Origin of the sequence: Paraburkholderia sp. RAU2J (genome assembly GCF_003634845.1) — a bacterium.
In the GTDB taxonomy this organism is placed as follows: Bacteria; Pseudomonadota; Gammaproteobacteria; order Burkholderiales; family Burkholderiaceae; genus Paraburkholderia; species Paraburkholderia fynbosensis.
The window spans coordinates 3271195-3386537 of sequence record NZ_RBXG01000001.1 but is presented as its reverse complement, the minus strand read 5'-3'; the positions used below and the strand labels follow the sequence as shown (position 1 = coordinate 3386537).

91 protein-coding genes and 2 tRNA genes (2 of these 93 only partly in view) are annotated in these 115343 nt (G+C 64.4%); 60 read left to right on the top strand and 33 right to left on the bottom strand.

The window, feature by feature from the left end:
* Window positions 1-1041, top strand: the 3' portion of a protein-coding gene (locus B0G69_RS15385; protein WP_121318269.1) for a DUF3999 domain-containing protein. It extends 438 nt beyond the left edge of the window; only the last 1041 of its 1479 coding nucleotides appear in the window; its start codon lies beyond the left edge, outside the window; it ends in the stop codon at window positions 1039-1041.
* 144 nt (window positions 1042-1185) lie between these two features.
* On the opposite strand, the gene B0G69_RS15380 is transcribed toward B0G69_RS15385, so the two are convergent.
* Together B0G69_RS15380 and B0G69_RS15375 are read right to left on the bottom strand one after the other, a co-directional pair.
* Window positions 1186-1638 carry a MarR family transcriptional regulator gene (locus B0G69_RS15380; protein WP_121318267.1) on the bottom strand — a complete coding sequence of 151 codons (453 nt, stop codon included), beginning with the start codon at window positions 1636-1638 and terminating at the stop codon, window positions 1186-1188.
* A 63-nt stretch (window positions 1639-1701) separates the two neighbouring features.
* Window positions 1702-2847, bottom strand: a complete 1146-nt coding sequence (locus tag B0G69_RS15375; RefSeq protein ID WP_121318265.1) for a glycerate kinase — start codon at window positions 2845-2847, stop codon at window positions 1702-1704.
* A 618-nt stretch (window positions 2848-3465) separates the two neighbouring features.
* Between B0G69_RS15375 and tig the strand changes: the two genes are divergently transcribed.
* The 8 genes from tig (at window position 3466) to B0G69_RS15335 (ending at window position 12618) form a co-directional block, all read left to right on the top strand.
* On the top strand, window positions 3466-4812 hold the full coding sequence (gene tig / locus B0G69_RS15370) for a trigger factor (RefSeq protein WP_121318263.1): 1347 nt from the start codon (window positions 3466-3468) through the stop codon (window positions 4810-4812).
* 186 nt (window positions 4813-4998) lie between these two features.
* A complete protein-coding gene (gene clpP, locus B0G69_RS15365; RefSeq protein WP_007182010.1) occupies window positions 4999-5652 on the top strand; it encodes an ATP-dependent Clp endopeptidase proteolytic subunit ClpP in 654 nt (217 codons plus the stop codon).
* 179 nt (window positions 5653-5831) lie between these two features.
* Entirely contained in the window at window positions 5832-7103 is a 1272-nt protein-coding gene (gene clpX, locus B0G69_RS15360) for an ATP-dependent Clp protease ATP-binding subunit ClpX (protein WP_121318261.1), read from the top strand.
* A gap of 201 nt (window positions 7104-7304) precedes the next feature.
* Entirely contained in the window at window positions 7305-9725 is a 2421-nt protein-coding gene (gene lon / locus B0G69_RS15355; protein WP_121318259.1) for an endopeptidase La, read from the top strand.
* A 340-nt stretch (window positions 9726-10065) separates the two neighbouring features.
* Entirely contained in the window at window positions 10066-10338 is a 273-nt protein-coding gene (locus B0G69_RS15350) for an HU family DNA-binding protein (RefSeq protein WP_121318257.1), read from the top strand.
* A gap of 56 nt (window positions 10339-10394) precedes the next feature.
* Window positions 10395-10470, top strand: a tRNA-Val gene (locus tag B0G69_RS15345).
* Window positions 10471-10517: 47 nt separating this feature from the next.
* Window positions 10518-10594, top strand: a tRNA-Asp gene (locus B0G69_RS15340).
* A gap of 86 nt (window positions 10595-10680) precedes the next feature.
* Window positions 10681-12618: a SurA N-terminal domain-containing protein gene (locus B0G69_RS15335; RefSeq protein ID WP_121318255.1), complete on the top strand. Its 1938-nt coding sequence runs from the start codon at window positions 10681-10683 to the stop codon at window positions 12616-12618.
* A gap of 119 nt (window positions 12619-12737) precedes the next feature.
* Here the strand turns inward: B0G69_RS15335 and B0G69_RS15330 are convergent, their stop codons facing one another.
* Together B0G69_RS15330 and B0G69_RS15325 are read right to left on the bottom strand one after the other, a co-directional pair.
* Window positions 12738-13076, bottom strand: coding sequence for a hypothetical protein (locus B0G69_RS15330; RefSeq protein ID WP_121318253.1), 339 nt, complete (start codon window positions 13074-13076; stop codon window positions 12738-12740).
* A 117-nt stretch (window positions 13077-13193) separates the two neighbouring features.
* The gene (locus tag B0G69_RS15325) at window positions 13194-13898 is read right to left on the bottom strand and encodes an arylesterase (protein ID WP_121318251.1); all 705 of its coding nucleotides are present in this window, start codon (window positions 13896-13898) and stop codon (window positions 13194-13196) included.
* Between B0G69_RS15325 and B0G69_RS15320 the strand changes: the two genes are divergently transcribed.
* Window positions 13897-14583, top strand: a complete 687-nt coding sequence (locus tag B0G69_RS15320; protein ID WP_121318249.1) for an ABC transporter ATP-binding protein — start codon at window positions 13897-13899, stop codon at window positions 14581-14583. The genes B0G69_RS15325 and B0G69_RS15320 overlap by 2 nt on opposite strands.
* 239 nt (window positions 14584-14822) lie before the next feature.
* On the opposite strand, the gene pgi is transcribed toward B0G69_RS15320, so the two are convergent.
* The 3 genes from pgi to B0G69_RS15305 form a co-directional block, all read right to left on the bottom strand.
* On the bottom strand, window positions 14823-16445 hold the full coding sequence (gene pgi / locus B0G69_RS15315; protein ID WP_121318247.1) for a glucose-6-phosphate isomerase: 1623 nt from the start codon (window positions 16443-16445) through the stop codon (window positions 14823-14825).
* A 284-nt stretch (window positions 16446-16729) separates the two neighbouring features.
* Window positions 16730-18322, bottom strand: coding sequence for an NAD(P)H-hydrate dehydratase (locus B0G69_RS15310; protein ID WP_121318245.1), 1593 nt, complete (start codon window positions 18320-18322; stop codon window positions 16730-16732).
* Between the two features lie 146 nt (window positions 18323-18468).
* Window positions 18469-19767: an FAD-dependent oxidoreductase gene (locus B0G69_RS15305; RefSeq protein WP_121319450.1), complete on the bottom strand. Its 1299-nt coding sequence runs from the start codon at window positions 19765-19767 to the stop codon at window positions 18469-18471.
* 293 nt (window positions 19768-20060) lie between these two features.
* Between B0G69_RS15305 and purL the strand changes: the two genes are divergently transcribed.
* Complete coding sequence (gene purL, locus B0G69_RS15300) at window positions 20061-24143, top strand: phosphoribosylformylglycinamidine synthase (protein ID WP_121318243.1); 4083 nt, start codon at window positions 20061-20063, stop codon at window positions 24141-24143.
* Between the two features lie 129 nt (window positions 24144-24272).
* Here the strand turns inward: purL and B0G69_RS15295 are convergent, their stop codons facing one another.
* The 5 genes from B0G69_RS15295 to B0G69_RS15275 form a co-directional block, all read right to left on the bottom strand.
* A complete protein-coding gene (locus tag B0G69_RS15295; RefSeq protein WP_121318241.1) occupies window positions 24273-25052 on the bottom strand; it encodes a peptidylprolyl isomerase in 780 nt (259 codons plus the stop codon).
* 9 nt (window positions 25053-25061) lie between these two features.
* A complete protein-coding gene (locus tag B0G69_RS15290) occupies window positions 25062-25376 on the bottom strand; it encodes a BolA family protein (RefSeq protein ID WP_121318239.1) in 315 nt (104 codons plus the stop codon).
* A 1-nt stretch (window position 25377) separates the two neighbouring features.
* Window positions 25378-25908 carry a septation protein A gene (locus B0G69_RS15285; protein WP_121318237.1) on the bottom strand — a complete coding sequence of 177 codons (531 nt, stop codon included), beginning with the start codon at window positions 25906-25908 and terminating at the stop codon, window positions 25378-25380.
* A 272-nt stretch (window positions 25909-26180) separates the two neighbouring features.
* Window positions 26181-26603, bottom strand: a complete 423-nt coding sequence (msrB, locus tag B0G69_RS15280) for a peptide-methionine (R)-S-oxide reductase MsrB (RefSeq protein WP_121318235.1) — start codon at window positions 26601-26603, stop codon at window positions 26181-26183.
* Window positions 26604-26676: 73 nt separating this feature from the next.
* Complete coding sequence (locus tag B0G69_RS15275) at window positions 26677-28233, bottom strand: protein adenylyltransferase SelO (protein ID WP_121318233.1); 1557 nt, start codon at window positions 28231-28233, stop codon at window positions 26677-26679.
* Between the two features lie 196 nt (window positions 28234-28429).
* Between B0G69_RS15275 and B0G69_RS15270 the strand changes: the two genes are divergently transcribed.
* The 3 genes from B0G69_RS15270 to B0G69_RS15260 all read left to right on the top strand — a co-directional run bounded on the left by B0G69_RS15270 (window position 28430) and on the right by B0G69_RS15260 (window position 33776).
* Window positions 28430-30109, top strand: coding sequence for a 3-(methylthio)propionyl-CoA ligase (locus B0G69_RS15270; RefSeq protein ID WP_121318231.1), 1680 nt, complete (start codon window positions 28430-28432; stop codon window positions 30107-30109).
* A gap of 159 nt (window positions 30110-30268) precedes the next feature.
* On the top strand, window positions 30269-32359 hold the full coding sequence (locus tag B0G69_RS15265; RefSeq protein ID WP_121318230.1) for a 3-hydroxyacyl-CoA dehydrogenase NAD-binding domain-containing protein: 2091 nt from the start codon (window positions 30269-30271) through the stop codon (window positions 32357-32359).
* 238 nt (window positions 32360-32597) lie between these two features.
* Window positions 32598-33776 carry an acetyl-CoA C-acyltransferase gene (locus tag B0G69_RS15260; RefSeq protein ID WP_121318228.1) on the top strand — a complete coding sequence of 393 codons (1179 nt, stop codon included), beginning with the start codon at window positions 32598-32600 and terminating at the stop codon, window positions 33774-33776.
* 125 nt (window positions 33777-33901) lie between these two features.
* Here B0G69_RS15260 and B0G69_RS15255 read toward each other — a convergent pair whose 3' ends face one another.
* Window positions 33902-34423, bottom strand: coding sequence for an LEA type 2 family protein (locus B0G69_RS15255; protein ID WP_121318226.1), 522 nt, complete (start codon window positions 34421-34423; stop codon window positions 33902-33904).
* Between the two features lie 68 nt (window positions 34424-34491).
* Entirely contained in the window at window positions 34492-34884 is a 393-nt protein-coding gene (locus B0G69_RS15250) for a hypothetical protein (RefSeq protein WP_121318224.1), read from the bottom strand.
* A gap of 178 nt (window positions 34885-35062) precedes the next feature.
* Here B0G69_RS15250 and B0G69_RS15245 point away from each other — a divergent pair, with 178 nt between their 5' ends.
* From B0G69_RS15245 to B0G69_RS15225, 5 genes are all read left to right on the top strand, one after another.
* Complete coding sequence (locus B0G69_RS15245) at window positions 35063-36565, top strand: PLP-dependent aminotransferase family protein (protein WP_121319448.1); 1503 nt, start codon at window positions 35063-35065, stop codon at window positions 36563-36565.
* A gap of 251 nt (window positions 36566-36816) precedes the next feature.
* A complete protein-coding gene (locus B0G69_RS15240) occupies window positions 36817-37305 on the top strand; it encodes a PaaI family thioesterase (protein ID WP_121318223.1) in 489 nt (162 codons plus the stop codon).
* 122 nt (window positions 37306-37427) lie between these two features.
* Window positions 37428-38426, top strand: coding sequence for an NADP-dependent oxidoreductase (locus B0G69_RS15235; RefSeq protein ID WP_121318221.1), 999 nt, complete (start codon window positions 37428-37430; stop codon window positions 38424-38426).
* A gap of 104 nt (window positions 38427-38530) precedes the next feature.
* Complete coding sequence (locus B0G69_RS15230) at window positions 38531-39445, top strand: SDR family oxidoreductase (RefSeq protein WP_121318219.1); 915 nt, start codon at window positions 38531-38533, stop codon at window positions 39443-39445.
* A 124-nt stretch (window positions 39446-39569) separates the two neighbouring features.
* Window positions 39570-40529 (top strand): alpha/beta hydrolase, encoded by a 960-nt coding sequence (locus B0G69_RS15225; RefSeq protein ID WP_121318217.1) that lies wholly within the window; start codon window positions 39570-39572, stop codon window positions 40527-40529.
* A 135-nt stretch (window positions 40530-40664) separates the two neighbouring features.
* Here the strand turns inward: B0G69_RS15225 and B0G69_RS15220 are convergent, their stop codons facing one another.
* Complete coding sequence (locus B0G69_RS15220; protein ID WP_121318215.1) at window positions 40665-41510, bottom strand: NRDE family protein; 846 nt, start codon at window positions 41508-41510, stop codon at window positions 40665-40667.
* Between the two features lie 117 nt (window positions 41511-41627).
* On the bottom strand, window positions 41628-42701 hold the full coding sequence (locus B0G69_RS15215) for a folate-binding protein YgfZ (RefSeq protein WP_121318212.1): 1074 nt from the start codon (window positions 42699-42701) through the stop codon (window positions 41628-41630).
* A gap of 78 nt (window positions 42702-42779) precedes the next feature.
* On the opposite strand from B0G69_RS15215, the gene mltG reads away from it, so the two are divergent.
* The 11 genes from mltG to B0G69_RS15160 all read left to right on the top strand — a co-directional run bounded on the left by mltG (window position 42780) and on the right by B0G69_RS15160 (window position 54216).
* On the top strand, window positions 42780-43790 hold the full coding sequence (gene mltG / locus B0G69_RS15210) for an endolytic transglycosylase MltG (RefSeq protein WP_121319446.1): 1011 nt from the start codon (window positions 42780-42782) through the stop codon (window positions 43788-43790).
* On the top strand, window positions 43790-44410 hold the full coding sequence (tmk, locus tag B0G69_RS15205) for a dTMP kinase (RefSeq protein ID WP_121318210.1): 621 nt from the start codon (window positions 43790-43792) through the stop codon (window positions 44408-44410). The genes mltG and tmk overlap by 1 nt, the downstream gene beginning before the upstream one ends.
* A gap of 94 nt (window positions 44411-44504) precedes the next feature.
* On the top strand, window positions 44505-45539 hold the full coding sequence (locus tag B0G69_RS15200; RefSeq protein ID WP_121318208.1) for a DNA polymerase III subunit delta': 1035 nt from the start codon (window positions 44505-44507) through the stop codon (window positions 45537-45539).
* 117 nt (window positions 45540-45656) lie between these two features.
* Window positions 45657-46181: a GNAT family N-acetyltransferase gene (locus B0G69_RS15195; protein WP_121318206.1), complete on the top strand. Its 525-nt coding sequence runs from the start codon at window positions 45657-45659 to the stop codon at window positions 46179-46181.
* 33 nt (window positions 46182-46214) lie between these two features.
* A complete protein-coding gene (locus tag B0G69_RS15190) occupies window positions 46215-47006 on the top strand; it encodes a TatD family hydrolase (protein WP_121318204.1) in 792 nt (263 codons plus the stop codon).
* A gap of 67 nt (window positions 47007-47073) precedes the next feature.
* A complete protein-coding gene (locus B0G69_RS15185; protein WP_241991333.1) occupies window positions 47074-47799 on the top strand; it encodes an ankyrin repeat domain-containing protein in 726 nt (241 codons plus the stop codon).
* Window positions 47800-47974: 175 nt separating this feature from the next.
* Entirely contained in the window at window positions 47975-48331 is a 357-nt protein-coding gene (locus tag B0G69_RS15180; protein ID WP_121318200.1) for a Rap1a/Tai family immunity protein, read from the top strand.
* 454 nt (window positions 48332-48785) lie between these two features.
* Window positions 48786-50009 (top strand): mechanosensitive ion channel domain-containing protein, encoded by a 1224-nt coding sequence (locus B0G69_RS15175; protein ID WP_121318198.1) that lies wholly within the window; start codon window positions 48786-48788, stop codon window positions 50007-50009.
* 249 nt (window positions 50010-50258) lie between these two features.
* Complete coding sequence (otsA, locus tag B0G69_RS15170; RefSeq protein ID WP_121318196.1) at window positions 50259-51671, top strand: alpha,alpha-trehalose-phosphate synthase (UDP-forming); 1413 nt, start codon at window positions 50259-50261, stop codon at window positions 51669-51671.
* 67 nt (window positions 51672-51738) lie between these two features.
* The gene (locus tag B0G69_RS15165; RefSeq protein WP_121319444.1) at window positions 51739-52905 is read left to right on the top strand and encodes an AAA family ATPase; all 1167 of its coding nucleotides are present in this window, start codon (window positions 51739-51741) and stop codon (window positions 52903-52905) included.
* A 240-nt stretch (window positions 52906-53145) separates the two neighbouring features.
* A complete protein-coding gene (locus B0G69_RS15160; RefSeq protein ID WP_121318194.1) occupies window positions 53146-54216 on the top strand; it encodes a glycosyltransferase family 4 protein in 1071 nt (356 codons plus the stop codon).
* Window positions 54217-54562: 346 nt separating this feature from the next.
* Here B0G69_RS15160 and B0G69_RS15155 read toward each other — a convergent pair whose 3' ends face one another.
* The 3 genes from B0G69_RS15155 to B0G69_RS15145 all read right to left on the bottom strand — a co-directional run bounded on the left by B0G69_RS15155 (window position 54563) and on the right by B0G69_RS15145 (window position 56566).
* A complete protein-coding gene (locus tag B0G69_RS15155) occupies window positions 54563-55156 on the bottom strand; it encodes a YSC84-related protein (RefSeq protein WP_121319442.1) in 594 nt (197 codons plus the stop codon).
* 392 nt (window positions 55157-55548) lie between these two features.
* Complete coding sequence (locus B0G69_RS15150; RefSeq protein ID WP_121318192.1) at window positions 55549-55998, bottom strand: hypothetical protein; 450 nt, start codon at window positions 55996-55998, stop codon at window positions 55549-55551.
* Between the two features lie 274 nt (window positions 55999-56272).
* The gene (locus tag B0G69_RS15145) at window positions 56273-56566 is read right to left on the bottom strand and encodes a PsiF family protein (protein ID WP_121318190.1); all 294 of its coding nucleotides are present in this window, start codon (window positions 56564-56566) and stop codon (window positions 56273-56275) included.
* A 438-nt stretch (window positions 56567-57004) separates the two neighbouring features.
* On the opposite strand from B0G69_RS15145, the gene B0G69_RS15140 reads away from it, so the two are divergent.
* Window positions 57005-57301 (top strand): YciI-like protein, encoded by a 297-nt coding sequence (locus B0G69_RS15140; RefSeq protein WP_121318188.1) that lies wholly within the window; start codon window positions 57005-57007, stop codon window positions 57299-57301.
* A 582-nt stretch (window positions 57302-57883) separates the two neighbouring features.
* Window positions 57884-59062 carry a transposase gene (locus tag B0G69_RS15135; protein WP_121318186.1) on the top strand — a complete coding sequence of 393 codons (1179 nt, stop codon included), beginning with the start codon at window positions 57884-57886 and terminating at the stop codon, window positions 59060-59062.
* Window positions 59063-59159: 97 nt separating this feature from the next.
* Here B0G69_RS15135 and B0G69_RS15130 read toward each other — a convergent pair whose 3' ends face one another.
* Window positions 59160-60707, bottom strand: a complete 1548-nt coding sequence (locus B0G69_RS15130) for a mannose-1-phosphate guanylyltransferase/mannose-6-phosphate isomerase (protein ID WP_121318184.1) — start codon at window positions 60705-60707, stop codon at window positions 59160-59162.
* A 655-nt stretch (window positions 60708-61362) separates the two neighbouring features.
* On the opposite strand from B0G69_RS15130, the gene B0G69_RS15125 reads away from it, so the two are divergent.
* The 10 genes from B0G69_RS15125 (at window position 61363) to B0G69_RS15080 (ending at window position 74660) form a co-directional block, all read left to right on the top strand.
* Entirely contained in the window at window positions 61363-62760 is a 1398-nt protein-coding gene (locus tag B0G69_RS15125; RefSeq protein WP_121318182.1) for an undecaprenyl-phosphate glucose phosphotransferase, read from the top strand.
* A 99-nt stretch (window positions 62761-62859) separates the two neighbouring features.
* On the top strand, window positions 62860-64320 hold the full coding sequence (locus tag B0G69_RS15120; protein ID WP_121318180.1) for a UDP-glucose/GDP-mannose dehydrogenase family protein: 1461 nt from the start codon (window positions 62860-62862) through the stop codon (window positions 64318-64320).
* Window positions 64321-64366: 46 nt separating this feature from the next.
* On the top strand, window positions 64367-64828 hold the full coding sequence (locus B0G69_RS15115; protein WP_121318178.1) for a low molecular weight phosphotyrosine protein phosphatase: 462 nt from the start codon (window positions 64367-64369) through the stop codon (window positions 64826-64828).
* On the top strand, window positions 64822-66042 hold the full coding sequence (locus B0G69_RS15110) for a polysaccharide biosynthesis/export family protein (protein WP_121318176.1): 1221 nt from the start codon (window positions 64822-64824) through the stop codon (window positions 66040-66042). Before B0G69_RS15115 ends, B0G69_RS15110 begins: the two co-directional genes overlap by 7 nt.
* A gap of 124 nt (window positions 66043-66166) precedes the next feature.
* On the top strand, window positions 66167-68365 hold the full coding sequence (locus B0G69_RS15105; protein WP_121318174.1) for a polysaccharide biosynthesis tyrosine autokinase: 2199 nt from the start codon (window positions 66167-66169) through the stop codon (window positions 68363-68365).
* A 60-nt stretch (window positions 68366-68425) separates the two neighbouring features.
* Window positions 68426-69349 carry a glycosyltransferase gene (locus B0G69_RS15100; RefSeq protein ID WP_121319440.1) on the top strand — a complete coding sequence of 308 codons (924 nt, stop codon included), beginning with the start codon at window positions 68426-68428 and terminating at the stop codon, window positions 69347-69349.
* Between the two features lie 103 nt (window positions 69350-69452).
* Window positions 69453-70685 (top strand): glycosyltransferase, encoded by a 1233-nt coding sequence (locus tag B0G69_RS15095; protein WP_121318172.1) that lies wholly within the window; start codon window positions 69453-69455, stop codon window positions 70683-70685.
* 3 nt (window positions 70686-70688) lie between these two features.
* Window positions 70689-72167: a glucose-6-phosphate isomerase gene (locus B0G69_RS15090; RefSeq protein ID WP_121318170.1), complete on the top strand. Its 1479-nt coding sequence runs from the start codon at window positions 70689-70691 to the stop codon at window positions 72165-72167.
* On the top strand, window positions 72164-73393 hold the full coding sequence (locus B0G69_RS15085) for a glycosyltransferase family 4 protein (protein WP_121318167.1): 1230 nt from the start codon (window positions 72164-72166) through the stop codon (window positions 73391-73393). The genes B0G69_RS15090 and B0G69_RS15085 overlap by 4 nt, the downstream gene beginning before the upstream one ends.
* A gap of 100 nt (window positions 73394-73493) precedes the next feature.
* Window positions 73494-74660: a glycosyltransferase family 4 protein gene (locus B0G69_RS15080; protein ID WP_121318165.1), complete on the top strand. Its 1167-nt coding sequence runs from the start codon at window positions 73494-73496 to the stop codon at window positions 74658-74660.
* A gap of 202 nt (window positions 74661-74862) precedes the next feature.
* On the opposite strand, the gene gmd is transcribed toward B0G69_RS15080, so the two are convergent.
* The 4 genes from gmd to B0G69_RS40680 form a co-directional block, all read right to left on the bottom strand.
* Window positions 74863-75918 carry a GDP-mannose 4,6-dehydratase gene (gmd, locus tag B0G69_RS15075; protein ID WP_121318163.1) on the bottom strand — a complete coding sequence of 352 codons (1056 nt, stop codon included), beginning with the start codon at window positions 75916-75918 and terminating at the stop codon, window positions 74863-74865.
* Between the two features lie 151 nt (window positions 75919-76069).
* Window positions 76070-76840, bottom strand: coding sequence for an SGNH/GDSL hydrolase family protein (locus tag B0G69_RS15070; RefSeq protein WP_241991371.1), 771 nt, complete (start codon window positions 76838-76840; stop codon window positions 76070-76072).
* 65 nt (window positions 76841-76905) lie between these two features.
* Entirely contained in the window at window positions 76906-78045 is a 1140-nt protein-coding gene (locus B0G69_RS15065; RefSeq protein ID WP_121318161.1) for an acyltransferase, read from the bottom strand.
* Window positions 78046-78366: 321 nt separating this feature from the next.
* The gene (locus B0G69_RS40680) at window positions 78367-78555 is read right to left on the bottom strand and encodes a hypothetical protein (protein WP_147440733.1); all 189 of its coding nucleotides are present in this window, start codon (window positions 78553-78555) and stop codon (window positions 78367-78369) included.
* A gap of 177 nt (window positions 78556-78732) precedes the next feature.
* Here B0G69_RS40680 and B0G69_RS15060 point away from each other — a divergent pair, with 177 nt between their 5' ends.
* The 3 genes from B0G69_RS15060 to B0G69_RS15050 all read left to right on the top strand — a co-directional run bounded on the left by B0G69_RS15060 (window position 78733) and on the right by B0G69_RS15050 (window position 84913).
* Window positions 78733-80931 (top strand): hypothetical protein, encoded by a 2199-nt coding sequence (locus B0G69_RS15060; RefSeq protein WP_121318159.1) that lies wholly within the window; start codon window positions 78733-78735, stop codon window positions 80929-80931.
* A 71-nt stretch (window positions 80932-81002) separates the two neighbouring features.
* Window positions 81003-82469: a flippase gene (locus B0G69_RS15055; RefSeq protein WP_121318157.1), complete on the top strand. Its 1467-nt coding sequence runs from the start codon at window positions 81003-81005 to the stop codon at window positions 82467-82469.
* A complete protein-coding gene (locus B0G69_RS15050) occupies window positions 82466-84913 on the top strand; it encodes a glycosyltransferase family 4 protein (RefSeq protein ID WP_121318155.1) in 2448 nt (815 codons plus the stop codon). Before B0G69_RS15055 ends, B0G69_RS15050 begins: the two co-directional genes overlap by 4 nt.
* 202 nt (window positions 84914-85115) lie before the next feature.
* Here the strand turns inward: B0G69_RS15050 and B0G69_RS15045 are convergent, their stop codons facing one another.
* Complete coding sequence (locus B0G69_RS15045; protein WP_121318153.1) at window positions 85116-86339, bottom strand: acyltransferase; 1224 nt, start codon at window positions 86337-86339, stop codon at window positions 85116-85118.
* Between the two features lie 244 nt (window positions 86340-86583).
* On the opposite strand from B0G69_RS15045, the gene B0G69_RS41415 reads away from it, so the two are divergent.
* Complete coding sequence (locus B0G69_RS41415; RefSeq protein ID WP_175157622.1) at window positions 86584-86727, top strand: hypothetical protein; 144 nt, start codon at window positions 86584-86586, stop codon at window positions 86725-86727.
* Between the two features lie 304 nt (window positions 86728-87031).
* Window positions 87032-87949 carry a UTP--glucose-1-phosphate uridylyltransferase GalU gene (gene galU / locus B0G69_RS15040; RefSeq protein ID WP_121319436.1) on the top strand — a complete coding sequence of 306 codons (918 nt, stop codon included), beginning with the start codon at window positions 87032-87034 and terminating at the stop codon, window positions 87947-87949.
* A gap of 182 nt (window positions 87950-88131) precedes the next feature.
* On the opposite strand, the gene B0G69_RS15035 is transcribed toward galU, so the two are convergent.
* On the bottom strand, window positions 88132-90306 hold the full coding sequence (locus tag B0G69_RS15035) for a malate synthase G (RefSeq protein ID WP_121318151.1): 2175 nt from the start codon (window positions 90304-90306) through the stop codon (window positions 88132-88134).
* Window positions 90307-90441: 135 nt separating this feature from the next.
* Window positions 90442-90846: a heme-binding protein gene (locus tag B0G69_RS15030; RefSeq protein ID WP_121318149.1), complete on the bottom strand. Its 405-nt coding sequence runs from the start codon at window positions 90844-90846 to the stop codon at window positions 90442-90444.
* 543 nt (window positions 90847-91389) lie between these two features.
* Between B0G69_RS15030 and B0G69_RS15025 the strand changes: the two genes are divergently transcribed.
* The gene (locus tag B0G69_RS15025) at window positions 91390-92271 is read left to right on the top strand and encodes an MOSC N-terminal beta barrel domain-containing protein (protein ID WP_121318147.1); all 882 of its coding nucleotides are present in this window, start codon (window positions 91390-91392) and stop codon (window positions 92269-92271) included.
* 75 nt (window positions 92272-92346) lie between these two features.
* Here the strand turns inward: B0G69_RS15025 and B0G69_RS15020 are convergent, their stop codons facing one another.
* The gene (locus tag B0G69_RS15020; RefSeq protein WP_121318145.1) at window positions 92347-92736 is read right to left on the bottom strand and encodes a response regulator; all 390 of its coding nucleotides are present in this window, start codon (window positions 92734-92736) and stop codon (window positions 92347-92349) included.
* A 269-nt stretch (window positions 92737-93005) separates the two neighbouring features.
* Between B0G69_RS15020 and B0G69_RS40675 the strand changes: the two genes are divergently transcribed.
* The 7 genes from B0G69_RS40675 (at window position 93006) to B0G69_RS14990 (ending at window position 103595) form a co-directional block, all read left to right on the top strand.
* The gene (locus B0G69_RS40675; protein WP_147440732.1) at window positions 93006-93713 is read left to right on the top strand and encodes a hypothetical protein; all 708 of its coding nucleotides are present in this window, start codon (window positions 93006-93008) and stop codon (window positions 93711-93713) included.
* The gene (gene nirB, locus B0G69_RS15015) at window positions 93710-96283 is read left to right on the top strand and encodes a nitrite reductase large subunit NirB (protein WP_121319434.1); all 2574 of its coding nucleotides are present in this window, start codon (window positions 93710-93712) and stop codon (window positions 96281-96283) included. The genes B0G69_RS40675 and nirB overlap by 4 nt, the downstream gene beginning before the upstream one ends.
* A gap of 45 nt (window positions 96284-96328) precedes the next feature.
* Window positions 96329-96679: a nitrite reductase small subunit NirD gene (gene nirD, locus B0G69_RS15010; RefSeq protein ID WP_121318143.1), complete on the top strand. Its 351-nt coding sequence runs from the start codon at window positions 96329-96331 to the stop codon at window positions 96677-96679.
* A gap of 46 nt (window positions 96680-96725) precedes the next feature.
* Window positions 96726-100913: a bifunctional nitrate reductase/sulfite reductase flavoprotein subunit alpha gene (locus tag B0G69_RS15005; protein WP_121319432.1), complete on the top strand. Its 4188-nt coding sequence runs from the start codon at window positions 96726-96728 to the stop codon at window positions 100911-100913.
* Between the two features lie 199 nt (window positions 100914-101112).
* Entirely contained in the window at window positions 101113-102480 is a 1368-nt protein-coding gene (locus tag B0G69_RS15000; protein WP_121318141.1) for an MFS transporter, read from the top strand.
* A 304-nt stretch (window positions 102481-102784) separates the two neighbouring features.
* On the top strand, window positions 102785-103246 hold the full coding sequence (locus B0G69_RS14995; RefSeq protein ID WP_121318139.1) for an SRPBCC family protein: 462 nt from the start codon (window positions 102785-102787) through the stop codon (window positions 103244-103246).
* Window positions 103230-103595 carry a metalloregulator ArsR/SmtB family transcription factor gene (locus tag B0G69_RS14990; protein ID WP_121318137.1) on the top strand — a complete coding sequence of 122 codons (366 nt, stop codon included), beginning with the start codon at window positions 103230-103232 and terminating at the stop codon, window positions 103593-103595. The genes B0G69_RS14995 and B0G69_RS14990 overlap by 17 nt, the downstream gene beginning before the upstream one ends.
* Before the next feature lie 163 nt (window positions 103596-103758).
* Here the strand turns inward: B0G69_RS14990 and styD are convergent, their stop codons facing one another.
* The 3 genes from styD to B0G69_RS14975 form a co-directional block, all read right to left on the bottom strand.
* Window positions 103759-105240: a phenylacetaldehyde dehydrogenase StyD gene (styD, locus tag B0G69_RS14985; RefSeq protein ID WP_121318135.1), complete on the bottom strand. Its 1482-nt coding sequence runs from the start codon at window positions 105238-105240 to the stop codon at window positions 103759-103761.
* 70 nt (window positions 105241-105310) lie between these two features.
* The gene (locus tag B0G69_RS14980; RefSeq protein ID WP_121318133.1) at window positions 105311-106324 is read right to left on the bottom strand and encodes a hypothetical protein; all 1014 of its coding nucleotides are present in this window, start codon (window positions 106322-106324) and stop codon (window positions 105311-105313) included.
* Complete coding sequence (locus B0G69_RS14975; protein ID WP_121318131.1) at window positions 106305-108290, bottom strand: primary-amine oxidase; 1986 nt, start codon at window positions 108288-108290, stop codon at window positions 106305-106307. The genes B0G69_RS14980 and B0G69_RS14975 overlap by 20 nt, the downstream gene beginning before the upstream one ends.
* A 202-nt stretch (window positions 108291-108492) precedes the next feature.
* On the opposite strand from B0G69_RS14975, the gene B0G69_RS14970 reads away from it, so the two are divergent.
* The 3 genes from B0G69_RS14970 (at window position 108493) to B0G69_RS14960 (ending at window position 112509) form a co-directional block, all read left to right on the top strand.
* Entirely contained in the window at window positions 108493-109488 is a 996-nt protein-coding gene (locus B0G69_RS14970) for an AraC family transcriptional regulator (protein ID WP_121318129.1), read from the top strand.
* A 296-nt stretch (window positions 109489-109784) separates the two neighbouring features.
* Window positions 109785-111236 carry an APC family permease gene (locus B0G69_RS14965; RefSeq protein WP_199731220.1) on the top strand — a complete coding sequence of 484 codons (1452 nt, stop codon included), beginning with the start codon at window positions 109785-109787 and terminating at the stop codon, window positions 111234-111236.
* 58 nt (window positions 111237-111294) lie between these two features.
* Window positions 111295-112509, top strand: a complete 1215-nt coding sequence (locus B0G69_RS14960) for a porin (protein WP_121318127.1) — start codon at window positions 111295-111297, stop codon at window positions 112507-112509.
* 21 nt (window positions 112510-112530) lie between these two features.
* Here B0G69_RS14960 and B0G69_RS14955 read toward each other — a convergent pair whose 3' ends face one another.
* Both B0G69_RS14955 and tam read right to left on the bottom strand, forming a co-directional pair.
* Window positions 112531-112896, bottom strand: a complete 366-nt coding sequence (locus tag B0G69_RS14955) for a hypothetical protein (RefSeq protein ID WP_121318125.1) — start codon at window positions 112894-112896, stop codon at window positions 112531-112533.
* 191 nt (window positions 112897-113087) lie between these two features.
* Window positions 113088-113864, bottom strand: a complete 777-nt coding sequence (tam, locus tag B0G69_RS14950) for a trans-aconitate 2-methyltransferase (protein WP_121318123.1) — start codon at window positions 113862-113864, stop codon at window positions 113088-113090.
* Between the two features lie 126 nt (window positions 113865-113990).
* On the opposite strand from tam, the gene B0G69_RS14945 reads away from it, so the two are divergent.
* A complete protein-coding gene (locus tag B0G69_RS14945; protein WP_121318121.1) occupies window positions 113991-114887 on the top strand; it encodes a LysR family transcriptional regulator in 897 nt (298 codons plus the stop codon).
* A 228-nt stretch (window positions 114888-115115) separates the two neighbouring features.
* Window positions 115116-115343, top strand: the start of a protein-coding gene (locus tag B0G69_RS14940; RefSeq protein WP_121319428.1) for a glutathione S-transferase. 396 nt of this gene lie beyond the right edge of the window; 228 of the gene's 624 nt are visible here — the first part of the coding sequence; it begins with the start codon at window positions 115116-115118; the stop codon falls past the right edge of the window.

The following is a 115343-nucleotide window of genomic DNA, read 5'->3' as shown; positions in this document are numbered from 1 at the left end:
GGGCAGATCGGCGCGCTGCGCGTGCATCTGCGCGACGACAACTACCAGGGCCGCGTGAGCATCGAGTCGAGCGACGATTTGCGTCACTGGCAACCCGCGGGCAATGCGCAACTGCTGAAGGTCAACTACAACGGCAGCCTGCTCAGTCAGGACCGCATCGAACTGGACGCCGCCCACGCGCGTTACCTGCGACTGCGCTGGCTCGATGGCGTGCCGTATGTCGAGTCGATGGACGCGGAGGTGCATACGGGCATCGCCGGACCGGCGCGACGGGGCGACGCACAGCGCGAATGGCGCGAAGGCATCGTCGCTCAAGCGGGTCCGAGAGCCGGCGAGTATTTCTTCACGACGGGCGGCCCGTACCCGGTAGACCGTTTGCGCGTCACCCTGCCGCAGACCAATACGGTGGCGCCTGCCGTCGTGTACTCGCGAGCGGGACTGGACGCGCCCTGGCGCGAGGTCTCCAGTGCGATGCTGTTCCGCTTGCACAACGGCGCGGTGGAGCAGAACAATCCATCGCTCGAATTGAAGCCGGACACTGATCGCCAATGGCGGGTGGTAGTCGATACGCGCAATGGCGGATTGGGCAACGGCAGTTTGACCGTTGCTGCCGGTTGGCAGCCGGCGACGCTGAGTTTTGCCGCGCGCGGAGCCGCACCGTTCGTGCTGATGGTGGGGAGCGCGGCTGCGTCATCGGCGGCGGTGGCGCGGGACGAGTTGCTGGCGGGCACATCGTCGACCGTGGCGAGCGCGCGCCTGGGTGATGTGCTGCCGCCTGTGGCGCAAGGCACGAGCGCAGGCTCCTCGGTGCTCAGCGAGCCGGATGCGCCGCGCCGCTATCTGTCGTGGCTGGCTTTGCTGCTGGCCGTGAGTTCGCTCGGGATGATCGCATGGTGGCTCGCGCGGATTGCGCAGTCACGCGTACGGGAAGTGGCCGCTGATCTGCCCGCGGCACCCGGTGTGACAAGCGGCGCGGTGAATGATGCGGGAATCGGTGGCAGTGCGAAGGTCGGCGACGGGCCGGACCGCGAGAAAAGGTGATGGTGCGAGCGAATGGGGTTGGCCGCCGCGTAGTCAAACGAACAGGGCAGTGTTGGACGCTGCGGCGAATCAATCCGCGCAGAGCGAGCCGTATGCGAGGAAGATCAGCGCAGAGCCCGCGTCGTTCGTCCACGCTCCCACCGCTTACACCACTCGCTCAATCATCGTCTCGATGAGTTTGTCGAGCGCATCGCCGAAGGCGGCCTTTTCCCGCTCGTCGAGGCAATCGAACATATCGCCGTTCCACTTGCGCGCGATCGGCATCACCTTCCTGTACAGCGCGCGGCCCTCCGGTGTCAGCGACACCAGCACTACGCGGCCGTCTTCGGCACTTGGCCGGCGCTGCACGAGCCCTTGCCGGATCATCGCTTCGGCCGCGCGGCTCGCCTGGCTTTTGTCGAGATTGGCATGCCTCGCCAGTTCCATGATGGAAAACGGTCCGAACGAACCCACCGATGCAATCACCCGCGCTTCCGGCAAGCTCACGCCGAGCTTCGCCTGATAACGCTCGCTGATGCCACGCTCCGCGAGTTTGTTCAGCACGTGCAGACGATACGTGAGGAACTGTTCAAGCCCGGCTTTGGCGGAGTCCTTCATGGTGATCCCGTGGTGAGTGGAGCGATCGCGGCGCAGTGATTGTTGCCGCAACCGTCCCGCCGGTCAACGCGAGCCGTATTTGAGGCGCGTCAGTTGTTCGGCCTCATCGGCGAGCAGGCGTGCCGCATCGCGAATCGCGACGTCGAGCGTGATCGGTCCGGGTGCAGGAGAGAAGCAACCGCTGAAGTATTCGGCGAGACGAGGCAACGCCGCGGAGTCGACCCCTCCGGAGAGCAGCGTGGCAGGCACGCCGGCCGCTCGGGCATGACCGCACGCAATAAAGGGTGCTTTGCCGTGCAGCGTTTGCACGTCCGAACGGCCTTCGCCGGTAATCAGCCAGTTTGCGCCTTCGAGCGCCGCATCGAGGCCGATCTGCCGCGCGACCGTTTCCGCGCCCGGCTCGAACTGCGCGCCGAGCATATGCAGCGCGAAGCCGAGGCCGCCGGCCGCGCCCGCACCGGGCTGATCGCGCGCCGTGCGGCCGAGCGCGGCCTCGAGCAGGTCGGCAAAATGGGCGAGGGCGGCGTCGATCGACGCAACCTGGCCGGGCTTGACGCCTTTTTGCGGACCGAAGACTGCTGTCGCGCCATGCTCGCCGGTGAGCGGGTTATCCACGTCCGACATGCCGATGAACTGCGTGTCTGCGAGCCGGGCGTCGAGTTGCGAGACGTCGAGACGCGCGACGCGCGCCAATTGTTCGGGCGTGCCTTCGAGCTGGTCGCCTTGCGCGTCGAAGAGTCTGAGGCCGAGGCCGGCCAGCAGGCCGGCGCCGCCGTCGTTGGTACTGCTGCCGCCGAGCGCGACGAAAAAGCGCCGCACACCGGCGTCGAGCAGCGCGCGAATGGCTTCGCCCATGCCCCGCGTGCTGCGCGCTTCGACCGGCACAGCCATTCCGACCGGATCGGTAATGCCGACGATTTCCGCCGTCTCGATGATCGCGCTGCCATCCGCGAGCAGGCCCGTCAGCGCTTCACGCAGCGGACCGGCCGCGCCGCGCACGCTCAGTTTGCGGCGCTCGCCGCCGCTCGTGAGCATGGCGTCGAGGGTGCCTTCGCCGCCGTCGGCCATCGGGCAGATGCGCACGCTGGCGTCGGGGCGAGCGCGCAGGATGCCGGATGCGATCGACTGCGCGACCTGCTCCGCGCTAAGCGAGCCTTTGAAGGAATCTGGGGCAATGACGACGACGGGCGAGGACGGCGAATTCGGCATGGTGTCTCTGAATGGTTGGAATCGTTGCGAAGGCGGGGAAATGACATGAAACGAATGCAGCCCCGAGCGCGTTCAGTAGCTTATCAGCATGGGTGGGCCGACTGAATATGTCGAAAGGCATAGCGGGGATCGTCCGTCGTGGCGCGCCGGGTGCGCAATGGTTGCCGGTCGCCGCGGGCAGCCCGCACGCCGCAACGCCGGCGAAGCGGAACCGTTTTCTGGAGACGAATCGGGAGCTTCGCAATCGACGCGGCCACCCGCCCGTGCCGCGCTACCTTCGCGCAGCAGACAGCGCAGGCGTGGAGAAATACGCCTGCGCGCGTGCGCCAGGATGGCGCAAGCGGCACGCCACCCGCGCCGAAACCGCGCCAAAACAGCCCGGAAAGCGCCCGGAATGCCGATAAAAACCCGCGCATTTATCGAATCCCGGCTAGGCGCGCAAATAGTTTGCTAAAATATTCGGCTCTTTGGACCCAACCGTGCTGCCGGCGGCCTGCAAGCCCGCGGCGCAGGCGCGCAAATCGATGCTGAACGACGCAAACGCGACATCGGCGACATCGAAAAGCGGCACGGAGAAGATAACTGATTCGCTCGAATAATTTTAGGACGATTGAAGCCATGGCTAACGTTGTTGAGAACCTCGGCAAGCTCGAACGCCGCGTAACGATTTCCCTGCCGAAGGACACCGTGCAGAAGGAAGTGGACTCGCGTATCCGTCAACTCGCGAAGAACGTGCGCATGCCGGGTTTCCGCCCGGGCAAGGTGCCGCTCAAGATGGTGACGCAACAGTATTCGGGCCAGGTGGAAGCCGAAGTGCTGAGCGACAAGGTCGGCAAGGAATTCTTCGACATCAGCCGCGCGGAGAACCTGCGCGTGGCCGGTCAGCCGAGTTTCGCGCCGAAGGCCGACGCAGTCGAAGGCGACTACGCGTTCGACGCGACCTTCGAGGTGTACCCGGAAGTGCGGCTGGGCGACGTCGCCACGGCTGAAATCGAGCGCACCACGACCACCATCAGCGAAGCGGAAATCGACCGCACGCTGGAAATCCTGCGCAAGCAGCGCGTGCACTTCCACGCTCGCGGCGAAGCCGGCGAGCATGGCGACGGCGGCGCGGATACGACAGCGAAAGAAGGCGATCGCGTGACGGTCGACTTCGTCGGCAAGATCGGCGGTGAAGTGTTCCAGGGCGGCAGCGCGGAAGACTTCGCGTTCGTGCTGGGCGAAGGTCGCATGCTGCCGGAATTCGAAAAGGCGGCGCAAGGCCTGAAGGTTGGCGAGGCGAAGGAATTCGATCTGGCCTTCCCTGAGGACTATCACGGCAAGGACGTGGCGGGCAAAACCGCGCAATTCACGATCACGATGAAGAAGATCGAGTGGCCGCACCTGCCGGAAATCGACGCTGACTTCGCGAAGTCGCTCGGTATCGAAGACGGCGATCAGGCCAAGATGCGCGCCGAGATCAAGGACAACCTCGAGCGCGAAGCGAAGCGCCGCACGCAAGCCATCGTCAAGAACCAGGTGATGGACGCGCTGCTGAAGATTTCGGAACTCGACGTGCCGAACGCGCTGATCGAACAGGACCAGGAACGCCTCGTCGCGATGGCGCGCCAGGATCTGGAGCAACGCGGCGTGCCGAACGCCAAAGACGCGCCGATCCCGCCCGCCATGTTCAAGGAGCAGGCCGAGCGCCGCGTCAAGCTGGGCCTCGTACTGGCCGAGCTGGTCAAGGCCAACGAACTGCAAGCCAAGCCGGAGCAGATTCGCGCCGAAGTCGACGAATTCGCGAAAAGCTACGAAGACCCGAAGGAAGTCGTCCGCTGGTATTATTCCAACCAGCAACGTCTTGCTGAAATGGAAGCGTACGTCGTTGAAGCCAATGTCGTCGAATTCGTGCTCAGCAAGGCCAAGGTGACGGACAAGGAAGTGAGCTTCGAAGAACTGGCAAGCGCGACGGCGCAAGCGTAAGTGTCGCTGCAACGGCGTGCCGGCTGTCGGAGTGACGGCCCGCACGCCGTTTTTTTGTGCTGTGAATGCGCATTGCGTTGTGTCGTGCAACGCGTTTGCGCAGATCGCGCACTTGAATACGGGCTCGTCGCACACCACCTGTCCAGCATCTGATATTTAGAATATTTCCAGACAAGGATCCATTGCATGACCTTTCGCGCTCAAATGCTGGACACGTTGACCTCCCAGTCGTCGCGGGATCTCGAAGCGCAGGCGCTCGGACTTGTGCCGATCGTCGTGGAAACGAGCGGCCGGGGCGAGCGCTCGTATGACATCTATTCGCGTCTGCTCAAAGAACGCATTGTGTTTCTGGTCGGTGAAGTGAACGACCAGACGGCGAATCTTGTCGTGGCACAGATGCTGTTTCTCGAGAGCGAGAATCCGGACAAAGACATCAGCTTCTACATCAACAGCCCGGGCGGCTCGGTGTCGGCCGGCATGGCGATCTACGATACGATGCAGTTCATCAAGCCCGACGTCTCCACGCTGTGCATGGGTCTCGCGGCGAGCATGGGTGCATTCCTGCTGGCGGCGGGCGCGAAGGGCAAGCGGTTTGCGCTGCCGAATTCGCGCGTGATGATTCACCAGCCGTTGGGCGGCGCGCGCGGTCAGGCGTCGGACATCGAGATCCAGGCGCGCGAAATCCTGTATTTGAAGGAGCGGCTGAACCATCTGCTCGCGCACCATACGGGCCAACCCGTCGAACGTATTGCGCGTGACACCGATCGTGACAACTTCATGTCCGGCGACGACGCGCAAGCTTACGGTCTGGTTGACCAGGTCGCACACAAGCGTCCTTGATCCGGTGCAGTTTTGCCTCTAATTGGGGCAAAACCGCCGTCAGATCGATTGTGAAATAATCAAGACCGTCCGAGCGCCTGCGGCAAGCGCCGTCACCTTGGCTCAAGTCCCCTGCGGCGCTGCGAGGTAGGGGGCAAACGGCGTATCATGTAATTGAGTGTCCGGAGGCTCACACATCTATGGCGGACAAGAAAAGTTCTAACAGCGAAAAGCTGTTGTATTGCTCGTTTTGCGGCAAGAGCCAGCATGAAGTCAAGAAACTGATTGCCGGCCCATCGGTATTCATCTGCGATGAATGCATCGACCTGTGCAACGAAATCATTCGCGACGAGGCTGCCGGCGCGGGCATCGAGGCGGGCTTGTCGAAGTCCGATCTGCCGAGTCCGCAGGAAATCCGCGAGATTCTCGACCAGTACGTGATCGGTCAGGAACGCGCGAAGAAGATTCTCGCGGTCGCGGTGTACAACCACTACAAGCGCCTCAAGCATCTCGACAAGAAGGACGAGATCGAGCTGTCCAAGAGCAACATTCTGCTGATCGGTCCGACCGGTTCCGGCAAGACGCTGCTCGCGCAGACGCTCGCGCGCCTTCTGAACGTCCCGTTCGTGATTGCCGACGCAACCACGCTGACGGAAGCCGGCTATGTCGGCGAGGACGTCGAGAACATCATCCAGAAGCTGCTGCAGAACTGCAATTACGAAGTCGACAAGGCTCAGCGCGGTATCGTTTATATCGACGAAATCGACAAGATCAGCCGCAAGTCCGACAACCCGTCGATCACCCGCGATGTGTCTGGCGAAGGCGTGCAGCAGGCTTTGCTGAAGCTGGTCGAAGGCACGATGGCGTCGGTGCCGCCACAGGGTGGCCGTAAGCATCCGAATCAGGACTTCATCCAGGTCGATACCACCAACATTCTGTTCATTTGCGGTGGCGCATTCGACGGGCTCGAGAAGGTCATTGTCGATCGTACCGAGAAGACCGGTATCGGTTTCGGCGCGAGCGTAAAGAGCAAGCAGGACCGTGACGCTGGCGAAGTGCTGCGCGAAGTGGAGCCGGAAGATCTGATCAAGTTCGGTCTGATTCCTGAGCTGATCGGCCGTCTGCCTGTCGTCGCCACGCTCGGCAAGCTCGATGAAGCGGCGCTGATGAAAATTCTCGTCGAACCGAAGAACGCATTGGTCAAGCAGTACCACAAGCTGTTCAACATGGAACGCGTCGAGTTGGAAATCCGTCCGGGCGCGTTGCAGGCTGTGGCGCGCAAAGCCATTCGTCGCAAGACGGGTGCGCGTGGTCTGCGCTCTATCCTGGAACAGGCGTTGCTTGACGTGATGTACGACCTGCCGCAAATGAAAGGCGTTAGCAAGGTCATCATCGACGATAACGTGATTGACGGCGACGGCAAACCGCTACTGATCTACGAAGACGCGCCCAAGGTCGCGGGTTCGAACTGATCGGCTTTCGGGTTCTGTAAAAAAGCCGTTCATGGCGACGTGAACGGCTTTTTCGTTTATCGTGTGGTCAGGATGGTTGTTTTCACTATGGAGTCACTGAACCTTCGGAGTCACTGAACTTTTTCCCACACGCGGAGGCTTGCAATATTTTCTGCTGGCCTCACCTATCGAACGAACTGATTCCACTCATGGGGAAATGAAATGTCAGGAACCCAACTCCTCCCGCCGGAACGCATTACGCTCCCGCTGCTCCCGCTGCGTGACGTAGTCGTTTTCCCGCACATGGTGATTCCGCTCTTCGTAGGCCGCCCGAAGTCGATCAAGGCTCTCGAAGCAGCGATGGAAGGCGGCAAGCACATCATGCTCGTCGCCCAGAAAACGGCTGCGAAAGATGAGCCGACCGAAAAGGACATGTACGAAGTAGGGTGTGTTGCCAACATCCTGCAAATGCTCAAGCTGCCCGATGGCACCGTGAAGGTGCTCGTCGAAGGCTTGCAGCGCGCGAAAACGCTTTCCATCGAAGAGCAGGAAACGCAATTCTCGTGCGAAGTCATGCCGCTCGAACCCGACCACGCCGACAGCGCTGAAACCGAAGCGTTGCGCCGCGCGATCGTGTCGCAGTTCGATCAGTATGTGAAGCTGAACAAGAAGATCCCGCCGGAAATCCTGACATCGTTGTCGGGTATCGACGAAGCCGGGCGTCTGGCCGACACGATTGCGGCGCATCTGCCGCTCAAGCTCGACCAGAAGCAGCACATCCTCGAGATGTTCCCGGTGATCGAGCGACTCGAGCATCTGCTCGCGCAACTCGAAGCTGAGATCGACATCCTGCAGGTCGAAAAGCGCATCCGCGGGCGTGTGAAGCGCCAGATGGAGAAGAGCCAGCGCGAGTACTACCTGAACGAACAGGTCAAGGCGATCCAGAAGGAACTCGGCGAAGGCGAAGAAGGTGCGGACCTCGAAGAACTCGAGAAACGCATCACGGCTGCCCGCATGCCGAAGGAGGCGAAGAAGAAGGCCGACGCCGAGCTGAAGAAGCTCAAGCTGATGTCGCCGATGTCGGCGGAAGCGACAGTCGTGCGCAACTATATCGACACGCTGATCGGCTTGCCGTGGCGCAAGAAGAGCAAGGTCAACAACGACCTCTCGAATGCGGAGCGCGTGCTCGACGAAGACCACTTCGGTCTCGAGAAGGTGAAGGAACGCATTCTCGAGTATCTCGCGGTCCAGCAACGTGTCGACAAGGTCAAGGCGCCGATCCTGTGCCTCGTTGGACCCCCGGGTGTCGGTAAGACGTCGCTGGGTCAGTCGATCGCTCGCGCCACGAACCGCAAGTTCGTGCGCATGGCGCTCGGCGGTGTGCGCGACGAAGCCGAGATTCGCGGCCACCGTCGTACGTATATCGGTTCGATGCCTGGCAAGATTCTGCAAAGCCTGACCAAGGTCGGCGTGCGCAATCCGCTCTTCCTGCTCGACGAAGTCGACAAGATGGGTCAGGATTTCCGCGGCGATCCGTCGTCGGCGTTGCTCGAAGTGCTCGATCCGGAGCAGAACCACACGTTCGCCGATCACTACGTCGAAGTCGACTTCGATCTGTCGGATGTGATGTTCGTCGCGACGTCGAACTCGCTGAACATTCCGCCGCCGCTGCTCGACCGGATGGAAGTGATCCGCTTGTCGGGCTATACGGAAGACGAGAAGGTCAGCATCGCGCAGCGTTATCTGTTGCCGAAGCAGAAAAAGAACAACGGCCTCAAGGATGGCGAGGTCGATGTGACGGAAACCGCGATTCGCGACATCATTCGTTACTACACGCGTGAAGCGGGCGTGCGTTCGCTCGAGCGTGAAATTTCGAAGATCTGCCGCAAGGTCGTGAAGATGCTTCTGCTGAAGAAGGCGGAAGGCGCGGTGAAGGTCGACGGCAGTAATCTCGACACCTTCCTCGGCGTGAGGAAGTACGACTTCGGTCTGGCTGCGAAGGAAAATCAGGTTGGCCAGGTCACGGGCCTCGCGTGGACGGAAGTGGGCGGCGATCTGCTGACCATCGAAGCCGCGGTGATGCCGGGCAAGGGCAATGTGATCCGCACGGGTTCGCTCGGTGACGTGATGAAGGAATCCGTCGAAGCGGCGCGCTCGGTTGTGCGCTCGCGTTCGCGTCGTCTGGGTGTCAAGGACGAAGCGTTCGAGAAGCAGGACATTCACATCCACGTGCCGGAAGGCGCGACGCCGAAGGACGGTCCTTCGGCCGGTATCGCGATGACGACCGCGCTGGTGTCGGTATTGACCGGTATTCCGGTACGTGCCGACGTCGCGATGACGGGCGAAATCACGTTGCGTGGCGAAGTCCTGCCGATTGGCGGCCTGAAGGAAAAGCTGCTGGCGGCGCATCGTGGTGGGATCAAGCTGGTGCTGATTCCGGAAGAGAACGTCAAGGACTTGACGGAGATTCCGGACAACGTGAAGAACGCAATCGAAATCGTGCCGGTCCGCTGGATCGACAAGGTGCTCGAGCTGGCGCTCGAACGTGTGCCGCAAGCTTTGCCTGAAGAAGATCCGAAACCTGCCGCGCCCGTTGCGGCGGAGCCGGGCAAAGACTCAGCATCAGAGGTTGTGAAGCACTAAAACATTCAGAAGCGAAGCTGCTTGCTGAACGGAAACCCGCGGTCACGGCCGCGGGTTTTTTTATTGTCCGCGTGATTTCGCAATGCGCTCGTGGGTCACGTTTTCCCACCTTGTGGGCATCGCGCCAAGTGCCTCGAGTGACAGATTGCCTGCGCGTTGACGCCAGGCAATATTTGCTAATAAAAAGCCCCTTAAAAACCCGTCGAATCAGGCTCAACCCCGCTTGACACAAGGGTTTCGGCCAATTCTAATGAGGCGGCCCGGCGTTGCCCGCCGGTCGCGTGATGCCAGGTGCTACAGAGCACCGTCACGATTGTCATAAACATTCTCGGGGGTTGGAATGAACAAGACGGACTTGATCGATCACATTGCCCAGCAGGCCGACATTTCGAAAGCTGCGGCAGGCCGTGCACTCGATGCAGTGATCGGCGGCGTCAAAGCAACATTGAAGACCGGCGGTTCGGTGACTCTGGTCGGCTTCGGCACGTTCGCGGTCGGCAAGCGCACCGCGCGTACGGGCCGCAATCCGCGCACCGGCGCGGCGATTAAAATCAAAGCGGCAAAGGTCCCTAAATTTAGGCCTGGCAAAGCTCTGAAGGATGCGCTAAACTAACGGGCTTGCTGCTTGAGAAGCGGGCGGCAATAACGAAGCACGCTGAATCGCGAAACGGGTGCTTAGCTCAGTTGGTAGAGCGGCGCCCTTACAAGGCGTAGGTCGGGAGTTCGAGCCTCTCAGCACCCACCAGTTTCAGATTCGGATCAAGTGTCTCGTTGCAGCAAAGCGCAGTATAAGGAGTGGTAGTTCAGTCGGTTAGAATACCGGCCTGTCACGCCGGGGGTCGCGGGTTCGAGTCCCGTCCACTCCGCCAGTATCCACGAAAGGCGAACTCCGGTTCGCCTTTTTTATTGCCCGCTGTTGTAAGATCGGGCGTTCTGTTTTTGGCACTCCTTTCGCATGCTCGATTTTTTCCGCAATCACAAACGCCTGATGATGTTCATGCTCATCCTCGTCATTGTGCCGGGGTTGGGTTTTGTGGGTATTCAAGGCTTCCGCGGCTTTTTTGACGAAAGTGCAAACGTCGCGAGCGTCAACGGTCACAAGATCACCCGCGCAGAGTACGACGACGCGACGCGTCAGCAACTCGAGCGCGCTCGTCAGATGCTCGGCGCGCAGTTCGACATGAAGTCGTTCGATACGCCGGAGCGCCGTCGCCAGATGCTCGACGGTCTGATCGAGCAGCGCGTGCTGGCCGATGAAACGCAGCGCCTCCATCTGACCGCGTCCGACGACGCCGTGCGCCGCGTGCTGCTCAACGATCCGGTGATTTCGTCGCTGAAGAACCCTGACGGCTCGATCGACGTCGACCGCTACAAGCAGTTGCTTGCGATGCAGGGCATGACGCCCGATCAATACGACGAACGCGTGCGCTACGGCCTCGCGATGCAGCAGTTGCCCGCGAGCATTCAAGGCAGCGCGTTCACGTCGAAGACCCTCGCGCAGCATCTGACCGAGCTTGCCGAACAGCAGCGTGAAGTGCAGGGCATCGCGTTCCATCCGCGTGACTATGCGGCGAAGGTGCAGCCGACCGATGCGCAACTGCAGGCCTACTACGATGCGCATCGCAACGACTTTGCGACGCCGGCCACTGCGACGATCCAGTACCTGGTGATGTCCCCGGCAAGCCTGGGCGCGTCCATCCAGCCGAGCGACGCCGATCTGAAGAAGTACTACGACGACAACATCGCGCACTTCCGCACCGACGTCGAAGTGCGCGCGAGCCACATCCTGATCTCGGCGCCGAAAGACGCGAGCGCGGCCGACAAGGCCAAGGCGAAGCAGAAGGCCGAAGAGTTGCTCGCGCAGATCAAGGCGCATCCCGACCAGTTCGCGCAGATCGCGCAAGCGAATTCGCAGGATCCAGGTTCGGCGTCGAAGGGCGGTGATCTGGGTTACTTCGGCCGCGGCATGATCGCTGGCGGCCAGGCATTCGACGACGCCGTGTTCGCGCTGAAGAAGGACGAAGTCAGCGGCATCGTGCAGACCGACTTCGGCTTTCACATCGTCAAGGTGACCGACGTGAAGCCGGCGGTCACGAAGCCGTTCGACGAAGTGAAAGATCAGATCGCGAAAGACCTGAAGACGCAGTTGGCAAGCAAGGCCTTCAGCGATGCTTCGGAAGGCTTCACGTCGCTCGTGTATGAGAAGGCAAAGAGCCTGCAACCGGCCGCCGACAAGTACAAATTGCAACTGCAGACCGCGACGGTGACGCCGCAACCGGATCCGAAGCTGCCGCCTGACAGCCCGCTGAACAATGCGAAGTTCCTCGCGGCGGTGTTCGCGAACGACGCGGCGGTCCAGCGTAACAATACGCAGGCCATCGACGTCGGCAGCAACACACTGATCGCTGCGCGCGTCACCGACTACAAGCCCGCGGCCGTGCCGGCGTTCGACGCCGTCAAGGACGCCGTGCGTCAGAAGGTGATCGCGGTGCAGTCGAACGAAGCTGCGCACAAGGACGGCGCGGCGAAGCTCGCGGAGTTCGAGAAGTCGAAGTCTACCGCTGGTTTCTCGTCGACGCTGAAGGTATCGCGCAACGATGCGCAAGGCGTGCCGCCTGCCGCATTGAGCGCAATCTACAAGGCGGATGCGCAAAAATTGCCAGCCTACGTCGGTGTGGATCTCGGTGACGACGGCTATGCGATCTATCGCGTGAATGCGGTAGTGGCGGGTGCGCCGATTGATCCGCAGCGTTTGGCCGCTGCGCAGCAGCAGATTGCGCAGGTCGATGCGCAGTCCGAAGTCGAGGCCTATGTCGAGGCATTGCGGGCCCGCTCGAAGGTGAAGTTTTATGGCTCACTCGACAGCAGCAACGCGCAGCAGAACGGCGAGTAAACCCGGGAAACCATGTTGCTTGCACGCGGAGCACAGCGCGCAATAAAGAAAAGCCCCGCAATTGCGGGGCTTTTTCATTTGACGGGCATCAACCCCATCACACGGTACGTAGTGGCACGTTAGAGGCAACCGCTGATCGCGCCCGTGGCCTGACCGCCCGCGGCATTGCCGCGGAAGCCGACCCACGTCCCTGTGCCGGTGTACGCCGGGCGTACCACGGCGGCTGCGCCGTTAGGCGGCTGTTGACCGGGAACATAGACGTCCATCGCCCGATCGTTCGCCAGCGTGTTTTGCGAAACGACCTGCTGCTGCGAGGCGTCGGCCCATTTCTGCGCGATGCAACTGGCCACGGCCTTTGGCGGTTGCTGGCTTTGACCGACGGATTGAACGCCAGCAGGCGGTTGAGCGGCGCAGGCAGAGATTGCCACGGTCAAAGCGATTAACGGTAAGTATTTCACGTTATCTCCTCAGAGGCGCTCAGATTCGAGCTGGATTACACGGGATACGAAAGTGTCTGAGCGACCTTTACCGATCCGTGTTCCCAAAGATCTAGAAACAAGTTGTTAGCCAGCTTTTCAGCGCGGCGAACTTGTGCGAAGAAGTGGCTTAACAGTGGGCCACACGTTGTCCAGTAGCACTGGCTGTGCCTGCTGCGTCGGATGAATCTGATCGGCCTGGAACATCTCGGGCTTATCAGCGATGCCTGCGAGCAGGAATGGCACCAGCGGCACGCGCAACTGCTTCGACAGTTCGCCATACAGTCCGTGGAACTTTTGCGTGTAGTCCGGGCCGTAATTGGGCGGGACGTACATGCCCACCAGCACGACTTTCGCATGGCCCTGTTGAGCCTGTTCGATGATCGTGCGCAGGTTGTCTTCGGTGGTCGAGAGCGGCACGCCGCGCAACGCGTCGTTGGCGCCGAGTTCGACGATCACGATGCTCGGCTTCAGACGCTGCATCAGCGCCGGCAAGCGGGCCCGCCCGCCGCTCGTGGTGTCGCCGCTGATGCTTGCATTGGCGACGCTATAATCGATTCGCTCGTCGGTGAGACGCTGGCGCATCAGCGCAACCCAGCCGGTGTCGCGGGGCAAGCCGTACTCGGCGGAGATGCTGTCGCCCAGGACGACGATCACCGGTCTGGCCGGGTCCGGCGCGTTGGCGGCGTGAACCGGCAGGGGCATCGAAAACAGGGCGGCGGCCATGACGGCCGAGCCGAATGCCGTAGTCAGCGCGGTAGCGCGCGGGGCGATGGCGAGCACTTTCAACCTACGCTTCACCATGCTAAACAAAACTGATCCAGTCATTGAAGTGCGGGGTTTGTGCAAGAAAGTTAAGGATGCAACAGGCGAACTGACGATTCTCGACGACATCGATCTTGCTATCGCTGCCGGCAGCAGTGTGGCGATCGTCGGTGCATCCGGATCGGGCAAGTCTACGCTGCTCGGCTTGCTCGCGGGATTGGACAGCGCCAGTTCGGGCTCGGTTCGGCTGCTGGGCCGCGAACTCACCGAATTGACCGAAGATGAACGGGCCGCGTTGCGTAGCGGCTCGGTCGGCTTCGTGTTCCAGTCGTTTCAACTGATGCCGCATTTGACGGCGCTCGAAAACGTCACGTTGCCGCTCGAGCTGCAGGGCGGCATCGGCACACGCGAGGCCGCGACGCGCGCGCGTGGTCTGCTGGAACAAGTGGGACTCGGGCAGCGTACCGGCCATTATCCGAAGCTGCTGTCAGGCGGCGAGCAGCAGCGCGTCGCGTTGGCGCGCGCGTTCGTCACGCATCCGGCCATCCTGTTCGCGGATGAACCGACCGGCAGTCTCGACGCTGCGACCGGTCACGCGGTGATCGATCTGATGTTCGAGATGAACCGGGCGAACGGCGCCACGCTGATTCTCGTCACGCACGATGTCGAGCTGGCGCGCCGTTGCGATACGACCGTGACGATCGAAGCAGGGCGGCTTGCGTGAACGAGTACGCTCGGCCGTGATGAGCCGCGAGCGCGGTTGACCCTGGCGCGAGCTTCGATATAAAAGCAAAAGCGGGCCGCAATGGGCCCGCTTTTTTCATTGCTGCTTTGGCCGGCAGTCGAGCGCGATAGAGCAACATGCGGCCAACCTGAAGCAGCACGCAGTCGCGTTCAACGAGCTACTTGCCGACGCGCGCATCGAACGAATCGCCGACTCATCCGGGCACGCACCGCTTCAACTCACCGCTGCAACGCAGTCCGCGCCCGCGCGATCAACGCTGACGTCGACGAGTCATGCTTCTTCTCATCCACGCTCGCCGCGCTCAGATCGGCCTCGACCACCTTGCCGAGAATCTTGCCCAACTCGACACCCCATTGATCGAACGGATTGATGTTCCACACCGACGCCTGCACCAGCACCTTGTGCTCGTACAGCGCGATCAACGCACCGAGCGAACGCGCGGTGAGCGCGTCGACGAGCAGCGTAGCGGTCGGCCGGTTGCCCGGAAACACCAGGTGCGGCGCGAGTTCCGGCTTGTCCGGGCCGGCCACTTTCTTCGCTTCTTCGAGCGTGCGGCCCAGCATCAGCGCCTCGCTCTGCGCAAAGCAGTTGGCGAGCAGCTTCGGATGATGACTCGCGAGCGGATGCTCCGGCGTCAGCACCGCGATGAAGTCGATCGGGACGATGGTCGGCCCTTGATGCAGCATCTGGAAGAACGCATGCTGGCCGTTCGTACCCGGTTCGCCCCATGTGACGGCGGAAGTCGGATAGTCGACCATTGCACCATCGAGGCGAGCGGACTTGCCGTTGCTCTCCATCTCCAGTTGCTGCAAATACGATGGCAGGAAGTGCAGCGCTTCCGAATACGGCGCGACCAGATAGCTTTGCGAACCGAAGAAGTTGCGATACCAGATGCCGATCATGCCGAGCAGCACCGGCAGGTTCTTCTCGAGCGGCGCGTCGCGGAAATGCTGGTCCATCTCGTTGGCGCCGGCGAGCAGTTCGCCGAACTGCTGCGGGCCAACCGCGATCATGATCGACAGCCCCACCGCCGACCACAGCGAATAACGCCCGCCGACCCAGTCCCACATCTCGAACACGTTCTCTTTCGCGATGCCGAACTTGACCACTTCCGCGGGGTTCGCCGACACGCCGACGAAGTGTTTTGCGAGCGCGCTTTCGGGGCAGCCTTTCTCGACGAACCAGTCACGCAGCGAGCGCGCATTGGTCATGGTCTCGAGCGTCGTGAAGGTCTTCGAGACGATGATCGCGAGCGTCTCTTCGGGATCGATCTGCTGCATCACGTTATACAGATCCGCGCCGTCGACGTTCGACACGAAGTGCGTGGTGATCTCAGGCGCAGCGAGATGATGCAGCGCGTGCACGACCATCTTCGGCCCGAGGTCCGAGCCGCCGATGCCGATGTTCACGACATAGCGAATCCGCTTGCCGGTGTAGCCGGTCCATGCGCCGCTGCGCACCTGGTCGGCGAACGCGGCCATCTTGGCGCGCTCGGCCTGGACTTCGGCGAAGAACGGCGCTTTCGGATCGGTGGCGCGCAACGCGGTGTGCAGCGCGGCGCGGCCTTCGGTCGGATTGACCACGTCGCCCGCGAACATGGCGTCGCGACGTTTCTCGACGCCGGCTTCGCGGGCGAGTTGCACGAGCAGTTGCAGGGTATCGGTGGTGATGCGGTGCTTCGAGAAATCGGCCGCGAGACCGCCGCCCGCGAACGTGAAGCGTTCGGCTCGGGTAGGGGCGGGGTCGTTCTCGGGGGCGAACCAGTCGCGCATGTGTGCATCGCGAATCTTCTCGTAATGCGTTTGCAGCGAGGACCAGGAGGGGAGCGAGTTCTGGGTCATAGCGTCCGTCTAACCAAGGGCACGAAGAAAGGCGCGCGCATGAAGCGCTGCCGAGGATGATGCAACGATGCTGTTAGAGCGATGCCACGCGCCCGGGTTCGTCCACGGGTGCCGGCGAAGCCTCGACGAGCCGTCAAACAGCGTAGGCCCAGCCCGTTGAAGTTTCGCCGCCACCCGCGATCGACCCGACGCGCGGCGCAGTTAATCAGTATAGCGGCGTTGCGTGACAGGCTGCAGCGGTTTGGCATTGCCGCGCCCAAATTGGGACACGGTGTTTCGCGGGTTCACATGTCCCCCGGCGGATAGAACAGGCGGTTGAGCAGCGTGCGCACCATCGGCGCGAGTTCGCCCGCCGTGAGGCCGGCCGGCCCGTGGCCTTGCGCGCTGAGCGTGTCGGCGGCGAGGCCGTGCAGGTAGACGCCCGCCAGCGCCGCTTCGTAGCGCGGCAGATGCTGCGCGAGCAGCGCGCCGATGATGCCGCCGAGCACGTCGCCGGTGCCGCCCGTTGCGAGCGCGGCATTGCCCGTCGGGTTGATCGCGAGCCGGCCGTCCGGTGCGGCAATGATCGTGCCGGTGCCTTTCAGCACGACGACGCTCGCGAAGCGCGCGGCCAGCGCGCGCGCGGCGCCGAGCCGGTCGCGTTGCACCGCTGGCGCGTCGCTGACGAGCAGACGCGCCGCTTCCAGCGGATGCGGCGTGAGGATGCATGGGTCGCCTTGCACGCCGCGCTCGGTCACTTCGGCGGCGAGCGCCGGATCTTTGCCGATCAGGTTCAGCGCGTCCGCATCGAACAGCTTCGGCACGTCGAGCTGCAGCACGTCGTGCATCACTTGCGTCGCGCGCTCGCGATGCCCCATGCCGCAACCGACGGCGAGCGCGCCCATCTTGTCGAGCGGCAGATCGTCGAGCGCATGCAGCATCAGTTCGGGATGCGGCGGATCGTAGGGCGGAGCGCCTGCGCCGAGCAGCGCGACGTGCACCTTGCCCGCGCCGCTGTAGAGCGCCGCGCGCGCCGCGAGGATCGGCGCCCCACACATCCCGGTGTCGCCGCCGACCACCGCGAGGCTGCCGAAGGTGCCCTTGTTGGTGGCGAAATCGCGCGGCGGCAGGAATGCGCCGAACAGCTCCGGCGCGTTCAGTTGCACGGCTGTGCGCAGGCTGCTGTCGACGCCGATCGGCGCGAGCGTCACGGTGCCTGCAAGATCGCGGCCTTGCGCGGTGAACAGGCCCGGCTTCGCGGCGATGAAGGTGATCGTATGGGTGGCGTGGACGGCGGCGCCGTCCTTGCCATCGCCGACCACCGTGCCGGTGTCGCTGTCGAGTCCGCTGGGGATGTCGAGCGCGAGCACGCCGCCTTTCCTCGGCCGGGCCTTCGCGCGTTGCGACAACTGCCGGGCGACGCTCGCGAACACGCCGTCGAGCGCCCGCGTGAGGCCAATGCCGAACATGCCGTCCACGAGCCAGCGATAGCCGTCGAGCGAAGCGGGCGGTGCCGTCGTGATCGGCACGCCAGCGGCGCGAGCCGTGTCGAGCGCCCAGCGGGCATCGTCCGGCTTCACTTCGACCGGCATGCATACCTCCGCCGCGATGCCGGCCTCGTGCAGCGCGGTCGCAAGAACCAGCGCGTCGCCGCCGTTGTTGCCGGGGCCCGCGATCAGCCATACGCGCTGCTTCGATTTTTCGATCGACGTGTCACGGGTGATCTGCTCGTGCAGGAAGCTCGCGGCCGACTGGCCGGCGCGCGCCATCAGCGTGTGCGGCGGCAGCCCCGCCGCGGCCTGCGCTTCCGCGATCCGCAAATCGGTCAGCGTCAGCAGGGGCAGCGCGCGCTGGTGCGGTGTGGTGAACGTCGGCGGCATGTTTTCGGCGTCTGTCATGGCAAGACCCGGCGGTGTTTGCGCCGCCGGGCGGAAAACTTGGGAATCGCTATGTTAGTGCCGATACGCGCGCCGCGCGCGGCGCTGCCTGCAATGACCGGCCCGCTCGCGAGCGGGCCTGGCATCGCAGATCGAAGGAAGGGGATTTACTGGAAGCGCTCGGCGCGCAGCGCGGCCAGCGTGTCGGCGGGCAGCTCCGGCGTCTGGCCCGACAGCAGCTCGGCGACCAGTTTGCCCGCTCCGCATGCGAGTCCCCAGCCCGACGGGCCGTGGCCGACGTTGAGAAACAGACGCGGGTGCAGCGCGTTGCCGATCACCGGCAAGCCATCCGGTGAAAGGAGCTTGACGCCTTCCCACGGCAGGGCCGCCGAAATGCGCGCGGCGCCGGGAATCCAGTCGTGGGTCGCCTGGCCGAGCAGCGCCAGCGCTTCCTTGGTCACGGCTTCGCCGAGCGGCTTGTCGATCTGTCCGGCGCCTTGCAGCACCGCCCCCCCGGCGATGCGCAGCCGGTGGTTCATGCGGCTGATGCCGATCCGCTTGACCGCGTCAACGATCGCCACGTGCGGCGCGCATTCCTCATGCGCGATCGGCGCCACGAGCGTGTGTAGCCGCAGCGGATGCAACGGCAGGCGCAGGCCGAGGCGCTCGAGCAGCGCGAGGCTGCCGTAACCGGCGGCCACCACGACCGCGTCGGCATGAATTACGTCGACTTCGCGCGAACGCGCAGCCGCACCCGCGCGCGGCGCCAGTTCCACTGCGGCGCGCTGGCCGTCGAGGCGGATCGCCGAGACTTCGCAGCCGTGTATGAACTGCACGCCGCCTTGCGCGTCGAGGGTCTGCTTGAGGAGCTTGGTGAACAGCGGGCTGTTGGCCGTGCGCTCCTGATCGAACAGCACGCCGCCGGCGAATTCAGGCTCCGTGCGCACAGAATGCTCGTAGGCAGCGCATTCGTCCGGCGTCAGCACGTGGTGCGGCACCTCGTACTGGCGCAGCAAGTCGAGCGCGGGCTGGGTCTGCTCCCATTCGTGCTCGCTGCGCACCAGATAAAGCAGTCCGCTCGCCTGTTCGAATTCGAGCCCGAAGCGCGCTTCGAGGTCCGCGAGCGCGTCGCGCGACGCTTCGATCAGCGGCCGCAGCCGCCCGAACTGACGGGCGAACGCCTCCGGCTCCTGCAATGCATCGAGTTGCTTGACGAACTGACGCGCCGCGCCGTTGAAGCCGATCTTGTTGACGACGCCGTTTTTCGCGTTCTGACGGCTCGCGAGAAAGGTCGGGCCGAACCAGACGTCGAGCGGGGTCGGCAGAACGGTGCCGCCGTGCCCGTAGGTTGCGCCCTGCGCGACGGTGGCGTGGCGCTCGACGACACACACGCGGTGGCCGGCCGCGCGCAGGTGATAAGCGGTGGCGACGCCCGCTATCCCGCCGCCAATGACGATGACATCCATGGTTTGATTCGAATTGCCGAAGGGGGCGCCGAAGCGGCGCATTCCCGTTGAGCGTGGCATGCGGCGCGGCCCGGCAAGGCTCGGGCGGCTCGCGCCGATCTGGTGAAAGGGCGAATGATAGCAGTCAAAGCGCCGCTGCGGCCACGCGGAGCGCATCCCGCGCGCGGACCGAAAGCGCACCGCGAGGCCCGCTGGAAGCCCGTTCCCGGGGTATAATCTCCGACTTCCTTTCCGCCTCACGTCGCCTGCATGCGCGGCTTCTCGGCATCATTGAGCGACGCAACGTCAAGTCCATGGCCCACTTCTCGTGTTTCCCCGGCGCTTCGGCCCTTTCCGATTTCCGTCAAACCCGCCTGCTCGAAACGCTCACGCGCATCGACCCGAATATCACCGGCGTGCGCGGGCAATATCTGCATTTCGTCAATGCCCAGACCCCGCTGTCCGCTGAAGACAGCGCGAAGATCGAGGCGCTGATGCACTACGGCGATCCGCTCGAAGACAGCAAGGAGCGCGGCGCCGTCGAGACCTTCCTCGTGGTGCCGCGTTTCGGCACGGTGTCGCCGTGGGCCAGCAAAGCCACCGACATCGCCCACCTGTGCGGCCTCACGCAGGTGCGCCGCATCGAGCGCGGCGTCGAGTACACGGTCACGCTGAAAAGCGGCCTGCTGGGCGGCAGGAAAGCGCTCTCCGACGAAGCCCGCGCGGCCGTCGCCGCGGCGCTGCACGACCGCATGACCGAGAGTGTGTCGAGCTCGCGCGAGTACGCGCTGCATCTGTTCGACGAACTGCCGGCCAAGCCGCTGCAAACCGTCGACGTGCTCGGCCACGGCCGCGGCGCGCTGGAAGCGGCGAACACGGAACTGGGCCTCGCGCTCGCCGACGACGAAATCGATTATCTCGTCGAGGCGTTCACGAAGCTCGGCCGCAACCCGACCGACGTCGAACTGATGATGTTCGCGCAGGCCAATAGCGAACACTGCCGCCACAAGATTTTCAACGCGGACTGGACCATCGACGGCGAGAAGCAGGACATCTCGCTGTTCAACATGATCCGCAACACCGAAAAGCTGAACCCGCAAGGCACGATCGTCGCGTATTCGGACAACTCGGCGATCATGGCGGGCGGCATGGCCGAGCGCTGGTTCCCGCGCACGCCGGCTGACCTCGGCGCGAACGAACTGCCGGAGCACTACCGCCGCAGCGTCGAACTCACGCACACGCTGATGAAGGTGGAGACGCACAACCACCCGACCGCCATCTCGCCGTTTCCCGGCGCCGCGACCGGCGCGGGCGGCGAAATCCGCGACGAGGGCGCGACCGGCCGCGGCGCGCGTCCGAAGGCGGGTCTGGCGGGCTTCACGGTGTCGAACCTGACATTGCCGGACGGCGTCGAGACCTGGGAAAACGCACGCGACGCCGCGCAGCCGCTCGTGCACCGCAATCCGGACGACCAGCACGAAGCGTATGGCCGCCCCGACCGCATCGCGTCGCCGCTGCAGATCATGATCGACGGCCCGCTCGGCGGCGCCGCGTTCAACAACGAATTCGGCCGGCCGAACCTCGGCGGTTATTTCCGCGCGTATGAACAGAACGTCGCGGGTCTGGTGCGCGGCTATCACAAGCCCATCATGATCGCCGGCGGCATCGGCAATATCTCGGACCAGCACACGCACAAGCACGATCTGCCGGAAGGGTCGCTGCTGATCCAGATCGGCGGCCCGGGCATGCGCATCGGCATGGGCGGCGGCGCTGCCAGCTCGATGGCGACCGGCACCAATACCGCCGAACTCGACTTCGATTCCGTGCAGCGCGGCAACCCGGAAATCGAACGCCGTGCGCAGGAAGTGATCAACGCGTGCTGGCAGCTCGGCGACAAGAACCCGATCCTGAGCATTCACGACGTCGGCGCAGGCGGCTTGTCGAACGCGTTTCCGGAAGTGGTGGACGGCGCGGGCAAGGGCGCGCTGTTCGAACTGCGCAAGATCCAGCTGGAAGAAAGCGGTTTGTCGCCGCGCGAAATCTGGTCGAACGAAGCGCAAGAGCGTTACGTGCTGGCGATCGCGCCGGCCGATCTGCCGGCCTTCGAAGCAATGTGCCAGCGCGAGCGCTGCCCGTTCGCGGTGATCGGCACGGCCACCGCCGAACGTCAGCTGAAGCTGATCGACTCCGAACTGAACGACGCCGCGCATCAGCCGGTCGACATGCCGATGGAAGTGCTGCTCGGCAAGGCGCCGCGCATGCATCGCGACGTCAAGCGCGTCGAGCAGAAGCTCGAACCGGTCGATGTCACGGGCATCGCGTTGCCGGATGTGGCGACCAGCGTGCTGCGTCATCCGACGGTCGCGAGCAAGTCGTTCCTGATCACGATCGGCGACCGCTCGGTGGGCGGCACCACCGCGCGCGACCAGATGGTCGGCCCGTGGCAGGTGCCGGTCGCCGACGTCGCGATCACGACGATGGACTACGCGGGCTTTAGCGGCGAAGCAATGACGATGGCCGAGCGCACGCCGCTCGCCGTTATCAACGCGCCGGCGTCGGGCCGCATGGCGGTCGGCGAGGCGATCACCAACATCGTGGCGGCGCCGATCGCGTCGCTCGACAAACTGAAGCTGTCGGCGAACTGGATGGCCGCATGCGGCGCGCCGGGCGAAGACGCGGCACTCTACGACACGGTCAAGGCGATCGGCATGGAACTGTGCCCGGCGCTCGGCATCAGCATTCCGGTCGGCAAGGATTCGCTGTCGATGCGCACGAAGTGGGAAGACCGCGGCGTCGCGAAGGAAGTGGTCGCGCCGGTCTCGCTGATCATCTCGGCGTTCGCACCGGTCGCTGACGTGCGCAAGCACCTCACGCCGCAACTGCGCCGCATCAGCGACGCAGGCGACTCGGTGCTGATCGCGATCGACCTCGGCCGCGGCAAGCATCGCCTCGGCGGCAGTATCCTCGCGCAAGTGACGCAGCAGGTGGGCGACACGGTGCCGGACGTCGACGATCCGGAAGACCTGAAGCGCTTCTTCAACGTAATCCAGGCGCTGAACAGCGACGGCAAACTGCTCGCTTACCATGACCGTTCGGACGGCGGCCTGTGGGCGACGGTCTGCGAAATGGCGTTTGCGGGTCACGTCGGCGTGTCGCTGAATGTTGACATGCTCGTGCTCGATCCGCACCACGAATCCGATTACGGCGATGCGAAGGACTGGGCGAAGCAGACCAGCGGCCGTCGTGAAGATCGCACGATTCGCGCGCTCTTCAATGAAGAACTCGGCGGCGTGATCCAGGTGCGTGCGGCGGACCGCGACGCCGTGCTCGGCGCGTTGCGCGAGCATGGCCTGTCGGCGTGCTCGCATGTGATCGGCAAGGTCAACGAGCGCGACGCGATCGAAATCTATCGCGACGCGAAGAAGATCTACGACGCACCGCGCACCGAACTGCATCGCACGTGGAGCGAAGTGAGCTGGCGCATCGCGCGTCTGCGCGACAACCCGGCTTGCGCCGATGCCGAATACGACGCGCTGCTCGACGCCACCGATCCGGGCATCACGCCGGTGCTGAGCTTCGATCCGGCTGAAGATGTGGCCGCGCCTTTCGTGGGCAGGAGCGCGCGTCCGCGTGTCGCGATCCTGCGCGAGCAGGGCGTCAACTCGCACCTCGAAACGGCCTATGCATTCGACCGCGCCGGTTTCGACGCGCACGACGTACACATGAGCGATCTGCTCGCGGGCCGCGCGACCCTGGCGGACTTCGCCGGCGCGGTGGCGTGCGGTGGCTTCTCGTACGGCGATACGCTCGGCGCCGGTGAAGGCTGGGCGAAAGCGATCCGCTTCAACGCGCAACTGGCCGACATGTTCGCCGCGTTCTTCGGCCGCGAAGATACGTTCGCGCTCGGCATCTGCAACGGCTGCCAGATGATGAGCAGCCTCGCGTCGATGATCCCCGGTGCGCAAGCGTGGCCGAAGTTCACGCGCAACAAGTCGGAGAAATTCGAAGCGCGCTTCTCGCTGGTCGAAATCCAGGCTTCGCCGTCGATCTTCTTCGCGGGCATGGAAGGCTCGCGCATTCCGGTCGCGGTCGCGCACGGCGAAGGCTATGCGGACTTCTCACAGCAGGGCGATGCGTCGAAGGTGGCGGTGGCGATGCGCTACGTCGATCACCGTGGTCAGGCAACCGAGCAGTATCCGTTCAATCCGAACGGTTCGCCGGACGGCATCACCTCGGTCACGACGGCAGACGGCCGCTTCACCGTGCTGATGCCGCACACCGAGCGCGTGCATCGGGCAGTGCAGATGAGCTGGCATCCGGAAGGCTGGGGCGAGAATGGCACGGACGCGAGCCCGTGGCTGCGCGTGTTCCAGAACGCGCGTCGCTGGCTGGGATGATTGGGGCAGGGCTGCCGCTTCGGGCGGCGGCCTTGTTGAGCGATGCCTTCGCAGCAAACAAAAAGCCGCCCGCGGGCGGCTTTTCTGCATTCCAACTTCAAACGAAGAAGCGGCGACTCGACAACCCGCTTACTGAATCTTCGCGTTCTTGCGCAAACTTTCTTCGAACGCTTGCAGTTTTTCCTGCTGGATCTGCTGGACGATCTGCGCACGTACCTGCTCCAGCGGCGGCGGCGTGGTAGCACGCACATCGTCGACGCGGATGATGTGCCAGCCGAATTGCGTGCGCACCGGCGTGTCGGTCATCTGGCCTTTCTGCAGATGCGTGGCCGCTGCCGCGAATTCAGGCACGTAAGCCTTTGGGTCCGACCAGTCGAGGTCGCCGCCGTTCTTGCCCGATCCCGGATCCTTCGAGTATTGCTTCGCGAGTTCTTCGAAGCTCGCGCCGCCCTTGATCTTCGCGATCAGATCCTTCGCCTGCTGCTCGTTGTCGACGAGGATGTGGTGCAGGTGGTATTCCTTGCCGCCCGCATCCTTGATCAGCGCGTTGTAGCGCGCGGTGACTTCGGCGTCGGTCGGCTGGTTGTTCTTCACGAAGTCTTCGATCAGCGCGCGCAGCACGACGGTCTGTTGCGCGACGGCGACTTGCGCCTTGATGTCCGGACGATTCGGCAGGCCGCGGCGCAGCGCTTCCTGCATCAGGATTTCGCGGTTCACCAGCTCTTCACGCACGGCCATTTGCAGTTGCGGCGTGTTTTGCTGGCCTTGATGAACCAGTTGATCGATCAGCGCATCGGCGCGCGCTTTCGGAATCGGCGTGCCGTTGACGACGGCGATGTTCTGTGCAAATGCAGGTGCGGCTGCAAATGCAGCCAGCAATACCCAAAGGCGGGTTTTCTTCAAGGTCATCGGAAGTTCCTAGCGGGGCAACAAAGCAAATTCTTCGGGCGTATACGCCGTGATGGCAAGGGCATGAATGCCGCGCTGCATGGCATCGGCCAGCGCATCATACACCATGCGATGCCGCGCCACGCGGGCCTTGCCGGCAAATGCGGCAGCCACGATCGTGACACTGAAATGACCGCCGGCCGAGGCGCCGGCGTGGCCCGCGTGCTGCGCGCTGTCGTCGGTGATGCGGATCGATTCGACCGGCGCGAGCGCGGCCGTGAGGCGCGCTTCGATCAGCGCGGCGCGCTCGGCGGTGGTGGCGTGCATGAACACATCGCTCGTCATGTCATTCTTCCTTCATGTACTTCGACAGCCACAAACTCTGCCCGACGATGAACACCAGCAGGCAGCCGGTTGCGCCGAACAGCTTGAAATTGACCCATTGGTCGGTCGTGTAGTGATACGCGACGAACAGGTTGACCAGTCCGAGCAGCACGAAGAACACCGCCCAGATGATGTTCAGCTTGCCCCAGATCGCGTGCGGCAGCGTGATCTGCTTGCCCATCATCGCTTCGATCAGGTTTTTGTTGAAGCCCAGTTGCGAGACGATCAGCGCGACGGAAAACGCCCAGTACAGCACGGTCGGCTTCCACTTGATGAAAGTGTCGTTGTGCAGCACGAGCGTGGCGCCGCCGAATACGGTGACGACACCGAGGCTCACCCACAGCATCGGATCGACCTTGCGGTGGCGGAAGGCCACCCACGCGATCTGCACCAGCGTGGCGACGATCGCCACTGCCGTCGCCGTGAAAATGCCCCAGATCTTGAAGGCGACGAAGAACAGGATGATCGGGAACAGATCGAACAGGAATTTCATTATCTGGTCGGGAATACGGAGAGTGAGTCGAAGGTGAGGGCGCGGCGAAGCGCCCGATGGTGTGTAAGCGGCCGGAAAGCCGCCGCGCGAACCTGCCATGGGTGTCATGGCAAGCGGGCTAACGGACGGCTTCTGGCCAGGCCGTCAGCAGCAGACCCGCAGCGCCAGGGTGGCCGCTCCCCGGGCCGGAGCCGCTCCACGTCCTCTCGCAGCCGGCTCGAATCCCGCCGGCCACGCCGGCTGGCAACGCGCCAGACTTCGCGCCGCTGCGCTTACTTGGGCTCGAATTGTAACGCAGCCGAATTGATGCAGTAGCGCAAGCCCGTCGGCGCGGGGCCGTCTTCGAACACGTGGCCCAGATGCGCGCCGCAGTTCTTGCATTGCACCTCGATGCGCAGCATGCCGTGCGAGCGGTCGGTCTTCTCGGCGATCACCTCGCCGTTGATCGGCTTGAAGTAGCTCGGCCAGCCGCAGCCGGCGTCGAACTTGGTGTCCGATTCGAACAGCGGCGTGCCGCAGCACACGCAATCGTAGATACCGCGGTCCCAGTGATCGTGGTAGCGGCCCGTGAAGGGACGTTCGGTGGCCGCATGGCGCGTCACCTGGTATTCGATGTCGGAAAGTTGCTGGCGCCACTCGGCGTCGTCTTTCTGCACGGCGGGGACGTCGGTGTTGAGGTCGTCGGGCTGGTTCATGGTCGGGTTCCTGTCTCGGGCTTGTTTTGGCGATGCACGTTGGAGGCGAACTGATTCGGTCCGCTCTGGCGCGTCACGAGGAGCAGCTCACTTCCAGCGAGCTCGCCCAGTCCGGCGGCAAGCCCGCATACGCTTCGTGCTCGGGCTGTTCGTCGAACGGGCGGCGCAGCACGGCCGCCAGACGCTCCACTTCGGAAAAGTCCTTCTCTTTCGCGTGGCGGATCGCCGTTTCCGCCAGGTGATTGCGAAGTACGAATTTGGGGTTCACACGGTTCATTGCAATGGCGCGCGCGGCGTCGTCGCGTGTTTCATGGGACAGCCGCGCGCGATAGTCGTTCGCCCACGCGTCGAACGCGGCGCGATCGAGAAACAGGTCGCGCACCGGCGCGTCGCCGCTCGCGTCGTGCTTCGATACGCGCGCGAGATGCCGGAAGGTCAGCGTGAAATCGGCGCGGTTCGCGTGCATGACTTCGAACAGACGATTGACCAGCGTGTCGTCGCCGTCGCGCTCGATGTCGAGGCCGAGCTTCGCGCGCATGCGCCGCTCGAGCGCCGGTGCGAAGCGGTCCTTGAAACCGCCGAGCACACGCTGCGCGTCTTCGATCGCCTTGTCGCCGCGCACGCTTTCGGAGTGCTGTTCGCCGAGCAGGGGCAGCAATCCTTGTGCAAGGCAGAACAAATTCCAGTAGGCGATCTGCGGCTGCATTCTGTATGCGTAACGGCCTTGCGTGTCGGAATGATTGCAGATGTAGCCGGCGTCGAAGCCGTCCATGAAACCGAACGGGCCGTAGTCGATCGTCAGGCCGAGGATCGACATGTTGTCGGTGTTCATCACGCCGTGGCAGAAGCCGACCGCCTGCCACTCGACCATCAGGTCGGCGGTGGAGAGCACCGCTTCGTTGAGCAGCGCGAGATAGGGATCGTCGGCGTCGCGGCAATGCGGATAGAAACGCTCGATCACGTGGTCGGCGAGCGCGCGCAGCGCGTCGGTACGATCGTTCGAATAGAAATGCTCGAAGTGGCCGAAGCGCACGAAGCTCGGCGCGACGCGCGTGACCACCGCGGCGGTTTCGACGGTCTCGCGCCGCACCGGCTGATCGGAGCCGATCACGCACAGCGCGCGCGTGGTCGGAATGCCGAGGTGATGCATCGCTTCCGAACACAGATACTCGCGGATCGACGAACGCAACACCGCACGACCGTCGCCCATGCGTGAATAGGGCGTGCGTCCCGCGCCCTTCAATTGCAATTCGAAGCGCTGGCCGTCGTGTTCGACCTCGCCGAGACCCAGCGCGCGGCCGTCGCCGAGCTGGCCCGCCCACACGCCGAACTGGTGGCCCGAATAGACCGATGCATAAGGCAGCGCATCGGCCGGCCACTCGCGCGTGACGTTGCCGGAGAACAGCTCGACGAAGCCCGCTTCGTTCCGAAGGTCCGGCGTGAGACCGAGCAGCGCGGCGGTCTCGGCGGAGAAGCCGACCATGTACGGCGCGTTGAGCGGCGCGGCGGGCAGGCGCGTCAGGAACGTGCTGCCGAGCCGCGCGAACGCGCTTTCGGGGGAGCTGAGAAGAACGTTGGAAAAAGCCGTTAAAGCTTCGGATAACCCTGCAATGCTTGGGGAAAACGACATATTGAGCGCCTCTGGATTAACCGATATTGTAAGTCCGCGCCCGCGGAGCTGCTGGCCGGCCGTTGAACGAAGCTGCGCCCATCTTTCGCCGGCCGTGCGGATTTCGCCGGCGGCGCATGGAGAAGCGCGCCATTGCGCCCCAACGGCTCCCGGACCCCATCCGATGGAAACAGACAAGCCGAGGAGACCACGCTTTATGACGACGCCGCTGCTGGGCCAGATGATGGATGTGCCGCTCACTGTGTCCTCGCTGCTCGCGCATGCCGCGCGGCATTTCGGCCGCACCGAGATCGTCTCGCGGCGCATTGAAGGCGATCTGCACCGCTACACCTATCGCGATTGCGAGAAGCGCGCGAAGCAGCTCGCGCAGGCGCTGATCTCGCTGGGCGTCGAAGCGGGTGAGCGCGTCGCGACCCTCGCGTGGAATGGCTACCGGCATCTGGAAGCGTATTACGGCACGACCGGCTTCGGCGCGGTGTGCCATACGATCAACCCGCGCCTGTTCCCCGATCAGATCGCCTACATCATCAATCACGCCGACGACGCCTACGTGCTGTTCGACACGACGTTCGCGCCGCTCATCGACGTGCTCGCGCCGCAATGCCCGAACGTGCGCGGCTGGATCGCGCTCGCCGACACGGCGCATCTGCCGGCCATGCAAACGCCCGCGCTCAGCTACGAAACGCTGGTGGGCGCGCAGGACGGCGACTTCGAATGGCCGACTATCGACGAGCGTCAGGCCTCGTACCTTTGCTATACCTCCGGCACCACCGGCGATCCGAAAGGCGCGCTGTATTCGCACCGCTCGACGGTGCTGCATGCGTTCGGCGCGTCGTTGCCCGATGCGATGAGCCTGTCGGCGCGCGACGCGGTGCTGCCGGTCGTGCCGATGTTCCATGTGAACGCATGGGGCATTCCGCACGCCGCGCCGCTGACCGGCGCGAAGCTGGTGTTTCCCGGCAAGGACCTCGACGGCAAGTCGCTTTATGAACTCATGGAGAGCGAGCGCGTCACCTATTCGGCGGGCGTACCGACCGTGTGGCTCGGCTTGCTGAACTACATGCGCGAGACGGGCGCGAAGTTCTCGTCGCTGCAACGCACCGTGATCGGCGGCTCCGCGTGTCCGCCCGCGATGCTGCGCACGTTCGAGGACGATTACGGCGTGCAGGTGATCCATGCGTGGGGCATGACCGAGATGTCGCCGCTCGGCACCCTCTCGAAACTGACCTGGGAGCAAAGCCAGCGGCCGCTCGTCGAGCAGCGCGTGTTGCTCGAAAAGCAGGGCCACGTGATGTATGGCGTGGACATGAAGATCGTCGGCGAAGACGGGCGCGAATTGCCGTGGGACGGCGTCGCGTTCGGCGACCTGCACGTGCGCGGGCCGTGGGTGATCGACCGTTATTTCCGCAAGGACGACTCGCCGCTCGTGCATGGCTGGTTTCCAACCGGCGACGTCGCCACCATCGACCGCGACAGCTTCCTGCATATCACCGACCGCTCGAAGGACGTCATCAAGTCCGGCGGCGAATGGATCAGTTCGATCGACCTCGAGAACGTGGCGATTGCGCATCCGGCGGTGGCGGAAGCGGCGTGCATCGCGTGTGCGCATCCGCGCTGGACCGAGCGTCCGCTGCTGGTAGTGGTCAAGCGCCCGGGTTTCGAGCTCACGCGCGAGGAGTTGCTCGCATTCTACGAAGGCAAGGTCGCCAAATGGTGGATTCCCGACGATGTCGCGTTCGTCGACGAATTGCCGCATACCGCCACCGGCAAGCTGCAAAAGCTGAAGCTGCGCGACATTTTCCGTGACCACGTGCTGCCGTCCGCGCTCGCCGACGAAGCGAACTGCCCGCTTACCAGGGGAAACCCCGCACCATGATAAATTGAACGATCGTGCTTTTCTGTGTATCCTGCCTGCAGACCCGGAAACAATCGGTTGAAAGATGGACAATGAGCCGGACATCGAAGCGGCTCGCAAAACGGCACAGGCGGCGCGCAAGGCGCCGCCTCATTGCATGGATCGCATGGAGGCAGGCAGATGGCAGTGGACTACACAACTCATGACGGCGTGGCCGTCATCACGCTGAACAATCCTCCCGTGAATGGCCTCGGCCTCTCGACGCGAGCGGGCATCGCCGACGGCATCGAGCGCGCGCAGAACGATCCGGCCATCAGGGCCATCGTGCTGACGGGCGCGGGCAAGGCCTTCTCGGGCGGCGCCGACATCACCGAGTTCAACACCCCGAAGGCCACCCAGGAGCCGACGCTCGCCACGGTCATCCGGATCGTCGAAGGCAGCGCCAAGCCGGTGGTCGCGGCCATTCACAGCGTCGCGATGGGCGGCGGGCTGGAACTGGCGCTCGGCGCGCATTACCGCATCGCCGCGCCCGGCGCGCAGATCGCGCTGCCGGAAGTGAAGCTCGGCATCCTGCCGGGTGCGGGCGGCACACAGCGTCTGCCGCGCGCGATCGGCCTCGAAGCATCGTTGAACATGATCGTGTCCGGCGCGCCGGTGTTCTCGGAGAAGCTAGCCGACTCGGGGCTGTTCGACGAAGTCGTCGCGAGCGCGGAAGATCTGCCCGCCGCGGCGCTCGCCTTCGCGCGCAAGGTCGGCGCGAAGACGGGCCCGCATCCGAAAGTGCGTGATCGCAAGATCGAGCATCCGAACGCGGCCGGTTTCATCCAGTTCGCGCGCAATAGCGTCGCGGCGATCGCGAAGAACTTCCCGGCGCCGCACAAATGCATCGACGCGGTGGAAGCGGGCGTGCAGAACGGTTTCGACAAGGGCCTTGCATTCGAGCGCGAATGCTTCGTCGCGCTGGTCCAAACGCCGGAAAGCCACGCGTTGCGTCATGCGTTCTTCGGCGAACGCGCGGCCAGCAAGATTCCCGACGTGCCGGCCGACACGCCGGTGCGCGACATCGGCAAGATTGGCGTGATCGGCGCGGGCACGATGGGCGGTGGCATCGCGATGAACTTCATCAACGCGGGCATTCCGGTCACGCTGCTGGAAACGAAGCAGGAGGCGCTCGAGCGCGGCCTCGCGACGATCCGCAAGAACTACGAAGCCTCCGTGAAGAAGGGCAAGCTCAAGCCCGAAGCGCTCGAACAGCGCATGGCGTTGATCACGCCCACGCTGTCCTACGACGACCTGAAGCACGCGGATCTGATCGTCGAGGCCGTGTTCGAAGAACTCGGCGTGAAAGAGCAGGTCTTCAGGCGTCTCGACGAAGTCGCCAAGCCCGGCGCGATCCTCGCGTCGAATACGTCGACGCTCGACGTCGACAAGATTGCCGCGTTCACGAAGCGTCCGCAGGACGTGGTCGGCATGCACTTCTTCAGCCCGGCCAACGTGATGAAGCTGCTCGAAGTGGTGCGCGGCAAGGACACCGCGAAAGACGTGCTCGCCACCGTGATGAAGCTGGCGAAGAAAATCAGGAAGACGGCGGTGGTGTCGGGCGTGTGCGACGGCTTCATCGGCAACCGGATGATCGAGCAGTACATCCGTCAGGCGCTCTTCATGCTCGAGGAAGGCGCGCTGCCCGCGCAGGTGGATAAGGCCATCGAGAAGTTCGGCTTCGCGATGGGCCCGTTCCGCATGAGCGATCTGGCCGGCAACGACATCGGCTGGGCGATCCGCAAGCGGCGCTATCAGGAGCATCCTGACATGCATTACTCGAAGATCGCCGACCGTCTGTGCGAGATGGGGCGCTTCGGCCAGAAGACCGGCGCCGGCTGGTACGACTACAAGGCGGGCGATCGTACTGCGTATCCGTCGAAGGTGGTCGACGAGATGATCGGCGCGTTCTCGAAGGAATCCAATGCCGAGCGCCGCAAGATCAGCGACGAGGAAATCGTCGAGCGCCTCGTGTTCGCGCTCGTCAACGAAGGCGCGAAGATTCTCGAAGAAGGCATCGCGTCGAAGGCGTCGGATATCGACATGGTCTATCTGACCGGCTACGGTTTCCCGCTTCATCGCGGCGGCCCGATGCTGTACGCGGACACGGTCGGGCTCTACAACGTGGAGCGTGCGATTCGCCGTTATGCGGCGCAGCCGAATGGCGACGCGTGGCGACTCGCACCGAGCATCGCGAAGCTGGCGGCCGAGGGGCGCGGGTTCAACGGCTGAGCGGGTTGAGCGAGCCTTCGAGGCTGCTGAATCAAACGACCGAGGTGGCGCGGTGCTGCACGTGCAGCGCGATGCGCACGGGCAAGCGTCGGCGCGCCACCGTCGAGATCTGGAAGTAAGACCAACTTGCATGGGACCAGAGTAGGTGCTGAAGCACCAACTCTGGTCGACCGCAAACATTTGCATGGGACCAGAGTAGGTGCTGAAGCACCAACTCTGGTCGACACAGGAGACAAGCATGACTGATGCCGTAATCGTATCCACCGCCCGCACGGGGCTCGCCAAATCATGGCGCGGCGGTTTCAACATGACGCACGGCGCGACGCTCGGCGGCCACGTGACGCAGGCCGCCGTCGAACGCGCAAAGCTCGACCCGGCGCGCGTCGAAGACGTGATCATGGGCTGCGCGAATCCGGAAGGCGCGACGGGTGGCAACATCGCGCGCCAGATCGCGTTGCGCGCCGGTTTGCCGGTCAGTGTGCCGGGCATGACGGTGAACCGCTTCTGTTCGTCTGGATTGCAAACTATTGCGCTCGCCGCGCAACGCGTGATCGCCGGTGAAGGCGACGTGTTCGTCGCGGGCGGGGTCGAGTCGATCTCGTGCGTGCAGAACGAGATGAACCGCCACATGATGGCCGAAGGCTGGTTGAGCAAGAACAAGCCGGAAATCTACTGGTCGATGCTGCAGACCGCCGAGAACGTCGCGAAACGCTATTCGATCTCGAAGGAACGTCAGGACGAATACGGCGTGCGCTCGCAGCAGCGTGCCGCGGCCGCGCTCGAAGCCGGCAGATTCAAGGACGAAATCGTACCGTTGACCGTGCTCGCCGGCGTCGCCGACAAAGCGAGCGGCCGTCTCTTCACGAAAGAAGTGACCGTCAGCGGTGACGAAGGCATTCGCGCCGACACGACGCTCGACGGCGTGTCGAAGATTCGCACCGCGATGCCGGGCGGCGTGATCAGCGCCGGCAATGCGAGCCAGTTCTCCGACGGCGCGTCGGCTTGCGTCGTGATGAACGCGAAGGTCGCGGAGCGCGAAGGTCTGCAGCCCCTCGGCATTTTCCGCGGCTTCGCGGTGGCCGGTTGCGAGCCGGACGAAATGGGCATCGGCCCGGTGTTTGCGGTGCCGAAGCTGCTCAAGCAGGCGGGTCTGAAGGTCGAGGACATCGACCTGTGGGAATTGAACGAAGCGTTCGCGGTGCAGGTGCTGTATTGCGCGGACAAGCTGGGCATTCCGCAGGACCGTCTGAACGTGAACGGCGGCGCGATTGCGGTCGGCCATCCGTATGGCGTATCGGGCGCACGGCTGACTGGTCATGCGTTGATCGAAGGCAAGCGGCGCGGCGCGAAGCTGGTCGTCGTGACGATGTGTATCGGCGGCGGGCAGGGCGCGGCGGGGCTGTTCGAAGTGGTGTGATGCGGCTGGGGGCGCGGTTGTTGGCGATAACGGCACGGACGTGAGCAATCCGTGCCGCCGGCTGGTTTAGCGGCGCTTGCTATCCGCGCTTCTTCGAAGCCGCTTGCCTGGATCGATTGCCGGCATCACTGCGAAGCCGCGCCAAGCGATGCCAGACTCAACGTCCCCTGACTGATGAATCGTGTCGTACCGGTCAAGCCGCCCGCGAGCTTGCCGCGCAGGATGTACGGAACCTGCCCCGAGTCGGCGGCTCCGGCGAATGCGAAGGCCTGGCGAACCGCGGCGAAAGCCGGCACGGTCAGCGGCACGGTGACGACGGTTTCGCCGAAGCGCGGCACCGTGCCGCCCTGGTCGCTGACGCCGCTCGCGAACGACTTGCCGTTCACTTCGAGATCGAGCGACACGCCGCTGAAGCTGACCGTCGAATCATTGGGATTCTGCACGCGTAGTTTGACGTTGAAGCGCATCTCCAGCCCCTGGCCTTCGAGCGGCTCGATACCGGCCACGCTGACGCGCAACGGATCGGCGCCGAACAGGCCCGCGCAGCCGTTGAGCGTCAGCGTGACGATCATGAGAAGGGCAACGATGGCGGACAAGCCGCGAAGGCAGGAGAGACGGCCGGACAGCGGCGCGCGCAGGAAAAGCATGACCGGCACCTCGAACGAAGCGGTTGGTGATGCATTGTACCGGGCAGCGTCGCGTGGGCAGAGGCGATTCAGACGGTGCGCCGCCAGCGTGTTTTGGCGAGTTCGGCCAGATGCCGGACGGCCAGTGGAAGCCAGCCTTGAGCGCCTGTCGCGGCATGCGGGGGCAGCACGATGAACGCGGCAGAGTCTGTGCGGGTCGCACCGGGTGCGCGCAGGGCGCTGATCGACACCCTGCCGCGTTGCGGCGTCACAAACCGCTCGCTTTCGAGCAAGGTGATCGACGTGAGTGGGACGGCATCGCCCAGCCAGGCGAGCGAACGGTCGCGGAAGTCGAGTTGCAAACGGCCTTCGACGGCCACGATCGAACTACCGGCGTGCAGGTCATGCACGGCGACCTGACCGGCCAGGAGAGACGATGCAGGGGGTCTGCGCAAACCGGCGCAAGATTCACGAGCATGCATGACAGAGTCCTTTAAACCGTTTTCATGCCACACAGCTTATTGAGTCCGTCAACGTGAAAACAGCCGCAACCGCCGACAATCTGAACCGGTGCAGCAAAGCATTTCAGCATGCTGTATTGGTCCGAATCGGGCCAATGTGTATCTGTCGCGGCGTGCGAACTGTCCGCACCATCGGCTCATGACCGAATCCATTCTCAAGCGGCCGGAGCCGTCGAGCGAGCTGTCCGCGAACAGCCCGCCGCTTTACCGGCAACTGGCCGACCAATACCGCCGCGCGATCAGCAACGGCGTGCTGCGCCCCGGCGATCGCATGCCGTCGATGCGCGCGTTCATGCAGCGGCACGGCGTGAGCCTCGCGACCGCGACCGAGAGCTACCGCGTGCTGGAGCGCGCCGCGCTGATCGATGCCCGGCCGCGCGCCGGCTATTTCGTGCGCGTGGCGCCCGCGGCCGCTTTGCCGGCCGCCGCCGAACCCGATCCCGCGGTGGTTGCGGGCACCGCGCAGTTCGTCGGCATTCACTCGGCGATTTCCACGCTCGTGTCGACCTACCAGCGTTATCCGCAAGCGCAGAATCTCGGCGGCGCGACCGCCTCACCCGATCTCTATCCGACCGACGCGTTGCAGAAAGCCGCGCTGCGCGCGTTGCGCGCGCGGCCTACGTTGCTGACCGCCGCCGGTCCCGATCAGGGCGACCCGGCGTTGCGCGCGATCATCGCGCGGCGTGCGCTCGAGGCCGGTATCCAGATCGGCGCGGACGACATCATCATGACGCACGGCGGCATCGAAGCCGTGAACCTCGCATTGCGCGCGGTAACGCAGCCAGGCGACACCGTCGCGGTCGAATCGCCGTGTTTTTTCGGGTTACTGCAGGCGCTCGAAAGCCTCGGCCTGCGCGCGCTGGAAATTCCGACCAGCCCGAGCACCGGCCTTGCGATCGAAGCGCTCGCCTTCGCGCTGCAAACGCATCCCGACATCAAGGCGGTGGTGGCCGTGCCGAACCTGCAGAATCCGCTCGGCAGCGTGATGCCCGACGCGCACAAGGCGAGCCTCGTCGAACTGTGCGCGCGTGCCGGCATTCCACTGATCGAGGACGACCCGTATCGCGAACTCGTCGATGCCGTTGCGCCGCCACGCTCGCTGAAGGCCTGGGACACCGACGGCACCGTGATCCATTGCACGTCGTTCAACAAGACCCTCGCGCCGGGCATGCGGGTCGGCTGGATCAATGGCGGGCGCTGGCATCCGCGCATCGGCATGCTGAAGTTCGCGCAGTCGCGGCACAACGAACAGCTCTCGCAGGTCGTGCTCGCCGGGTTTCTGGAGACGAGCGCGTACGAGCGGCATCTGCGGCGCTTGCGCGACGGCTTGCGGCTTCAGCGCGAACGGATGGCGGCGGCGGTGGCCGCGTCGTTTCCCGACGGCACACGCTTCACGCCGCCGCGCGGCGGCCTGTTCTTCTGGATCGAGTTGCCGCGCGAGGTGTCGTCGGCGGCTTTCTTCGAGGCCGCACTGGATGACGGTATTCGCGTGATGCCGGGAACGGTGTTCTCGAACGCGGGGCGTTTCGATCACTTCATCCGGCTCAGCTGTCCGAGCACGGATCTCGACCGGGCCGACGAAGCGGTGCGCAGGTTAGGTAGATTGGCGGGACGGATGGCGGCGCATGCGCCGAAGCGATAGCGGGTATCATTTCCCGCTGCGCCTCGCGCAGGCTGCGCGTGCGTGCGAATGCATACGTCATGCGTCAAAACGCAAGACAGACAGTGCGACGAACGTCAGGCTGCGGCCCGACACTTCGAATCGAATTGAACCGAGTCGAAGCGAACGAGGTGTGGCCGCGCTCATCATTTTGTGATGTCAGGACTCGACGATGCATCAACGATGTCTCTCACCCACCCAGCATTCCGCCGACTACGAAACCTGAATACGCAATGACCGATTCATCCTCATCACCGAAAGCAGGCAACGCGACATTGCCCGAAAGCCCGTTTGTCGATCGTCTCGGCGCGCAGTTGCTGTCCGCTGCCGATGGCGTCAGCGAAGTCGTGCTGCCGTTGCAGCCCGATCACATGAACACGTGGGACGTCGCGCACGGCGGCGTCACGATGACGCTTGCCGACGTCGCGCTCGCGATGGCCGCGCGCAGTCTCGCCGGCGACGGCGTCGGCGTGGTCACCGTCGAGATGAAGGTCAACTTCATGCAGCCGGGGCGGGGCGAGTTGCGCGCGACCGGCCGCGTGCTGCACCGCTCGACCACGATGGCCTATTGCGAAGGCGAGATCCGCGACAGCGAAGGCCACTTCGTCGCCAAGGCGCTCGGCACCTTCAAATACATGCGGCGCCTCGCGGTCGGCCGCGGCGTGACGCAACAGCGTTTGCGCAGCGACCCGTCGGCGAAACCGGGCCCGAGCGACGGCTGAGCTCTCGGCGCGCGTGCCGAGCGTGTCGCCCGCCTGTCGCGGCTTGCGCACGCGAAGTGCAAACCATGCATGCCGTTCCAACTATTCACCGATCCAATCGGTCACTCAAGGAGACAACCGTCATGTCCCAGATCAACCGTCAACTCGTGCTGGCTTCGCGTCCGCAAGGCGCGGTCACGCCCGACAATTTCAAGCTCGTCGAAACGCCGCTCGCGCCGCTGGCCGACGGCGAATTGCGCGTGCGCAATCACTTCCTGTCGCTCGACCCTTACATGCGTGGCCGCATGAACGACAGCAAGTCGTACGCGGCGCCGCAACCGCTGAACGAAGTGATGATCGGCGGCACGGTTGGCGAAGTGGTGGAGTCGAAGAACCCGAAATTCGTGGTCGGCGACAAGGTGGTCGCGATGTTCGGCTGGCAGGAGTACGGCACGTCGAACGGCGCCGGTGTACAGAAAGTCGACGACACGCACGTGCCGCTGTCGGCCTATCTCGGACCGGTCGGCATGCCCGGCGTCACCGCGTGGTACGGCCTGAACCGGATCATCGCGCCGAAAGCGGGCGAGACGGTGGTGGTCAGCGCTGCGAGCGGCGCGGTGGGCAGCGTGGTCGGACAACTGGCGAAAGCGGCCGGCGCGCGCGCGGTCGGCATCGCGGGCGGCGCGGACAAGTGCCGCTACGTGACCGACACGCTCGGCTTCGATGCCTGTGTCGACTACAAGGCCGGCAATCTGTATCAGGACCTCAAGGCTGTGACGCCCGATGGCGTGGACGGCTACTTCGAAAATGTCGGCGGCGAAGTGCTCGACGCGACGCTCGCGCGCATGAACGCGTTCGGGCGCATCGCGCTGTGCGGGTTCATCGCGGGCTATGACGGCCAGCCGATGCCGCTCAAGCACCCGTCGTTGATGCTCACGCAGCGGCTGCTCGTGCAGGGCTTCATCGTCAGCGAGCATATGGACGTGTGGCCGGAAGCGCTCAAGCAGCTCGGCACGCTGGTCGCGCAGAAGCAGCTGCACTATCGCGAGACCATCGCGCAGGGGCTCGACGCGGCGCCTGAGGCGTTCATCGGCCTGCTCAAAGGCCGCAACTTCGGCAAGCAGCTCGTCAAGCTGATCTGAGCGCGGCAACACAACAGCCGTCAATCACGCATCCAGGGGCCGCGCGGATCACACCGCGACTCAAGCCAGAAGTTACCGCGCAGTCCTCAGTCAGGAGTCAGACGATGTTCGAATTCGCCGGCAAGGTGGCAGTGATCACGGGGGCGGGCGGCGGCTTCGGCCGCGCGTTCGCGCAGAAGGGCGCGGCGCTCGGCATGAAGCTCGTGCTCGCCGACGTGGATCCCGACGCGCTCGCGCAAACCGTCGAAGCGTTGCGCGGCAACGGCGCCGACGCGATCGGCGTGCCGACCGATGTGTCCGACGCAGCCCAGGTCGACGCGCTCGCGCAAGCGGCGCTCGCCGCGTTCGACAAGGTGCACGTGCTCTTCAACAATGCGGGCGTGGGCACGGGCGGCTTGCTGTGGGAGAGCACGGCGAACGACTGGTCGTGGGTGTTCGGTGTCAACGTGATGGGCGTCGCGCACGGCGTGCGGGTCTTTGCGCCGATCATGCTGGCGCAGAACGAGCCCGCGCATATCGTCAATACGGCGTCGGTGGCGGGCTTGCTGTCGCCGCCTGCGATGGGCATCTACAACGCGTCGAAGCATGCAGTGGTCTCGCTGACCGAGACGCTTCATCACGACCTGCAACTGGCGCAGGCGCCAGCGACGCACGAAGAGGATGCGGATACGGCGAGTGGTCTCGTCGGCTGCTCGCTGCTGTGTCCGGCCTTCGTGCCGACCGGCATCGCCGATGCGCAGCGCGCGCGTCCCGAGCCACTGCGCAATGCCGGCCGGCCGACGCGCTCGCAGATCGCCGCCGGCAAGCAACTGCAGCGCGCGGTGCAGTCGGGCAAGCTGAGCGCCGCCGATGTCGCCGACATCACGTTCGAAGCGATCGCCGTGCGACGTTTCTATATCATCACGCATCCGGGCATCATGGCGACGGTGAAGCTGCGTCACGAGGATATCGAGCAATTGCGCAATCCCACCGACCCGATGTCGCTGAAGCCCGAGGTGAAGAACGCGGGCGAGGCATGAGTCGCGGCTGCTCGTCGTATTGCGCGTATTCATAGTCTGAACATCGTCCCATCGCCGGCGCGTTGCGTGCCGGCTCTTTTCCAACCTCCGGCGCACAGGCGCCTTCCGGTCCACCACGCGCACCATGCCGCTGAATCCAACGATCGAGCAGATACTCGACATGATCGCGCGGGCGAAGCGCCCGCTGTATCACCAGATGACCGCGCAACAGGCGCGCGCGGCGTACGAGAACAGCGCGCCGATCCTGGAGATCGCGAGCGCGCCGATGTTCACACTCGACGACCTGTTCATTCCCACGCGCGACGGCGCGGCGATTCGCGCCCGTTTGTACCAGGCGGTCGAGCCGAGCTGGGCCCAGCCCGCACCGGCGCTGGTCTACTACCACGGCGGCGGCTTCACGGTAGGCAGTGTCGATACGCACGATGCGCTGTGCCGGATGTTCGCGCGCGACGGCCAATGCACGGTGTTGTCGGTCGATTACCGGCTCGCGCCCGAGCACAAATTCCCCACCGCGGTCGAGGACGCGTTCGACGCGTTGAGCTGGCTGCACGAGCACGCCGCGCAATTCGGCGTGGACGGGGAGCGGCTCGCGGTCGGCGGCGATAGTGCGGGCGGCACGCTGGCGACCGTCTGCGCGGTACTTGCCCGCGACGCCGGCATCCGGCTCGCGCTGCAATTGCTGATCTATCCCGGCACGACCGGTTATCAGCAAACCGATTCGCACGCGCGCTTCGCCGACGGTTTCCTGCTCTCGGGCGAGACGATTCAATGGTTCTTCGAGCAGTACGTGCGCGACAAAAGCGATCGCGACGACTGGCGTTTCGCGCCGCTCGACGGCGAGCGCGGCGCGCCCGATTTTCGCGGCGTCGCGCCGGCATGGATCGCGACCGCCGAATACGATCCGCTGAGCGACGAAGGCGATGCGTATGCGCGCAAACTGCGCGCGCTCGGCAACGAAGTCGTGCTCACGCGCTATCCGGGCATGATCCACGAGTTCTTCAAGATGGGCGGCTTTGTGCCCGATGTCACGAAGGCGCATGCGGATGCCGCGGCGGCGTTGCGGGCGGCGTTTCGGGTGGAGTAGCCGCGGCGCGATCGACGCCCATCGGCAAGATCGTCGTCACGCTGTGACGAAGCGGGCCAGCCGGTCTTGCGCACGACCGCTGCGAGCGGTGAAAGAAGACGAGGCGCGCAGCAGTACGGAGCGCGCCGAACTATTTCACGCAATCTCGCGTTCGATGTTGAACGCGAAGCTGCGCTCGAAATCGCCGGGCCGCACGATCCGATGCGAGCCATTGTCGTCGCTATGCTCGGCGATCGCCACGCTCACCACCTCGCCATGCGCGGTCACCCGCAAAGCGGTCGTGCCGCGCGTGCCGTAGTCCGGCGACTCGATGAACGCCGCCGACAACACCCGTTCGCGTTCGAGCGGAATACCGGTGGAGGGCAATTCGTCGTCGCGAGCGACACGCGGGTCTCGCATGAGATCGATCAGACGTTCGAGCGGCGGCATGGCGTCGCGCGCGAGCAGCGTGCCGAGCTCGGCGCGCTTTTTCACGAGTTTCGGCCACGCGGTATCGAGGACCGCATTCGAGATGCCGTGCGTGCCGGGCGAGAGCAGAGCGGGCGCGCGCTCGGCCCGGTTGCAATACCAGGCGAGTTCGCGGCGCGCCCAGTCGCCCACCAGCAGATTGAAGCCGTTGTAGATGTCGCCGGTTTGTGCGACGTGCTGCAGATACGCGAGCGGGGTCTCGTGCGGGCAGCCGTTCGATGCGCGCGCCGAAGCGTTTAGCCAGTCGCTCACGAGGGTGCCGCGAGTCGGCGCGTCGGCGCGCATTTCGTGCGGCGCGCGGTAATTGGTCAGCGCGGCGAAGCGGCCGTCGCGCGACAAGCCGAGCCATGTGCCGCCGCCCACTAGATCGCGGCCGGCCAGGACGCCCGGCGCGTCCTGCCACCAGCTGATCGGTTCGGCCGTGCGGCGAAAGAATTCGTCGCGATTCGCGGCGAGCGTGAAAAGCGGGCCGTCGACCGCATCGGGCCGCCAGTCGAAAACGATCAGGCACATCGGGGGGCGTCTCCCGCTGAAGGGCGTGGGCGTTGAAGAGGCCGGCAAAGGCGGTGAGCGAAAGCGGCCAGCAAAAAAAGCGGCGGCTGAGGGCGCCGCGTCGAACCATGCAAGACGTCAGAGTTCGGTCGGCAAGCCGTAGGGCAGCGCGAGAAAGCGCAGCGCCGGACCGTCGGCCGCGCCCAGATGCACCGAGCCGCTTTCCAGCGCCGCGAGCTTGATCTCGACCAGCACGTCGACCCCGCCGCCTTGCGCAGACGCCGCGTTCACGATCATCCCGCACGGCTGGCCCGGATCGTCCGAGTGGAACAGTTCCGCGCCGGGCCTGACGTCCGCCAGTTCGCCGTCCACGTTGGCGAGCGACGTGCGCCGCTTGATCGTGCCGCGATACTGGCTGCGCGCGACCACTTCCTGGCCGGGATAGCAGCCCTTGCGGAAATTCACCGCGCCGAGCACGTCGAAGTTGACCATTTGCGGCACGAACTGCTCGACCACGGGCTGCGTGATGCGCGGCTCGCCCGCGCGGATGTCGAGCCAGTCCCACACGGCCGGCGACACGCGCTCGAGCTGGCCGTCGAGCGAGGGCAGCAGCGCCTCGACCTGCGCCTTGTGGCCGATCCACAGATAGCGCAGCCGCTCGAGCGCATCGGGCACGCGAATCAGCGAGCCCGCCGTGCCGTCCACCTGCACGTGCACGCCGTCGGGCAGCGCGTCGAACACGCCTGACAACGCCTTGCGGACGTTGCCGGCGAGACCCACCACCGCGAGTTCGCCGCTCGCGTCGACCAGTTTCGCTTTCGCACGCAGGATGAACATGGACAGCCGCTTTTGCACCGCGGGCTGCACGTCCTTCGACAGCAGCAGGCGGATCGTGTCGCCGCTGCGCCACGTCAGGAACGACGCGAGCAGGCGGCCCTTCGCCGAGCAGTAGCCCGCGAGCCGCGCGTTGGCGGCGTCGAGGTGCTGGGTGTCGTTGGTCAGCTGGCCGTGCAGGAAGCTCGCCGCGTCGTCGCCGGTGGCGTCGATCACGCCGAACTGCGTGAGCGGCATGTAGGCGCCGTGATGGAGCACGGCGTCGAATTCATCGGCCGACGGGCGCGGCAGCACGGCGAGCGCAGCGGCGGAACCCGGCGCGGTGCTGGACGGAGTGCCTGAAGGAGTGCCTGGAGCGGTAGCGAGCGGTGTGTTCATGGATCCCGGGAACAGTCAATTCTGACTTTAGCTAAGGCAAACAGCTATTATATGCAGTCCACCCATGTCCCGTTTCGCATGTCCCTTCTGAAGAAATGTTTCGTCGCCGGCTCAATCGTCGTTGTGCTGGCCGCAGCCGCACTTGCTGGCGGATATCACTGGGCAACCAGCCCGCTCGATCTGACCCCCGCGCAACTCGACGTGACCGTCAAACCGCACAGCAGCCTGCGCAGCGTTGCGCTGCAGCTCAATCGCGGCGGCGTGCCGGTGGAACCCGAGCTGTTCATCCTCATGACGCGGCTGCTGGGCTTGCAGACCGATCTCAAATCAGGCAACTACGAGTTGAAGACGGGCGTGACGCCATACGAAGTGCTGCAGAAAATCGCGCGAGGCGACGTCAACGAATACGTGGCGACAATCATCGAGGGCTGGACCTTCAAGCGCATGCGCGCCGAGCTCGACGCCAATCCGGCGCTCAAACACGACACGCTCGGCATGAGCGACGCCGACCTGCTGACGGCGATCGGCGCGCCCGAGGCCTCGCTCGGTACGGGCGAAGGGCTGTTTTTCCCGGACACGTATCTGTTCGACAAGAACGCGAGCGATCTCGAGATCTACCGTCGCGCCTACCGGCTCATGCGCGTGCGGCTCGACGAAGCCTGGCTCGCGCGCGCGCCGAACCTGCCGTACAAAACGCCGTACGATGCATTGACGATGGCGTCGATCATCGAAAAGGAAACCGGCAAAGCCTCGGACCGGCCGATGGTGGCCGCGGTGTTCGCGAACCGCCTGCGCACGGGCATGCCGCTGCAGACCGACCCGTCCGTGATCTATGGCATGGGCGAGAGCTACACCGGGCACATCAGAAAGAAAGACCTGCAGACCGACACTCCCTACAATACCTACACCCGAATGGGCTTGCCGCCCACTCCCATTGCGCTGCCCGGGGTCGCGTCGCTGCAGGCGGCGCTGAATCCGGCGCAAAGCACCGCGCTGTACTTCGTGTCGCGCGGTGACGGCAGCAGCATCTTTTCAGACACCCTCGGCGATCACAACAAAGCCGTGGATAAATACATTCGAGGGCAATGATGGCGCGGGGCAAATTCATTACGTTTGAGGGCATCGACGGTGCCGGCAAGACGACCCACCTCGGCTGGTTTCGCGAACGGCTCGAAGAGAAGGTCGCGAGTACCGGCCGCTCGGTCGTCATGACGCGCGAGCCGGGCGGCACGCCGCTTGGCGAACAGATTCGCGAGATCGTGCTGCACCAGAAGATGGACCTCGAAACCGAGGCGCTGCTGATGTTCGCGCTGCGCCGCCAGCATCTGGCCGAAGTGATCGAGCCGGCGCTCGCGCGCGGCGACTGGGTGCTGTCCGACCGTTTCACCGACGCCACGTTCGCCTATCAGGGCGGCGGCCGCGGCTTGCCGCGCGACAAGCTGGAAGCGCTGGAGCGTTGGGTGCAGGGCGGGTTTCAGCCGGATCTGACCGTGCTGTTCGATCTGCCGCCCGAGATCGCCAACGAACGGCGCAGCGCGGCGCGCGATCCGGACCGCTTCGAGAGCGAGTCGGCGGCGTTTTTCGAACGCACGCGCACTGAATATTTGCGACGCGCGGAAGAGGCGCCTTACCGTTTCGCTATCATCGATTCTTCGCTGAGCATCGTGCGCATTCAGAAGCAACTTGAAGAATTGATTTCAACTATTTGATTTTAAGGAAATATAATTTCCTTTTATAACAACGCCCAGAGCTCACGTCAAAACTCACGCAACGCTTTCAACTGATTGATTTCAAAGAGAAACAATGATTTATCCGTGGCAAGCCGATGACTGGAACCGCCTGCAGCAGCTGCGCGGCCACTGGCCGCACGCATTGCTGCTGCATGGGCAGGCGGGCATCGGCAAGCTGCGCTTCGCGCAGCATCTCGCGCAAGGTCTGCTGTGCGAGGCCCAGCAGGCCAATGGCGAGCCGTGCGGCGCGTGCGCGGCCTGCAACTGGTTCGCGCAGGGCAATCATCCCGACTACCGGATCGTCGTGCCCGAGGCGCTCGCGGCCGAAGCCGGCCTGAGCGGCGGCGCCGACGAAAAAGCCGACAAAGCCGACGCCGACGAAGGCAAGAAGACCCGCACGCCCAGCAAGGAAATCAAGATCGAACAGATTCGCGGGCTGCTCGACTTCGTCGGCGTCGGCTCGCATCGCGGCGGCGCGCGCGTGGTCGTGCTGTATCCGGCCGAAGCGCTGAACATCGCGGCGGCCAACGCACTGCTCAAGACGCTGGAAGAGCCGCCGGCGGGCGTCGTGTTCCTGATGGTGTCGGCGCGCATCGACCGTTTGCTGCCCACCATCATCAGCCGCTGCCGCCAGTGGCCGATGAGCGTGCCCGCGCCCGAGGTGGCGACGAAGTGGCTGGCCGCGCAAGGCGTCGCCGAAGCGCCCGCGCTGCTCGCGGAAGCCGGCGGTGCGCCGCTCGCGGCACTCGCGCTCGCCAGCGACGAAAACCGCACGTTGCGCGACTGGACGCTCAAGCAGCTCGCCGCGGGTCCAGATTGTGATGCCTTTGCCTGCGGCGAGGCGCTGCAGAAGCTGCCGGTGCCACTGGTACTGGGCTGGCTGCAGCGCTGGATGTACGATCTGCTGGCGCAGCGCACCGCCGGCGCGCCGCGTTATTTTCCGCAGGCCTCGGCGGCGTTGGCGCGCTGCGCGTCACAGGCGGATGCCAGCGCGTTTGCGCGCTTCACCCGCGCCGTGACGCGTCAGCGCGCCGTCGAGAACCATCCGCTGAACGCGCGGCTGGTGTTCGAGGAACTGTTTATCGGCTACCGCGAGCTGTTCGCTTAAGCCGCACCGGCGGCGAGCGCAAGCCGCTCGCCGCCCAGGCCGGAACGGGCTTTGCGCTGCGCGCCCCGGCCCGGTCATGGGTCCCGTAATCGGTCTTTCATTTCAGATATAAGCACCATGAGCCTTGCCTACCGCGATGCCACGCTCGACGATCTGCCCGCGATCGTCGCCATCTACAACTCGACCGTGCCGTCGCGGCAAGTGACGGCCGACCTCGAACCGGTCACGGTCGAAAGCCGGCTCGCGTGGTTTCACGCGCACGACCCCCATAAGCGCCCGCTGTGGGTCGTGGAAGACCCGCAACAGCCTGCCCGGGTGATCGCGTGGCTGAGCTTTTCGGATTTCTATGGCCGCCCGGCCTACCTGCGCACCGCCGAGGTCAGCATCTATCTGGACGAAAGCGCGCGCGGCCAGGGCCTCGGCAAAAAGCTGCTGACGGCCTCCCTCGCGGCGGCGCCGGCGCTCGGCATCGACACCGTGCTGGGCTTCGTGTTCGGTCACAACGACGCAAGCCTGCGGCTGTTCCGCGGCTTCGGCTTCGACACGTGGGGCTCGCTGCCGCGCGTGGCCGTGCTGGACGGCGTGGAGCGCGATCTCGTGATTCTCGGCAAGCGCCTCGATTCGGCTCACGCCGCCGCCTGATCCGCCTCAAGCCACTTTTCGCAGGACCTCACCATGTTTGTCGATTCGCACTGTCACATCAACTTCGAAGGACTCGCCGACCGCCTGCCGCAAGTGCTCGAGAACATGCGCAGCCATTCGGTTACGCATGCGCTGTGCGTGTCGGTCGATCTGGAGACGCTGCCGTCCGTGCTGGACATCGCCAGCCGGTACGAGAACGTCTACGCGTCGGTCGGCGTCCATCCTGATCACGAGGACATGCGTGAGCCGAGTCTCGCCGAGCTGATCGAGCTGGCCGCGCATCCGAAAGTGGTCGCGATCGGCGAGACCGGGCTCGACTACTACCGCCTCGAAAGCCGCACGATCGCCGACATGGAATGGCAGCGTGAGCGCTTTCGCACGCACATCCGCGCCGCGCATGCGACCAGGAAGCCGCTGATCATCCACACGCGCTCGTCGGCAGAAGACACGCTGCGGATCATGGCCGAGGAACGCGCGAGCGAGCCGGGCGGCGTGATGCATTGCTTCACCGAGCCGTGGGCGGTGGCCGAGCAGGCGCTCGCGCAGAATTTTTACATCTCGCTGTCGGGCATCGTCACGTTCAAGAGCGCGACCGAGGTGCAGGACGTCGCGCGCCGCGTGCCGCTCGAGCGCCTGCTGATCGAAACCGACTCGCCGTACCTCGCGCCGGTGCCGTATCGCGGCAAGCCTAATGAACCTGCGTACGTAAGTTATGTCGGACGCTTCATCGCGCAACAGCGTGAGATGCCGGACGAAGCATTGGCCGCCGCGACCACGCAAAACTTCTTCCGGCTGTTCAAGATTCCGGCTCAAACCGGCGCGTAATTCATAAAGCCTAGTAATATCAAAAGGATAGGGAAGTTTCCTAAAGCAAGATATGAAAAATATTCCGATGTCGACCCCTGCCTTCCAATCGACTTCCGCCGGGCGCGGCGCGCTGGCTTCGGCGCGCCGCGGCGCATCGCGTGCCGCGCTCGCAGCCGCCTTCGCCTGCGCGGCGCTGAGCGCGCTGGTCGCGGCGCCAGCGCAGGCGGCGCCGATCGACTCGTTGATCAAGTCGGTCAAGTTCGACGATGTCGACGGCGTCAACAAGCTGCTCGCGAAGGGCATGGACCCGAACAGCGTCGACAATCAGGGCATTCCGCTGCTGGTGATCGCCGCGCGCGAGAAATCGGAAAAGGTGGGCGCGGCGCTGCTCGCGAACCCGAAAACCAACATCGAGATCGAAGACAAAGCCGGCGAGAACGCGCTGATGATGGCCGCGCTGGCCGGCGACCTGAACTTCGTCAACCTGCTGATCGCGAAAGACGCCGAGGTCAACAAGAAGGGCTGGGCGCCACTGCACTACGCGGCCGCGAACGGCCACGACGACATCGTCAAGGTGCTGCTCGACCATTCGGCCTATGTCGACGCGGGTTCGCCGAACGGCACCACGCCGCTGATGATGGCCGCGCGCGGGGGCCATGTGTCGACGGTGAAACTGCTGCTGGACAACGGCGCGGATTTGACGGTGAAGAACCAGATCGGCATGACGGCGCTCGATTTCGCGAAGACCTACAAGGAGCCGGACGTAGTCGAAGGCCTGAGCGCGCGGCTGCAGCAAATGCAGCAGAAGTGAACGGTGCGGCGGCCTGGCCGCTCGTCCAGTTCGCCGCGCATTGGCCTGAAGATGGCGGCGGGCTGCCTGCTGCGCTTGCCTAAAACAGTGCAGAATGACGACTTGGCGCGCCAGGTGGCGCGCCGTCTCGATGCGGCGAAAGACCGCCTGATAAATGACCCTCGAAAGGAACACCATGCTGCGGGCTTTGATTTTCGCCAGCGCGTTTGCCGTACCGCTATCGGCAGCCGCGTTTACGGGGGGCGACCTCAACAAGCTGTGCACCAAGACGGATGTAGCATCGCGTAGCGCCTGCGCCGCCTATATCGAAGGCGCCGCCGACGGCATCTTCAACACCATTGACGCGATCGGCGGCACCACCGGCCCGCGGGTCGGCCAGTACTTCTGCCTGCCGCCCGACGCGCGCTCGGCGCAATTGACCGACGCGGTGCGCAAGTACATCGCGGAAAATCCGATCGTCGCGGGCTACAACGCCAGCACGGCGATCTCGCTGGGCCTCGGCAAGGCGTTCCCCTGCAAGAGCAGCGAGTGAGTGATCTGAACGGCCGGGCTGCGAGCTTGCGTGCTGCACGCGGGCGGGCGTCGTGGCCGGCCAATGTCTTCGTATGCGGGCCGGCCTGTCGCGGGGTTGAAACTCCGCGCCGGGGCGTCCGCTTCAAAGCCGGTTGAAGACCGGAACGCCCCTCTGCGCAACTGGGGGCTTGTGCCCGATTCGCCATTGCGCGGCGATTGAGACCTAAGATGACGGTAGTCCGCTGATGCGCCACGCGGGCATGGAGCAGCAGGCCGCCTGTTCAACGCCGCCGAAAGGGCAGGCGCGGCGGGCCCCCGACTCAGCAATGCGCCCGCGTCGGCAGTGCGCCGCGGCGTCGGCCGGCGGCCCGGCGCGCAGCGCAGCGCAGCAGGCGGTACCTCGCCAACGGCGCGGCCACGCGCCACGCGCAGCGGTCCTGTCTACCACTCGAGCCAGGAGGAACATACCCCCCATGTCTACTCTCGACGACCTCAGCCTCGTCGCCGAAGCGCCGCTGCACACGTGGTTCGGCGCGTTGATCGTGTCGGTGATCGTGGCGGCGGTGGCCGTCGCCATTCACCGGGTCGGCGCGCGCGTCGTGATGCGCATTGCGCGGCCGCATCCGCTCATCAGCGTGGTGCTGCGCTACATCGACAAGCCGTCGCTGTTCGTCCTCGTGATTCTGGTGCTGGAAGCCGTATGGTCCGAGGCGCCCGATACGCTCAGGTACATCGAGCCGATTCGCGACGTCGCCGCGATCGCGCTGATCGCCGCGCTCACGTGGCTGTCGGTGCGCTCGGCGGCGGCCATCGGCGAGGCGATCATTCGCGCCCATCCGCTCGATAGCGCCGACAACCTGCAGGCGCGCCGCATCCATACACAAGCCCGGGTGCTGGCGCGCTCGGTGATGATCCTGATCGTGATCGTCGGCACGGGCGGCGCGCTGATGACTTTCCCGAATGTCCGCCAGGTCGGCGCGAGTCTGCTGGCGTCGGCGGGTGTGGCCGGTCTGGTTGCCGGTATTGCGGCGCGGCCGGTGCTCGGCAATCTGATCGCCGGTTTGCAGATTGCCTTGTCGCAGCCGATCCGGCTCGACGATGTCGTCGTGATTCAGGGCGAGTGGGGGCGTATCGAGGAAATTACCGGTACGTATGTGTCGGTGCGGCTGTGGGACCAGCGCCGGCTGATCGTGCCGCTGCAATGGTTTATCGAAAATCCATTCACTAACTGGACGCGCAGCAGCTCGCAGATCATCGGCACGGTGTTTCTGTTCGTCGATTACCGGATGCCGCTCGCGCCGCTGCGCGAAGAGCTGGCGCGCATCGTGGAGAGCGCGCCCGAATGGGACCGCCGCGTGCAGGTGCTGCAGGTCACGGACGGCACCGAACGCGCGATGCAATTGCGCGCGCTCGTCAGTTCGCTCGATTCCGGCCTGAACTGGGATTTGCGCTGCCGCGTGCGCGAAGGGCTGCTCGACTTCATCCAGCGGCACTATCCGCAGTACTTGCCGCGTACGCGTGCCGACGTGTCGGCGGAGGTTGAAACCAGCACGAACGAGCAGATCGACTGGGTGCCGCGCAGCGCGCAGGCGCCGGCCGGCAGCACGGCCGCGCATACCGAGGCCGATCCGGTGGCCAGCCGGTTTGGACGGCCTGGCGCGGCGGAGGCTGTGCAGAAGGCGAAGGAAAAAGTGTAGCGGGCGCGCCGGGTAACGCATACCTTGGTGAGTGCGTGAGTGCGTGAGCAGGCACCGTGCCCCGCTTACATTGCGTGCCTGAACCGATCAGCCCTCTTGCGGTCGAACCGTCCACTCACTCACGAACCTGGCGCGGCAACGGCATGCTTCAGCGCGCTTCGGGCAACGGCGGCGCAACTCGCAACACCGCCGCCGGCATCGCCAAAGGCACACCCGCCCGCGCCGTGCGAACCAAGGAGGACATGCAACATGGGCCGACTGATCGTCGTGTCGAATCGCGTCGCCACACCGACGGAAACCAAAGGATCGGCGGGCGGCCTCGCGGTCGGCGTGTTCGGTGCGCTGAAGGACGCGGGAGGCGTGTGGTTCGGCTGGAGCGGCGACGTGGTCAGCGAGACCGTCGCCAATGCGGGGCCTACGCTGGAACAGGACGGCGCCGTAACCTTCGCGACCGTCGGACTGACGCGCAAGGACTACGACCAGTACTATCGCGGCTTTTCTAACGCGACGCTGTGGCCGGTATTCCACTACCGCAACGACCTCGCGCGCTATGAGCGCGAGGAGTATGCGGGCTACCGGCGCGTCAACGCATGGCTCGCGCACAAGCTGATCAAGCTGCTCGAACCCGACGACATCATCTGGATTCACGACTACCATCTGATCCCGTTCGCCGAGGCGCTGCGCAACGAGGGCGTGACGAACCGCATCGGCTTCTTCCTGCATATTCCGTTTCCCGCGCCGCAGATCCTGCTCAACATTCCGCCGCACGAAGAACTGGTGAAATCGCTGTCGTGCTACGACCTGCTAGGTTTCCAGACCGCCACCGACCAGCAGGCGTTCCACGACTACGTGACGCGCCACGCGCGCGGCACGGTGAGCGCGGATGGCCTCGTCGAAGCGTTCGGGCGCAAGCTGCGCACCGGCGTCTACCGCATCGGCGTGTTCCCCGACGAAATCGCCGAGCAGGCGAAGCGCTATGAAAGCCGCCAGCACGTGCTCGACCTGAAGCAGAGCCTCGAAGGCCGCAAGCTGATCATGAGCGTCGACCGGCTCGATTACTCGAAGGGACTCGTCGAGCGCTTCCGCGCGTTCGAGCATCTGCTGGAGCGTTCGCCCGAATGGCGCGGCAACGTCACGCTGGTGCAGATCGCTCCGCCCACGCGCTCGGACGTCGCCACCTATCAGAAGATCCGCCAGGATCTCGAATACGAAGCAGGCCGAATCAACGGCCGCTACTCGGGCCTCGACTACACGCCGATCCGCTATCTGAACCAGCAGTACGACCGCTGGAAACTGATGTCGCTGTTTCGCGAATCGCAGATCGGCTTCGTGACGCCGCTGCACGACGGCATGAACCTGGTCGCGAAAGAATACGTCGCCGCCCAGAATCCCGACGACCCCGGCGTGCTGGTGCTGTCGGTGTTCGCGGGCGCGGCGGCGGAGTTGAGCGGCGCGTTGCTGGTCAATCCGCACGATGCGATCGGCATGTGCGAAGCGTTGCAGCGCGCCTTGCAGATGCCGCTCGACGCGCGTCAACGGCGGCATGAGATCAACATGGCGGCGCTGCGCAAGAACGACCTCGGCGTGTGGCGCGACACCTTCCTGAGCGATCTGCGCAAGGTGCCGGCGCAGAAGCCGAACAACGGCGGCGGCCACAAGTGATGGCGCATGGGGATGGCGTCACGGCGGCGGACCTGCCGCCGCTCGCGTTCGCACGGTGGACAAGCGCATGCTGAGCGCGCTGGCCATCGCGGGCTACCGGTCGTTGCGCGAGTTGATCGTGCCGCTCGGCCGCCTGAACGTGATCACCGGCGCGAATGGCAGCGGCAAGTCGAGCGTGTATCGCGCGCTGCGTTTGCTGGCGGAGACCGCGCGCGGCGGCGTGATCACATCGCTCGCGCGCGAAGGCGGTTTGCCGTCGACGCTGTGGGCCGGCCCCGAGCGCTTTTCGCGCGCGATGCTGGCGGGCGAGTCGCCAGTCGAGGGGACGCGCCGCAAGGAGCCGGTCAGTCTCAGGCTCGGCTTCGCCAGCGACGAGTTCAGCTACGCGATCGATCTGGGCTTGCCGACGCCACAGGAGTCGAGCAAATTCCAGCTCGACCCGGTCATCAAACGCGAGTGCATCTGGAGCGGAGCGCTGCTGCGGCCTTCGGCGTTGCTGGTCGACCGCCACGGCGTCGCCTTGCGCACGCGTGACGGCAACGGCGACTGGCAGACCGTTCCGCAACCGGTCGCCAGTTTCGACAGCATGATGACGGAGTTCTCCGACCCGCGCAGCGCACCCGAAATGGTCACGGTGCGCGAGCAGATCCGCTCGTGGCGTTTCTACGATCATTTCCGCACCGACGCCGAAGCGCCTGCGCGTCTGCCGCAAATCGGCACGCATACGCCGGTGCTGTCCGACGACGGCACGGACCTCGCGGCGGCCTTGCAGACCATCCGCGAGATCGGCGACCCGGCCGCGCTCGACGCGGCAATCGACGACGCCTTTCCCGGCTCGCAACTGGACGTCACGACGCACGACGGCCGCTTCGAAGTGGCCATGCGTCAGGATGGTCTACTGCGGCCGCTGAAAGGCGCGGAATTGTCGGACGGCACCTTGCGCTATCTGCTGCTGGTCGCGGCCTTGCTCACGCCGCGTCCGCCCGCACTGCTGGTGCTGAACGAACCGGAGACGAGCCTGCATCCGGACCTGCTGCCGGCGCTCGCGCGTCTGATCGCGCGGGCATCGGCGGATTCGCAGGTGCTGGTGGTGTCGCATGCGGCGCGCTTGATCGCGGCGCTCGAACGCGAGGAGGCGAGCCAGTCGATCGTGCTGGAGAAACACTTCGGTGCGACGCGCCTCGCCGATGCCGACGACCTTGAATTGCCCGCATGGAAATGGCCCGCGCGCTAGTCTTTCGGGCCGAAGAGGGGCGGGCCGGATGTAAGCCGACTGTAACAGCGCAGAGCAAATGCAAGGTGAGGGGCTTTTTGGCCGGACGCCAGGGAATAATGCTCCGATGCCGGTGGAGCACGCGTCGTTGCGTCACCCTCGCGACGCTGCATTGATCGGAGTGAAGGGCGCTGTCATACTCGGCGTCGCTGACGTGCACCGCCATGAGGCGCAAGCCGTCAGTCCATGGAGACACATAATATGAAGATTGCGCAGATCGCCCCCCTGACCGAGTCGGTGCCGCCGAAGCTCTATGGCGGCACGGAGCGCGTCGTGTCGTACATTACCGAGGCGCTCGTCGAGCTCGGCCATGACGTGACGCTGTTCGCGAGCGGCGACTCCGTCACCAGCGCCAAGCTCGAAGCGGTCTGGCCGCGCGCGTTGCGTCTGGACCCCGGCATCCGCGACCGCATCGCGCCGCACATGCTGCTGATGGAACTGGTGCGCCGCCAGGCCGACGAGTTCGACGTGCTGCACTTTCACCTCGACTACTACTCGTTCTCGGTGTTCAAACGGCAGGAGACGCCGTTCGTCACGACCATGCACGGCCGCCTCGATTTGCCCGAGCAGCAGCCGGTCTTCGACACTTTCAACACCGCGCCGGTGATCTCGATTTCGAACGCGCAGCGTCATCCGCTGCCGCAGGCGCGCTGGCTCACCACCGTCTATCACGGCTTGCCCGAGCAGCTCTACACGCCGCAGCCGGTCGAGCAGAAGTACCTTGCGTTTCTCGGCCGCATCTCGCCGGAAAAGCGCGTCGACACCGCGATCCGCATTGCCGGGCGTTGTGGGATGCCGATCCGCATCGCCGCGAAAGTGGACACCGCCGACCGCGAGTACTTCGAACGCGAGATCCGGCCGCTGCTGGACTTGCCATACGTGGAGTTCATCGGCGAGATTGCGGATAACCAGAAGGCCGAATTCCTGTCGGGCGCGCATGCGCTGCTGTTCCCGATCGACTGGCCGGAGCCGTTCGGTCTCGTGATGATCGAGGCGATGGCGTGCGGCACGCCGGTGATCGCGTTCAATCGCGGCTCGGTGCCGGAAGTGATCGAAGACGGCGTGACCGGTTTTATCGTCGAGGACGAAATCGGCGCGGTGGCGGCGGTCAACCGTCTGCACAAGATGCCGCGCGCGGGCGTGCGGCAGCGCTTCGAGGAGCGCTTCACTTCGCACCGGATGGCACAGCAGTACGTGGATGCGTATCAGTCGGTGATTCGCGCGCAGAAGCGTTCGCGCTTCAAGGTGATCGATACGTCGTCGGGAAGTTGACGCGGCGGATTCGACTACGCTGCATCGAGTCCGCGGACTCACATGCGCGGCACGGAGAAAAAAGGACGGCGGTGTGCAATGCGCACCGCCGTTTTTCATTGCTGCTTCATGCTGAACGATTGCCTTGGCTCGCCGCCGGGCTTTTGCGGCACAGGCCCCGAAGGACAGCCTCGACGCGAGGATGAGCGGCGGCCGGCAGCCTGAACGAACCTGCCGCCGCGACACTCCCGCCTGCCGCCCTGCAACTGCAGACCGCGCGGCCCCGCGTCTGATCCGGCCTCCGCCCGCTTACGCAACCGGGCGGATCAGACGCTTACCGCGCAGATCTTCCAACCGGATAGCGCGCTCAGATCTTCAGACGCGATACCTTGGTGCCCTGCAGTGACAGGTCGCCCATCAGACCCGCATTGGTCAGCACGAATACCTGGACCGGGGCGGTTGCCGTGGTCGTGTCGATCGAGCCGTTGGCGCCGACCTTCACCAGCGCGACCGAGGCCTCGCCGCCGACCGACCAGCCATCCGCATTGCGGAATTGGTCGAGCGAGTCCTGCGTCATGAACAGGAAGATGATGGCCTTCGATTGCGCGCCCGCCTGCAGGCCGAACGACCCGGAAACCGTACTGTAGTAGCCGACCGAGGCGCCGCCCACGCGCAGCGCTCCTTCGCCGTACTGGCCACCGACGATGAAGCCTGCTTGCAGAACCGATGGGAACACCAGCACGCCACGCGCCTTCGACACCAGTTCGCGGGAACCCTTCACGGTCGTGAAGAGGCGTGACAGCGTGCCGTCGACGGCGGCGTCGATAGAGTGGCGCTTCGAGGCATCGATGGCAGGCGTGTTGTTGCTGCTGCTGGAAGACGTGGTCGTACAGCCAGCGAGTGCAATGCCTCCGAAAGCGAGCGCAGCGGTAGTCTTCAGCATGAAGTTTCGTCTTTGCATCGTCATCGTTTTTCTCCGTGTAGTTCCGGGGCGCAACATGGGGGCGATGTCGCCGGGTTGCCTTTGAGTTATATCACAGGCGAGCGCCAACGCGCACTTCGCCGGCAGGCGAGAAGCCTTGTGTGACGGGGCTTTGCGGCTGATTGCAAGAGGTCGTACTGTAATTTTGACCTGCCTCTGCGCTGGCCTGAAAGGGCCTGTGTGGCGTTTTGATTGGCTTCCTAGGAGGGCTGCGTCGCGCGCGGCCGCACGTTGGTCAAACGCTCGGCGTCCGGCAGAAAAGTGCTTTTTACCGATTTTGGGCCGAACTCAGGCGTTGAAAATCGAAACGGAAGTGTTGCCTGAACGCCGCATTCGATGAGTGGTTGGGAGGGCGCCGCCGCGACGCCGCCTCATCCATGATTCGCCGGACTCTTGACCGGCGGCGGGCGCCGCAGTGCGCGGCGCACCATGCCGATCAGCATGCCGATCAGCAGCAGCACGACCGCCGGCACGACCCAGTACCCGACGAACGCATGCCACAGATACCCGATCAGCGTCGTGCGGCGCACGCTGTACTCGTTGCGCGCGTCCTGCTGGCGCGGCGCATTGGCGGCCAGCACGTCGGCGGGACAGCCGGCGGCCTTGGCCTCGTCGGGCTTGCCGCGGCAGCGCGCGGCCGCGCCGGCCGCGCGTTGTGCCGCGGTGAAATTCCAGGTGGTCAGCGCGCGGTCGAGGTCGACGGCGTTATACGCCATTTCCTCGCGGATCTCGCTGACCGCGACGATCGCCACGGGCACGGCCCAGAAAACGATGACGAGCAGCCACCGCCTCAACCAGCGGTTTTTATGCTTCGATACCATCCTTGCCTCCAATCGATGCTCAGCAGCACCAACGACAAGATGGCGGCCCGTCTAATGTTTGTATATGGGGGTGGGCCGTCTCCGCAGCCATCATAGAAGAAAACGGCGGGTTCAGGCGGTCGGACTGAGAAGGGGGTGAGAGGCGAGGGAAGCGGGAGGAAGCGGGAGGCCGCGCGAGACGTCGAAGCGGATGTCGGCGCGGCCGTGTTCAAGCAATCAGCGCCCGGTCATCATGCTCGTTGCATGGCGCCGATGCGCTGCATTTCGGTCGTACTCAGTTAGCCGGCGTGGACGACAGGCAGGTCTTCATGAAGGCCTTGCGCTCGTCGCCTTTCTTGCCAGTGGCTTGCGTGTTGCACACCTTCATCTTTTCCTGCTGGGTCATCGGCGCGGCCGCCGGCTTCGCGGACAGGCAGGTTTTCATGAACGCCTTGCGGTCGTCGCCTTTCTTGTCGCCGGCCTGCTTGTTACAGTCGGCCATCTTGGTTTGCTGGCTGTTCTGCGCGAACACCGGCGAAACGAGAACCGCGCCCAGCACCAGCGTAGCGATAGCGGATTGGATTTTCATGTGACACTCCATCGGTGGTGAAAACGTTTTTGGTCGTTCATGCGCGTGGGCGTCAACGGCATCCAGCGCCCCCCCGGCACGTCCATTATGGCAAATGCTGTCTGCCTGAACGGACAAAAGCGCATTCCGGTTGACAGGTGCTCACGCTCGTTTTCCCTGACGCGACGGGGGCCGCGCTGCCCGTCGCCGTTTGAAACGGGCGAATGAGGCCCGCGTGGAAATATGTTATGCAATCCAGATCAATTAATTGAGCTTATTTCACGGAATCGACTTATCCACTATTTGGACCATTGATGGAAAGGTTGAAATGTATTCAGCATTGCTGCGAATGCAAATGAATAGTAAATCGGCATAAAATTCTGAGGTGAATCAGATGAGTGATGTTGAGGCCAACGCGCTGCGGTTCACCATCTCTAGCCAGCCATAGGAGGGCTCGCCATGCACTATCTGCTGATGTACGACTTCGTTTCCGACTACCTGGAACGGCGTCCGGCGTATCGGGACGAGCATCTGAAACTCGCGTGGGCGGCGTCGGAGCGCGGCGAACTGCTGCTTGCCGGCGCGCTAGCCGACCCCACGGACGGCGCGGTGCTGCTCTTCGAAAGCGACTCTTCCGCTACCGCCGAAGCCTTTGCCAGAAAGGATCCGTATGTGCTCGCCGGACTCGTGACGCGTTGGCGCGTGCGCGAGTGGACGACGGTGGTCGGTGAGAACGCCGCCAAACCGACTCGTTAGAAGCGGGTCAACAGGCCTCGTCGAGATGCCGTGTCACGAGAAAGAGAGCGCATGCGCAGGCACGGCGTGCGCCCATCGCAACCCATCATTTTGCGTCATGCATAGACGCAGTCAGCGCGACCGTCCCGTTGCGCGCCGGCCATTCGCGCACTGTCATAACGCATTGAAATGCGCTTCAAAATCACGTGTAGGGTTGGTAAATCTTATTCGACCGGTATGCGCGTTGTTGTGCCGTGCAATACGACGCTTCGCTGTCAGATTCTGTCTACACTTGTGTGACGGCAATGGGTGCAAAGGCGCAGTGAAAAGGACAAGATTGTTTCTATCCGTAACACTTGTCTCAGCTGTACTCACGCAAACCCTGGGATGGTATGCTTCGTGCACAAATTCTCCCATGCACGAGTGAGACCACGTTCTGTGCTTCGCAATAGGGACAAACCGCACTAAGTCAGGGCGGTATTGACCAGCCAACTGAACGTACCAAACATATTTGTGCAACCGAGGGCCGCACACGGATCGTGAAAGCTGAATCCGTGGCAGGTCCAACGCCGCGGCCAGGCCAGGCCGCGTGGAGAAAATCCAATGTTTTTCGATGAGCTAAGCAATGACGAATGGGCGCTGCTGGCAGCGCTTGTCTCCGATGAGCCGGCCGTTCGTCTGAACCGACGCGGCCGGCCCCGCGCCGAACCGCGTATCGTGGCGAATGCCGTCCTGTGGATTCTGACTACCGGCGAGCCCTGGTCGAAACTGCCGGGCCGCTATCCGTCGGGTCCCACGTGCCGTCGCCGGTTTGAGGAATGGCAACTGAACGGCACGTTGCTCGAGATGGTCCGGTTGTTGTCGCAGACCGGGCGCACTTTCGCGTACGTCCCCCAGCCGGCGCCGCCCGTCGCGGCCAAACCCGCAGCGCCGGTCGCGGAAACACCCAGCATGCGCGACGAGAGTCTGCGTGGCGTGTCCTGGAAGAGTCCCGAGTCGTGGCAGGCGCCGGGCGTGTCGAGCACGCTCGCCAACTGGCGCTCGGCTGATCCGATCGCCGATATGACGCGGCAATTGTCCGGCTTGGCGACAGCGACGCCGGTGGCGCGCGCGCCGGCAAGCTCTGCAACGTCCGCCATGCGTGCCGCTGTGTCTGCCGATTTCGGCGAAGCGGGTGCGGTCGGCACCGCGATGGGCCAGTTGAATTCGGCGATCGCGTCGGCACGTCACGCGCATGCGCCGGACGATCAGCGCAGCCCGTTGTCACTGAGTCTCGCGCCACGCGGCATGCAGATCGCCGGCCCGCACGGCTATCTGATCTACGTCGTGGCGGAGCAGGTGCCGAATGAGATGTATCGCGCGTGGGCGGAAATCATGAAGGACGGCAAGCGCGTCGAGCGCTCCGGCCTCGTCGGCCCGCGCTTCGCCGATGCGCACGAGGCCGAGCAGTACGCGCTCGACTGGGCGCAGCAGTGGATCGACCGGGAACGCGCGACGCAGGCCGCGGCCGAATCCGCGAGCGCGGCTCATGCGCCCTCGGCCTATGCGCCTAGACAAACGGCACGTCCGTTGCCCGCCTTGCGTCACGTGCCGGAGCCGGTCGCGGTGAATCATGGCGCGCCGCTGCACGGTCCGCTCAATGCATTCCGTGGACCATTGCGCCGTTATCCCGGTGAAGCGCCGGTCGCAGCCCCGCTATCGGACGGCAATAGCAGCACATCAGATCGCGCATCGGATCGCTTTTCGTCGACGTATACAGAACTCATCTCCCACGCGGGATGAGCACGGCGGTTAGCTAGTTCAGCAGCACCCCGCGGCAGTCAGGAGCAACCGCCGCAGGTTCCCGCTTCATTCGTGGTGATTCAACCGTGTTGCCTGATCACTGGCGTCCATACGTGTCGTCGAAACGCACGATGTCGTCTTCGCCGAGATACGAACCCGACTGCACCTCGATCATTTCGAGCGGCATCTTGCCCGGGTTCTCGAGGCGGTGCGTGACGCCCAGCGGGATATAGGCCGATTCGTTTTCGGAGACGATAAAGCGCTCTTCACCGCGCGTGACGAGCGCCGTGCCGCGCACGACGATCCAATGTTCGGCGCGGTGATGATGCATTTGCAGCGAAAGGCGCGCACCGGGTTTCACGACGATGCGTTTGACCTGGAAGCGCTCGCCGGTATCGACGGAATCGTAGTTGCCCCACGGGCGATGCACCTTGCGATGGTTGGACGCTTCCAGCCCGCCTTCTTCGCGAATCCGGCCGACGATCTTCTTCACGTCCTGCACGCGCGACTTGTCGGCGACGAGAATCGCGTCGGCCGTTTCGACCACCACGAGGTCCTGCGTGCCGACGCAGGCAATCAGTCGTCCTTCGGAATGCGCGAAAGTCGACGATGCGCCTTCGAACATCACGCGGCCGCGGCTCACGTTGCGCTCGGCGTCTTTCTCCGAGATGTCCCAGATCGCGTCCCACGACCCCACGTCCGACCAGCCCGCCTGCAGCGGCACGACCACACCGGTGGCGACGCTCTGATCGGCGCCAAGCTTTTCCATTACCGCGTAGTCGATCGAATTCGACGGCGAAGCGCTGAACGCGTCGCGCTGCAGACGGAAAAAGTCGCCGTCCGCTTTGCCGCCCGCGAACGCGGCTGCGCACGCCTCGTAAATGGCCGGCTGGAAATGGCGAATCGCCTTCAGCCAGGTCGACGCGCGCATGATGAAGATGCCGCTGTTCCACCAGTACTCGCGCGATTCGACGTAGCGCTGGGCGAGTTCCAGATGCGGCTTCTCGACGAAGCGGTCGAGCTGATGCGCGGCGATCTTGCTGGATGCTTCGTCGTCCGTAGCATTTGCCTGCGCGCCGAGTGCCGCGCCGATGCGAATGTACCCATAGCCGGTTTCCGCGCGCGTCGGCACAATGCCCATCGTCACGATGTGCCCGGCCGCCGCGTGCTGCACGCCGGCGGCCACCGCCGCATGAAAGCCGTCGCTGTCGGTAACGGCGTGGTCGGCGGGCATCACGACCATGATGCCGTCGTTGTCCTGCGCGGCGATCGATAGCGCGGCCACCGTCAGCGCGGGCGCGGTATCGCGGCCCGCGGGTTCGAGAATCAGCCGGGTCGGCTTGCCGCTCGTGCGCAGTTGCTCGGCGGTGGTGAAGCGCTGCTCTTCATTGGCCACCACGACCAGCTGCTCGGTGAGCGGGTAGCCGGATTCGAGTCCGTCGAGACGACGGGTGGTGGATTGCAGCAGCGAGTCTTCGCCAATCAGTCCGATCAGCTGTTTCGGATGCTGTTCGCGCGACATCGGCCACAACCGCGTGCCGGAGCCGCCCGCGAGAATCACGGGGTGAACCTTGAATTTGACGTTCAGGGGCATAGCTTGCGTGGACCGGGTGTCGGCGGGTGTCGCCGTGACCGGAGCTGTCATGATGGACTCCTCGAGGCTGGGTGAATGCGACAAGTTTTATCATGAAGTCTCGAATCAATAAAAGCGCGTTAAATGAAAACTATATAAAAGCGCGCAATGAAAATATCCATTTCATGTAGAAAAAATGTCCGTCGGATTTATAAAAAAGAAAAATTACCCGAAAAAAATCATCGGCCATTTTTTTACCGCACATTCCGCGTCAGAATGACGGCAGCAGATCGGACGTAAGCTTCGTAGGGAATCGCAGGGCGCCGGCAGATTTGCATTACAGATAGGCTTGGTGGGTGCCCTCAAACTGCAGAAAGTGCCTCAATCCGGTAACAATTGCCGAACAAAAGTCAGAAAAAATATCGAAACTTTGACCGATACAATTTGAGATATTTTGCGGTCTTGCAGTACGAATTTTAATACCGCTTTATCTATACCTGTAGAAGGGTATTCACTCATTCCGACAAGAATTTTCCGATCCGGCCATTCAGGCAATTTTCAGGTTCGGGAAATGGAAGGGCAATCGCACCGGTTCAACCAGTTTCGCGTCGCGCAGGTTTATTGCGGGACGCGCTCGACGGCGTGGTGTGCCCGTTTGGCGGACGGGGTGGCGACGGATTCAACCAACCAACGGATGGCACTTGACTGACGAACTGAGGGGCAGCGCATGCTGAGCGTTCTATCGAGAATCATCGACATCGCCATGGTCGCGCTCGGCGCCGCCATCGCGGCGGCCGTGCACAGCGGGAAGTTCGTGTGGCTGGACGATATGCAAAGCGTGTCGCTCGCGTTCGGCTGCCTGCTGGTGGTGGTGTTTTTCCCGGCGCTCGGCATCTATCAATCGTGGCGCGGCAAGCCGCTCTACGACCTGCTGTCGCGCGTGGCGGGCGGCTGGGTGATGGTGGAGATCACGGGCGTGCTGATCAGCTTCAGCCTGCACCGCTCGGACAGCCTGTCGCGGCTGTGGCTCGTGTATTGGGCGGCGGCCACCATCGTGCTGCTGATCGTCACCAAGGTGATCGTCTATTCGATCCTGCGCGGACTGCGCCGCGAAGGCTTCAATCAGCGCGCGGTGGCGATCGTCGGCGGGGCGCCGTATGGGCGCTTCCTGATCGAGCAGATGCGCAGCCGCCCGGAGGCGGGCTTCAGTCCGGTCGTGATGTTCGACGAGGACGGTACCATCAATCACTACGAAGACCCGGACGCGGGCGACGTGATCGAAGGCGTGCCGGTCGAGCGCGACTATCAGCGGATGATCGAGCTGGTGCGCCAGCGTGCGATCCGCGAGTTGTGGCTGGCGCTGCCGATCTCGAAGGAAAAGGCGATCCATCGCTTCGTGATGGACCTGCGCAACGACTTCGTGAACATCCGTTTCATTCCGGACGTGGGCAGTCTCACGCTGTTCAATCAGCCGATGGTCGAGCTGCTCGGCGTGCCGGCGATCAACCTGGCCGCCTCGCCGATCACCGATTTGCGCGTGCTGCCCAAGCGGGTGTTCGACCGCCTGTTCGCACTCGCCGCGTTGACCGCGCTGTCGCCGCTGATGCTGGTGATCGCGGCCATGGTGAAGCTGAGTTCGCCCGGTCCGGTGTTCTTCCGCCAGAAGCGCAAGGGCATCGACGGCAATCAGTTCGAGATCTACAAATTCCGTTCGATGAAGCAGCACAAGGAAGAGGCCGGCAAGATCACCCAGGCCACGCGCCGCGACCCGCGCATCACGGCGGTCGGCGCGTTCCTGCGGCGCACCAGTCTCGACGAACTGCCGCAGTTCATCAACGTGCTGCGCGGCGAGATGTCGGTGGTCGGCCCGCGCCCGCATGCGCTCGAACACGATGACATCTACAAGGATCTGGTGAAGGGCTACATGCACCGCTACCGGATCAAGCCCGGTATCACCGGATGGGCGCAGATCAACGGCTATCGCGGCGAAACCGACCGCATCGAAAAGATGATGGGCCGCGTCAAGCTCGATCTGTACTACATGCAGCACTGGACCTTCTGGCTCGACATCAAGATCGTCGTGCTGACGCTGTGGAAGGGCTTCGTGGGCAACAACGCTTATTGAATCCCGCGATCGAGTGCCGGTCATGCAACGCGACGCGCCGCACGACCGCACGCCTGAATCAACTCCACCGAATCAACTCCTTTTCTCGAGGTGCAACACATGAACCTGACGATCATCGGTAGTGGCTACGTAGGCCTCGTGACGGGCGCATGTCTGGCCGACATCGGCCACGACGTGTTCTGTCTCGACGTCGATCAGCGCAAGATCGACGTGCTCAACAACGGCGGCGTGCCGATCCACGAACCGGGTCTGCAGGAAATCATCGCGCGCAATCGCAAGGCCGGACGCCTGAAGTTCTCGACCGACGTCGAGGCCGCGGTCGCGCACGGCGACATCCAGTTCATCGCGGTCGGCACGCCCTCCGACGAGGACGGTTCCGCCGACCTGCAATACGTGCTCGCCGCCGCGCGCAATATCGGCCGGCATATGACGGGCTTCAAGGTGATCGTCGACAAATCGACGGTGCCGGTGGGCACGGCCTCGCGCGTGCGTGAGGTGGTCGCGGCCGAACTGGCCGCGCGCGACGCCACGCACATGTTCTCGGTGGTGTCGAATCCGGAGTTCCTGAAAGAGGGCGCGGCGGTCGACGATTTCACGCGGCCCGATCGCATCGTGCTCGGCTGCGACGAGGACGTGCCCGGCGAAAAAGCGCGCGAACTGATGAAGCGCCTCTACGCGCCGTTCAACCGCAACCGCGAGCGCACGCTGTACATGGACGTGCGCTCGGCCGAATTCACCAAGTACGCGGCCAACGCGATGCTCGCCACGCGCATCTCGTACATGAACGAACTGGCCAATCTGGCCGACCGCGTCGGCGCGGATATCGAAGCGGTGCGCCGTGGCATCGGCTCCGATCCGCGCATCGGCTACGACTTCCTGTATGCCGGTTGCGGCTACGGCGGCTCGTGCTTCCCGAAGGACGTGCAGGCGCTGATCCGCACGGCCGCAGACCACCAAGCGAACCTGCGCATTCTCGAAGCGGTGGAAGCGGTCAACGACACGCAGAAGCGCATCCTCGCGCATAAGATCGTCGCGCGTCTGGGCGAGGACCTGTCGGACCGCACGTTCGGCGTGTGGGGCCTCGCGTTCAAGCCGAACACCGACGACATGCGCGAAGCGCCGAGCCGAGCGCTGATCGCCGAGCTGCTGCGCCGCGGCGCGCAGGTGAAGGCTTACGACCCGGTCGCGATCGACGAATCGAAGCGCGTGTTCGCGCTCGATCTGAAGGACGTGCCGCAGCAGCATGCGCGCCTCACGTTCGTGAAGGAAGAAATGGAAGCGGCCGAGGGCGTCGACGCGCTGGTGATCCTCACCGAATGGAAGGTCTTCAAGAGCCCGGACTTCGACGCGCTCAAGGAGATGCTGAAGATGCCGCTGATTTTCGACGGCCGCAATCTCTACGAGCCGGATGCACTGCTCGAACTCGGCATCGAGTATCACGCGATCGGCCGGCAGCACGCGCTGCGCAATGCGCCGGCGCGGGTCGGCGCGAACGGCCTGGCAGGCGCGCACGCGGACGTCGATACACGAGCGGTGAATGCCACCGCCGCGAGCCTCTAGGCCGCCTGGCCACCCGCTCACCACGCGCCTCGTCAAGGAGCCTGCCATGTTCGCCAACGTTCTGATCGTTTGCCACGCCAACGTCTGCCGTTCGCCCGCCGCCGAAATGCTGTTCAAGGCGAAGCAGCGGGCGGCGTCGGAAGCAGGGCGCGACGCCGCGCCGATCGCGTTTCATTCGGCGGGCCTGCGCGCGATGAACGGCCACGCGATGGACCCGGTCATGCAACGCCTGCTCGCCGAGCAGGGCGTTGCCTCCGGCATCCATTACTCGCGCCGTCTGGACCGCACGCTCGTGCGAGCCGCGGATCTGGTGCTGGTCACCGAGCGCGCGCAGGTGAGCGACGTCGAAGCGCTCGATCCGGCTTCGCGCGGCAAGGTCTATCCGCTCGGCAAATGGGAAGACGATTCCGACGTCGCCGATCCGCACGGCGGCGAGGAAACCGCTTACAGGGAGAGTCTCGTGCTCATCGAACATCTGGTCATGGGATGGCTGAAAAAAATATGCTGATGCAAAAACTCACTGCAAACTCATTCGCAAACCTCAAGGCCGGCTTCAGTACGAAGTTCGCCGCGACACTTTTGCTGACGTCTTTTCTGTCGGCCTGCGCTACCGCACCGGGCAATTATCTCGACACGTCGCGCCTGAAAGAGGACGACCAGAATCGGCCCACCGAAACCTATCCGGTCCATCTGATCGACGGCAATCTGATCGCCGCACAGGCGCAGGCGGCCGCTTCGCAAACCCAGGTGCTGCCGACCTCGACCCTGAGCGATCCGTCGCAGTACGTGTACCGTCTTTCGCCGCAGGACATTCTCGGCATCACCGTGTGGGATCACCCTGAATTGACCACGCCGCAGGGCAGCACGCTGTCCTCGGGCGGCAACACCACGCAGTCGATCGCCGGTGCGTTGCAGCAGCCCTATACGGCTGCGCTGCCGGGCCAGGCCGATCCGTACGGCCAGACCATCGCCGCCGACGGCACGATCTTTTTCCCGTTCGTCGGCCGCATCAAGGCCGCGGGCAAAACGACCGGCGAGTTGCGCGAGCAGCTCGCGAGCGGCCTCGTGCGCTATATCCGCAATCCGCAGGTCGACGTGCGCGTGCTGTCGTATCGCGGCCAGAAAGTCCAGGTGACCGGCGAAGTGAAGACACCGGGGCCGCTCGCCATTAGCGACGTGCCGCTCACGCTGGTCGACGCGATCACGCGCTCGGGCGGCACGAACTCCGACGCCGACATCCAGCGCGTGCGCCTCACGCGCAACAACAGGCTTTACACGCTCGATGCCGACCGCATGCTCGATCGCGGCGACACCACGCAGAACGTGATGCTGCAAAACGGCGACGTGATCAACGTGCCGGACCGCACCGACAGCCGCATCTTCGTGATGGGCGAAGTGAAGACGCCGATCCAGGTGCCGATCGTGCGCGGCCGCATGACGATCGCCGATGCGCTGACGCAGGGCGGCGGCATCCTGAACACCGACGCCAATCCGCGCCAGATCTTCGTGATGCGCGGCATGAAGGACCATCCGACCACGCCGGAGGTGTTCCGCCTCGACATGACGCAGCCGGACTCGATCATGCTGTCCTCGCAGTTCCAGTTGCAGCCGCTCGATGTCGTGTATGTGGGCACCGCCGCTTCGACCACCTTCAACCGTGTGTTGCAGCAGGTCCTGCCGAGCGTGCAGACGCTGTTCTATCTGAAGCAGTTGACGCGCTGAACCTCTGAGCCGTAGACAGGCCCGCGCCGCGCCGCTCTCTTCAGGGGCGCGGCGCGGGACCGAAGCAAAAACGCCGAAGCAACCGATACGGGATCGAATTGTGAGCAATCAAATCTCTCCACACATGGCCGGTCCGATCAAGACCGAAGAAGAGGACATCGTCCTCGGGCAACTGGTGCAGGTGATCATCGACGACATCTGGTGGCTGCTTGCAATCGCCGGCGTGATCATTGCGATGGCCGTCGCGTACTGCTACCTCGCGAAGCCGATCTATTCGGCCGATGCGCACGTGCGCGTCGAGCAGTCCGACAACACGTCGCAGGCGCTCACGCAGACGCAGACCGGCGCGGCGATCACGAGCGGCTCGACCTCGCTGCCGACCGACGCCGAAATCGAAATCATCAAGAGCCGCGGCGTGGTCGGCCCGGTGGTGCAGCAGTTGAAGCTGAACTTCAGCGTCACGCCGAAGACGGTGCCGCTGCTCGGCAGCATCGCCGCGCGCCTCGCCACGCCAGGCCATCCGGCGCGCCCGTGGCTGGGGCTGACATCGTACGCATGGGGCGGCGAATCCCTCGACCTCGATTCGATCGACGTGACGCCCGCGCTCGAAGGCCAGAAGCTGAACCTGCGCGTGATCGACGCGCAGCACTACGAGCTGTTCGCACCCAACGGCGCGCTGCTGCTGCGCGGCCAGGTCGGGCAACAGGCGCAGGGCGGCGGCGTGACGATGCTCGTGAACAGTCTGGTCGCGCGTCCGGGCGAGGAATTCACGGTGGTGCGCGCCAACGACCTCGACGCGATCACCGCGTTCCAGTCGGCCATCAGCGTGCAGGAGCAGGGCAAGCAGACCGGCGTGATCCAGATCTCGCTGGAAGACAAGAGCCCCGAACACGCGGCGCTGGTCGCCAACGCGCTCGCGCAGTCGTACGTGCGCCAGCACGTGTCGAACAAGCAGGAAGACGCGATCCGCATGCTCGACTTCCTGCAGAGCGAGGAGCCGCGTCTGAAGTCCGATCTGGAGCGCGCCGAAGCGGCATTGACCGCGTATCAGCGCCAGTCCGGCTCGATCAACGCGAGCGACGAGGCCAAGGTGTACCTCGAAGGCAGCGTGCAGTACGAACAGCAGATCGCCGGCCTGCGTCTGCAGATGGCGCAGCTGAACGAGCGTTACGGCGACGACCACCCGTTGCTCAAGGCCGCGCGCGAACAGATGGCCGAGTTGCAGGCGCAGCGCGCCAAGTACGCGGACCGTTTCCGCGATCTGCCGGCCACCGAAGTGAAGGCGGTGCAGTTGCAGCGCGATGCGAAGGTCGCCGAAGACATCTACGTGCTGCTGCTCAACCGCGTGCAGGAGTTGTCGGTGCAGAAGGCCGGCACGGGCGGCAACGTGCATATCGTCGACGCCGCGCTGCGTCCGGGTGCACCGGTCAAGCCGAAGAAGATGCTGATCCTGTCGGCGGCGGTGATTCTCGGGCTGATCGCGGGCACCGGTTTCGTGTTCCTGCGCCGCAATATGTTCAAGGGCATCGACGACCCGGATCACATCGAGCGTGCGTTCCATCTGCCGGTGTTCGGGCTCGTGCCGCAAAGCGCCGAGCAGGCGCAACTCGAAAGCGCGTTCCAGCGCGGCGGCGAACGTCTGCGCTCGGTGCTGGCGAACGCGCGTCCCAAGGACGTGACGATAGAAAGCCTGCGCAGCCTGCGCACCTCGATGCAGTTCACGATGATGGACGCACGCAACCGTATCGTCATGCTGACCGGTCCGATGGCCGGTGTCGGCAAGAGCTTCCTGACGGTCAACCTCGCGGTGCTGCTCGCGCACTCGGGCAAGCGCGTACTGCTGATCGACGGCGACATGCGGCGCGGCGTGCTCGAACGCTGCCTGGGCGGGCCGCCGGATAACGGCCTGTCCGAATTGCTGAGCGGCCAGATCTCACTCGAAGAAGCGATCCGCAGTTCGAACGTGGAGAACCTGAGCTTCATCGCGTGCGGCCGCCGTCCGCCCAATCCGTCGGAGCTGCTGATGTCGCCGCGTCTGCCGCAATACCTCGACGGGCTCGCCAAGCGCTACGACGTGATCCTGATCGACACGCCGCCCGTGCTGGCCGTGACCGATGCGTCGATCATCGGCGCGTATGCCGGCTCGACCTTCTTCGTGATGCGCTCGGGCATGCACAGCGAAGGCGAGATCGCCGACGCGTTGAAGCGCCTGCGGGCCGCTGGCGTGCACGTGCAGGGTGGCATTTTCAACGGTATGCCGGCGCGCTCGCGCGGCGGCTACGACCGCAGCTATGCCGCGGTTCAGGAATATCTGAGCACCTGAGCGCAGCCTGCGCTGCGCCCGTTCAGTCTCCAGCGCAACGAAGATAAAAAGGACATGACGATGAAAGTGACGGTACTGGTTCCGACATACCGCCGCCCGGCCGATCTGGCGCGCTGCCTCGCGGCGCTGCAACGGCAGTCGCGCGCGCCCGACGAAGTGGTCGTGGTGGCGCGCGCCGACGACGACCCGACACATACGTGTCTGCGCGATCCGGCGGTGCCGGGCAAGCTGCCGCTCGTGATCGCGCCGGTCGAAGTGCCGGGCCAGGTCGCGGCGCTCAATCGCGGCCTCGACGCCGCGAGCGGCGACGTGATCGCGATCACCGACGACGACGCCGCGCCGCACGTCGACTGGGTCGCACGGATCGCGGCCGCGTTCGAGAGCGACGCGCGTCTCGGCGCGCTCGGCGGGCGTGACTGGGTGCACGAGAAAGGCCGCGTGCTCGACGGCGAGCGGCAACTGGTGGGCAAGGTCACCGCGCACGGCAAGATCATCGGCAATCATCATCTCGGGGTCGGCGGCGCTCGCGAAGTCGACATCCTGAAGGGCGCCAACATGAGCTACCGGCGCGACGCGGTGCGCACGATCCGCTTCGACGCACGCCTGCGCGGCGCGGGCGCGCAGGTTCACAACGACATGGCGTTCAGCCTCGCGGTGAGAAATGCCGGCTGGAAGCTGATGTACGACCCGCGCGTGGCGGTCGATCACTTTCCCGCCGAACGTTTCGACGAAGACCGCCGCGACGCGCAAACCATGACGGCGTTGCGCAACGCCGCGTTCAACTTCCATCTGATCCTGCGTGACCAGTTGCCGCCGCTGCGCCGCGAGACTGCGTGGTGGTGGTGGACGCTGGTCGGCACGCGGGTCTATCCGGGACTCACGCATGCGGCGCTCGCGCTGGTGTCGAAGCAGGCGGGGCTGAAGCTCTCGCGCTGGCGCGCGGTGCGGACGGGCGCGCACGAGGCGCGCCGGGCGCTCTCGTGAGCGACCTCGCAAGGGCCACCGCGTCCACTATGTTCGCGCATCGGCGCCTGACCACCGTCAGGGCCGCCGATGCCTCTTTCCACCGGCAGAGCGGAGTGTCTGCATGAGTACGAAAGTTCACGTTCATCTGTTTTACGGCGCGGACCCGCGTTTTTACCGGCCGGGCGACAATATCGGCTGCCTGTACGGCTATCACCACGCGGAGTCCGACGAGTTCAGGCTGACCTATTCGCAGGACGCGCGCGAAGGCAAGCCGGTGCGCCTCGCGCGCCGCGCGCTGAAGGCGCTGCTGGGCTTCGACTTCATCCACACGTGGCGCAACCGCGCCGAGATGCTGCGCTCCGACGTGATCTGGACGCACACCGAGCAGGAATGGCTGTCGGCCGCGCTGATGCTGCTGCTGAGCGGACGCAAAGCGGGCCCCGCCGCATCGCCGCTGCTGCTCGCGCAAAGCGTGTGGCTGCTCGACAAGTGGCCCTCGTACGGGATTTTTCGTAGCTGGCTGTATCGCAAGCTCATGAGCCGCGCCGATCAGTTGACCACGCTCGCGAGCGAAAACGCCGAGCTGTGTCAGCGCTATTTCGGCCGCGACGCGCGGCCGCTGCTGTACGGCCTGAACACGCACGACTTTCCGGTCAGCGCGCCCGCGCAATGGACGCCGCATACGCCGCTGCGCATCGCCGCGATCGGCAACGATCGCGACCGCGACTGGGAGACGCTCATCAAGGCGTTCGGCAACGACTCGCGCTACACCGTGAAGCTCGCGACGCGGCGGCGAATTCCCGCGTCGCTGCGCGCACCGAATGTCGAGATCGCGCTGTTCTCGGGTATCAGGAAGCAGCACGAACTATATGACTGGGCCGACGTGATCGTCGTGCCGCTGCGGCCGAATTCGCACGCGTCGGGTATCACCGTGATGCTGGAAGCGGCGGCGGTCGGCAAGCCGATGGTGGTGACGAACGTCGGCGCGCTGCAGGATTATTTTCCGGCGGATGAAGCGGCCTACATCCCGCCGTTCGATCCGCAGGCACTGCGCGACGCGGTGGACCAGTTCGTCGCGTCGCCAGCCGTGGCGTTGCGCCAGGCGCAGGCGGCGGCTGCCGGTTTGCTGTCGCGCGATCTGACGACGCAACACTATGCGATGCAGCACGTGCGAATCACGCGCGACATGCTGCGCGCGCGTGCGCAGGGTCAGACGCAAACACAAACGCAAACACAAACACAAACGCAGGCACAGGCACACGCGCAAGGGCACATGCAAGCCACCCAGGCCCACGCACCGCAGCAGACACAACCCGCCCGCGCTGCCGCGCGCGAATCACGCGGAGGCCTCTGAACGATGTCGACGATCGCGCGAGCCCACGCCACCGACGCCGCCCCAAAAGGGACGGCCCGGCTGCTGTCCGGCGGCCCGCAGGAATGGCTGCCGCCGCTGTTGCTGTGGCTGATCACAGCGGTGCTGATCGTCGCGCATCAGGGCACGGTGCTCACGCTCGCGTTCCCGGTGCTCGCGATCTTCACGGGCCTGTGGCTGTACTTCAAGAGCCCGGCGCGCTACATCGGCTTCATGTGGTGGTTGTGGTTCCTGAGCCCGGAAGTGCGGCGTCTGGCCGACTGGTCCAAAGGCTCGTTCACGCCGACCAGCCTCATCCAGGTCGCGCCGCTAGCGGTCACGATGATCAGCGCGCTGTCGCTGCTGCGTTACTACAAGCTGCTCGCGCAGCGGCGCGGCCTGCCGGTGCTGCTGGTCCTCATGGGGCTCGCCTATGCGTTCATGGTCGGCGTGATGTCGAGCGGACCGCTCGCGGCCACCTACGACCTTGCCAACTGGCTGTATCCGATCCTGATCGGTTTTCACATCATGGCGCATACGCGTCAGTATCCGCAGTACCGCGACACCATCGTCAACACGTTCATCTGGGGCATGCTGGTGATGGGCGGCTACGGCCTGATCCAGTTCTTCATCATGCCGCAGTGGGACGCGCTGTGGATGCTCGGCTCGCAGATGAACTCGCAGGGCGACCCGGTGCCGATGGGCGTGCGCGTATTCAGCACGATGAATTCGTCGGGACCGTTCGCGTTCGCGATGATGGGCGCGATGGTCTTCGTGATGGCGGCCACCCACCGCGTACGCTGGATCGCCGCGGCGCTCGGCTTCTTCTCGTTCGCGCTGAGCCTCGTGCGCTCGACCTGGGGCGGCTGGGTCATCGCGCTCCTGATCCAGCTCGTCAAGTCGAACAACAAGGTGCGCTTGCGCATCGTCGCGAGCGCGGTGCTGCTGGCCGGGCTGTGCGTGCCGCTGCTGGCGGTCGGCCCGGTGGCCGAGCGGATGCAGGCGCGCCTGACCACCATCGTCAACCTGAACGACGACCAGAGCTACGCCGCGCGCAACGAGTTTTACGCGACCTTCGCGAAGACCGCGTTCACGGATGTGGCCGGCGAGGGCATGGGCGCCACCGGCACCTCGACCAAGCTGTCCAACGACGGCGGTCAGCTGGGCCAGTACGGCAACTTCGACAGCGGCGTGATGAACATTCCGTTCGTGCTCGGCTGGCCCGGCACGTTGCTCTACATGTCGGGCATCGTCTGGCTGCTCATGCGCGCGGTGCTCGCGTCGTTCAAGTTACGCGACGACAAGTTCGTGTCCGCGTGCCTGAGCCTGAGCCTCGCGACCTTCGCGATGCTGGTTTTCACCAACTCGCTGGTCGGCACTGGCGGCCTGCTGCTTTTCATGAGTGTTTTTTCGATTCTTTCCGCGGTCCATCACGACAAGATGAACCGCCGACGCACGCTATTTCTCCACGGAGGCACGGATTGAGAGTCGCCATTGTCACGCACGTAGTGCGCCATAACGACGGCCAGGGGCGCGTCAACCACGAGATCGCGCGTGCCGCCCTCGACGAGAACATCGGCGTCACGCTGGTCGCGTCGCACGTCGCCCCCGAGCTGCTCGCGCATCCGAACGTCCGCTGGGCGCCGGTGAAAATCGGCCGCTGGTGGCCCACCAATCTGCTGCGCCAGCAGGTGTTCGCGTTCAAGAGCGCGATGTGGCTGCGCGCGCACCGCCGCGAATACGACGTGCTGCACGTGAACGGCTTCATCACGTGGATGCCCGCCGACGTCAATACGTCGCACTTCGTGCATAGCGGCTGGTTCGGCAGCAAGTACTACCCGTTCGGTCTCACGAAGGGGATGTGGTCCGCGTATCAGTCGGTGTATACGCGCTGCAATGCGCTGCTGGAGCGCTGGGCCTACCGGCGCTCGAAGGTGATCACGGCGGTGTCGCAAAAGGTCGCCGACGAAATCCGCGCGATCGGGCTCACGCCACATAACCGCGTCGAGGTGATTTACAACGGCGTCGACACGCAAGGTTTCGCGGCGGCCACGGGCAATCGCGAGAAATTCGGCTTGCCGGAGGACGCATTCCTGCTGCTGTTCGTCGGCGATCTGCGCACGCCGCGCAAGAATCTCGGCACTGTGCTAGCCGCTTTGAAGCACTTGCCTGAGCACGTGCAGATCGCGGTGGCCGGCTTTTTGCCGGGCAGTCCGTACCCGGAACAGGCGAAGGCGCTCGGTATCGCGCACCGCGTGCATTTTCTCGGCCTCGTGAAGGAGATGCCGGTGCTGATGCATTCGGTCGACGCGTTCGTGTTTCCTTCGCGCTACGAAGCGATGAGCCTGTCGCTGCTCGAAGCGATGGCGGCCGGCTTGCCGGTGGTTACCGCGCGCACCGCGGGCGGCGCCGAAATCATCACGCCCGATTGCGGGATCGTGCTCGACGATCCGGACGATCCCAAGGCGCTCGCCGGCGCGGTCGCGCGTCTCGCGAATAACGACGAAGCGCGCCGCGCGATGGGCGTCGCCGCCAATCAGCTCGCCACCGGCTTCGGCTGGGCGCGCATGGCCGAGCAATATATCGCGCTGTACCGGCAGTTGGCCGGGCAGCAGGAAAACCGCCGGCGCAGCGAAGCGGAAGCGGCAGCGGTCGCGAAGACCGACGCGCTGACGCTGAACACGCTGGCCGGACAGAAGAGCGCGGAATGACGGATGCCGTAGCGGCGCGGCGCGTGTTGCGCCACGCCACGCATTCGCGGCATTCAGCGCTTCATCGACACAACTCTCAGAAGGCACAGGGGCAACAACCATGACGACGAGCTCAATCAAATCGCTGCAGATCGGGATGCACTGGTTTCCCGAACGCGCGGGCGGCCTCGACCGCATGTACTACTCGCTGGTCGGCGCACTGCCGGGCGCGGGCGTCGCGGTGCGCGGCGTGGTGGCCGGCTCGCCGAAAGTGGCGACGGACACCGGCGGCGCCATCAACGGCTTCGGCTCGGCCGCGCAATCGCTGCCGTTGCGGCTGATGGCGGCACGCCGTGCGCTGCGCCAGGAAATCAGCACTTCGCGCCCGGACGTCATCTCCTCGCACTTCGCCCTGTACACGTTTCCGGGACTCGACGTGACACGCGGCATTCCTCAGGTGTCGCATTTTCAGGGGCCGTGGGCCGACGAGAGCCACGTCGAAGGCGCCGATTCGCTCGGCCAGCGCGCGAAGCGCTATCTGGAGCAGTCGGTGTATGCGCGCTCGTCGCGGCTGATCGTGCTGTCGGAGGCGTTCGGCAAGATTCTGACCTCGCGCTACCGGATCGCGCCGGATCGCGTACGCGTGGTGCCCGGTTGCGTCGACGTCGAGCAGTTCAATCTGCCGATCACGCCGGCCGAGGCGCGCCTGAAGCTGCAATTGCCGCAGGACCGGCCGATCGTGCTGGCGGTGCGCCGCCTCGTGCGCCGCATGGGTCTCGAAGATCTGATCGACGCGGTCAAGCTGCTCAAGCGCAGCGCGCCCGACGTGCTGCTGCTGATCGCGGGCAAGGGGCGGCTCGAAGGCGAGTTGCAGGCGCGTATCAGCGAAGCGGGTCTCGAGAACAACGTGAAGCTGCTGGGCTTCGTGCCTGACCAGCATCTGGCGGCGTTGTATCGGGCGGCGAATATCAGCGTGGTGCCGACGGTCGCGCTCGAAGGCTTCGGTCTCATCACCGTCGAATCGCTCGCCTCAGGTACGCCAGTGCTGGTGACGCCGGTCGGCGGCCTGCCTGAGGCGGTGGCGGGGTTGTCGCCGAATCTGGTGCTGCCGGAGACCGGCGCGCGCGCGATTGCCGATGGCCTTGCCGGCGCGCTGAACGGCTCGTTGAAGTTGCCGGATGCGGACGCGTGCCGCCGTTATGCGCGTGAGAACTTCGATAACGCGGTGATCGCGAAGCGTGTGGCGTCGGTGTATAGCGAGGCGATTGGGGCGGCTGAGGTGCACTGAGTTGCTGGGGCGATGAGCTTGCCGCTCGTGCGCTGACGCGGCAGTCTCTCGCCCCCACTTGTGGTTCGCCGCATCACGCGCGGGCCGAAGAGCGTGGCGCAGCGCTGCTCGCTTCGTCCAGGAAGCAAAAAGACGTGCTTTACCGACGATCCTTGCGCGGCTGCACGCGGCCGTCGCTGCGGCCGCGCATCCTCACATCGGCTCAGAACGTCTCGTGATGCTCATTGCGGCCAATATCCGCATGAACCATCATGTGGCACAACTGTTCGAGCGTGGTCTGCGGCTGCCAGCCGAGCGTCTCGCGTGCCTTGTCCGCGCTGCCGATCAGCAAGTCCACCTCGGCCGGGCGATAGAACCTAGGATTCACGCGCACCAGCGTCTTGCCGGTCGCGACATCGATACCGGTCTCGCGCTCGTCCTTACCTGACCACTCGATCTGATAACCCGCAGCGGTGAACGCCATGCGCACGAAATCGCGAACCGTCTCGGTGCGGCCGGTGGCGAGCACGAAGGTGTCCGGCGTGTCGGCCTGCAGCATGCGCCACATCCCTTCGACGTATTCGAGCGCGAAGCCCCAGTCGCGCTGTGCGCCCAGATTGCCGAGTTCCAGCACGTCCGCTTTGCCGAGCTTGATCTTCGCGACCGTGTCGGTGATCTTGCGCGTGACGAATTCGCGGCCGCGCAGCGGCGATTCGTGATTGAACAGAATCCCGCTGCTGGCAAACAGGTTGTACGACTCGCGATAGTTGATGGTCGACCAGTGCGCGAACAGCTTGGCGACGCCATACGGGCTGCGCGGATAGAAGGGCGTGCTCTCGCGCTGCGGAACCGCCTGCACGAGGCCGAACATCTCGGACGTCGACGCCTGGTAGAAGCGCGTCTTCGGGCTCAGAATGCGCAGGCCTTCGAGCAGATTCAGTGCGCCGACGCCGGTCACTTCGGCGGTGGTCACGGGCTGATCGAACGAAACGCCGACGAAGCTCTGCGCGGCGAGGTTGTAGAGCTCGTCGGCCTGCGCGCCTTCGAGCAGGCGCAGCGTCGAGCCGAGGTCGGTCAGATCGTGCTCGACCAGACGCAGATTCGGATGATCGAGCACGCCGAGCTCGCGCATGCGCCAGAAATTGACCGAGCTGGTGCGCCGGTACGTGCCGGTCACGTGATAGCCCTTTTCGAGCAGCAGTTTGGTCAGATAGGCGCCGTCCTGTCCGGACACGCCGGTGATGATCGCTTTGCGTGGTTGGCTGTGTGGTTGGCTCATGGCTTGCCTTCGATATTGGTAAAAGAAAAAAGGAAGAAGCGTTCGCACCCGCCAGGGCGCATTTCATCGGCACACTCGGAAGCGCATTTCAGAAGCACGATTCACCTAGGTCATGAAGCGGACCTCGCGAAGCACGCTTGAAAAAAACGCTTCAGAGCGTGCCGTCCAGCTGCCGCCGCACCAGCGGGTCGACGACCTGATAATCCCGTTCGGCCTTGAGCCGGTAGAGCCCCGGTTTCGGATGCGCGCCGTCCGACATCAGCGTCTTCCAGTCGGGCAGACTGCTGACGTAAGCGAACTGGTCGACGAGCGGCACCTGCTGTTCGGCGGCCACGCGGCGCGTCATCGCGACCATCACGGCGAGCCGTGCGTTGAGCCGGTTGTCGGGCATCGGGTTCGACGTTTGCAGAACCGGCTCTTTGCCAAGCGCCCGGGCGGTTTTCACGAGCTCCGTTTCAGCCGCGTAAAACTGCTCGGGCGTCTGGTTCTGCATCACTTCGTTGATGCCGTAGTTGATCAACACGATCTGCGCGGGCGAGGCCGCGAGGCGTTCGCGCCATGGCAGACCCGCGCTCGGGCCGGCGCGGCGGTTGCCGGTGCCGTCGCGCAGTTGCGTGGCCATCGCGCCGCCTACGCCGAAATTCGTGACGCGCACGCGATCGCCGTGATGCGCGCTCAGGTCTTCCTGCAGATAGGACACGGCGTTTTGCGGCTGTGGGCCACAGTGGCCGTCGTTGCAGGTGATGCCGAGCGTGGTCGAGTCGCCGTAGGCGTCGATCTGGACTTGCTGCTGTTGCGTTTGCGGCAGCGGCTTTTGCGCCGCATTGCTACGGGCTGCGCAGGTCTCGGGCGCGAATGCGAGTGTCATTGCCAGCATCGCCAGCGAGCTGGTCACCGCGGCGGCCCATGCGCGCACAGGCAAGCCAACACGTGCACTCGACATCGGCGCCGCGACCCTCAGGCCCGCGGCAAGTTCTCCACGGCGTCTCATGCGCGGCTTTGCGGCGCAGTGCCCGCTCGCGCGACACTGCCGCCGGACGGTGCATGCGTCTGCGCCTGAGCCGGCGCATGGCCAGGTACATGAGCTGACACCTGCGCCTGATTCTTGCCGCGCGCACCGAAAATCAACCGCTTCTCGAACGCGAACCACGTGATGCTCGCGTAGGCGAGCGTGATCGCGAGCGCACAGCCAGCGCTCAGATAACGGTTCAGATGTAGCGGCCACAGCACGTACAGCACGCTCAGGTGAATCAGGTAAATCGTGTAGCTGATGGTGCCGATATAGACCAGCACGGGATTGCACAGCAGCCGTTTGACGATGCCCTTGCTTTGCAGGGCGATGACCACGACGGAAGTACAAAGCACCAACGAAACGCTGTAGAGCCCGGCATTGGACAGCGGCGTATTGGCCGCGCGAAACCGCGGAAAGTGCAGATGCAGCCACGCCAGCACGGCGAGCGCGGCGAAGAAACCGAGCACCGCGAGCCACTTGAACGGCTCGAGCGCCTGGCGGTTGCGCCGCACCGCCACCGCGAGCAGCGCACCAGTCGCGAGCAGGTCCATGCGGAACGGCGTCAGGTAATAGATGGGCCAGAACGAGTCGAACCAGGGCGTGGCCACGGCGCGCAGCACCGGCACCAGCACGATCAGCGCGGCCGCCACGTAGCCGAGCAGACGCTCGGGCACGAGCAGGATCACGAACGGCCAGACGATATAGAACTGCTCTTCGACCGCGAGCGACCACAGCACGTTGAGACTGTCGTGACCGCTCTGATTGAGCGCGTCGCCGATATTGGTCGCGAAAAACGCATACCAGTACCAGTGCTGCGCCCACGCGAGGCCGAACAGCAGCGACGACACCACCATCAGCAGCAGATACGGCGGCAGGATGCGCCGCGCGCGGCGTGCGTAGAAGTAGCGGAAATAGGATTGCCCGCGGTCCTTGCGATCGAGCAGGATGCCGCTGATCAGAAAGCCGCTCAGGACAAAAAACAGATCGACGCCCATCCACAGCGGCGCTTTCAATGCGTGCTGCGCGAACACCGCGAGCACGGCGATGGCGCGCAAACCGTCGAGCTGCACGATGCGGGAATGGGAGGGCGCGAGGGGCAATGCGCTGGCAGTCATGAACCGTCCATGGTGTGAAGCGGATGGGCCGGACGAAGCGTCACGCGAGATTCCACACGGGGCAGGCGCGCTCGCATCGGTCGCAACGGAAGTGCAATCGATTCTAGGGAAAAGAAAATCGCGAAAAAACGGGAATGAATTGGATAAATGAATCAGATTGCAACAGGGTGTTTCGTTATTCATTTCCGCGGCATTTATATGCTTGTCTCGTGAGCCGTGCAGCGAACGGGAAATATGTAATAAATGCAGCGAGCGCGCCCTGGCATCGGTAAGGATGGGAAAAACCACGCCGTGCGATGCGGTCTGGTCACGCGTCCCGTTTTAATCGATTTTTAAATCGCTTTCTTTCACGATGCTTAAAGCGTCGAATATTTTTGAATTATTTTCGATTTTCGTCGCGGTGTTTTTTCCGCGTAATGTGGCCAGGGCGGTGACCCATGCGGGCAGGCGTGCGCACTGGCCTGTCCAGGACGGTGCGTGGGCCGTCGCCCGGGTGGCCGGTCCGGCCATCGTCTGAATGTCGCCTGAATGAATGCCGCATCAGCGCGCTGCCTTGCAGCCGTCCTTCCTGCATGAATCGCTCGCACGTTCCTGTGTGGTTTTCGGCGGCCCGGCCCGTCACATCACTGACTTTTGTATCGTCGCGCGGGCTCGTGCCCGAGCGCGGCGTTGACTGGAGGACCTACCTTGCCCCGTTTCACGTTCAAAAGCTGGTTCGCCGTATTGGCATGCGCCGCCGCACTGGCCGCAGGATCGGTCACTGTCGCGGCGCGCGCGGAGACCGCGTTGAACGCGAAAACGTCATGGATCGGCAACAGCTTCGGCTTCGGCGACGGCACGTGGGCGCAGATCGACATCACCGCGATCGCGGTCGCGCCCGACGGCAAGGTGTACACGAACGCGCCATGGGACGAGAGCGGCGCCGAAGCAAGCGTCTATCAGAACGGCAAGATGCTCGGCTTCGCGGGCGGCACACATGGGTGGGGCAATGGCGGCGGCAACGCGGTCGCGGTGAATCGCAAGTACGCGTTCGTGGCGATCGCGGTCGGCAACGAAAAGGGTCATCTGGTCGAGCAGGGCGTGTGGCCCGAGAAGGGCAAGCAATGGTTCGGCATTTCGCGCCGGCAGATCGCCGATCCGAAACGCGCCGCACCGTTCCAGCCCGCCGCGAAAACCGCCGACCCGCACGCGCAACTCGCGGCCGGTTTCCTGAAGATGAACGAAGTGCCGACCGGCACGAGCGCCGAAGTCGGCGGTCTCGCGGCGAACGACACCACGCTCTACGCGGCGAATACCGCGCGCGATCGCATCGAGGTGTACGACGCCGAATCGATGCAGAAGAAGGCCGCGTGGGACGTGCACGAACCGGGCCGCCTCGCGCTCGCGCCCGACGGCACGCTGTGGGTGCTGAGCGGCACGCGCGGCGAACGCGCGCGCATCGAGCATTACACGGCCACTGGTCAGCGCATCGAAGAAAACTTCACGCTGCCCGCCGACACGGTCGCGGTCGATCTCGCCGTCGACGCGCAAGGCCGCATCCTGATCGCCGACAACGGTCCGCGCCAGCAGGTGCTGTTCTTCACGAAGAGCAACGGTCGCTATGCGGAGTCGGGCGCGCTCGGCGAGAAAGGCGGCATTTTCAGCGGCGTGGCCGGCAAGCCGGGCCCGCGCCGTTTCAATGGACTCACTGGCGTCGGCGTGGATGCGCGCGGCAACGTCTACGTATCGACCAACGGCATCGGTCCGCGCTACGCGCCGATCGGCGCGGGCCTCGGCGCGACGCTCGAAAGCTATGCGCCCGACGGCAAGCAGAACTGGCAGGTGCAGGGGCTGTTGTTCGTCGATGGTGCGTGGATCGATCCGTCGCGGCCGGACAGCGTCTACACCGGCAACAAGCGCTTCGAACTCGATCTGTCGAAGCCCGCCGGGCAGGACTGGAAATACGTAGGGTTCCTGTCCAACCGTTTCAGGTATCCCGACGATCCGGTCTTCCACACGGATCAATACCCGGGCCTGCCGATCGCCCGCAAGCTCAAGGGCCGCACCTTCCTCTATCTGACGGACATGTATGCGGATCATCTGAAGATCTATCGCTTCGATCCGCAACATGACGGCGAAACCGCGATTCCTTCGGGCTTCATCGCGGGCCGCGAACGCGCGGTCGCGAAGGTGCCGAACGCCCCACCGGGCGGCGACTGGATCTGGCGCGACACGAACGGCGACGGCCGCTTCGATGGCGACGAATTCACGCTCAATACGACGGGCACGAAGCTCGCGGGCGGCTGGGGCTGGTGGGTCGACACCAATGGCGACATCTGGCGCACGCGCGACACCAAGGGCATCTACCGCTTCCGTTTCGGCGGTCTGGATGCGAAGGGTAATCCGCTCTACTCGTATTCGAATCTCACGCAATACCCGGTGCCGCAGCCGTTCACCGAACTGCGCCGCGCGATCTACGACCCTGCCAGCGACACGATGTACGTGAGCGGCTACACGCCCGCCACGCCAGTCGATCGCGGCTTCTGGAAAGAGGTGGGGCGCGTGCTGGTGCGCTACGACAAATGGTCGAGCGGCAATCCGGTGCAGCGCTACGCGATCACGCTGCCGTGGCAGACGCAGAGCAAACCCATCGCGACGATTATCGGCCTGACGGTCGAGGGGCAATACATCTTCGGCGTCGAGCCGGTCGGCGCGGTGCATGTGTGGGACAAGGACAGTGGCCGCGAACTCGGCGTGATCCGGCCGGGCGCGGAAGTCGGGCGCGCGTCGGGCTGGGTGGACGTGCCCAACGGCATCAGCGCGGCAAAGCGGGCCAACGGCGAGTACCTGATATTCGTCGAGGAAGACGCGCGCGGCAAGGTGCTGATGTACCGCTGGAAACCGTGACCACAAACGCAACGACAAACGCACCCACAAACGCACCCACAAACGCAAACGCAGTCAACCCAGGGCATCCGATGGACAAAGGCATTCTCAGGAACGTAACGATCAATTTCGTCGGGCTGGTGCTGCCGACCTTCGTCTCGCTCGTCACCGTGCCGTCGTATATCAAGCTGCTCGGCGTCGAGCGCTACGGCGTGATCAGTCTCGTGTGGACGTTGATCGGCTACTTCGGGATTCTCGATCTCGGCATGAGCATGGCCGCGCAGAACCACATCTCGAAGGCGCGCGCATCCGGCGACAAGGACGAAAGCGTGCGGGTGTTCTGGAGCGCGACGTGGCTCAATCTCGCGACCGGGGTGATCGGCGGATTGATCATCTACTTCGGCGCGTTTCTCTACACCGCGTATTTCACCAAGGTGTCACCCGAGCTGCAGCACGAGGTCTATATGGCGCTGCCGTGGCTCGCGGTGGCGATTCCGATTGCCAACGTGTCATGGGTATTCGCCGGTGCGATCAACGGCGCAGAACGCTTTGGCGTCTACAACACCAACCAGACCATCGGCACGTTCCTGTTCCAGCTGCTGCCGCTCGGCGCCGCGTGGTGGCTCGGCGCGACGTTGCAGAACGTGCTCGCCGCGGCGGTGTTCGCGCGGATTCTCGCGGCGCTTCTGCTGGGCCGCTCCGCGCTGAAGGTGCTCGACATCCGCAGCGTTCTGCCGCCGCAATTCGGTGTGGCCAAGGGGCTGTTCAATTTCGGCGGCTGGATGCTGATTGCCAGCGTCACCACGATGATCGCCGACTCGCTCGATCGCGTGATGCTCGGCTCCCGTCTCGGCGCGCGTTTCGTGACGTATTACACGGTGCCGCAGAATCTCGTGACGCGGCTGAACATCGTGCCGACCGCGCTGGTGCGTACGCTGTTTCCGCGTTTGTCCGCCGTCGGCCGCGCCGATGCCGACACCATCACGCAGCAGTCGCTCGAATTTCTCAATGGCGTGTTCACGCCGGTCGCACTGGTCGCGATGCTGGTGCTCGAACCGTTCCTGCATCTATGGGTCGGCAATGAGATCGCCACCGTCGCCGCGCCGGTGGGCCGCATCATGATCGTCGCCGTGTGGCTGGTCGGACAGGCGAATGTCACGCGGATCCTGATCCAGTCGCAGGTCAGTCCGGCTACGGCCGCACGCGTCGGTCTCGTCGAATTGCCCCTGTTTGCAGGGGCTTTGTGGCTCGGCATCACGCATTTCGGGCTAACCGGCGCGGCGGTGGCCGTAGCCGGCCGCGCGCTGTTCGACTATGCGGTGCTGCTGCATTTCTCGGCGATTCGCGCGCGCCAGATCGCGCTCGACATGCTGGCTCACCTCGCTTTCCTGCTCGCGAGCCTGTGGCTCGCGAGCTTCCTGCCGGGTCTCGCGCTGGCGCTCGCCGCCGGTGCATTGATGGTCGGCGCGAATCTCGCCTGGTCGATCACGATGACCCCCGCCTTGCGCAATCTTGCGCGTTCACTGCTGTTGCGACTGAATCCGAGGAAAAGCGCATGAACCAGGACATCCTTGAAGAAGCCGTGCTGCGACCCGCGAAGCGCAGCGCGCTCGCCGAACTCACCGGCGTGCCCGGCGTGCAGGCCACGCCGCGCCGCGCCGCGATCCGCGCCGATAAAACGGTGCGCATCGCGATCGTGCATGACTGGCTCGTCACCTATGCGGGCGCGGAGAAAGTGCTCGAGCAGATCGTCGCGTGCTTTCCGGACGCGGACCTGTTCAGTCTCGTCGACTTTCTCGACGACCGCAGCTTTCTGCGCGGCAAGTCGGTCACGACGTCGTTCATCCAGAAGCTGCCGCTCGCACGCAGCAAGTACCGCTCGTATTTGCCGCTGATGCCGCTCGCGATCGAGCAGCTCGACGTGTCGGCGTACGACGTGGTGATCTCCAGCAGCCATGCGGTCGCCAAGGGCATTCTGACCGGCCCCGACCAGGTGCATATCAGCTACGTGCATTCGCCGATCCGCTACGCGTGGGATCTGCAGCATCAATACCTGCAGCAGTCGAAACTGACCAACGGTCCGAAGTCGGCGCTCGCGCGGCTGATCCTGCATTACATCCGCAACTGGGATATCCGCACATCGAACTCGGTGGACGGCTTCGTCGCGAACTCGGAGTTCATCGCGCGGCGCATCAGGAAGGTCTATCAGCGCGAGGCGCAGGTGATCTTTCCGCCGGTCGACGTCGAAGCCTTTTCGTTGTGCACGGAAAAGGAAGACTTCTACCTGACCGCATCGCGGATGGTGCCGTACAAGAAGATCGATCTGATCGTCGAGGCATTCGCGCGCATGCCCGAGCGCAAGCTGGTCGTGATCGGCGACGGTCCCGACATGCAGAAGATCCGCGCGAAGGCGGGGCCAAACGTCGAGATCATGGGCTACCAGCCGTTCAAGGTGCTCAAGGACCGGATGAGCCGCGCGAAGGCCTTCGTGTTCGCCGCCGAGGAAGACTTCGGCATTTCGGTGGTCGAAGCGCAGGCGTGCGGCACACCGGTGATTGCCTACGGCAAGGGCGGGGCGCTCGAAACCGTGCGCGATCTGTCGGAGCCGCGGCCCACCGGCATGTTCTTCGATGAGCAGGATGCCGAATCGATCATCGCCGCGGTCGAGCGTTTCGATACGCACATCAAGCGTTTTTCGCCGATGGATTGCCGCGCCAACGCCGAACAGTTTTCCGCCGCGCATTTCCGCGAACGTTTCTTCGCGCATGTGCGCGCGGCGGTACCGGCCTTGCGCAGCGCGCAACAGCCGGCTTACGTCCCCTACAAGGCGGACGCCGCCGCGAGCGCGCCGCGCATCCTCGCCGTCGATCAAAGCGGCGTGCTCGGCGGCGCCGAGCTTTCGCTGCTGGAAATCGTCAAGGCGCTGCGCTCGCGCATCGAGGTCGTGCTGTTCGACGACGGCCCGTTCCGCACGGCGCTCGACCAGGCGGGCGTGACAGTCGACGTGCTCGATGCCGGTGCGCTGCGGCATGTGAAGAAGCAGGGCGGTTCGTTGCCGAAGGGTGCGGCGCTCAAGGGCCTGCTGTCGCTCGTGCGCGCCACCGCGAAACGCGCGCGCAAGGCGGACGTGATCTACGCGAACACGCAGCGCGCGATGGTGATCGGCGCGATCGCCGGCAAGCTCGCGAAACGGCCGGTGGTCTGGCACCTGCGCGACATCGTGAGTCCCGAGCATTTCGGCGGCAAGCAACTCGCGATCATCAAATGGTGCGCGCGGTTCGGCCTCACGCACGTGATCGCCAACTCGGCGGCGTCGGCGCAGGCGTTCGCGAAGCTCACGCAGTTCGACGGCAAACATATCGACGTGGTCTTCAACGGTATTTCCGCCGAGCCGTTCGACGCGTTGCGCGCGGTGCCGCAAGCGGCGCTGCGCGAGCGGCTGAACCTGCCGCGCGACGCGTTCCTCGTGGGCTCGTTCAGCCGCCTCGCGCGCTGGAAAGGGCAGCACGTGCTGCTCGAAGCGATGGTGCTCAATCCGCAGATGCACGCGGTGCTGGTCGGCGCGCCGCTCTTCGGCGAGGACCAGTACGAGAGCGAATTGCATGCGTTCGTCGCCGCGCACGATCTGCGCGACCGGGTGCATTTCCTCGGCTTCCAGCACGACATTCCGGCCTGCATGTGCGCGGTCGACGCGGTCGTCCATACGTCGATCACGCCCGAGCCGTTTGGCCGCGTGATCGTCGAGGGCATGCTCGCGCAGCGGCCGGTGGTGGCGGCCCGCGCGGGCGGCGTGCTGGAGATCATCGACGACTACGAGAACGGCGTGATGTGCACGCCCGGCGATGCGCACGGTCTGGCCGACACGCTCGCGGAATTGCGCTCGAATGACGACCTGCGCAACAAGCTGGTCCGAAACGGCTACCAGACGGCGCTGAGCCGCTTCGGCACCGCGACCTATGTCGATGGTGTCGCGCGGATTCTGAAGCGCGTGGCGGGGCGTTAAATAGGTCACGGCGGCCTGGGAGGATCGATCCCTCAGGCCGCCGCTGTCGATGCGGGTTCAGGCAGGTTCGATGCGCTGCGGCGCGCACAGATTTGACGCGGGGGTAGGCAGGGACTCGGCCGGTTCCTGTCGTTGGCGTAGCGGAGCGAAAGTCAGCAGCTTTCGCTCCGTTTTTTTTATCGCTGTTTTGCGGTGCCGTGACTTATTGCTGCGGCTTCACGGCCGTCGGCTTGAAGCTGGCCGACCACTTCATGGCGGGCAGTTCGACCAGCCGGTAGAACACGTAGGCGGCCGGCACCGCCACGAGCATATAGCCGAACGACGGCCAGATCGACATCTGCAACGCCGAGCGGAACAGCAGCGACGACAGCAACACGAAAATCGGCAGATGGATCAGGTACAGCGAAAAGCTGAAATCGCCGAACCGGGACAGCAGCCGCGTGCCGAAGCTTGCGCGTGGCGGCCCGTTGCGGCGGTCCAGCGCCTTGTACAGATAGAACGCGAAGCCGAGCGCCCACAACTGGAACGCACCGTACTGGCCGAAATGGAACGCCGCGCAGCCGAGCGCGATAAAGCCCGCAGCCAGCGCATAGAGCCATGCCGACGAGCGGGCTTGCGGTGCGCTGCGAACCTTGGCGTCGGCGATCCACGCGCCGAGCGTCCACGAGAACCAGTACGACGTGAAGAACTGGAGGTCATGGCGTTCGAGCACATAGGCCGAGACCACGTTGACCACGGCGACGAGCGCCAGCACCGGCGTCATGCCGATGCGCCGGCGCAGTGCGAACAGCAGCGGATAGATCGCGTAGAACTGCACCTCGAGCGACAGCGTCCACAGTGCGCCGTTCGATCCGTAGGTCTTGCCGGCCACGCCTTGCAGCGAGAACAGGTTGACGAGAAACGCCTGCAGGCCGATCTCGCGGATCTTGTGGCTGACAGGCGGCAGTTGCAGGCTGAACCAGTCGAGCGCGAAGGTCAGCACCAGCGCCGCGAGCAGCACCGGATAGATGCGCGCGAAACGGCGTACCCAGAAATTGGCCGCGTCGAGCCGGTAAGCGGGATTGGCCGCAAGGCGCAGCGCGCCGCCGCGATGAATGCAATAGCCGCTGATCACGAAGAAAATCGGCACACCCGCCGAGCCCCACGCGATCGGGAACGTCAGATAGGCGGCGATCGCGCTCAAGCTGAACGAATGGCCGACGCTCTGATGAAACGCCTGCATGCCGACCCATGCGACCTGGCGGCAATGAAAATACGCGACCAGCAACGCGGCGAAGCCGCGCATCGCGTCGATCACGTGTTCTTTGCCGGCGCTGTCGGCGCGCGCGTCGGCCGACGCACGCGAGGCGGCGCTGGCCGCACGAGCAGGGCTAGAGGGGGAAAGGGGCAGGGATGAGCCGGCGGCATCCAGTGCTGAGTCGCTCATGCGCGGTCCTTATTCTGAATCTGAACGGGAAAAAGCGGAGTGCCGGGCGCCGTACGCGCCCGCAATGGATCACATGCTAGAGCACCGCGGCCGCAAAAAATCGATAAAAAATTGTCGGCCTTATTGAATGAATGGCTATTTTGTGACGAATTGTAATTGAGCATAAGCAGATGCGGCGGCGAATTATTTACCGCTTTTGTCGTGCTAATTTAAAGCACGGATTTTCCTGACCAGAGGTGAAGTCATGAACCTGCATTTACTCGCCGGCATTGCCGTGCTGCTGATCCTCGTCGCCGCGTCTGCTTACCGCGAGGCCTTGCGCAACGAGCCGATCCGCCGTTACCGGATGAATCCGGGCAAGCTGCCCCCCGTCGACGAAAACGAATGAGGTGGAACGACGATCGATGAAACGCGTGTGACAATGCCGCGCTTCACTGCCATGCCCCACGGATGGCCGGGCGGTTCGATACGTAAAATTTTCGGAGCCGCCGGAAATAATTCATTTGATATATGTAATTATTTCCTGACGCTTATCGCGCTTCGGCATATTGAAAGCGAATCGATTTATTTTGTTGATTGGATAAAAATCGCACGTGAAACGCGTGGGTTTTTTTGCTAGTCTTTCCGGCGACATCGATTCGCCGCCAGGTCCGCGAACACACCAACTTCTAACCGATATGGGAATGCCTACCATGCTGAAAGTCACCAAAGCCGTGTTTCCCGTAGCGGGCCTCGGGACACGATTCCTGCCGGCTACCAAAGCAAGTCCTAAGGAAATGCTGCCGATCGTGGACAAGCCGCTGATCCAGTACGCGGTCGAGGAAGCGATTGCCGCCGGCATCACCGAGATGATCTTCGTGACGGGCCGCAGCAAGCGCGCGATCGAAGATCACTTCGACAAGTCCTATGAGATCGAAGCCGAACTCGAAGCACGCAACAAGCAGAAGCTGCTCGACCTCGTGCGCAGCATCAAGCCGGCCAACGTCGACTGCTTCTACGTGCGCCAGGCCGAAGCGCTCGGTCTGGGTCACGCGGTGCTGTGCGCCGAAAAACTGGTGGGCGAGAGCCCGTTCGCCGTGATTCTGGCCGACGACCTGCTGCACAGCTCGAAGCCGGTGATGAGCCAGCTTGTCGACACCTTCAATCACTATCACAGCTCGGTGATCGGCGTCGAAACCATTGCACGTGAAGACAGCCGTTCGTATGGCGTGGTCGACGGCCGTGAGTGGGAAGACAACGTGATCAAGCTGTCGGGCATCGTCGAAAAGCCGGCGCCGGACGTTGCACCGTCGAATCTCGGCGTGGTGGGCCGCTACGTGCTGATGCCGACCATCTTCAAGCATATCCGCGCGTTGAAGCCGGGTGCGGGCGGCGAACTGCAACTGACCGACGCGGTGCAGTCGCTGCTGACGGAAGAGCAGGTACTCGCGTATCGCTATTTCGGCACGCGTTTCGATTGCGGCAGCAAGCTCGGCTATCTGAAGGCGACGGTGGAATTCGCGCTGCGCCACCCGGAAGTGAAGGCCGATTTCGAAGCGTATCTGCAGGCGTATATGCAGAACAACCAGCCGGCGGGCGTGCCGGCGCAGTACACGGCGGAAGCGGCCTGAGTCGTTCAGCGGTTGGCTTGATGCGCTGCTGAACCGTGCGGGTTACATGCCATCGCGCTGAGCGCAAGCGCCGCATGAAAGCTCTGCGCCAATAAAAAACGGGCGCCGCATCGCGCGGCGCCCGTTGTCGTTTCAGCCGCTTCGCCCGACACTGAAAGCGAAGCGGCCAGGCCACGACAGCCTTACCCCTGCTGCTTCACTTCCAGCCGGAACTTGTGCAGCAACGGTTCCGTATAACCGCTCGGCTGCTGGCGTCCTTCGAACACCAGCGCTTGGGCGGCCTTGAACGCGATCGTGTCGAAGCCCGGCGCCATCGGCTGGTAATGCGGGTCGCCGGCGTTCTGTTCGTCGACCACCTTCGCCATGCGCCGGAACGTCTCTTCGACCAGCTCGCGCTTCACCACGCCGTGATGCAGCCAGTTGGCGATGTGCTGGCTCGAAATCCGCAGCGTCGCGCGGTCTTCCATGAGGCCGACGTCGTGAATGTCCGGCACCTTCGAGCAGCCCACGCCCTGGTCGATCCAGCGCACCACGTAGCCGAGAATGCCTTGCGCGTTGTTGTCGATCTCGCTGCGAATCTCGTCGTCGCTCCACTTCGCGGATTCGACCACCGGAATCGTCAGCAGGCCGTCGAGCAGTTCGTCGCGCACCATCGCGTAGTCGGTGCGCTCCAGCTGCTGCTGAACCGCCTGCACGTCGATCTGGTGATAGTGCAGCGCGTGCAGCGTCGCGGCGGTCGGCGAGGGCACCCATGCGGTGTTCGCACCGGCCTTCGGATGCGCGATCTTCTGTTCGAGCATCGCGTGCATCAGGTCGGGCATCGCCCACATGCCCTTGCCGATCTGCGAGCGGCCGCGCAGGCCCGCGCTCAACCCGGCCAGCACGTTACTGCGCTCATATGCGGCGATCCACGTGCTCGACTTCATATCGCCCTTGCGCATCATCGGGCCGGCTTCCATGGCCGAGTGCATCTCGTCGCCGGTGCGATCGAGAAAGCCCGTGTTGATGAACGCAACCCGCTCCGACGCTTCGGCGATACAGGCGAGCAGGTTCACGCTGGTGCGGCGCTCCTCGTCCATGATGCCCATCTTGATCGTGTTGCGCGGCAATTGCAGCAGGTCTTCGACGCGCGCGAACAGCTCGCTCGCGAACGCGACTTCGGCCGGGCCGTGCATCTTCGGCTTGACGATGTAGATCGAGCCGGTGCGCGAATTCAGCTTGTGCTTGCGGTCGTGCAGCGCGCACAGCGTCGTGATCACCGCGTCGAGAATGCCTTCCGGAATTTCGTGGCCGTCCTTCGTCAGCACCGCCGGATTGGTCATCAAATGGCCGACGTTGCGGATGAACAGCAGCGAGCGGCCATGCAGCACGACCGGCGCGGTGCCATTCGCGGCGACGTACACGCGATCTTCGTTCAGACGCCGCGTGAAGGTCTTGCCGTTCTTCGTGACCTCTTCGGTCAGATCGCCGGTCATCAGGCCGAGCCAGTTGCGATAGAGCTGCACCTTGTCGTCCGCATCCACGGCCGCGACCGAGTCTTCGCAATCGATGATCGTGCTCACCGCCGCTTCGACCACGACATCCTTCACATGGGCCGCATCGGTCTTGCCGATCGAATCGTTGGCGTCGATCTGGATGTCGAAGTGCAGGCCGTTGTGCTTGAGCAGCACGGAGGACGGCGCGCTTTCATCGCCCTGATAGCCGATGAACTGCGCGGGCTTCGCGAGCTCGCTCGTGCCATTCTTCAACGTGACGACCAGCTTGCCGTTTTCGACGTGATAGCGCGTCGCGTCGGCATGCGAGCCGTTCGCGAGCGGGGCGGCCTGATCGAGAAACTTGCGCGCATACGCGATCACCGCGGCGCCGCGCACCGGATTGAAGGCCTGCTGCTTTTGCGCGCCATTGGTCTCGGGGATCGCATCGGTGCCGTACAGCGCGTCGTACAGGCTGCCCCAGCGCGCATTCGCCGCGTTCAGCGCATAGCGCTGATTCGACAGCGGCACGACGAGTTGGGGGCCGGCCTGTTCGGCGATTTCCGTGTCCACCTGGTCGGTCGTGGCTTGGACGCGCGAAGGTGCCGGCACGATATAGCCGATGCCTTCGAGGAACGCGCGATACGCGCGCAGATCGCGCACCGGACCCGGATTCGCGCGATGCCAGCTATCGAGTTCGGTTTGCAGGCGGTCGCGCTCGGCGAGCAGCGCCCGATTTTTGGGCGCCAGTTCGTGCACGAGGGCGTCGAAACCCGACCAGAATGCGGCGCTGTCGATTCCGGTGCCGGGCAGGGCTTCGGTTTCGACGAACTGGTCAAGGTTGGCGGCGACCTGCAGTCCGCCGCGCGGGTTCATCTGAGTCATCGACTGCTCCATCTGTCTGAATGGGACCGATGAGGGGGGCATCGGTCCGCGTGATTGCCAGTTATTGCCAGAGTGATGCCACGGGGTACTTCAATTCGATCGAGGCGGGCGCGCCGTTGCCGACGCCTTCACGCTTCAGGCCGCGAGGGCCGCGATACCCGCCTTGGCGACCTGCACGTCCTGATCCGACTTGACGCCGGACACGCCGACCGCGCCGACCACCTGGCCGTCGACGATCACCGGCACGCCGCCTTCCAGCGTGCCTTGCAGCGGCGCGCTCAGGAATGCGGTGCGGCCATTGTTGATCATGTCTTCGTAGACCTTGGTCTCACGACGGCCGAGCGCCGCGGTGCGCGCTTTTTCCGTCGCGATGTACGAGCTGGCCGGCGCACCGCCGTCGAGCCGCAGCATTCCGAGCGGATGACCGCCGTCGTCGACCACCACGATCGCGACGGCCCATTTGTTCTTCTCGGCTTCCGTACGCGCGGCTTCGAGGATGCGGGTCGTTTCGGCAACGGTCAACACGGGTTTGCTCAGCATAATGAATTTCCTGTCTCGGTGATGGTAAGGATGCTTCTACAAGTTCTATCCGGTGATGCAGGGCGGGTGCGTCGCAGCGTCGGGGATGCTTCGGGCCGCCGATGTCGGCCGTGCTCCGTGATTGATCGAATGCGCGGCCGCCGGGCTGCCGGGCGAGCGCCATGCTTGGGGGATTCTACGTCCAAGCGGGGCTGGGCGAAACGGCAGCGGCACGCGGCCGGTTTCCAACGGCGCATCGAGCGCGGCGGGAGGCACGATCGAATCGCCGAAATCAAACGGCATCGACCCTCGCGCAGCAGGGTGTCAAAACGCGCCGCTGCAGGCGGGCTTCGTCCGCCTGTGACAGCATTTTGTCGGCATCGCCGGGGCGACCACGCCCATCAATCCGCCAACGTGTGCGCGAAGCCAGGGCGCATCGAACTGCAAACACAGCGGCTCTCGCACCTCACACACCGACTGGAAGCCCGCGAGCAAGGGGCTTTACAATCGAGCCTTGTGCACAGACCCGTGCGCACTACATGAACACGACACGCCCCCCACACCATGCCTACAATCAGCGAACTGTTTGTCTATCCGGTCAAATCGTGCGCGGGAATTGCGCTGCGCGAAGCGCGCCTCTTCGCGACTGGCCTCGAATACGATCGAGGCTGGATGGTCGCCGATCCGGAAGGCGCGATGTTCACGCAGCGCGCGTATCCGCGCATGGCGCTCATCAGGACCGAACTCGATGCAGAGGAACTGGTGCTGCGCGCGCCCGGCATGAGCGAGCTGCGCACGCCGCTGGATGCCGCGCGGCTCGACGCGTCGCGCAAAGTAGAGACGAAGGTCTGGCGCGACGCCGCCTACGGCATCGACACCGGCGCAGCGAGCGCGGCCTGGCTCTCCGAGTTTCTCGGCATGCCGGCGCGGCTCCTGCGCTTCGATCTCGAGCGCGAGCGCACGGTCGACCCCGACTACACGGACAGCACCGGCGGCGCCACGACGCTGTTTGCCGACGGTTTTCCGCTGCTGGTGATCGGCCAGGCTTCGCTCGACGATCTGAACACGCGTCTTACCCGCAAAGGCGCGCCGGCGGTGCCGATTGACCGCTTCCGTCCGAATCTCGTGCTCACGGGGCTCGACGCATACGAAGAGGACTATGTGGAAACGCTGAGCATCGTGAGCGCTACCGATGCCGAGCCGCCCGTGCAATTGCACTTGGTCAAGCCGTGCGCACGCTGCCCGATACCGACCATCGACCAGGCGAAGGGCGCGCCCGACCCCGACTGGCCAAACGAACCGAGCGATACGATGAGCGTCTACCGGGCCCGGCCGCAGCGAGACGGTGCGATCACGTTCGGCAACAACGCGCTGGTCGCGAGCGGAGCCGGCGCGTGGCTGCGGGTCGGGCAAACGGTCGAAGCGGAACTGGCCTTCGGCGATTGATTCGCGCGCTTTCCGACCAGGCTGCTGCGGCAACGGCGATACCCACGGCGTCACCGCAGAGCACGTCGGCCCGCTTCAATCACCGGTTCGTCTGAAACGCTTCGTCAACGCCGCGAGTATCACGTGCATCGGCGCCGGTTTGACGAAGTGATGATTGAAACCCGAGCGCAGCGACTCGTTCTTTTCCTCCGTCTGTTCGAGACCGCTGACGGCGACCAGTGTCGGCGCCGGCGTGTCGGCCACGTAGCGGATACGCCGCGCCACCGCACGGCCGTCGAGCCGGGGCATCTCGACGTCGAGCAGCGCGGCCTGCGGATGCCACGCGCAATACTCGGCGAGCGCGTCGAGGCCGTTGCGCGCGGTGCGGATGTCGAAGCCATGCGCACTGAAATAGAGCGCGTAGGCGGCGAGCAGATCCGCGTCGTCGTCGGCGATCAGCAGTCGGGCGCTATGGCGAAGGGGCATCCGGCTTCTCCTGGTGGGTATCAGCTAGTAAGCAATTTGAAGTCCCGCTAGAGTCCGGCGTCGCCATTTCTGTTTTCAGGCCACCTACGCAAGGGATGCCGGAAGCGCCGGTCCATGAATGATTTACCGTTCGGGACCGGCCTCGACGCCGGCCTCGCGCGCGACATCGAGGCGGTCCAACGCATCGACGCCGTGCCGTCCATCCTGCGCCTGATCTGAAAGCACACCGGTACGGGCTTTGCGGTCGTGGCCCGGATCACAGAACACACTTGACTGCCTGCGCGGTTCGGGACGAAGTGAACTTCGGACTCCCCGCCGGCGGCCAGCTCGATCTGCACACCACGCTGTGCATCGAATCGCGCGCTGCGCGCGCGTCGATCGTGATCGACGATTTCGACAACGATCCTGTCTATCGCGGCCATCGCACGGCGCGAATCTACAAGCTTGGCAGCTATATTTCCGTGTCGATCATTCTTCCCGATGGCGTCACCAGCCGCCGTTCGTCGGCGCCGCCCGCCCATTGCACGACGGCAGCGGGAGGTGCCCGGTCCGATCACGCACCGCGTTTCGCCCGCCGTGCTGAAAAAGCACCGCGCGCACCGTGCGCGTGCCCGGCTCCCGCACGCGCAAGGTGCTGCGTCGCACCATCCATGTGCCTCTGCGCATCAAAACGCGCCGCGCACCGCGCTCGCCGCCGCTCCCTTCGATACGCCGCCGAGCCCCGCGCGACGGCCTTTCCCGACGCATTGCTCGCGATTGGCACGGGCTTTGCGTTAAGCGTCGTCATCGGATCAACGACGATCCGGCGCGAGTGCAAATACAAAGCATTCGCCTGCAGGACAGATCAGGACAACGGCGTCCCCCGGATTCAGTCATCGACTGGGTTCGCGGGACGCCGTTTTTATTTTCGCCATTGCTTCGCCCGATGCAGACGGCGACGCCCGACGCTCAGCATATTGAGGACACCGCGCTCATGAAAATCATCGTTATCGGTCACGGGATGGTCGGCCACAAACTGGTCGAGAGCCTCGCGCAAGATGCCGCGCACGGTCTCGACATCACGGTGCTGTGCGAGGAATCGCGGCCGGCCTACGATCGCGTGCACCTGTCCGAATTCTTCGCGGGCAAGAGCGCGGACGACCTGTCGCTCGTCGCACCGGGGTTCTTCGAGCGCCAGAACGTGATGCTCAAGCTGAACGCGAAGGCCGTGGCGGTCGATCGCGATGCGCGCACCGTCACGGTGTCGACCGGCGAGACACTGCCGTACGACAAGCTCGTGTTCGCCACGGGCTCCTATCCGTTCGTGCCGCCGGTGCCTGGCCGCGAGCGTGCCGATTGCTTCGTGTACCGAACTATCGACGACCTCGAAGCGATGCAGGAATGCGGTGCGCGTTCGAAAATCGGCACGGTGGTCGGCGGCGGCCTGCTGGGTCTCGAATGCGCGAAGGCGCTGCGCGACATGGGCCTGCAAACGCACGTGGTCGAATTCGCCCCGCGCCTGATGGCCGTACAGGTGGACGAGGGCGGCGGCCGCGTGTTGCGCACCAGAATCGAAGCACTCGGCGTGACGGTCCACACGCAGAAGAACACCTCGGTGATCGTGGACGGCGAAACGGGCACGCACCGCATGCAGTTCGCCGACGGCAGCCATCTCGACACCGACATGATCGTGTTCTCCGCAGGCATCCGTGCGCGCGACGACCTCGCGCGCGAATGCGGTCTGACGCTCGGCGCGCGCGGCGGCATCGTGATCGACAACGCGTGCCGCACCAGCGACCCGCACATCTATGCGATCGGCGAATGCGCGCTGTGGAACGGCCAGTTGTTCGGCCTCGTCGCGCCGGGCTACGACATGGCGCGCACGGTCGCGAAGCAATTGCTCGCGGCTTGTGCCGAATCCGCAGCCGAACCCACCGCCGAATTCGCCGGCGCCGACATGAGCACCAAGCTCAAGCTGATGGGCGTCGACGTCGCGAGCATCGGTGACGCACATGGCAATACGCCAGGCAGCCGCTCCTACCAGTTCAGCGACGAACGCAAGCAGATCTACAAGAAGCTCGTGGTGTCCGAATGCGGCAAGTATTTGCTGGGCGGGGTGATGGTCGGCGACGCGAGCGAATACGGCACGTTGCTGCAGATGATGTTGAACCGTATCGAACTGCCGCAAGCGCCTGAATTCCTGATCCTGCCGCAAGCGGACGGCAACGCGAAGCCCGCGCTCGGCGTCGAGGCCTTGCCCGCCGCCGCGCAAATCTGCTCATGCAACAACGTCTCGAAGGGCGAGCTGTGCGCGGCCGTTGGCGCGGGCGCTACCGACATCGGCGCGCTCAAATGCGCGACCGGCGCGGGCACCTCGTGCGGCGGCTGCGTGCCGCTCGTCACGCAGGTGATGAAGGCCGAGATGAAGAAGCAGGGGCTCGCGGTCAACAACCACGTCTGCGAGCACTTCGCGTATTCGCGCCAGGAGCTGTATCACATCGTGCGTGTCGAGGGCGTGCGCAGCTTCGGCGAACTGCTCGCGAAGCACGGTCATGGCCTCGGCTGCGATATCTGCAAGCCGGTGGTGGCGAGCATTCTCGCGTCGTGCTGGAACGATTTCGTGCTGAAGAAAGAACACGCGTCGCTGCAGGACACCAACGACTACTACCTCGCCAACATCCAACGCGACGGCACGTACTCGGTCGTGCCGCGCATGGCGGGCGGTGAAGTGACGCCGGACGGTCTGATCGCGGTCGGCCAGATCGCGAAAAAATACGGCCTCTACACGAAGATCACCGGCGGCCAGCGGGTCGATCTGTTCGGCGCGCGCGTCGAGCAACTGCCGCTCATCTGGGAAGAACTGATCGCGGCGGGCTTCGAATCGGGCCACGCGTACGGCAAGTCACTGCGAACGGTGAAGTCGTGCGTCGGTTCGACGTGGTGCCGCTATGGCGTCGGCGATTCGGTGGGCCTCGCGGTCGAACTCGAGAACCGCTACAAGGGCCTGCGCACGCCGCACAAGATCAAGTTCGGCGTATCGGGCTGCACGCGTGAATGCGCGGAAGCGCAGGGCAAGGACGTCGGCGTCATCGCCACCGAGAAGGGCTGGAACCTCTACGTGTGCGGCAACGGCGGCATGAAACCGCGTCATGCCGAGCTGCTCGCGTCGGACCTCGACAAGGACACGCTGATCCGCTACATCGACCGCTTCCTGATGTTCTACGTGCGCACCGCCGACCGTTTGCAACGCACCAGCGTGTGGCGCGATAACCTCGAAGGCGGCCTGGCCTATCTGATCGACGTGGTAATCAACGATCGCCTGGAAGTGGCCGCGGAACTCGAAGCGGAGATGCGCCACGTGATCGACACCTACGAGTGCGAATGGAAGAAGGCCGTCACCGATCCCGCCACGCGCAAGCGCTTCCGTCATTTCGTCAACAGCGGCGAGCCCGACAGCAACGTGCGCTTCGTCGAGGAGCGCGGGCAGATCCGCCCGGCGACGCCCGTCGAGCGGCAAACGGCGCTGACGGCGCTGGCGGCGATTCCCGTGGTCGTCGAGACCGTCTGATTGATTGCAGCACCACTCATTGCTCACCTAGCGAGGACTTCCACCATGAACAACGATCGCGTACCACGCCCCTGGACCGCCATCTGCCCGCTCGACGACATCGTGCCCAATACGGGCGTGTGCGCGCTGGTCAACGGCGAACAGGTGGCGGTTTTCCACGTGGACGACGGCACCGCCAACGCGGTGTACGCGATCGGGAACTTCGATCCGGGCTCGCAGGCGGCGGTGCTCTCGCGCGGACTGATCGGCAGCCTCGGCGAGCGCGTCGTGGTCGCCTCGCCGATCTACAAGCATCACTTCGATCTGCGCACGGGCGAATGCCTGGAGACTCCGTCGTATTCCGTCGGTGCGTTCGCTACCCGCGTGCAAGACGGTCACGTGTGGGTCGCTGTTTAAGCCATTGAATTTCCGGAAACACCTTCTTTGAACGATGTCGCCCGCCATGTCCTCCACTAGCGTAAAAACTGTTTGCCCCTACTGCGGCGTTGGCTGCGGGATGGTGCTGCACGTCGAGGGCGGCCAGGTCGTGAAGATCTCCGGCGACAAGGAGCATCCGTCGAACTTCGGACGGTTATGCACGAAGGGGCAGTCCGCGCATGTCGCATTGCGCAAGTCCGGCCGTCTGGAAAGCGCGTTCGTTCGTCATGCTCGCGATGAAGACCCGGTGCCGCTGCCGATGGCTCAGGCGATCAGCACCACCGCCGCGCGTTTGCGGGGCCTGCTCGACGAACACGGACCCGACGCGTTGTCGTTCTACGTGTCCGGTCAGATGTCGATGGAGGCGCAGTACCTCGTCAACAAGCTCGCGAAGGGCTTCGTCGGCACCAATAACATCGAATCGAATTCGCGCCTGTGCATGGCGAGCGCGGGCAGCGGCTACAAGCTCTCGCTGGGCGCGGACGGCCCGCCGGGCTCGTACGAGGACATCGACCACGCGGACCTGTTCTTCGTGATCGGCGCGAATATGGCCGACTGTCATCCGATTCTGTTCCTGCGCATGATGGACCGCGTGAAGGCCGGCGCGAAACTGATCGTGGTCGACCCGCGCCGCAACGCGACCGCGGAGAAGGCCGATCTGTTCATGCCGATCAAACCCGGCACCGACCTCGCGCTGCTCAACGGCCTGTTGCATCTGCTGCACGAAAACGGCCAGACGGATGTCGCTTTCATCGCCGAGGCCACCGAAGGCTGGGACGCACTGCCCGCGTTTCTCGCGGACTACACGCCCGAGCGGGTGGCCGGCATCACGGGCCTCGCCGCCGACGACATCCGCCGCGCCGCCCAGATGATCGGCACCGCGAAGGAATGGATCAGTTGCTGGACCATGGGCCTGAATCAAAGCACGCACGGCACGTGGCACACCAACGCGATCTGCAACCTGCATCTGGCGACCGGCAAGATCTGCCGGCGCGGCAGCGGGCCGTTTTCGCTGACGGGCCAGCCGAACGCGATGGGCGGCCGCGAAATGGGCTACATGGGGCCGGGTTTGCCGGGCCAGCGTTCGGTGTTGGTCGACGCGGACCGCGCGTTCATCGAAGACCTGTGGGGCATTGCGCCCGGCACGCTGAAGACCGAAGTCGGCAACGGCACGATCGACCTGTTCGCGCGCATGGCCGCGGGCGACATCAAGGCGTGCTGGATCATCTGCACGAATCCGGTGGCGAGCGTCGCGAACCGTCAGAACGCCATCGCCGGTTTGCGCGCGGCGGAACTCGTGATCGCGCAGGACGCGTTCCTCGACACCGAGACCAACCGCTACGCCGACGTGCTGTTGCCCGGCGCGCTGTGGGCCGAAGCCGAAGGCGTGATGATCAACTCCGAGCGCAACCTCACGCTGATGCAAAAGGGCATCGAGCCGCCCGGCGCCGCGTTGCCCGACTGGCAGATCATCGCGCGCGTCGCGTGTGAAATGGGCTTTGCCGACGCGTTCAGCTACGCGAGCGCCGACGAGGTGTTCGCCGAGATCACGCGTGCGTCGAATCAGAAAACCGGTTACGACCTGCGCGGTGCGAGCCATCGCCGTCTGAAGGAAACGCCGCTGCAATGGCCGCTGGCGTCCGCCAGTTCGGCCGATCGCAATCCGGTTCGCTACCTCAACGACGGCGTGAGCCAGACGCTGAAGGAGCTGCCCGATGGCAGCCGTCCGCGGCTTGTTTTTCCGACCGAAAGCGGCAAAGCAATGTTTTTCGCCCGCCCGTATGCGGCCCCGGCCGAATTGCCCGAGCGCGAATTCCCGATCGTGCTGAACACGGGCCGCCTGCAGCATCAGTGGCACACGATGACCAAGACCGGCAAGGTCGCGATGCTCAACAAGCTGAACCCGGCGCCGTTCGTCGAGATTCATCCCGAAGACGCCGCCGCGCTCGGCATCAAGGCGAAGGACCCGGTCGAGATCCGCTCACGCCGTGGCCGCGCGGTGCTGCCCGCGGTCGTCACCGAACGCGTGAGCGCGGGCAACTGCTTCGCGCCGATGCACTGGAACGACGTATTCGGCGACGACCTGTGCATCAACACGGTGACGAGCGACGCGATCGATCCGGTTTCCCAGCAGCCCGAACTGAAGTTCTGCGCGGTCGCGCTGAGTCCGGTGACGCTCGATGCCGTCGAGCCGGCCGCGCAAGACCATGACGAAGTACCCGCCGATGAGGTTGCCGTTGCCGCCAGCATCAAGGATCAGGACATGCCCCGTATCGATGCACTCACCAGCCTTCTGCAATTGCCGCCGACGTCCGCGCCGTCGCTGAGCGACGCCGAGCGCGCCTATCTGGCCGGCTTCGTGAGCGGCCTGCGTGTGGCCGAAGCGCAGGGGATCGACAGCGTGCCGGTTCTGCCGCGCAGCGCGCCGTTCGAAACGGCCAACCGCCTTCACGTGGACGGAATGCTGGCCGGTCTCTACAGTCGCAGCGCAGTGGCGCCCGCAGCCTCGGCCCCACTCACATTCGCACTCACGTCCGCGCAAACGGATACCGCCTCGGCGCAGGCATCCGGGGTGCGGATCGTGCGCGTGCGTCCCAAGGTGACCTTGCTGTGGGCCTCGCAAACCGGCAACACCGAATCGCTGACCGAGCGCTATGCGACGCGTCTGATGGAGTCGCGCTTCGAAATCCGCACCGCGTGCATGGCGGACTATCCGGTCTCGGCGCTTGCCAAAGCGCAGTACGTGTTGCTGATGACGAGCACGTTCGGCGACGGCGATCCGCCCGATAACGCGCAAAGCTTCTGGACGCAATTGAGCGCCGACGACGCGCCGCGTCTGGACGGCATGCGCTTCGCGGTGCTCGCGCTCGGCGACCGCAACTACGATCAGTTCTGCGGACACGGCCGCCGTCTCGACGAACGCCTGGCCGCGCAAGGCGCGCTTCGTCTGATGGACCGCTTGGATTGCGACGGCGAGTATCAGCAGAGCGCCGATGAGTGGCTCGAACGCATCATCGTGCGCATCAACGAAGAAGACGCGGCGCTGCATGCGGTGCCGCCGGGCGGCATGATCAACGCGGTGGTGCCCGGCGCGGTGCCGACCAAAGCGCGTCCGGCCGCGTCGCGGCTCGTCAGCAATCTGCGCCTGAACCGCCAGGGCGCGGCGAAGGACACGCGCTATTTCTCGCTGAATACGGGCGATTCGGGCCTCGAATACGAAGCGGGCGATGTGCTCGGCGTGTGGCCGAGCAACTGCCCGGAACTCGTCGATGAATTGCTCACGCTGAGCGGCCTGAGTGCGGATGCGCCGGTGAACGTGGCGGGCGCGGGCGACATGCGGCTTGCCGATGCGCTCGGCAAGCACTACGAAATCGCGCGGCCGGGAGCGGATGCGCTCGCGTTCATCGCCGCGCGCAGCAGCAACGGCGCGCTGCGCGATCTGCTCGCGCCCGAACGCAAGGCGGAACTGAAGCAATGGTTGTGGGGTCAGCAGCTTGCCGATGTGCTGCACGAATTTCCGGTGAGCCTGTCGGCCGCCGAATTGACCGGCATGCTCAAGCGTTTGCAACCGCGTCTGTATTCGATCGCGTCGAGCCCGAAAGCGCATCCGGGCGAAGTGCATCTGACCGTCTCGGCGGTGCGTTACAACAACGCGCGGCGTCATCGCAAGGGCGTGTCGTCGACCTTTCTCGCGGACCGCGCGAGCGAGACCGACGTGCCCGTATTCGTGCAGAAATCAGCGCATTTTCGCCCGCCCCACAGCGCTGACACGCCGATGATCATGGTCGGCCCGGGCACGGGCATCGCACCGTTTCGCGGCTTTCTGCACGAGCGCCGCGCACGCGGCGACAAGGGCCGCAACTGGTTGTTCTTCGGCGAGCAGCACGCGGCCACCGATTTCTACTATCGCGACGAACTCGAAGCGATGCGCGACAGCGGCGTGCTGACCCGGCTCGACCTCGCGTTCTCGCGCGACCAGGCCGACAAGATCTATGTGCAGGACCGCATGCGCGAGCAAGGTGCGCAACTGTGGGCCTGGCTCGAAGACGGTGCGCATTTCTACGTGTGCGGCGACGCGAACCGGATGGCGCGCGATGTCGATGCGGCGCTCAAGGACGTGATCGCCACGCACGGCGGCATGAGCGACGGGAAGGCGACTGAATACGTGAGCCGTCTCGCGCGCGAAAAGCGCTATGCACGCGACGTGTATTGAGCCTACGCACCCGCTTCGATGCGGGTTCGAACACGCACGCAAGGTTTCAAGGAAGAGTACGCAGGAAAGTTTCAGAAGACGGAGCCCGATGGCATGGACGTTGCATGTTCAGATCGGTTTTCAATAGTGTGACTGGCTGGTGCATGGCGCGCGACGCCATTGTCGGATAGTCGAAAAATCAGTTTTATGAGGATGCCTGATGAAAAACGTGATGAGCTCCCTGAAGAGCGGAGACTGGCGCGCGCTGGTGGCGTGCTTTCTCTATTTCGACACCGGCTTTACCGTGTGGGTGCTGTATGGACCGCTTGCGCCGTTCATCAGCAAGAGCATTGCGATGACGCCCGCGCAACAGGGCCTGCTGGTTGCGGTGCCGGTGCTGTCGGCGGCGATTCTGCGCGTGACGCTCGGCAATCTGTATCAGTCGGCGCATGGCAAGCGCATTGCGTTGATGGGGGTGCTGCTGTCGGCGGTGCCGACCATCGTCCTGCCGCTGATGCAGTCCGTGCCGTCGTACGAAATGCTGCTCGTGCTCGGCGTGTTCCTCGGCGTCGGCGGTGCGAGCTTCGCGGTGGCGCTGCCGATGGCCGGCAGCAACTATCCGCCGAAAGTGCAGGGCCTGGTGCTGGGCCTCGCCGCAGCCGGCAATATCGGCGCGGTGCTCGACGGCTTCCTGTTCCCGCAACTGGCGACGCACTACGGTTGGCAGATGGCCGCCGGCGGCGCACTGCCGCTGCTCGCGATCGCCGCGATCACACTGTACTTCTGGGCCAACGACGCGGGTGTGAAATCCGGCAGTGTGTTACGCGCATTCGGCAGCTTCGCGGTGACGCTCGGCGGCTTGATTGTACTGGTGCTGCTGGTCGAAGCCGGGCTGTTCGGTTCGGGCAAGACTGGTGTGCTGCTGTTGCCGGTGATCGGCGCGCTGCTCGCGATTGCCGTGCTGCCCAAGCGCTATCGCTCGGTGCTCGGCGAACGTGATACGTGGGTCATCATGCTCGTGTACAGCATCACGTTCGGCGGCTTCGTCGGCATGTCCTCGTATGTGTCGCTGCTGCTCACGAACCTGTATCAGTTGTCGAAGATCGACGCCGGTCTGTTCATGGCGTTGCTCGCCGCCACCGGCGCCATGGTGCGGCCGCTCGGCGGGCTGATCGCCGACAAGGTGTCCGGCGTGCGCGCGTTGACCGTCCTGCTCGCGATCATTTCGTTGTGCGACTTCGTGTTTGCCGCAGCGATGCCTTCGCTCTCCGGCGGCATCGCGCTGCTCTTGTGTCTGTACGTGGCCTTCGGTCTCGGCAACGGCGCGACCTTCCAGTTGGTGCCGCATCGCTGGGCGGGCCGCACGGGTCTGATGTCGGGCATCGTCGGCGCGGCGGGCGGTATCGGCGGCTTCTATCTGCCGGTCGTGATGGGCATTGCCAAGGAAAGCACGGGCAGCTATCAGATGGGCTTTGCGACGTTCGGCGCACTGGCCGCCTGCGCGTTTGTGGCGATCGTCGCGCTGCGCCGTCCGTGGATGGCGTGGTCGATGCAAGCCGGTGTGATGCACGCGCACGCCACCGAGTGATGCCGCGCGAAAGACGGGACGCGGCGGCACCTGAGCGCCGCGTATGGCCGCACGATTCAGACAGGGCTGCCGCCCGGCGGGGACGTGGAAGGGGACGCACGCATCGCGGCAGTGCCGTGGCGCGACTGCCCGGCGCATCCAGCCGCACGGTTCACGCTCACGAATTCGCCGGATGCACGCTGCTTCACGAGGAGAAGGAGCGCGACGAACCGTGAAGATCCTACGAAAATCCGCTTGAAAAATACGCAGTCAACTCCTTGCATATTGGGCGTTGGCTTTCTAATATGCAGTCAGGAGGCTGCATATGAACACATCGACCGATCGCATCGAAAAGCAGATTCTGCTCAAGGCGCCGCGCTCGCGGGTCTGGCGCGCGCTGTCCAATGCCGAGGAATTCGGCACATGGTTCGGCATGAATCTGGCCGGCAAGCAGTTCATTGCCGGGCAGACCGTGCAAGCCAATCTGACTTACCCTGGCTATGAGCATCTCGTCATCGACCTGCTGATCGAGCGCGTCGAGCCCGAGCATCATCTGTCGTGGCGCTGGCATCCGGCCGCGATCGACGCAGCGCTCGACTACTCGCCGGAGCCGACCACGCTCGTCGTATTCGAGCTGACCGAGCTCGAGGCGGGCACTTTGCTGCGTGTCGTCGAATCGGGCTTCGACCGGATTCCGGCCGCGCGCCGCGACGAGGCGTTCCGCATGAACAGCGGCGGGTGGGATCATCAGCTGGTCAACATCGAAAAGCATGTCGCCAAAGGTTAGGACCGCGTCGGCCAATGCAAGTCTGAAAACGTCGGCGCTGAAGAACTCCGCGCCGATTTTCGCGGCGCTCGGCGACGAAACGCGCCTGCGGCTGATCGCGGTGTTATGTGCGGGCAGTGCGATGTCGATCGCGCAACTGACCGCGGGCACGCAGATCACGCGACAGTCGGTCACGCAGCATCTGCAGGTGCTCGCGAACGCGGGCCTCGTGCGCGACGCGAAGGTCGGCCGCGAGCGCTTGTGGGCGTTCGAGCCGGCCCATCTCGACGAAGCGCGCCGCGCGCTCGACGCGATTTCGCAGCAGTGGGATCACGCCTTGTCGAGGTTGACGGCGATGGTGGAGGAGTGAGGGAGTTCCTCGGCGCCTGGGGTATCACCGCGTGCGCGCGGGTATTGTGCGATTCGAAAGATTCGACCGGGACGTGATGCGCGGTGGCGCAAGGTCCCGGTAAATCGTCTGTTTGCGCTATGGCATCCCCACGCAGACGAAGCGGCGCGCAGGCAACGCCCGATCAATACGCAATACAAACCGACTTGCTCTCGGTATACGCGTCGATGATCGCCTTGCCATGTTCGCGGCCGATTCCGGAAGCCTTGAAGCCGCCGAACGGCATCGCCGGATCGACCATGTTGTGCGTATTGACCCATACGGTGCCCGCTTCGATCCCCTCGACGAGCCGCAGCGCCTTGTCGAGCTGATTGGTCCAGACGCTCGCGCCGAGTCCGTATTCGGACGCGTTCGCCTGCGCCAGCACTTCGTCGAGATCGTCATAAGGCATCGCGACGAGCACCGGTCCGAACACTTCTTCGCTGACCAGGGACAGCGGTTTGCACGCGCGGTTGGCAATCACGGTCGGGCGCACGAAGTAGCCGTCGCCGTCCACGCGCGCCTCGCGTGACAGGATCTCGCCGCCTTCCTGCCTGCCTTGCGCGATCATGCCGACCACCTTGTCGCGATGCCGTGCGGACACCATCGGTCCCATCTGCGTCGCCGCATCGAAGCCAGAGCCGAGCGCGATGCCGTCGGCCACCGCCGCGACACCTTGCACGACTTCATCGTAGATCGAGCGCGCCACATAGAGGCGCGAACCCGCCGTGCACACCTGGCCGTGATTGAAGAAGATGGCGCCCGCCGCGCCTTCGATCGCCTTGCGCGGGTCGCAGTCGTCCAGCACGATCACCGGGCTCTTGCCGCCCAGTTCCAGCGACGCGCGCTTCAGATCACCCGCACACTGGCGGCCGATGACGCGGCCCACCTCGGTCGATCCCGTGAACGTGACCTTGTTGACCAGAGGATGCCTAACCAGTGCCGCACCGGCTGTTTCGCCCCGGCCGGTGACCACGTTGAACACGCCCGGCGGGAAGCCTGCTTCGTGCGCGAGTTCGGCGAGACGGATCGCGCTCAGCGGCGTTTCTTCCGCGGGCTTGAGCACGACGGTGCAGCCGCACGCGAGCGCCGGCGCGACTTTCCACACTGCCATCAGCAGCGGGAAATTCCACGGCACGATGGCCGCGACGACACCGGCCGGCACGCGGCGGGTCGATGCGTTGTAGCGCGTGCCCGGCGGAAACGGAATCGACAGATCGAACGTGGTCCCCTCGATCTTGGTAGCCCAGCCGGCCATGTAGCGCAGCCATTGAACGCTGCCCGACACTTCGAGCATCTTCGAGAAGCCGATCAGCTTGCCCTGGTTCAGCGTTTCCAGCGCGGCGAGTTCGTCGGTATGTCGTTCGACTAGCTCGGCGAGTTTGAGCAGCAGACGCTCGCGCGCGGCCGGCGGCATTCTGCGCCACGCGTCGGATTCGAAGGCGGCCTTCGAGGTTCTCACCGCGTGATCGATGTCGGACTCCGAAGCATCGGGAATCTGTGCGAGTTCTTCCGCCGTGGCCGGATTGAAGACCGGAAAGGTTTTGCCCGCGGCGCTGCGGGTTTTCTCGCCGTCGATGAACATGGTCCGCGGCAACGCCGCCGCTGCGTGATGGTATTCGCTCATGGTGCTTCGTCTCCGTTGAGTGCGTCTTGAGGCCGTGGGTCCGTGGTCCGTGGGTGCAACTGCTGCGACGCTAACCGGATGAGTGCGCGTCGTTGTGATACCGGTGTGCGTGCAAGTGGAACGTCTTCGTGCCGCGCCAATGGGCGGCGAGCGACGCGGCGCAAATCAGGTTCGCGGCCGCGCTGATGCCGAACAGCACGACGAATCCGTTGCCAAAAAAGTAGGGGGTGGTCGACAAGGCGGCGCCTGCCAGCATGCCGATGTGATGCGCGATGCCGGGACAACTCGCGCTCAGCGCGCGCCTCGTGTTGCCTCGCAGATTCGCGAGGGCTGGAATCGTCAGGCAGTCGAGCAGCAGAAATAGCTTTGCCGCGAGTGGGGCGAGCGCGGGGTTATCGACTGTTGCGAGCGTGCCGATCAGCAGCGCGCGTGCGACGTACAACGTCGACAACATCCTGTCGTTGCGCGAGCGGTCGGCGTAGCGGGCCAGCGCGCATACCGCCGCCAGCAAGAGCGCGATGTGCCAGAGCGGTTGAACGCCGTTCGCAGCGCCTGCGCCGCACACAGCAAACAACTGGAAGCGCGCGAGGCTGCCGCTCGACATGCCCGCGAGCAACGCGAGCAGCGCCGTTGTGCTTGCTGCGCGCGTCGTTTGCGCTCGGTCATTCGCGTGATGACGCTCATTGGCGAGCGTGCCGCACAGTTGCCGCCAGTAAAACAGCAAAGCGCCGCCCGCTGCGATCATCAACGCGGCCAGCACGCCGCCGTGCTGCAGTCCGCTCAGATACGCCGGTAACGCATTCATCGCGCTCATCGTGATGATCAATGTTGCGGCGGTTGCGACGGTGGCGCGGCGTGTCGAGCGCGCCATCAGCAGCGGCGCGCCCATCATCGTCGCGAGCGCGAGCGCGCTCATCCACAGCGCGCTGGAGTGTGGACCGAGGCCCGCGCGCATCGACAACGCAGCGCCGCCGCCAGCGATCAGCACGCAAGCGGAGCCGGCCGCGCACACGGCAAGCGCGCTTGCCGTGTCGCCGGCGCGGCGCGCGCCGCGCAGCGCCGCATCAGTGCTTGCAGCAGCCATGATCCATCGGCTTGCCATCTTCGACGCTGTTCAGGTCGCGCTCGGCCGGCAGGTCCATCGTCGGATTGGCGGCGAAGAAGTTGTTCGGCTTGAGCATGAAGCCGGCGTACTCGACGGGCATGACCGGAAAGTCTTCGGGCTTGCACACGTGCGTGTGGCCGAAGCTGTGCCATAAGACGAGGTCTTCGTTCTCGATGTTGCGATTGGCCTCGATATAACGCGGCAAGCCGTCGCCGCCCGAATGCTGGTTCGGATAGTCGCCGCTCGCATAGCGCTCGGCCGGATCGAACGGCGTGACCCACACGTGCCGCGTCGCGAAGCCGCCGCGTTGACGCACTTTCGAACGCTCGTCGGCGAGCATCAGCGGCGAGTCGTTGACGATCAGCTTGTAGCCCGGATTCGCCCCCACGGCGTTCGTCACGTTCGGGTTGATGACTTTCCAGTAGCGGCCCGTGCGGCCATTCGCGAGGCGCGCGGCTTCGCTCTCCGTCTTCAGCACCTGCTTCGTCGTATCGAACACATTGCCGTACGGATTCGTATCTCCCATCGGACGCGGCACGAATTCGTGTTCGGTGACGGTATTGCGCTCGCCGTCGACCATCATGTGTATGCGCGCATTGAAGAAGTGCTGGTGCGTGGGGCCGCCGAGGTTCTCCGTGATCATGCCGCCCCACGGATACGTGTCGCCGTCGGCCACCGCCGAGGTTTGCACGATGCCGGTCAGCTTGCATTCGAGCTGGATCGTGCCGTCCTGATACAGATACCAGTAGAAGCCGTAGTCGTAATTGCCGACCGTCGCGAAGAACGAAATCACGAGACGGCGCGAGCGGCGCATTTCGAACACGCCGGTGCGGAATTCATAGTGCTTCCACAGCGTGCCGTAGTCTTCTTCGTGCATGCACACGGCGTTCTTCATCACGAACGCGTTGCCGAAGTCGTCGGCGGAGGGGATGTCGAAATAGCGGATCGTGCCGAGGCAGTCGCAACCGAGTTCGAGCTGGTTCGCGAGTTTGCCGAGCCCGTACTCGCCCGCATCGAACGCGCTTTTCCAGTAGTGGTTGGTGCTCGGATCGGAGTAGGGCACGCACATTTCCGTAACGCTCGCGCGGTAGATGACCGGCCGCGCGCGCTTGCCGTCGTCCCACGACAGTCGGTGCAGCACGAGCCCCTCGCGCGGCGTGAAGCCGACGCGGAAGGTCCAGTTCTGCCAGCTCACGTGCCAGCCGTCGATCGTGAAGCTCGGGCCGTCGGGCTGATTGATCGACAGCGGCTTGAGCGTGCTGCGCGGCTGGCCGAGGCTCGGCGTGTCGTAGTTGTGTTTGGCGCGCGGAATCGGAATGATGCGGCCGTCGTCGACCAGTTCGATCACTTTCTTGTCGAGCAGATCGACCACCGCGAGCACGCCTTCGATCGGGTGCGCGTAGCCGTTATCGGTCAGCGTCTCGCGGTAGTAGCTCACGCAGCGCACGAGACGCCGGCCGTTTTCGTGTTCGCGATCGAAGCAGCCGGCCGAGAACGGATCGACCTGCACGCGCTCCAGATCCTTTTCGCTGAGGCCGCGCTTCATGATCGCCACGCGCCAGGCTTCGTCGCTCTTGACAATCTGCTCGGCGTTCATGAAGTCGTCGATCATGATGGGCGGCTGGCCGTAAGGCGCCTGGTCGAACGGCAACACCCGGCGCGACGCGATGCGTTTTTCTCTCAGGTCCACGTCGAATTCGATCGTCGCGCCATTCGACCGGTCGATCGCGAGCACAAATGCGGTGCGCGAAAAATAGTCGCCGGCTTCGAAGGCGACCACTTCGGCTTTCGGCGGCTCGCGCAATTCGACCATCGGGAAACGAGCGTACGAATCGAGTTTTTCGGCGGCCTTCACGAGATCGCAGGCAAGCTGCATTTCTTCGCCGCTCAGTGGGTCGAGCGGATGAACGAGGGGGTGGGCAGCTTTCGTGGCATTCGTGTTCATCAGATTCCCGTAAAGATGTTTGCTGGACCGGACAGCGTGCCGATCAGCACCGGTGACACGCGGCGCACGCTGAGTCGATGGCAAATCGTAGGAACCCAATATTATTTTTGCGCTTGCTTATCGCGCCAATTGAGCGATAAAGTGCGCCAGAGAAAACGACTCGGGCCACACGACAGCGCAGACTGGGGAGGAGACGCTCAGCATGAAAAAAGTCACACTCAATGGCAGTTTCCCGATGATTCGCGCAGCGGTCATGGGACCGGTCGTGCGCGCACTCGATCAGTCGGGTGCCGATTGCGACGCGCTGCTCGAAGCGTTCGGCATGAGCCGGCGGCTACTGTCCAATCCGTATGAAATCCTGCCGCTCACGCGTTACGTGGCGGCCTTCGAGCGCGCGGCCGACGTGCTCGGCGAAGCGTCGCTCGGCTTGCGGCTCGGCAGCGAATTGCAGTTGACGGAACTCGGGCCGGCGGGCCTCGTATTTCTTTCGTCGCCCACGCTGAACGCGGCGATGCGCAAGTTCTCGCTCGCGCTCGCCTCGTGGCAGAACACGACGAGCTGCGAAGTGCTGCGCGACGACGAATGGCCGATCTGGACCTACCAGATCGCCAGTCCGCAAATCTGGCCGCGCCGCCAGGACGCGGAATACAGCCTGTCGACCATGTGCAACATGATCCGGCTCGTGCGCGGCGCCGCCTGGAATCCGGTCGAAGTGCATTTCGAACACGCGGCGCCCGCCGATCTCAAACCCTACGCGCGCATCTTTCGCGTACCGGTGCGCTTTCAGCAGCCTTTCAATGGTGTGATCCTGCGTCCGCAGGATCTCGACGCTTCGCTTAAAAGCGCCGACACGCAAATGGCGCGCATGATGGAGCGCCACGCGACTGATCTGATTGCGAACGATGCGATGCCGCACAGCATCGTCGAGCAGGTGCGCGATCTGATTACGCGGCGGCTTGCGCATGAAAAGCTGATCGTCGCCGACATCGCCAAAGACCTCGGCCTCTCGCATCGCTCGTTGCAACGGCATCTCGCGCAGGAAGGCACCTCTGTGCGGCAGATTCTGCGTGAGGAGCGGCAGCGCAGCGTCGCGGGATTGCTCGAACGCGACGGGCTCACCAATGCGGCGATCGCGCGTGCGGTCGGTTATGCCGACGCGACCGTGTTATGGCGCGCCACACGCAGCTGGAAAAAATAGTCGCGCGCCGCGCACGCATGCTGCTTTCATTCCGAAAGTATCGCGCGACCTCGCGCTGAGCTCACCGGAAAATAACGTCTGGTTTCCTAAGTATCTGCTGCAGACTGGCGAATTCAGGGTTCGCCCGCATTGGCGCGCTTTATCGAAAATTTGGCGCAGTTCGCGAAGTCACTTTATTTTTTAGCTACCTACCATGCGCTCACCCCGAAGCATTTGACGTCGGTCAAGCGAGCGCCATAACCAGCAGTGCGAGGGTTCTGGCGAGTTTCAGACTAGCCAACAACATAGAGGCAGCGATGAACGAACCCTATTCGCCGACCAGTCTGGTCGACGCGGAGAACCCCGTGGAATTGAAGGGCAATACGCTGGGCTTGTGGCAGATCGTGTTTCTCGTGATTTCCGCGGCGGCGCCGCTGACCGGCATGCTCGGCGCGGTGCCGCCCGCGATCAGTCTCGGCAACGGCGCGGGCATTCCTGGCGCGTTCGTGATTGCCGGGCTCGTGCTGCTGATCTTCAGCGTCGGCTTTGCGTCGATGAGCCGGCACGTGGTGCGTGCCGGTGCGTTCTACGCCTACATTACCGCGGGACTCGGGCGGCCGTTGGGCATGGCTGGCGCGCTCGTCGCACTGATGTCGTACACGTTCATCCAGATCGCGCTATACGGGCTGTTTGGATTCTTCTGCACGGTGATCCTGTCGCCGCTGCTGCATACCGCGCTGCCGTGGTACGGCTATTCGCTGATCTGCGTGGCGGTGGTGCAATTCACCGGCATTCGCGGCATCGATCTGAATAGCCGCCTGCTCGGCGTGCTCATGTGTCTCGAACTCGGCATCCTGCTGCTGCTCGCGATTGCGATCGTAATCCACGGCGGCGGGCCCAACGGCCTCACGCTCGCGCCGTTCTCGCCGCAGCATGTTTTCAGCGGCCACCTCGGCATTGCGGTGATGTTCGCGTTCGCGTCGTTCATCGGTTTCGAAGCCACCGCGATCTATGGCAAGGAATGCCGCGACCCGAAAGTGACCGTGCCGCGCGCGACGTATGTGTCGGTCATGCTGATCCTCGTGTTCTTCGCCTTCGTGACGTGGACCATTGTCTGCGCGTACGGTCTCGCCGACGTGGTCGACGTCGCGACCAGACAGCCCGGCGATTTCTGGTTCATTCAATCCGGCAAGTATCTGGGTGGCGCGGTGACGACGGTGATGAGCTTTCTGCTGCTCAGCAGTATTTTCGCGAGTCTGCTGTCGTTTCATAACACGCTGGTGCGCTATATCCACGCGTTGAGCCTCGAAGGCATCCTGCCGCAAGCGCTGAACCGCGTGCATGAAAAATACCGGTCGCCGTATGTCGCGAGCTATCTGCAAACGCTGTCCGTGTGCGTGCTGCTCGGACTGTTCATCGCGTCGGGCAGCGACGTGTTCAATATCGTGTTCAGCTGGAGTTCGGCGCTCGGCACGATCGGCATCGTGATGCTGCAAGCGGTGACGAGTTTTTCGGTGATCGCGTTCTTTCGCAAGACGCGCAAGGATACCCGCCTGTGGCACTCGTTCCTCGCGCCGCTGCTCGGCGGACTCGGCCTGCTGTATATCGGCGTGATTCTCGTGCGCAATCTCGATGCGTTGAGCGGCTCCGATAGCCCGATCGTCAAGTCATTCCCCTGGATCGTGTTCGCCGTGGCGCTCGTCGGCGTGCTGATCGGTCTCATCCTGCGCAAGAAGCGGCCGGACATCTACGCGGGCTTCGGCCAGTAAGCGTCTCGGCGCATCGCTCCACGCTCACCACAGCTCACCTCACTTTTCCGGCAAAAACATGGCAGACAAATTCGTCAAGCGCCCGGCGCTTGCGCTGGCCGCGCTCGGCCTCGCGATGGGCGCACACGCGCAATCCTCAGTCACGCTGTACGGCACGGTCGATGCCGGCCTCGTCTACACGAACAACCAGCAGACGACGCACGCCGACGGCAGCACCAGCGGCCACGCGAACTATCAGCTGGCGGGCGGCAATCTGGTGCCGTCGCGCTGGGGCCTGATGGGCACGGAGGACATCGGCGGTGGCACGACGGTCAACTTCACGTTGGAAAACAGCTTCCTGATCGGCAACGGCGCGATGCTGCAATCGAATACGCTGTTCAACCGCAACGCGTGGGTCGGCCTGAACAACGGCACGTACGGCGCGCTCAGCTTCGGCCGCCAGTACGATCCGTTCTCCGATTTCCTCGGCGCCTATGTGTCGAGCAATAACTGGGCGACGCTGTACGGCTCGCATGTCGGCGACGTCGACAATCTGAACGAAGCGTTCAACTTCAACAACTCGATCAAGTACATCAGCCCGAGCTTCGGCGGCTTCACGCTCGGCGGTCTGTTCAGTCTCGGCGGCGTCGCGGGCGATTTTTCACGCAACAAGGGATGGGCGCTCGCCGCGAATTACGTGCACGGGCCGTTGTCGCTGAGCGCGGGATATCTGGAGTTGAACCAGCCGCTGGACGCGGCATTGGGCGGCGCCAACGGTTATATCGGCGACTTCAGTTGCGCCAACCCCGGCGCGTCGTACTGCCTGCTGCAGGACGCGAGCAAGGTGCGGATAGTCGGGGCAGGGGGGGCGTATGCGTTCGGCAAGGCGAGCGTGGCGTTGACTTACACGCATACGCGGTTATCGCAGAGTCAGTACTTCGCGAGTACGGCGCGGCCCGACGGCGCGGATATTTCGTTCGATATCGCCGAATTGAATACCACGTACGCGCTGGCGCCCGATTTGCAGCTAGGCTTCGCCTATATTTTCAACGACGCCAGACCGTCGGGCAGCGCGTCGACGCGGGTGCATCAGGTGAATCTGGGGGCGGTGTACAGCTTGTCGAAGCGCACCGCGGTATACGCGGTGGCGATCGGGCAGAAGTCTTCGGGCGCGGGGCTGGCGATCGATCCGTCGACGGGCGCGACGCAGAACCTCGCGCAGATTCCGAATATCGTCAACTCAGACTCGGATAAGCAGCTTTCCGTGATCGTCGGGTTGCGGCACAACTTCTGAACGCGCCGCACCCGCGATGACTCAATCCGCGAGCCGGCGATCCGCCAGCGCATTCTGGCAATCCGCCAGCACTTGCCTGACCAGCCGCGATTGCGGATCGAGGTCGTCGGTATCGAGAATTTCCTCGACCGCGTCGCGCGCCCAATCGGTATCGACGAAGCGGGCGTGCCGCTGCGCGATGTCGAGCGCCGTGGCCGACAGCTTCGCGATGCTCAGCCAGTCGGCCTCGCGCGCGCGGCGGTCGAGCCATTTGTGCGCGGACTGCACGTGAAACGCCGCGTCGGGCCAGTCTTCGTTCAGGTAATAGGCGCCAAGGCTCCCGCATGTGAGCCAGCACAACAGCTCCAAACGGTCACGTGGACTCAGATGATGGCGTACATCACTCATGGCGACGCTCGCTGCTGTAAATTGCCCGGAGAGGACGGCGAGACGCCGTCCCGCGCTTTCAGTAACAATATCACGCAAAATTCAGGCGCGGCAATTTCCAGCGTATCCCGGCGCACTGTTTGCAGCAGGCGGCCATGCGCTTTGCGCCTGCTCGGGCGGCAGGCGTCGCAGCCCGGATGCGGCCCGCGCGGCTAACGCGTCGCGACGATGAAAAGCCGCGGGAATGGCAGCAGCACCGTGCCGTCGGGGAGCGCCGGATAGGCCTTCGCGATTTCGTCCTGGTAGCGTTGCAGGAAGGCCTGCTGTTCTGCGTCGTCGAGCGCGGCGAGGAACGGCCGCAGCGAACTGCCCTTGAACCATTCGACCACCGCGCCGGCCCCACCTGCGAGCGGGTGATGGTAGACGGCGCGCCACACGTCGACCCGCGTGCACAGCGGCTTGAGCAGGCCGTAATACCAGCCGGCGCCAAAGCGCATGGTCCGCTCGACGCCCTTGAGCCGGGGCGCCCACGGGCCGTGCGCGGCGACCTCGCGCAGCATACGGTGCGCGGGTTCGTCCAGATTGTCCGGCATCTGCACGGCGAGGCTGCCGCCCGGCGCGAGTTTCTGCACGAGCGAGGGAAATAGCCGCTCGTGGCCGGGCACCCATTGCAGCACCGCGTTGGCGAGGATCAGATCGTACGGTCCCGGCGCGTCCCACGTCGAAATGTCGCTCACGTCGAACCGGAATTGCGGCAGGCGCTGGCGGGCCGCCGCGATCATGTCGGCGGAGCTGTCCAGACCGACGATCGCCGCGCCCGGTGCATGCGCCGCAAGCGTTTCGGTGGAATTGCCGGGGCCGCAGCCGAGGTCGACCGCGTGGCGCACGTCCGTCGCGGGGATCGCGGCGAGCAGATCCCTCACCGGACGGGTGCGCTCGTTTTCGAACAGCATGTACTGTTTCGCCTGCCAAGCCGTTGTCTCTGTCATCTGACGCTCCTTTGTATGCGGGTCGTACTGACCGGCCGGTTTGCGGCTGGGTTCAAAAACGCATTCTCGGCTCGACACGTCACCGGAGTAAAATGAATTTATCAATCCGATTCCTTCATTTTTCTAATGAAAATCGACACGCTCGGCGTCCAGGCCTTCGTCGCGATTGCGGATCGCGGCAGCTTTCAGGGCGCGGCCGATTCGCTGCACGTCACGCAAACGGCGATGACGCAACGGCTGCGCAAGCTCGAAGCGTTTCTCGGCGTCACGCTGATCGAGCGGACCACCCGGTCGATGGCGCTCACCGAAATCGGCCGCAGCTTCCTGCCGCAAGCGCGCCGCTTGCTCGGCGAACTCGCCGACGCGCTGGTCGAAATCCGCGAGACGGGGATGGCGCGGCGCGGCGACGTGTCGATGGCCTGCGTGCCGACCGTGGGCGTGCAGTATCTGCCGCGCATTCTTCAGGCGTATGCGGCGCGCTATCCGCATAACCGCATCAAGATTCTCGATCACGCGTCGGCGGCGGTGGAGGAGGCCGTGTTGCGGCGGGAGGTCGAATTCGGCATCAGTATCGCGCGCGATCCGCATCCGGATCTGGTCAATGTGCCGTTGACGAAGGACCGTTACGTGCTGATCTGCGATCAGGACCATCCGCTCGCGAAGCGGCGGCGCATTGCGTGGCGGCAATTGCATGCGTATGCGCTGATCTTCGCGGGCGAGCTCAGCGGCAATCGCGCGTTGCTCGATGGCGCGCTCGAAGCGAGCGGACTCGCGTTGCGCTCGTTCTACGAGGTCCAGCGCAGCTCGACGGCAGTCGGGCTGGTCGCGCAAGGCGTCGGTGCGGCCGTGGTGCCGGCGCTCGCGCTGCACAAGGGCGCGTATCCTACGGTTCGCACGGTCGAGTTGACGCAGCCGGTGGTGTCGCGCACGCTGGTGCTGGTCGCGCGCAAGACCGCGCAACTGTCGCCGGCGGCGCAGGCGCTGTATGACATGATTCGCGAGCAGGCGACGTTGAAGGGGTAAGGGCAGGGAAGGGGGAACGCGCGGTGGTAAGCGCGGTGGGGTTCATGCGCAAAGGCCCGCGCCGTCACGCGCGGCAGCGGCGACGAGAGATCCGCGTCGCGTCGAAGCCACCGCCGGCTTCCGTGCCGTCTCGCACCCCCGATGCTCGACTTGCGTTGCATCACATCGAACACACGCAGGCAGCCGTCGCCGCCTTTTCATCAGATCATCCGTCAACGACGAACGACCATGCTCCAGATACTCGGCAAGACCTCATCGATCAACGTCCGCAAGGTGTTGTGGACCTGCGCGGAACTCGGGCTGTCCTTCGAGCAGGAGGACTGGGGGTCGGGATTTCGCGCGACGGACGTCGCGGAATTTCGCGCGCTCAATCCGAACGCGATGGTGCCCGTGATCCGCGACGGCGACTTCGTGCTGTGGGAATCCAATTCGATCATCCGTTATCTGGCGGGCCGC

Coding starts and splice junctions, on each gene's coding strand:
- galU (WP_121319436.1), top strand. CDS start 87,032: ATGCTGAAAGTCACCAAAGCCGTGTTTCCCGTAGCGGGCCTCGGGACA.
- B0G69_RS15035 (WP_121318151.1), bottom strand. CDS start 90,306: ATGACTCAGATGAACCCGCGCGGCGGACTGCAGGTCGCCGCCAACCTT.
- B0G69_RS15000 (WP_121318141.1), top strand. CDS start 101,113: ATGAAAAACGTGATGAGCTCCCTGAAGAGCGGAGACTGGCGCGCGCTG.
- B0G69_RS15310 (WP_121318245.1), bottom strand. CDS start 18,322: ATGACAGACGCCGAAAACATGCCGCCGACGTTCACCACACCGCACCAG.
- otsA (WP_121318196.1), top strand. CDS start 50,259: ATGGGCCGACTGATCGTCGTGTCGAATCGCGTCGCCACACCGACGGAA.
- B0G69_RS15110 (WP_121318176.1), top strand. CDS start 64,822: ATGCTGATGCAAAAACTCACTGCAAACTCATTCGCAAACCTCAAGGCC.
- B0G69_RS14980 (WP_121318133.1), bottom strand. CDS start 106,324: ATGGCTGCTGCAAGCACTGATGCGGCGCTGCGCGGCGCGCGCCGCGCC.
- B0G69_RS15290 (WP_121318239.1), bottom strand. CDS start 25,376: ATGACGAGCGATGTGTTCATGCACGCCACCACCGCCGAGCGCGCCGCG.
- B0G69_RS15030 (WP_121318149.1), bottom strand. CDS start 90,846: ATGCTGAGCAAACCCGTGTTGACCGTTGCCGAAACGACCCGCATCCTC.
- B0G69_RS15005 (WP_121319432.1), top strand. CDS start 96,726: ATGTCCTCCACTAGCGTAAAAACTGTTTGCCCCTACTGCGGCGTTGGC.
- clpP (WP_007182010.1), top strand. CDS start 4,999: ATGACCTTTCGCGCTCAAATGCTGGACACGTTGACCTCCCAGTCGTCG.
- B0G69_RS41415 (WP_175157622.1), top strand. CDS start 86,584: ATGAACCTGCATTTACTCGCCGGCATTGCCGTGCTGCTGATCCTCGTC.
- B0G69_RS15155 (WP_121319442.1), bottom strand. CDS start 55,156: ATGCAAAGACGAAACTTCATGCTGAAGACTACCGCTGCGCTCGCTTTC.
- gmd (WP_121318163.1), bottom strand. CDS start 75,918: ATGAGCCAACCACACAGCCAACCACGCAAAGCGATCATCACCGGCGTG.
- B0G69_RS15270 (WP_121318231.1), top strand. CDS start 28,430: ATGACGACGCCGCTGCTGGGCCAGATGATGGATGTGCCGCTCACTGTG.
- B0G69_RS15080 (WP_121318165.1), top strand. CDS start 73,494: ATGACGACGAGCTCAATCAAATCGCTGCAGATCGGGATGCACTGGTTT.
- B0G69_RS15195 (WP_121318206.1), top strand. CDS start 45,657: ATGAGCCTTGCCTACCGCGATGCCACGCTCGACGATCTGCCCGCGATC.
- B0G69_RS15375 (WP_121318265.1), bottom strand. CDS start 2,847: ATGCCGAATTCGCCGTCCTCGCCCGTCGTCGTCATTGCCCCAGATTCC.
- nirB (WP_121319434.1), top strand. CDS start 93,710: ATGAAAATCATCGTTATCGGTCACGGGATGGTCGGCCACAAACTGGTC.
- tig (WP_121318263.1), top strand. CDS start 3,466: ATGGCTAACGTTGTTGAGAACCTCGGCAAGCTCGAACGCCGCGTAACG.
- B0G69_RS15225 (WP_121318217.1), top strand. CDS start 39,570: ATGCCGCTGAATCCAACGATCGAGCAGATACTCGACATGATCGCGCGG.
- B0G69_RS15245 (WP_121319448.1), top strand. CDS start 35,063: ATGACCGAATCCATTCTCAAGCGGCCGGAGCCGTCGAGCGAGCTGTCC.
- B0G69_RS15180 (WP_121318200.1), top strand. CDS start 47,975: ATGCTGCGGGCTTTGATTTTCGCCAGCGCGTTTGCCGTACCGCTATCG.
- B0G69_RS15230 (WP_121318219.1), top strand. CDS start 38,531: ATGTTCGAATTCGCCGGCAAGGTGGCAGTGATCACGGGGGCGGGCGGC.
- B0G69_RS15050 (WP_121318155.1), top strand. CDS start 82,466: ATGAACCAGGACATCCTTGAAGAAGCCGTGCTGCGACCCGCGAAGCGC.
- B0G69_RS14975 (WP_121318131.1), bottom strand. CDS start 108,290: ATGAACACGAATGCCACGAAAGCTGCCCACCCCCTCGTTCATCCGCTC.
- B0G69_RS15185 (WP_241991333.1), top strand. CDS start 47,074: ATGTCGACCCCTGCCTTCCAATCGACTTCCGCCGGGCGCGGCGCGCTG.
- B0G69_RS14995 (WP_121318139.1), top strand. CDS start 102,785: ATGAACACATCGACCGATCGCATCGAAAAGCAGATTCTGCTCAAGGCG.
- B0G69_RS15095 (WP_121318172.1), top strand. CDS start 69,453: ATGAGTACGAAAGTTCACGTTCATCTGTTTTACGGCGCGGACCCGCGT.
- B0G69_RS15265 (WP_121318230.1), top strand. CDS start 30,269: ATGGCAGTGGACTACACAACTCATGACGGCGTGGCCGTCATCACGCTG.
- B0G69_RS15065 (WP_121318161.1), bottom strand. CDS start 78,045: ATGACTGCCAGCGCATTGCCCCTCGCGCCCTCCCATTCCCGCATCGTG.
- B0G69_RS15275 (WP_121318233.1), bottom strand. CDS start 28,233: ATGTCGTTTTCCCCAAGCATTGCAGGGTTATCCGAAGCTTTAACGGCT.
- B0G69_RS14960 (WP_121318127.1), top strand. CDS start 111,295: ATGGCAGACAAATTCGTCAAGCGCCCGGCGCTTGCGCTGGCCGCGCTC.
- B0G69_RS15325 (WP_121318251.1), bottom strand. CDS start 13,898: ATGGTGAAGCGTAGGTTGAAAGTGCTCGCCATCGCCCCGCGCGCTACC.
- B0G69_RS14990 (WP_121318137.1), top strand. CDS start 103,230: ATGTCGCCAAAGGTTAGGACCGCGTCGGCCAATGCAAGTCTGAAAACG.
- msrB (WP_121318235.1), bottom strand. CDS start 26,603: ATGAACCAGCCCGACGACCTCAACACCGACGTCCCCGCCGTGCAGAAA.
- purL (WP_121318243.1), top strand. CDS start 20,061: ATGGCCCACTTCTCGTGTTTCCCCGGCGCTTCGGCCCTTTCCGATTTC.
- B0G69_RS15250 (WP_121318224.1), bottom strand. CDS start 34,884: ATGCATGCTCGTGAATCTTGCGCCGGTTTGCGCAGACCCCCTGCATCG.
- B0G69_RS15260 (WP_121318228.1), top strand. CDS start 32,598: ATGACTGATGCCGTAATCGTATCCACCGCCCGCACGGGGCTCGCCAAA.
- B0G69_RS15100 (WP_121319440.1), top strand. CDS start 68,426: ATGAAAGTGACGGTACTGGTTCCGACATACCGCCGCCCGGCCGATCTG.
- B0G69_RS15220 (WP_121318215.1), bottom strand. CDS start 41,510: ATGTGCCTGATCGTTTTCGACTGGCGGCCCGATGCGGTCGACGGCCCG.
- B0G69_RS15215 (WP_121318212.1), bottom strand. CDS start 42,701: ATGAACACACCGCTCGCTACCGCTCCAGGCACTCCTTCAGGCACTCCG.
- B0G69_RS15350 (WP_121318257.1), top strand. CDS start 10,066: ATGAACAAGACGGACTTGATCGATCACATTGCCCAGCAGGCCGACATT.
- B0G69_RS15125 (WP_121318182.1), top strand. CDS start 61,363: ATGCTGAGCGTTCTATCGAGAATCATCGACATCGCCATGGTCGCGCTC.
- tam (WP_121318123.1), bottom strand. CDS start 113,864: ATGACAGAGACAACGGCTTGGCAGGCGAAACAGTACATGCTGTTCGAA.
- B0G69_RS15295 (WP_121318241.1), bottom strand. CDS start 25,052: ATGACCTTGAAGAAAACCCGCCTTTGGGTATTGCTGGCTGCATTTGCA.
- B0G69_RS15150 (WP_121318192.1), bottom strand. CDS start 55,998: ATGGTATCGAAGCATAAAAACCGCTGGTTGAGGCGGTGGCTGCTCGTC.
- B0G69_RS14945 (WP_121318121.1), top strand. CDS start 113,991: ATGAAAATCGACACGCTCGGCGTCCAGGCCTTCGTCGCGATTGCGGAT.
- B0G69_RS15285 (WP_121318237.1), bottom strand. CDS start 25,908: ATGAAATTCCTGTTCGATCTGTTCCCGATCATCCTGTTCTTCGTCGCC.
- B0G69_RS15090 (WP_121318170.1), top strand. CDS start 70,689: ATGTCGACGATCGCGCGAGCCCACGCCACCGACGCCGCCCCAAAAGGG.
- clpX (WP_121318261.1), top strand. CDS start 5,832: ATGGCGGACAAGAAAAGTTCTAACAGCGAAAAGCTGTTGTATTGCTCG.
- B0G69_RS15320 (WP_121318249.1), top strand. CDS start 13,897: ATGCTAAACAAAACTGATCCAGTCATTGAAGTGCGGGGTTTGTGCAAG.
- B0G69_RS15305 (WP_121319450.1), bottom strand. CDS start 19,767: ATGGATGTCATCGTCATTGGCGGCGGGATAGCGGGCGTCGCCACCGCT.
- pgi (WP_121318247.1), bottom strand. CDS start 16,445: ATGACCCAGAACTCGCTCCCCTCCTGGTCCTCGCTGCAAACGCATTAC.
- B0G69_RS15140 (WP_121318188.1), top strand. CDS start 57,005: ATGCACTATCTGCTGATGTACGACTTCGTTTCCGACTACCTGGAACGG.
- B0G69_RS14970 (WP_121318129.1), top strand. CDS start 108,493: ATGAAAAAAGTCACACTCAATGGCAGTTTCCCGATGATTCGCGCAGCG.
- B0G69_RS15045 (WP_121318153.1), bottom strand. CDS start 86,339: ATGAGCGACTCAGCACTGGATGCCGCCGGCTCATCCCTGCCCCTTTCC.
- B0G69_RS15145 (WP_121318190.1), bottom strand. CDS start 56,566: ATGAAAATCCAATCCGCTATCGCTACGCTGGTGCTGGGCGCGGTTCTC.
- B0G69_RS15025 (WP_121318147.1), top strand. CDS start 91,390: ATGCCTACAATCAGCGAACTGTTTGTCTATCCGGTCAAATCGTGCGCG.
- B0G69_RS15020 (WP_121318145.1), bottom strand. CDS start 92,736: ATGCCCCTTCGCCATAGCGCCCGACTGCTGATCGCCGACGACGACGCG.
- B0G69_RS15115 (WP_121318178.1), top strand. CDS start 64,367: ATGTTCGCCAACGTTCTGATCGTTTGCCACGCCAACGTCTGCCGTTCG.
- B0G69_RS40680 (WP_147440733.1), bottom strand. CDS start 78,555: ATGGCCGGACCGGCCACCCGGGCGACGGCCCACGCACCGTCCTGGACA.
- B0G69_RS15160 (WP_121318194.1), top strand. CDS start 53,146: ATGAAGATTGCGCAGATCGCCCCCCTGACCGAGTCGGTGCCGCCGAAG.
- B0G69_RS15165 (WP_121319444.1), top strand. CDS start 51,739: ATGCTGAGCGCGCTGGCCATCGCGGGCTACCGGTCGTTGCGCGAGTTG.
- B0G69_RS15235 (WP_121318221.1), top strand. CDS start 37,428: ATGTCCCAGATCAACCGTCAACTCGTGCTGGCTTCGCGTCCGCAAGGC.
- B0G69_RS15190 (WP_121318204.1), top strand. CDS start 46,215: ATGTTTGTCGATTCGCACTGTCACATCAACTTCGAAGGACTCGCCGAC.
- B0G69_RS15240 (WP_121318223.1), top strand. CDS start 36,817: ATGACCGATTCATCCTCATCACCGAAAGCAGGCAACGCGACATTGCCC.
- lon (WP_121318259.1), top strand. CDS start 7,305: ATGTCAGGAACCCAACTCCTCCCGCCGGAACGCATTACGCTCCCGCTG.
- tmk (WP_121318210.1), top strand. CDS start 43,790: ATGGCGCGGGGCAAATTCATTACGTTTGAGGGCATCGACGGTGCCGGC.
- B0G69_RS14955 (WP_121318125.1), bottom strand. CDS start 112,896: ATGAGTGATGTACGCCATCATCTGAGTCCACGTGACCGTTTGGAGCTG.
- B0G69_RS15135 (WP_121318186.1), top strand. CDS start 57,884: ATGTTTTTCGATGAGCTAAGCAATGACGAATGGGCGCTGCTGGCAGCG.
- B0G69_RS15175 (WP_121318198.1), top strand. CDS start 48,786: ATGTCTACTCTCGACGACCTCAGCCTCGTCGCCGAAGCGCCGCTGCAC.
- nirD (WP_121318143.1), top strand. CDS start 96,329: ATGAACAACGATCGCGTACCACGCCCCTGGACCGCCATCTGCCCGCTC.
- B0G69_RS15380 (WP_121318267.1), bottom strand. CDS start 1,638: ATGAAGGACTCCGCCAAAGCCGGGCTTGAACAGTTCCTCACGTATCGT.
- B0G69_RS15055 (WP_121318157.1), top strand. CDS start 81,003: ATGGACAAAGGCATTCTCAGGAACGTAACGATCAATTTCGTCGGGCTG.
- B0G69_RS15105 (WP_121318174.1), top strand. CDS start 66,167: ATGGCCGGTCCGATCAAGACCGAAGAAGAGGACATCGTCCTCGGGCAA.
- B0G69_RS15200 (WP_121318208.1), top strand. CDS start 44,505: ATGATTTATCCGTGGCAAGCCGATGACTGGAACCGCCTGCAGCAGCTG.
- styD (WP_121318135.1), bottom strand. CDS start 105,240: ATGAGCGAATACCATCACGCAGCGGCGGCGTTGCCGCGGACCATGTTC.
- mltG (WP_121319446.1), top strand. CDS start 42,780: ATGTCCCTTCTGAAGAAATGTTTCGTCGCCGGCTCAATCGTCGTTGTG.
- B0G69_RS15335 (WP_121318255.1), top strand. CDS start 10,681: ATGCTCGATTTTTTCCGCAATCACAAACGCCTGATGATGTTCATGCTC.
- B0G69_RS15255 (WP_121318226.1), bottom strand. CDS start 34,423: ATGCTTTTCCTGCGCGCGCCGCTGTCCGGCCGTCTCTCCTGCCTTCGC.
- B0G69_RS14965 (WP_199731220.1), top strand. CDS start 109,785: ATGAACGAACCCTATTCGCCGACCAGTCTGGTCGACGCGGAGAACCCC.
- B0G69_RS15130 (WP_121318184.1), bottom strand. CDS start 60,707: ATGACAGCTCCGGTCACGGCGACACCCGCCGACACCCGGTCCACGCAA.
- B0G69_RS15120 (WP_121318180.1), top strand. CDS start 62,860: ATGAACCTGACGATCATCGGTAGTGGCTACGTAGGCCTCGTGACGGGC.